The organism is Kribbella swartbergensis (assembly GCF_054784135.1).
In genome coordinates, this window is the sequence record NZ_BAAGPM010000007.1 from 54,558 (window position 1) to 165,121 (window position 110,564).

Annotated in this window: 115 protein-coding genes, 4 tRNA genes and 3 pseudogenes (2 of these 122 cut by a window edge); 31 read left to right on the forward strand and 91 right to left on the reverse strand. The window is 68.6% G+C overall.

Going from position 1 to position 110,564, the window contains the following annotated elements; all coding sequences use genetic code 11:
* From secY to ACYVOK_RS01895, 42 genes and pseudogenes are all read right to left on the reverse strand, one after another.
* Positions 1–1,265, reverse strand: partial view of a preprotein translocase subunit SecY gene (gene secY / locus ACYVOK_RS01690; RefSeq protein WP_460660418.1) — the 5' portion only. 37 nt of this gene lie to the left of the window's left edge; only the first 1,265 of its 1,302 coding nucleotides appear in the window; its start codon is at positions 1,263–1,265; its stop codon lies beyond the left edge, outside the window.
* 135 nt (positions 1,266–1,400) lie between these two features.
* Positions 1,401–1,841, reverse strand: coding sequence for a 50S ribosomal protein L15 (gene rplO, locus ACYVOK_RS01695; protein WP_460660419.1), 441 nt, complete (start codon positions 1,839–1,841; stop codon positions 1,401–1,403).
* Position 1,842: 1 nt separating this feature from the next.
* Positions 1,843–2,025, reverse strand: a complete 183-nt coding sequence (gene rpmD / locus ACYVOK_RS01700; protein ID WP_460660420.1) for a 50S ribosomal protein L30 — start codon at positions 2,023–2,025, stop codon at positions 1,843–1,845.
* Positions 2,025–2,624, reverse strand: coding sequence for a 30S ribosomal protein S5 (gene rpsE, locus ACYVOK_RS01705; RefSeq protein WP_460660421.1), 600 nt, complete (start codon positions 2,622–2,624; stop codon positions 2,025–2,027). Before rpsE ends, rpmD begins: the two co-directional genes overlap by 1 nt.
* 29 nt (positions 2,625–2,653) lie before the next feature.
* The gene (gene rplR / locus ACYVOK_RS01710) at positions 2,654–3,037 is read right to left on the reverse strand and encodes a 50S ribosomal protein L18 (RefSeq protein ID WP_460660422.1); all 384 of its coding nucleotides are present in this window, start codon (positions 3,035–3,037) and stop codon (positions 2,654–2,656) included.
* Positions 3,038–3,039: 2 nt separating this feature from the next.
* Positions 3,040–3,582, reverse strand: a complete 543-nt coding sequence (rplF, locus tag ACYVOK_RS01715) for a 50S ribosomal protein L6 (protein WP_460660423.1) — start codon at positions 3,580–3,582, stop codon at positions 3,040–3,042.
* A 27-nt stretch (positions 3,583–3,609) separates the two neighbouring features.
* On the reverse strand, positions 3,610–4,017 hold the full coding sequence (gene rpsH / locus ACYVOK_RS01720; protein ID WP_460660424.1) for a 30S ribosomal protein S8: 408 nt from the start codon (positions 4,015–4,017) through the stop codon (positions 3,610–3,612).
* A gap of 91 nt (positions 4,018–4,108) precedes the next feature.
* The gene (locus ACYVOK_RS01725; protein WP_012923674.1) at positions 4,109–4,294 is read right to left on the reverse strand and encodes a type Z 30S ribosomal protein S14; all 186 of its coding nucleotides are present in this window, start codon (positions 4,292–4,294) and stop codon (positions 4,109–4,111) included.
* A 1-nt stretch (position 4,295) separates the two neighbouring features.
* Positions 4,296–4,871, reverse strand: a complete 576-nt coding sequence (rplE, locus tag ACYVOK_RS01730) for a 50S ribosomal protein L5 (protein WP_460660425.1) — start codon at positions 4,869–4,871, stop codon at positions 4,296–4,298.
* Complete coding sequence (gene rplX / locus ACYVOK_RS01735; protein ID WP_460660426.1) at positions 4,871–5,281, reverse strand: 50S ribosomal protein L24; 411 nt, start codon at positions 5,279–5,281, stop codon at positions 4,871–4,873. The genes rplE and rplX overlap by 1 nt, the downstream gene beginning before the upstream one ends.
* Before the next feature lies 1 nt (position 5,282).
* On the reverse strand, positions 5,283–5,651 hold the full coding sequence (rplN, locus tag ACYVOK_RS01740) for a 50S ribosomal protein L14 (RefSeq protein WP_012923677.1): 369 nt from the start codon (positions 5,649–5,651) through the stop codon (positions 5,283–5,285).
* A 93-nt stretch (positions 5,652–5,744) separates the two neighbouring features.
* Positions 5,745–6,017 (reverse strand): 30S ribosomal protein S17, encoded by a 273-nt coding sequence (rpsQ, locus tag ACYVOK_RS01745; RefSeq protein ID WP_449829580.1) that lies wholly within the window; start codon positions 6,015–6,017, stop codon positions 5,745–5,747.
* 23 nt (positions 6,018–6,040) lie between these two features.
* Positions 6,041–6,331, reverse strand: coding sequence for a 50S ribosomal protein L29 (gene rpmC, locus ACYVOK_RS01750; RefSeq protein WP_460660427.1), 291 nt, complete (start codon positions 6,329–6,331; stop codon positions 6,041–6,043).
* Complete coding sequence (gene rplP, locus ACYVOK_RS01755; protein ID WP_460660428.1) at positions 6,331–6,750, reverse strand: 50S ribosomal protein L16; 420 nt, start codon at positions 6,748–6,750, stop codon at positions 6,331–6,333. The genes rpmC and rplP overlap by 1 nt, the downstream gene beginning before the upstream one ends.
* Positions 6,751–6,753: 3 nt before the next feature.
* Positions 6,754–7,596, reverse strand: a complete 843-nt coding sequence (rpsC, locus tag ACYVOK_RS01760; protein ID WP_460660429.1) for a 30S ribosomal protein S3 — start codon at positions 7,594–7,596, stop codon at positions 6,754–6,756.
* Between the two features lie 98 nt (positions 7,597–7,694).
* A pseudogene (rplV, locus tag ACYVOK_RS01765) lies at positions 7,695–8,177 on the reverse strand (50S ribosomal protein L22); the annotation flags it as partial.
* 50 nt (positions 8,178–8,227) lie between these two features.
* On the reverse strand, positions 8,228–8,509 hold the full coding sequence (rpsS, locus tag ACYVOK_RS01770; RefSeq protein WP_131361012.1) for a 30S ribosomal protein S19: 282 nt from the start codon (positions 8,507–8,509) through the stop codon (positions 8,228–8,230).
* Between the two features lie 15 nt (positions 8,510–8,524).
* On the reverse strand, positions 8,525–9,358 hold the full coding sequence (rplB, locus tag ACYVOK_RS01775; RefSeq protein ID WP_460660430.1) for a 50S ribosomal protein L2: 834 nt from the start codon (positions 9,356–9,358) through the stop codon (positions 8,525–8,527).
* Positions 9,358–9,663, reverse strand: coding sequence for a 50S ribosomal protein L23 (rplW, locus tag ACYVOK_RS01780; protein ID WP_460660431.1), 306 nt, complete (start codon positions 9,661–9,663; stop codon positions 9,358–9,360). The genes rplB and rplW overlap by 1 nt, the downstream gene beginning before the upstream one ends.
* Positions 9,660–10,352 (reverse strand): 50S ribosomal protein L4, encoded by a 693-nt coding sequence (gene rplD / locus ACYVOK_RS01785; RefSeq protein WP_460660432.1) that lies wholly within the window; start codon positions 10,350–10,352, stop codon positions 9,660–9,662. The genes rplW and rplD overlap by 4 nt, the downstream gene beginning before the upstream one ends.
* Entirely contained in the window at positions 10,349–11,005 is a 657-nt protein-coding gene (rplC, locus tag ACYVOK_RS01790) for a 50S ribosomal protein L3 (RefSeq protein WP_460660433.1), read from the reverse strand. The genes rplD and rplC overlap by 4 nt, the downstream gene beginning before the upstream one ends.
* Positions 11,006–11,021: 16 nt before the next feature.
* Positions 11,022–11,330, reverse strand: coding sequence for a 30S ribosomal protein S10 (rpsJ, locus tag ACYVOK_RS01795; protein WP_012923688.1), 309 nt, complete (start codon positions 11,328–11,330; stop codon positions 11,022–11,024).
* Between the two features lie 359 nt (positions 11,331–11,689).
* Positions 11,690–12,883 (reverse strand): elongation factor Tu, encoded by a 1,194-nt coding sequence (tuf, locus tag ACYVOK_RS01800; RefSeq protein WP_460660434.1) that lies wholly within the window; start codon positions 12,881–12,883, stop codon positions 11,690–11,692.
* 72 nt (positions 12,884–12,955) lie between these two features.
* Entirely contained in the window at positions 12,956–15,067 is a 2,112-nt protein-coding gene (gene fusA / locus ACYVOK_RS01805; protein ID WP_460660435.1) for an elongation factor G, read from the reverse strand.
* Between the two features lie 70 nt (positions 15,068–15,137).
* Entirely contained in the window at positions 15,138–15,608 is a 471-nt protein-coding gene (rpsG, locus tag ACYVOK_RS01810; protein WP_460660436.1) for a 30S ribosomal protein S7, read from the reverse strand.
* Positions 15,608–15,982 (reverse strand): 30S ribosomal protein S12, encoded by a 375-nt coding sequence (gene rpsL / locus ACYVOK_RS01815; protein WP_012923692.1) that lies wholly within the window; start codon positions 15,980–15,982, stop codon positions 15,608–15,610. Before rpsL ends, rpsG begins: the two co-directional genes overlap by 1 nt.
* Before the next feature lie 277 nt (positions 15,983–16,259).
* Complete coding sequence (locus tag ACYVOK_RS01820; protein ID WP_460660437.1) at positions 16,260–17,009, reverse strand: maleylpyruvate isomerase N-terminal domain-containing protein; 750 nt, start codon at positions 17,007–17,009, stop codon at positions 16,260–16,262.
* On the reverse strand, positions 17,002–18,468 hold the full coding sequence (locus ACYVOK_RS01825; RefSeq protein ID WP_460660438.1) for a nuclear transport factor 2 family protein: 1,467 nt from the start codon (positions 18,466–18,468) through the stop codon (positions 17,002–17,004). The genes ACYVOK_RS01820 and ACYVOK_RS01825 overlap by 8 nt, the downstream gene beginning before the upstream one ends.
* Positions 18,469–18,499: 31 nt before the next feature.
* Positions 18,500–18,760 carry a DUF1801 domain-containing protein gene (locus tag ACYVOK_RS01830; protein WP_460660439.1) on the reverse strand — a complete coding sequence of 87 codons (261 nt, stop codon included), beginning with the start codon at positions 18,758–18,760 and terminating at the stop codon, positions 18,500–18,502.
* Positions 18,761–18,839: 79 nt separating this feature from the next.
* Positions 18,840–22,700, reverse strand: a complete 3,861-nt coding sequence (locus ACYVOK_RS01835) for a DNA-directed RNA polymerase subunit beta' (RefSeq protein ID WP_460660440.1) — start codon at positions 22,698–22,700, stop codon at positions 18,840–18,842.
* A gap of 65 nt (positions 22,701–22,765) precedes the next feature.
* Positions 22,766–26,248 (reverse strand): DNA-directed RNA polymerase subunit beta, encoded by a 3,483-nt coding sequence (gene rpoB / locus ACYVOK_RS01840; RefSeq protein WP_460660441.1) that lies wholly within the window; start codon positions 26,246–26,248, stop codon positions 22,766–22,768.
* 261 nt (positions 26,249–26,509) lie between these two features.
* The gene (locus tag ACYVOK_RS01845; RefSeq protein WP_460660442.1) at positions 26,510–27,217 is read right to left on the reverse strand and encodes a hypothetical protein; all 708 of its coding nucleotides are present in this window, start codon (positions 27,215–27,217) and stop codon (positions 26,510–26,512) included.
* Positions 27,217–27,717 carry a hypothetical protein gene (locus ACYVOK_RS01850; protein ID WP_460660443.1) on the reverse strand — a complete coding sequence of 167 codons (501 nt, stop codon included), beginning with the start codon at positions 27,715–27,717 and terminating at the stop codon, positions 27,217–27,219. The genes ACYVOK_RS01845 and ACYVOK_RS01850 overlap by 1 nt, the downstream gene beginning before the upstream one ends.
* Complete coding sequence (locus ACYVOK_RS01855) at positions 27,714–29,006, reverse strand: MCE family protein (RefSeq protein ID WP_460660444.1); 1,293 nt, start codon at positions 29,004–29,006, stop codon at positions 27,714–27,716. Before ACYVOK_RS01855 ends, ACYVOK_RS01850 begins: the two co-directional genes overlap by 4 nt.
* On the reverse strand, positions 29,003–30,235 hold the full coding sequence (locus ACYVOK_RS01860) for an MCE family protein (RefSeq protein WP_460660445.1): 1,233 nt from the start codon (positions 30,233–30,235) through the stop codon (positions 29,003–29,005). The genes ACYVOK_RS01855 and ACYVOK_RS01860 overlap by 4 nt, the downstream gene beginning before the upstream one ends.
* Positions 30,232–31,419: an MCE family protein gene (locus tag ACYVOK_RS01865; protein WP_460660446.1), complete on the reverse strand. Its 1,188-nt coding sequence runs from the start codon at positions 31,417–31,419 to the stop codon at positions 30,232–30,234. Before ACYVOK_RS01865 ends, ACYVOK_RS01860 begins: the two co-directional genes overlap by 4 nt.
* Positions 31,419–32,432, reverse strand: coding sequence for an MCE family protein (locus ACYVOK_RS01870; RefSeq protein WP_460660447.1), 1,014 nt, complete (start codon positions 32,430–32,432; stop codon positions 31,419–31,421). Before ACYVOK_RS01870 ends, ACYVOK_RS01865 begins: the two co-directional genes overlap by 1 nt.
* On the reverse strand, positions 32,429–33,466 hold the full coding sequence (locus ACYVOK_RS01875; protein ID WP_460660448.1) for an MCE family protein: 1,038 nt from the start codon (positions 33,464–33,466) through the stop codon (positions 32,429–32,431). The genes ACYVOK_RS01870 and ACYVOK_RS01875 overlap by 4 nt, the downstream gene beginning before the upstream one ends.
* The gene (locus ACYVOK_RS01880) at positions 33,463–34,791 is read right to left on the reverse strand and encodes an MCE family protein (protein ID WP_460660449.1); all 1,329 of its coding nucleotides are present in this window, start codon (positions 34,789–34,791) and stop codon (positions 33,463–33,465) included. The genes ACYVOK_RS01875 and ACYVOK_RS01880 overlap by 4 nt, the downstream gene beginning before the upstream one ends.
* A 4-nt stretch (positions 34,792–34,795) precedes the next feature.
* The gene (locus ACYVOK_RS01885) at positions 34,796–35,626 is read right to left on the reverse strand and encodes an MlaE family ABC transporter permease (RefSeq protein WP_460660450.1); all 831 of its coding nucleotides are present in this window, start codon (positions 35,624–35,626) and stop codon (positions 34,796–34,798) included.
* A gap of 2 nt (positions 35,627–35,628) precedes the next feature.
* Positions 35,629–36,402, reverse strand: coding sequence for an MlaE family ABC transporter permease (locus ACYVOK_RS01890; RefSeq protein ID WP_460660451.1), 774 nt, complete (start codon positions 36,400–36,402; stop codon positions 35,629–35,631).
* On the reverse strand, positions 36,399–37,346 hold the full coding sequence (locus ACYVOK_RS01895; protein WP_460660452.1) for an ABC transporter ATP-binding protein: 948 nt from the start codon (positions 37,344–37,346) through the stop codon (positions 36,399–36,401). The genes ACYVOK_RS01890 and ACYVOK_RS01895 overlap by 4 nt, the downstream gene beginning before the upstream one ends.
* A gap of 316 nt (positions 37,347–37,662) precedes the next feature.
* Between ACYVOK_RS01895 and ACYVOK_RS01900 the strand changes: the two genes are divergently transcribed.
* Both ACYVOK_RS01900 and ACYVOK_RS01905 read left to right on the forward strand, forming a co-directional pair.
* Positions 37,663–39,126, forward strand: a complete 1,464-nt coding sequence (locus ACYVOK_RS01900) for a PhoX family protein (RefSeq protein ID WP_460660453.1) — start codon at positions 37,663–37,665, stop codon at positions 39,124–39,126.
* Positions 39,105–39,629 carry a phosphatase PAP2 family protein gene (locus tag ACYVOK_RS01905; RefSeq protein WP_460660454.1) on the forward strand — a complete coding sequence of 175 codons (525 nt, stop codon included), beginning with the start codon at positions 39,105–39,107 and terminating at the stop codon, positions 39,627–39,629. The genes ACYVOK_RS01900 and ACYVOK_RS01905 overlap by 22 nt, the downstream gene beginning before the upstream one ends.
* A 98-nt stretch (positions 39,630–39,727) precedes the next feature.
* On the opposite strand, the gene rplL is transcribed toward ACYVOK_RS01905, so the two are convergent.
* The 4 genes from rplL to ACYVOK_RS01925 form a co-directional block, all read right to left on the reverse strand.
* Positions 39,728–40,120, reverse strand: coding sequence for a 50S ribosomal protein L7/L12 (rplL, locus tag ACYVOK_RS01910; RefSeq protein WP_460660455.1), 393 nt, complete (start codon positions 40,118–40,120; stop codon positions 39,728–39,730).
* A gap of 67 nt (positions 40,121–40,187) precedes the next feature.
* Positions 40,188–40,793: a 50S ribosomal protein L10 gene (gene rplJ / locus ACYVOK_RS01915; protein ID WP_460660456.1), complete on the reverse strand. Its 606-nt coding sequence runs from the start codon at positions 40,791–40,793 to the stop codon at positions 40,188–40,190.
* 235 nt (positions 40,794–41,028) lie between these two features.
* The gene (locus tag ACYVOK_RS01920; RefSeq protein ID WP_460660457.1) at positions 41,029–42,210 is read right to left on the reverse strand and encodes an MFS transporter; all 1,182 of its coding nucleotides are present in this window, start codon (positions 42,208–42,210) and stop codon (positions 41,029–41,031) included.
* Entirely contained in the window at positions 42,207–43,040 is an 834-nt protein-coding gene (locus ACYVOK_RS01925) for an IclR family transcriptional regulator (RefSeq protein WP_460660458.1), read from the reverse strand. The genes ACYVOK_RS01920 and ACYVOK_RS01925 overlap by 4 nt, the downstream gene beginning before the upstream one ends.
* A gap of 127 nt (positions 43,041–43,167) precedes the next feature.
* Between ACYVOK_RS01925 and ACYVOK_RS01930 the strand changes: the two genes are divergently transcribed.
* Entirely contained in the window at positions 43,168–44,022 is an 855-nt protein-coding gene (locus ACYVOK_RS01930) for a fumarylacetoacetate hydrolase family protein (RefSeq protein ID WP_460660459.1), read from the forward strand.
* A 39-nt stretch (positions 44,023–44,061) separates the two neighbouring features.
* Here ACYVOK_RS01930 and ACYVOK_RS01935 read toward each other — a convergent pair whose 3' ends face one another.
* The 3 genes from ACYVOK_RS01935 to ACYVOK_RS01945 are packed head-to-tail and all read right to left on the reverse strand — an operon-like array spanning position 44,062 to position 46,222.
* Positions 44,062–44,466: a RidA family protein gene (locus tag ACYVOK_RS01935; protein WP_460660460.1), complete on the reverse strand. Its 405-nt coding sequence runs from the start codon at positions 44,464–44,466 to the stop codon at positions 44,062–44,064.
* Positions 44,467–44,480: 14 nt separating this feature from the next.
* Positions 44,481–45,215 carry an IclR family transcriptional regulator gene (locus ACYVOK_RS01940; protein WP_460660461.1) on the reverse strand — a complete coding sequence of 245 codons (735 nt, stop codon included), beginning with the start codon at positions 45,213–45,215 and terminating at the stop codon, positions 44,481–44,483.
* The gene (locus tag ACYVOK_RS01945) at positions 45,212–46,222 is read right to left on the reverse strand and encodes a sugar kinase (protein WP_460660462.1); all 1,011 of its coding nucleotides are present in this window, start codon (positions 46,220–46,222) and stop codon (positions 45,212–45,214) included. Before ACYVOK_RS01945 ends, ACYVOK_RS01940 begins: the two co-directional genes overlap by 4 nt.
* A 141-nt stretch (positions 46,223–46,363) precedes the next feature.
* Between ACYVOK_RS01945 and ACYVOK_RS01950 the strand changes: the two genes are divergently transcribed.
* From ACYVOK_RS01950 to ACYVOK_RS01960, 3 genes are read left to right on the forward strand one after another with little or no spacing between them, the layout of a single operon-like run.
* Positions 46,364–47,674, forward strand: a complete 1,311-nt coding sequence (locus ACYVOK_RS01950) for a type III PLP-dependent enzyme domain-containing protein (RefSeq protein ID WP_460660463.1) — start codon at positions 46,364–46,366, stop codon at positions 47,672–47,674.
* 1 nt (position 47,675) lies between these two features.
* The gene (locus ACYVOK_RS01955; protein WP_460660464.1) at positions 47,676–49,265 is read left to right on the forward strand and encodes an N-acyl-D-amino-acid deacylase family protein; all 1,590 of its coding nucleotides are present in this window, start codon (positions 47,676–47,678) and stop codon (positions 49,263–49,265) included.
* Entirely contained in the window at positions 49,265–49,900 is a 636-nt protein-coding gene (locus tag ACYVOK_RS01960) for a bifunctional 4-hydroxy-2-oxoglutarate aldolase/2-dehydro-3-deoxy-phosphogluconate aldolase (protein WP_460660465.1), read from the forward strand. The genes ACYVOK_RS01955 and ACYVOK_RS01960 overlap by 1 nt, the downstream gene beginning before the upstream one ends.
* Before the next feature lie 10 nt (positions 49,901–49,910).
* Here ACYVOK_RS01960 and srmL read toward each other — a convergent pair whose 3' ends face one another.
* Entirely contained in the window at positions 49,911–51,026 is a 1,116-nt protein-coding gene (gene srmL / locus ACYVOK_RS01965) for a PheS-related mystery ligase SrmL (RefSeq protein ID WP_460660466.1), read from the reverse strand.
* 271 nt (positions 51,027–51,297) lie between these two features.
* Here srmL and ACYVOK_RS01970 point away from each other — a divergent pair, with 271 nt between their 5' ends.
* Together ACYVOK_RS01970 and ACYVOK_RS01975 are read left to right on the forward strand one after the other, a co-directional pair.
* The gene (locus ACYVOK_RS01970) at positions 51,298–52,341 is read left to right on the forward strand and encodes an alpha-hydroxy acid oxidase (RefSeq protein WP_460660467.1); all 1,044 of its coding nucleotides are present in this window, start codon (positions 51,298–51,300) and stop codon (positions 52,339–52,341) included.
* 5 nt (positions 52,342–52,346) lie between these two features.
* Complete coding sequence (locus tag ACYVOK_RS01975; RefSeq protein WP_460660468.1) at positions 52,347–53,246, forward strand: methionyl-tRNA formyltransferase; 900 nt, start codon at positions 52,347–52,349, stop codon at positions 53,244–53,246.
* Between the two features lie 29 nt (positions 53,247–53,275).
* Here the strand turns inward: ACYVOK_RS01975 and rplA are convergent, their stop codons facing one another.
* From rplA to ACYVOK_RS02000, 5 genes are all read right to left on the reverse strand, one after another.
* Positions 53,276–53,998 carry a 50S ribosomal protein L1 gene (gene rplA, locus ACYVOK_RS01980; RefSeq protein ID WP_460660469.1) on the reverse strand — a complete coding sequence of 241 codons (723 nt, stop codon included), beginning with the start codon at positions 53,996–53,998 and terminating at the stop codon, positions 53,276–53,278.
* Positions 53,999–54,122: 124 nt separating this feature from the next.
* Positions 54,123–54,554 carry a 50S ribosomal protein L11 gene (rplK, locus tag ACYVOK_RS01985; protein ID WP_355458851.1) on the reverse strand — a complete coding sequence of 144 codons (432 nt, stop codon included), beginning with the start codon at positions 54,552–54,554 and terminating at the stop codon, positions 54,123–54,125.
* 13 nt (positions 54,555–54,567) lie between these two features.
* Positions 54,568–55,752, reverse strand: a complete 1,185-nt coding sequence (nusG, locus tag ACYVOK_RS01990) for a transcription termination/antitermination protein NusG (protein ID WP_460660470.1) — start codon at positions 55,750–55,752, stop codon at positions 54,568–54,570.
* A 79-nt stretch (positions 55,753–55,831) separates the two neighbouring features.
* Positions 55,832–56,074 carry a preprotein translocase subunit SecE gene (gene secE, locus ACYVOK_RS01995; RefSeq protein WP_460660471.1) on the reverse strand — a complete coding sequence of 81 codons (243 nt, stop codon included), beginning with the start codon at positions 56,072–56,074 and terminating at the stop codon, positions 55,832–55,834.
* 55 nt (positions 56,075–56,129) lie between these two features.
* Positions 56,130–56,202 (reverse strand) — tRNA-Trp (locus ACYVOK_RS02000).
* Positions 56,203–56,486: 284 nt separating this feature from the next.
* On the opposite strand from ACYVOK_RS02000, the gene ACYVOK_RS02005 reads away from it, so the two are divergent.
* The 3 genes from ACYVOK_RS02005 (at position 56,487) to ACYVOK_RS02015 (ending at position 60,247) form a co-directional block, all read left to right on the forward strand.
* Positions 56,487–57,680: a pyridoxal phosphate-dependent aminotransferase gene (locus ACYVOK_RS02005; RefSeq protein ID WP_460660472.1), complete on the forward strand. Its 1,194-nt coding sequence runs from the start codon at positions 56,487–56,489 to the stop codon at positions 57,678–57,680.
* A 73-nt stretch (positions 57,681–57,753) separates the two neighbouring features.
* The gene (locus ACYVOK_RS02010; protein ID WP_460660473.1) at positions 57,754–58,797 is read left to right on the forward strand and encodes an adenosine deaminase; all 1,044 of its coding nucleotides are present in this window, start codon (positions 57,754–57,756) and stop codon (positions 58,795–58,797) included.
* Between the two features lie 79 nt (positions 58,798–58,876).
* Positions 58,877–60,247, forward strand: coding sequence for a TrpB-like pyridoxal phosphate-dependent enzyme (locus ACYVOK_RS02015; RefSeq protein ID WP_460660474.1), 1,371 nt, complete (start codon positions 58,877–58,879; stop codon positions 60,245–60,247).
* On the opposite strand, the gene ACYVOK_RS02020 is transcribed toward ACYVOK_RS02015, so the two are convergent.
* A complete protein-coding gene (locus tag ACYVOK_RS02020) occupies positions 60,244–60,741 on the reverse strand; it encodes a hypothetical protein (RefSeq protein ID WP_460660475.1) in 498 nt (165 codons plus the stop codon). The genes ACYVOK_RS02015 and ACYVOK_RS02020 overlap by 4 nt on opposite strands.
* Positions 60,742–60,983: 242 nt before the next feature.
* On the opposite strand from ACYVOK_RS02020, the gene ACYVOK_RS02025 reads away from it, so the two are divergent.
* From ACYVOK_RS02025 to ACYVOK_RS02035, 3 genes are all read left to right on the forward strand, one after another.
* Positions 60,984–62,300 carry a hypothetical protein gene (locus ACYVOK_RS02025; RefSeq protein ID WP_460660476.1) on the forward strand — a complete coding sequence of 439 codons (1,317 nt, stop codon included), beginning with the start codon at positions 60,984–60,986 and terminating at the stop codon, positions 62,298–62,300.
* 12 nt (positions 62,301–62,312) lie between these two features.
* Positions 62,313–62,927: a 2'-5' RNA ligase family protein gene (locus ACYVOK_RS02030; protein WP_460660477.1), complete on the forward strand. Its 615-nt coding sequence runs from the start codon at positions 62,313–62,315 to the stop codon at positions 62,925–62,927.
* Between the two features lie 118 nt (positions 62,928–63,045).
* The gene (locus tag ACYVOK_RS02035) at positions 63,046–63,483 is read left to right on the forward strand and encodes a hypothetical protein (protein WP_460660478.1); all 438 of its coding nucleotides are present in this window, start codon (positions 63,046–63,048) and stop codon (positions 63,481–63,483) included.
* Positions 63,484–63,663: 180 nt separating this feature from the next.
* Here the strand turns inward: ACYVOK_RS02035 and ACYVOK_RS02040 are convergent, their stop codons facing one another.
* From ACYVOK_RS02040 to ACYVOK_RS02055, 4 genes are all read right to left on the reverse strand, one after another.
* A complete protein-coding gene (locus tag ACYVOK_RS02040) occupies positions 63,664–65,223 on the reverse strand; it encodes an alkaline phosphatase D family protein (RefSeq protein WP_460660479.1) in 1,560 nt (519 codons plus the stop codon).
* Positions 65,224–65,309: 86 nt separating this feature from the next.
* Positions 65,310–66,335, reverse strand: coding sequence for a UDP-N-acetylmuramate dehydrogenase (locus tag ACYVOK_RS02045; protein ID WP_460660480.1), 1,026 nt, complete (start codon positions 66,333–66,335; stop codon positions 65,310–65,312).
* Positions 66,332–66,739, reverse strand: coding sequence for a MaoC/PaaZ C-terminal domain-containing protein (locus ACYVOK_RS02050; RefSeq protein ID WP_460660481.1), 408 nt, complete (start codon positions 66,737–66,739; stop codon positions 66,332–66,334). Before ACYVOK_RS02050 ends, ACYVOK_RS02045 begins: the two co-directional genes overlap by 4 nt.
* Positions 66,736–67,158: an FAS1-like dehydratase domain-containing protein gene (locus ACYVOK_RS02055; RefSeq protein ID WP_460660482.1), complete on the reverse strand. Its 423-nt coding sequence runs from the start codon at positions 67,156–67,158 to the stop codon at positions 66,736–66,738. Before ACYVOK_RS02055 ends, ACYVOK_RS02050 begins: the two co-directional genes overlap by 4 nt.
* 79 nt (positions 67,159–67,237) lie before the next feature.
* Between ACYVOK_RS02055 and ACYVOK_RS02060 the strand changes: the two genes are divergently transcribed.
* A complete protein-coding gene (locus tag ACYVOK_RS02060) occupies positions 67,238–67,984 on the forward strand; it encodes a hypothetical protein (RefSeq protein WP_460660483.1) in 747 nt (248 codons plus the stop codon).
* A gap of 225 nt (positions 67,985–68,209) precedes the next feature.
* Here the strand turns inward: ACYVOK_RS02060 and rpmG are convergent, their stop codons facing one another.
* From rpmG to ACYVOK_RS02080, 4 genes are all read right to left on the reverse strand, one after another.
* Positions 68,210–68,377: a 50S ribosomal protein L33 gene (rpmG, locus tag ACYVOK_RS02065; protein WP_133800754.1), complete on the reverse strand. Its 168-nt coding sequence runs from the start codon at positions 68,375–68,377 to the stop codon at positions 68,210–68,212.
* Positions 68,378–68,438: 61 nt separating this feature from the next.
* Positions 68,439–68,512 (reverse strand) — tRNA-Met (locus ACYVOK_RS02070).
* 50 nt (positions 68,513–68,562) lie between these two features.
* Positions 68,563–68,635: transfer RNA gene (locus ACYVOK_RS02075), tRNA-Thr, on the reverse strand.
* 123 nt (positions 68,636–68,758) lie between these two features.
* Positions 68,759–69,703 (reverse strand): NAD-dependent epimerase/dehydratase family protein, encoded by a 945-nt coding sequence (locus ACYVOK_RS02080; RefSeq protein WP_460660484.1) that lies wholly within the window; start codon positions 69,701–69,703, stop codon positions 68,759–68,761.
* Positions 69,704–70,038: 335 nt separating this feature from the next.
* On the opposite strand from ACYVOK_RS02080, the gene ACYVOK_RS02085 reads away from it, so the two are divergent.
* On the forward strand, positions 70,039–70,959 hold the full coding sequence (locus ACYVOK_RS02085; RefSeq protein WP_460660485.1) for a M23 family metallopeptidase: 921 nt from the start codon (positions 70,039–70,041) through the stop codon (positions 70,957–70,959).
* A gap of 125 nt (positions 70,960–71,084) precedes the next feature.
* On the opposite strand, the gene ACYVOK_RS02090 is transcribed toward ACYVOK_RS02085, so the two are convergent.
* A complete protein-coding gene (locus ACYVOK_RS02090) occupies positions 71,085–71,576 on the reverse strand; it encodes a GNAT family N-acetyltransferase (RefSeq protein WP_460660486.1) in 492 nt (163 codons plus the stop codon).
* A 66-nt stretch (positions 71,577–71,642) separates the two neighbouring features.
* Positions 71,643–72,164: an arsinothricin resistance N-acetyltransferase ArsN1 family B gene (locus ACYVOK_RS02095; protein ID WP_460660487.1), complete on the reverse strand. Its 522-nt coding sequence runs from the start codon at positions 72,162–72,164 to the stop codon at positions 71,643–71,645.
* 39 nt (positions 72,165–72,203) lie between these two features.
* On the opposite strand from ACYVOK_RS02095, the gene ACYVOK_RS02100 reads away from it, so the two are divergent.
* Positions 72,204–72,767 (forward strand): helix-turn-helix domain-containing protein, encoded by a 564-nt coding sequence (locus tag ACYVOK_RS02100; RefSeq protein ID WP_460660488.1) that lies wholly within the window; start codon positions 72,204–72,206, stop codon positions 72,765–72,767.
* Between the two features lie 69 nt (positions 72,768–72,836).
* Complete coding sequence (locus ACYVOK_RS02105; RefSeq protein WP_460660489.1) at positions 72,837–74,045, forward strand: TerC family protein; 1,209 nt, start codon at positions 72,837–72,839, stop codon at positions 74,043–74,045.
* Positions 74,046–74,923: 878 nt separating this feature from the next.
* Here the strand turns inward: ACYVOK_RS02105 and ACYVOK_RS02110 are convergent.
* The 4 genes from ACYVOK_RS02110 to ACYVOK_RS02125 are packed head-to-tail and all read right to left on the reverse strand — an operon-like array spanning position 74,924 to position 79,882.
* The gene (locus ACYVOK_RS02110; RefSeq protein ID WP_460660490.1) at positions 74,924–75,754 is read right to left on the reverse strand and encodes a carbohydrate ABC transporter permease; all 831 of its coding nucleotides are present in this window, start codon (positions 75,752–75,754) and stop codon (positions 74,924–74,926) included.
* 2 nt (positions 75,755–75,756) lie between these two features.
* The gene (locus ACYVOK_RS02115) at positions 75,757–76,704 is read right to left on the reverse strand and encodes a carbohydrate ABC transporter permease (RefSeq protein ID WP_460660491.1); all 948 of its coding nucleotides are present in this window, start codon (positions 76,702–76,704) and stop codon (positions 75,757–75,759) included.
* Positions 76,701–78,011, reverse strand: a complete 1,311-nt coding sequence (locus tag ACYVOK_RS02120; protein WP_460660492.1) for an extracellular solute-binding protein — start codon at positions 78,009–78,011, stop codon at positions 76,701–76,703. Before ACYVOK_RS02120 ends, ACYVOK_RS02115 begins: the two co-directional genes overlap by 4 nt.
* A 2-nt stretch (positions 78,012–78,013) precedes the next feature.
* A complete protein-coding gene (locus ACYVOK_RS02125; RefSeq protein WP_460660493.1) occupies positions 78,014–79,882 on the reverse strand; it encodes a glycoside hydrolase family 127 protein in 1,869 nt (622 codons plus the stop codon).
* A gap of 174 nt (positions 79,883–80,056) precedes the next feature.
* Here ACYVOK_RS02125 and ACYVOK_RS02130 point away from each other — a divergent pair, with 174 nt between their 5' ends.
* Positions 80,057–81,055 carry a LacI family DNA-binding transcriptional regulator gene (locus ACYVOK_RS02130; protein ID WP_460660494.1) on the forward strand — a complete coding sequence of 333 codons (999 nt, stop codon included), beginning with the start codon at positions 80,057–80,059 and terminating at the stop codon, positions 81,053–81,055.
* A 48-nt stretch (positions 81,056–81,103) separates the two neighbouring features.
* Positions 81,104–81,916 carry a TrmH family RNA methyltransferase gene (locus tag ACYVOK_RS02135; protein WP_460660495.1) on the forward strand — a complete coding sequence of 271 codons (813 nt, stop codon included), beginning with the start codon at positions 81,104–81,106 and terminating at the stop codon, positions 81,914–81,916.
* Positions 81,917–81,941: 25 nt separating this feature from the next.
* Here ACYVOK_RS02135 and ACYVOK_RS02140 read toward each other — a convergent pair whose 3' ends face one another.
* Positions 81,942–82,736, reverse strand: coding sequence for a class I SAM-dependent methyltransferase (locus ACYVOK_RS02140; RefSeq protein ID WP_460660496.1), 795 nt, complete (start codon positions 82,734–82,736; stop codon positions 81,942–81,944).
* Between the two features lie 149 nt (positions 82,737–82,885).
* Between ACYVOK_RS02140 and ACYVOK_RS02145 the strand changes: the two genes are divergently transcribed.
* Positions 82,886–83,434 carry an AAA family ATPase gene (locus ACYVOK_RS02145; protein WP_460660497.1) on the forward strand — a complete coding sequence of 183 codons (549 nt, stop codon included), beginning with the start codon at positions 82,886–82,888 and terminating at the stop codon, positions 83,432–83,434.
* Between the two features lie 34 nt (positions 83,435–83,468).
* A complete protein-coding gene (locus ACYVOK_RS02150; RefSeq protein WP_460660498.1) occupies positions 83,469–84,158 on the forward strand; it encodes an RraA family protein in 690 nt (229 codons plus the stop codon).
* A gap of 1 nt (position 84,159) precedes the next feature.
* Here ACYVOK_RS02150 and ACYVOK_RS02155 read toward each other — a convergent pair whose 3' ends face one another.
* The gene (locus ACYVOK_RS02155) at positions 84,160–85,044 is read right to left on the reverse strand and encodes an LLM class flavin-dependent oxidoreductase (RefSeq protein ID WP_460660499.1); all 885 of its coding nucleotides are present in this window, start codon (positions 85,042–85,044) and stop codon (positions 84,160–84,162) included.
* A gap of 90 nt (positions 85,045–85,134) precedes the next feature.
* Here ACYVOK_RS02155 and ACYVOK_RS02160 point away from each other — a divergent pair, with 90 nt between their 5' ends.
* Positions 85,135–85,560: a MarR family winged helix-turn-helix transcriptional regulator gene (locus tag ACYVOK_RS02160; protein ID WP_460660500.1), complete on the forward strand. Its 426-nt coding sequence runs from the start codon at positions 85,135–85,137 to the stop codon at positions 85,558–85,560.
* Here ACYVOK_RS02160 and ACYVOK_RS02165 read toward each other — a convergent pair.
* Positions 85,547–86,707, reverse strand: a complete 1,161-nt coding sequence (locus ACYVOK_RS02165; protein WP_460660501.1) for an MFS transporter — start codon at positions 86,705–86,707, stop codon at positions 85,547–85,549. The two genes, ACYVOK_RS02160 and ACYVOK_RS02165, sit on opposite strands and share 14 nt — an antisense overlap.
* Positions 86,708–86,775: 68 nt before the next feature.
* Between ACYVOK_RS02165 and ACYVOK_RS02170 the strand changes: the two genes are divergently transcribed.
* Complete coding sequence (locus ACYVOK_RS02170) at positions 86,776–88,269, forward strand: HD domain-containing phosphohydrolase (RefSeq protein ID WP_460660502.1); 1,494 nt, start codon at positions 86,776–86,778, stop codon at positions 88,267–88,269.
* On the opposite strand, the gene ACYVOK_RS02175 is transcribed toward ACYVOK_RS02170, so the two are convergent.
* Together ACYVOK_RS02175 and ACYVOK_RS02180 are read right to left on the reverse strand one after the other, a co-directional pair.
* On the reverse strand, positions 88,259–88,561 hold the full coding sequence (locus tag ACYVOK_RS02175) for a hypothetical protein (RefSeq protein ID WP_460660503.1): 303 nt from the start codon (positions 88,559–88,561) through the stop codon (positions 88,259–88,261). The two genes, ACYVOK_RS02170 and ACYVOK_RS02175, sit on opposite strands and share 11 nt — an antisense overlap.
* Entirely contained in the window at positions 88,558–89,418 is an 861-nt protein-coding gene (locus ACYVOK_RS02180; protein ID WP_460660504.1) for a phytanoyl-CoA dioxygenase family protein, read from the reverse strand. Before ACYVOK_RS02180 ends, ACYVOK_RS02175 begins: the two co-directional genes overlap by 4 nt.
* 101 nt (positions 89,419–89,519) lie before the next feature.
* Here ACYVOK_RS02180 and ACYVOK_RS02185 point away from each other — a divergent pair, with 101 nt between their 5' ends.
* Positions 89,520–90,305, forward strand: coding sequence for an AraC family transcriptional regulator (locus ACYVOK_RS02185; RefSeq protein ID WP_460660505.1), 786 nt, complete (start codon positions 89,520–89,522; stop codon positions 90,303–90,305).
* A 229-nt stretch (positions 90,306–90,534) separates the two neighbouring features.
* A complete protein-coding gene (locus ACYVOK_RS02190) occupies positions 90,535–90,918 on the forward strand; it encodes a hypothetical protein (protein WP_460660506.1) in 384 nt (127 codons plus the stop codon).
* Positions 90,919–90,966: 48 nt separating this feature from the next.
* Here ACYVOK_RS02190 and ACYVOK_RS02195 read toward each other — a convergent pair whose 3' ends face one another.
* On the reverse strand, positions 90,967–91,719 hold the full coding sequence (locus ACYVOK_RS02195) for a helix-turn-helix transcriptional regulator (protein ID WP_460660507.1): 753 nt from the start codon (positions 91,717–91,719) through the stop codon (positions 90,967–90,969).
* Positions 91,720–91,907: 188 nt separating this feature from the next.
* Here ACYVOK_RS02195 and ACYVOK_RS02200 point away from each other — a divergent pair, with 188 nt between their 5' ends.
* On the forward strand, positions 91,908–93,143 hold the full coding sequence (locus tag ACYVOK_RS02200) for a vanadium-dependent haloperoxidase (RefSeq protein WP_460660508.1): 1,236 nt from the start codon (positions 91,908–91,910) through the stop codon (positions 93,141–93,143).
* Here ACYVOK_RS02200 and ACYVOK_RS02205 read toward each other — a convergent pair.
* Positions 93,124–93,936: a phosphotransferase enzyme family protein gene (locus tag ACYVOK_RS02205; protein WP_460660509.1), complete on the reverse strand. Its 813-nt coding sequence runs from the start codon at positions 93,934–93,936 to the stop codon at positions 93,124–93,126. The genes ACYVOK_RS02200 and ACYVOK_RS02205 overlap by 20 nt on opposite strands.
* A 924-nt stretch (positions 93,937–94,860) precedes the next feature.
* The gene (locus tag ACYVOK_RS02210) at positions 94,861–95,352 is read right to left on the reverse strand and encodes a YajQ family cyclic di-GMP-binding protein (RefSeq protein ID WP_460660510.1); all 492 of its coding nucleotides are present in this window, start codon (positions 95,350–95,352) and stop codon (positions 94,861–94,863) included.
* Positions 95,353–95,434: 82 nt separating this feature from the next.
* Between ACYVOK_RS02210 and ACYVOK_RS02215 the strand changes: the two genes are divergently transcribed.
* Positions 95,435–95,520 (forward strand) — tRNA-Tyr (locus ACYVOK_RS02215).
* A 225-nt stretch (positions 95,521–95,745) separates the two neighbouring features.
* Here ACYVOK_RS02215 and ACYVOK_RS02220 read toward each other — a convergent pair.
* Positions 95,746–96,465, reverse strand: a pseudogene (locus ACYVOK_RS02220) (phosphotransferase); the annotation flags it as partial.
* 38 nt (positions 96,466–96,503) lie between these two features.
* On the reverse strand, positions 96,504–97,394 hold the full coding sequence (locus ACYVOK_RS02225; protein ID WP_460660511.1) for an RNA polymerase sigma-70 factor: 891 nt from the start codon (positions 97,392–97,394) through the stop codon (positions 96,504–96,506).
* Positions 97,395–97,543: 149 nt separating this feature from the next.
* Between ACYVOK_RS02225 and ACYVOK_RS02230 the strand changes: the two genes are divergently transcribed.
* Both ACYVOK_RS02230 and ACYVOK_RS02235 read left to right on the forward strand, forming a co-directional pair.
* Positions 97,544–98,026 carry a carboxymuconolactone decarboxylase family protein gene (locus tag ACYVOK_RS02230; protein WP_460660512.1) on the forward strand — a complete coding sequence of 161 codons (483 nt, stop codon included), beginning with the start codon at positions 97,544–97,546 and terminating at the stop codon, positions 98,024–98,026.
* A gap of 83 nt (positions 98,027–98,109) precedes the next feature.
* Positions 98,110–99,228, forward strand: a complete 1,119-nt coding sequence (locus ACYVOK_RS02235; RefSeq protein ID WP_460660513.1) for a hypothetical protein — start codon at positions 98,110–98,112, stop codon at positions 99,226–99,228.
* Here ACYVOK_RS02235 and ACYVOK_RS02240 read toward each other — a convergent pair.
* Positions 99,225–100,244: a lactonase family protein gene (locus ACYVOK_RS02240; protein WP_460660514.1), complete on the reverse strand. Its 1,020-nt coding sequence runs from the start codon at positions 100,242–100,244 to the stop codon at positions 99,225–99,227. The two genes, ACYVOK_RS02235 and ACYVOK_RS02240, sit on opposite strands and share 4 nt — an antisense overlap.
* A gap of 49 nt (positions 100,245–100,293) precedes the next feature.
* Positions 100,294–100,815, reverse strand: coding sequence for a GNAT family N-acetyltransferase (locus ACYVOK_RS02245; protein WP_460660515.1), 522 nt, complete (start codon positions 100,813–100,815; stop codon positions 100,294–100,296).
* Between the two features lie 84 nt (positions 100,816–100,899).
* Here ACYVOK_RS02245 and ACYVOK_RS02250 point away from each other — a divergent pair, with 84 nt between their 5' ends.
* Positions 100,900–101,748 carry an arylamine N-acetyltransferase family protein gene (locus ACYVOK_RS02250; protein ID WP_460660516.1) on the forward strand — a complete coding sequence of 283 codons (849 nt, stop codon included), beginning with the start codon at positions 100,900–100,902 and terminating at the stop codon, positions 101,746–101,748.
* On the opposite strand, the gene ACYVOK_RS02255 is transcribed toward ACYVOK_RS02250, so the two are convergent.
* From ACYVOK_RS02255 to ACYVOK_RS02295, 9 genes and pseudogenes are all read right to left on the reverse strand, one after another.
* The gene (locus ACYVOK_RS02255) at positions 101,745–102,251 is read right to left on the reverse strand and encodes a hypothetical protein (protein ID WP_460660517.1); all 507 of its coding nucleotides are present in this window, start codon (positions 102,249–102,251) and stop codon (positions 101,745–101,747) included. The two genes, ACYVOK_RS02250 and ACYVOK_RS02255, sit on opposite strands and share 4 nt — an antisense overlap.
* Positions 102,252–102,360: 109 nt before the next feature.
* Complete coding sequence (locus ACYVOK_RS02260) at positions 102,361–103,812, reverse strand: NADH-quinone oxidoreductase subunit N (protein WP_460660518.1); 1,452 nt, start codon at positions 103,810–103,812, stop codon at positions 102,361–102,363.
* On the reverse strand, positions 103,809–105,338 hold the full coding sequence (locus ACYVOK_RS02265) for a complex I subunit 4 family protein (RefSeq protein WP_460660519.1): 1,530 nt from the start codon (positions 105,336–105,338) through the stop codon (positions 103,809–103,811). The genes ACYVOK_RS02260 and ACYVOK_RS02265 overlap by 4 nt, the downstream gene beginning before the upstream one ends.
* Before the next feature lie 25 nt (positions 105,339–105,363).
* Complete coding sequence (locus tag ACYVOK_RS02270; RefSeq protein WP_460660520.1) at positions 105,364–107,127, reverse strand: NADH-quinone oxidoreductase subunit 5 family protein; 1,764 nt, start codon at positions 107,125–107,127, stop codon at positions 105,364–105,366.
* Positions 107,124–107,450, reverse strand: a complete 327-nt coding sequence (gene nuoK / locus ACYVOK_RS02275; RefSeq protein ID WP_460660521.1) for an NADH-quinone oxidoreductase subunit NuoK — start codon at positions 107,448–107,450, stop codon at positions 107,124–107,126. The genes ACYVOK_RS02270 and nuoK overlap by 4 nt, the downstream gene beginning before the upstream one ends.
* 1 nt (position 107,451) lies before the next feature.
* Positions 107,452–107,982, reverse strand: a complete 531-nt coding sequence (locus ACYVOK_RS02280) for an NADH-quinone oxidoreductase subunit J family protein (protein ID WP_460660522.1) — start codon at positions 107,980–107,982, stop codon at positions 107,452–107,454.
* Between the two features lie 146 nt (positions 107,983–108,128).
* Positions 108,129–108,356: pseudogene (locus tag ACYVOK_RS02285) on the reverse strand (4Fe-4S binding protein); the annotation flags it as partial.
* 198 nt (positions 108,357–108,554) lie between these two features.
* Positions 108,555–109,319, reverse strand: a complete 765-nt coding sequence (locus tag ACYVOK_RS02290) for a methylenetetrahydrofolate reductase (RefSeq protein WP_460660523.1) — start codon at positions 109,317–109,319, stop codon at positions 108,555–108,557.
* A 966-nt stretch (positions 109,320–110,285) separates the two neighbouring features.
* On the reverse strand, positions 110,286–110,564 hold the final stretch of the coding sequence (locus ACYVOK_RS02295) for an RNA polymerase sigma factor (RefSeq protein ID WP_460660524.1). It continues 924 nt past the right edge of the window; only the last 279 of its 1,203 coding nucleotides appear in the window; its start codon lies off the right edge, out of view; it ends in the stop codon at positions 110,286–110,288.

The following is a 110,564-nucleotide window of genomic DNA, read 5'->3' on the forward strand; positions in this document are numbered from 1 at the left end:
TGGGACTCGATCTGCTTCACCGTGTCCAGACCGACGCCGACCATGATCAGGATCGACGTACCGCCGAACGGGAAGTTCTGGTTCGCGTTCAGGAGCACCAGCGCGACCAGCGGAATCATCGAGATCACCGCCAGATAGATCGCGCCCGGCAGCGTGATGCGCGACAGCACGTAGCTCAGGTACTCCTCGGTCGGCCGGCCCGCCCGGATCCCCGGGATGAAGCCGCCGTACTTCTTCATGTTGTCCGCGACCTCCTTCGGGTTGAAGGTGATCGAGACGTAGAAGTACGTGAAGAAGACGATCAGGCCGACGTACGAGACCATGTAGATCCAGTGGTCGCCGCGGACCAGGTGGTTCTGGATCCACACCGCCCAGCCCTTCTCCTGCTGGAACTGGCTGACCAGAACCGGCAGGTACATCAGGCTCGAGGCGAAGATGACCGGGATGACACCGGCCTGGTTCACCTTCAGCGGGATGTACGTCGAGGTGCCGCCGAACATCTTGCGGCCGACCATGCGCTTGGCGTACTGCACCGGGATCCGGCGCTGCGCCTGCTCGATGAAGATGACCGCGGCCATGATCACCAGACCGATCGCCAGCACCACCACGAAGGTGGCCAGGCCCTTCTCCTTGCGGATGCTCCACAGCTGCGAGGGGAAGGTGGCGACGATCTGGGTGAAGATCAGGATCGACATGCCGTTGCCGACACCCCGGTCCGTGATCAGCTCGCCGAGCCACATCACCACACCGGTGCCGGCCGTCATGGTCAGCACCATCACGATCACCGGGAACCAGGTGTCGTCGTGCAGCAGCGGCTCCTGGCAGCCCTGGAAGAGCCGGCCCGGGGTCCGCGCCAGCGCGACGAACGCGGTGGCCTGCAGGATCGCCAGCCCGACGGTCAGGAACCGGGTGTACTGGGTGATCTTGGCCTGTCCCGCCTGGCCTTCCTTCTTCAGCGACTCCAGCCGCGGGATCACCACGGTGAGCAGCTGCAGGATGATGCTGGCGGTGATGTACGGCATGATGCCGAGCGCGAAGATCGCGAGCTGCAGCAGCGCGCCGCCGGAGAACAGGTTGATCAGGTTGTACAGGTTCGCGTTGGCGCCGCCCTGGGCCTGCTTGAGGCAGATGTCCAGCGAGTTGACGTTGACACCGGGCGCCGGAACGACCGAACCGATCCGGAAGATCACGATGATGAACAGCACGAACAAGAGCTTCCGGCGCAGGTCCGGAGTCTTGAACGCGTTGGCAAAGGCGCCTAACACCCTGTCCTCCCACATGTTTCCTCTGCCCGCTCAGGGCAGGGGCCTAGCAAAGCAGCCGGGCAAGAGACGAACCAGGGCTCGTCCGAACTCCAGCGCACGATATCAAGCGCCGGCTCGCACGAGCCCTGGACCTCGTCACACCTCGGTGGTGGTCCCCCCGGCCGCCTGGATCTTCTCCTGGGCGGACTTGGAGAACTTGTGCGCCGAAATCTGCAGTGCCACGGTCAGTTCGCCGTCACCCAGCACCTTCACCGGCTGACCGCGGCGGACCGCGCCCTTGGCGACCAGGTCGGCCACGCCGACCTCACCGCCTTCGGGGAACAGTTGTCCGAGCTTGTCCAGGTTAACGACCTGGAACTCGACCCGGTTCCTGCTCTTGAAGCCCTTCAGCTTCGGCAGCCGCATGTGCAGCGGCATCTGGCCACCCTCGAAGTACTCGGGGATGTTGTTACGCGCCTTGCTGCCCTTGGTACCGCGGCCGGCCGTCTTGCCCTTGCTGCCCTCACCACGACCCACGCGGGTCTTGGCAGTCTTGGCACCGGGCGCCGGACGCAGGTGATGAACCTTCAGCGCCATGTCAGTCGACCTCCTCGACGGTGATGAGGTGGCGAACCGCACGGACCATGCCACGGACCTCCGGGCGGTCGTCGTGGACGGCGACGTCGCCGATCCGCTTGACGCCCAGGGTGCGCAGCGTGTCGCGCTGGTTCTGCTTGCCACCGATGGCGGAACGGACCTGGGTCACCTTCAGGCGAGCCATCAGGAAGCCACCTCCGCCCGCGCCTTCAGCAGCGCCGCCGGGGCGACGTGCTCGACCGGCAGGCCACGGCGCGCGGCCACCGCCTCCGGGGTCTCCAGGCTGCGCAGCGCCTCGACCGTGGCGTGCACCACGTTGATGGCGTTCGCCGATCCCAGCGACTTGCTCAGTACGTCGTGGATACCGGCGCACTCCAGCACGGCACGCGCCGAGCCACCCGCGATGACCCCGGTACCGGGAGCGGCCGGGCGCAGCAGCACCACGCCGGCGGCCTTCTCACCCTGGACCGGGTGCGGGATGGTGCCCTGGATCCGCGGCACCTTGAAGAACGCCTTCTTGGCCTCCTCGACACCCTTGGCGATCGCCGCGGGCACCTCCTTGGCCTTGCCGTAACCCACACCGACGGTGCCCTCACCGTCGCCGACGACCACGAGGGCGGTGAAGCTGAAGCGCCGACCACCCTTCACGACCTTGGCGACCCGGTTGATGGCTACCACGCGCTCGATGTAGGCGGTCTTGTCCGCCTGCTGACCACGACCACCGTCGCGGCCACGGCGCTCACCACCGGCGCCGCCTCCGCGACGCTGCTGGCCTCCGCTCATGTCGAACTACCTCTTCCTTTGATCGCCTGTCAGAAGCCGAGGCCGCCCTCGCGGGCGGCGTCGGCCAGGGCCGCGATACGGCCGTGGTACTTGTTCCCGGCCCGGTCGAACACGACCGAGTCGATGCCGGCGGCCTTCGCCCGGTCGGCGATCAGCCCGCCGACGGTCTTGGCCTTGTCGGTCTTGTTCGCCTCGGTGCCGCGCAGGTCGGCCTCCATGGTGGAGGCGGACACCAGCGTCTTGCCGGCCACGTCGTCGATGACCTGAACGAACAGGTGCTTCGACGACTTGGTGACCACCAGCCGCGGCCGCTCGGCCGTGCCGTTGATCTTCTTCCGGACCCGGATCTGGCGACGCAGCCGGGACGCGGTCTTCTTCGCGGCGTGCTTGTGCGGACGCAGTCCGATCGCCATGGTTACTTACCAGCCTTTCCGACCTTGCGGCGCACCTGCTCGCCGGCGTACCGCACACCCTTGCCCTTGTACGGCTCGGGCTTGCGCAGCTTGCGGATGTTGGCGGCGACCTCGCCGACCGACTGCTTGTCGATCCCCTGCACCGAGAACCGGGTCGGGGTCTCGACCGCGAACGTGATGCCCTCGGGGGCGTCGACCGTGATGCTGTGGCTGTATCCGAGCGAGAACTCGAGCTGGGCCGGGCCCTTGGAGACGACGCGGTAACCGACGCCGACGATCTCGAGCTTCTTCTCGTAGCCCTCCGTCACACCGGTCACCAGGTTGGCGATCAGGGTGCGGGACAGGCCGTGCAGTTCCTTGCTCTTGCGCTGGTCGTCGGGACGGGTGACGGCGATCGTGCCGTCCTCTTCCCGGTTGACCGCGATGGGTTCAGCGACGACGTGCGACAGCTGACCCTTCGGACCCTTCACGGTGACCGTCTGGCCGTCGATCGTGACGTCGACGCCGGACGGGACCGTGATCGGGAGCTTGCCGATGCGAGACATTTCAGTGGTCCTCCTTCCGGTTCTTCGTCACCAGACGTAGGCGAGGACTTCCCCGCCGACGCCCTTGTTCTTGGCCTGCTTGTCGGTCAGCAGTCCCTGGGACGTCGAGATGATCGCGACGCCCAGGCCACCGAGGACCTTGGGCAGGTTGGTCGACTTCGCATAGACCCGCAGACCCGGCTTGCTGATCCGGCGTACGCCCGCGATGGAGCGCTCCCGGCTGGGACCGAACTTGAGGTCGATGACGAGGGTCTTGCCGACGGCGCCCTCCTTGGGCTCCTCCACCTTGTAGGAGGAGATGTAGCCCTCCTGCTGGAGGATGTCGGCGATACCCTGCTTGATCTTGCTGTACGGCATCGAGGTCGACTCGTGGTACGCCTGGTTGGCGTTGCGCAGACGCGTCAGCATGTCTGCGATCGGGTCGGTCATCGTCATGGCCTGGGGCCTCTTTCCCGCCGTGGTTTCGCCGGCCGGCGACCTACGGTGACTAGATGGTGAATGGAGAAGTGATCTGGGGTGGAGACGGTCACCAGCTGGACTTGGTCACACCGGGCAGCTCGCCCCGGTGCGCCATCTCCCGCAGGCAGATCCGGCAGAGGCCGAACTTGCGGAAGACCGCCTTCGGCCGGCCGCAGCGCTGGCAGCGGGTGTAACCGCGCACCGCGAACTTCGGCTTCCGGGCCTGCTTGACCTTGAGTGCTGTCTTCGCCACGTCAGTTCTCCTTGAACGGGAAACCGAGCTGCCGCAGCAGGGCCCGGCCCTCGTCGTCGTTCTTCGCGGTGGTCACCACGGTGATGTCCATACCCCGGACCCGGTCGATCCGGTCCTGGTTGATCTCGTGGAACATCACCTGCTCGGTCAGCCCGAAGGTGTAGTTCCCGTTGCCGTCGAACTGCTTGGGCGACAGACCGCGGAAGTCGCGGATCCGCGGCAGCGCGAGCGCCAGCAGCCGGTCCAGGAACTCCCACATCCGGTCGCCGCGCAGCGTCACGTGCGCGCCGATCGGCATACCCTCGCGCAGCTTGAACTGCGCGATCGACTTGCGGGCCTTGGTGATCTGCGGCTTCTGACCCGTGATCGCGGCCAGGTCCTTGACCGCGCCGTCGATCAGCTTGGAGTCGCGGGCCGCCTCGCCGACGCCCATGTTCACCACGATCTTGACCAGGCCGGGCACCTGCATGACGTTCTCGAACTGGAACTGCTCCTGCAGCTGCCCGACGATCTCCTCGCGGTACTTCGTCTTCAGCCGCGGCTGGACCTTGGTGTTCTCGGTTGCCGTTGCAGTCATCAGATCTCCTCGCCGGTACGCCGCGCGATCCGGACGCTCCGGTAACCGGTGTACGTCGAGCCGTCGGGGCGCCGCTTCTGCACCTCGACGCGGTTGTAACCGACGCGGGTGGTCACCTTCTGCTTCTTGCCGTCCTTCTCGACCTCGACCAGAAGCGCCACGTTCGAGACGTGGATCGGGGCTTCCTGGGTGACGATGCCACCGGTCGTGCCGCCGCGCTGGGCCTGCTGCACCTTGGTGTGCTTCTTCACCCGGTTCACGCCCTCGACGATGACCTTCTCGTCGTTCGGGAAGACCTGGATGATCTTGCCCTCGAGGCCCTTGGACTTGCCGGAGATCACGCGGACGAGATCACCCTTCTTCACGTGCAACTTGTTCTGCGCCTTGTTCTGCGCCTGCTTCTGGGCCATCTCAGAGCACCTCCGGGGCGAGCGAGATGATCTTCATGAAGCGCTTCTCGCGCAGCTCCCGGCCGACCGGCCCGAAGATACGGGTACCACGCGGCTCGCCGTCGGCCTTCAGGATCACCGCGGCGTTCTCGTCGAACCGGATGTAGGAGCCGTCCGGACGCCGGCGCTCCTTCACGGTCCGCACGACGACCGCCTTGACGACGTCACCCTTCTTCACACCGCCGCCCGGGATCGCGTCCTTGACGGTGGCGACGATCGTGTCACCGACACCGGCGTAGCGCCGACCGGAGCCACCGAGCACACGGATGCACAAGATCTCCTTGGCGCCCGTGTTGTCGGCGACCTTCAGTCGCGACTCCTGCTGGATCATCTGTTGATCTCCTGGTTGTCTCGCTGGTTCTCACTCGCGTGAGCCTTGCGGAACGAATGATTTCGGTTGGTTGCCGGTCGGAACCGGGAACTACTACTTGGCCTTCTCGAGGATCTCCACCACGCGCCAGCGCTTGGTCGCCGACAGCGGCCGGGTCTCCATCAGCAGCACGCGGTCGCCGATGCCGGCGGCGTTCTGCTCGTCGTGCGCCTTGAGCTTGCTGGTGCGACGGATGACCTTGCCGTACAGGTGGTGCTTGACCCGGTCCTCGACCTGGACCACGACGGTCTTGTCCATCTTGTCGCTCAGCACCAGGCCCTCACGGGTCTTCCGGCGGCCTCGCGCTTCGGTGGTGGTCGTGCTCACGGTCTCGTCCTTCTGATTCTCGGTCATGCCTTGCTCCCGGCCTTCTCGCTGTCGTCCGCGGTGTCGTCGGCCGCTGCCTCGACCTCGGCGGCCGGGGTCTCGACGTCCTCGGTGATGCCGAGCGCCCGCTCGGTCAGCACCGTGTAGATGCGGGCGATGTCCTTGCGGACGGCGCGCAGCCGGCCGTGGGACTCCAGCTGACCCGTGGCAGCCTGGAACCGGAGGTTGAACAGCTCCTCCTTGGCTTCACCGAGCTTCGTCAGCAGCTCGTCCCGGCCAAGGTTCCGCAGCTCGGCGGCGGTCAGGGTAGCCATCAGTTCTCACCTGCCTCTCGGGTGATGAAGCGGCACTTCATCGGCAACTTGTGGATCGCGCGGCGCATGGCCTCGCGGGCGACGTCTTCCGGTACGCCGGACAGCTCGAACATCACGCGACCGGCCTTCACGTTGGCGATCCACCACTCCGGCGAACCCTTACCGGAACCCATCCGGGTCTCGGCCGGCTTCTTGGTCAGCGGACGGTCCGGGTAGATGTTGATCCACACCTTTCCGCCACGCCGGATGTGCCGGGTCATCGCGATACGCGCGGACTCGATCTGCCGGTTGGTGACGTAGTGGCTCTCCAGCGCCTGGATGCCGAAGTCACCGAAGGCCAGCGTCGTACCACCCTTGGCCGCGCCGGAGCGCTTCGGGTGGTGCTGCTTGCGGTGCTTGACCTTGCGGGGGATGAGCATCGGTCAGCTCTCCGTTCCGGTCGTCTCGGCGGGCTTGTCGGCCGCGGGCGCGGTCGTCTCGGCGGCCGGAGCCGCGGAGCGCGCGTTGTCCCTGCGGTCGTCGCGACGGCCACCGCGCTCGCCACGGTCGCCGCCACGGCCACCGCGCTCGTCACGGCGGGCCGGCCGGCGCTGCTGGCTGGCGGCACGGGCCGCGGCCTGCGCCTCGCGCTCGGCCCGGGAGCCGGCCACGTCACCCTTGTAGATCCAGACCTTCACGCCGATCCGGCCGAAGGTCGTGCGGGCCTCGTAGAAGCCGTAGTCGATGTCCGCGCGGAGCGTGTGCAGCGGCACCCGGCCCTCGCGGTAGAACTCCGACCGCGACATTTCCGCGCCACCGAGCCGGCCGGAGCACTGGATCCGGATGCCCAGGGCGCCGCCACGCATGGTGGTCTGCATCGCCTTGCGCATCGCGCGGCGGAACGCCACGCGGCCGGACAGCTGCTCGGCCACGCCCTGCGCGACCAGCTGGGCGTCGACCTCGGAGTTCTTCACCTCGAGGATGTTCAGCTGCACCTGCTTGCCGGTGAGCTCCTCCAGGCTGCCCCGGATCCGGTCCGCCTCGGCGCCGCGGCGACCGATGACGATGCCCGGACGGGCGGTGTGGATGTCGACCCGGACCCGGTCACGGGTGCGCTCGATCTCCACACGGGAGATGCCGGCGCGCTCCATGCCCTTGCTCAGCAGGCGGCGGATCTTGACGTCCTCGCCCACGTAGTCCTTGTACAGCTTGTCGGCGTACCAGCGGCTCTTGTGGTCGGTGCTGATGCCGAGACGGAACCCGTGCGGGTTTACCTTCTGTCCCACAGTCAGGACTCCTTCTTCTCAGCGGTGGCCTTCTTGGCGGCCGCCTTCTTGGCGGTTGCCTTCTTGGCCGGCTTCTCGGCGGCCTCGGCCTTGTCAGCCGCCGCCTTCTTGGCCGGGGCCTTCTTCGCCGCGGTGTCCGCCTTCTTGGCGGACTTCTTGGCGGGAGCCTTCTCGACCGGCTCGTCCTCGACCCGCGGCGTGACCACGACGGTGATGTGGCTGGTCCGCTTGTCGATCCGGGTCGCCCGGCCCTGGGCACGCGGGCGGTGACGCTTCAGCGTCGGCCCCTCGTCCACCAGGACCTTGGTCACGACCAGGTCGGCCCGGCTCAGGTGCTCGGTGCCCTCGGCGTTCGCCGCGGCGCTGTCCACGACCTTGTACACGGTCGCGGCAGCGGCCTGCGGGGCGAACTTCAGAGTGGCGAGTGCGTCGTCGACGCCCAGACCGCGCACCAGGTCACCCACGCGGCGCGCCTTCATCGGCGTCACGCGGACGAAGCGCGCGACCGCGAAGGCCCCGGGCTCGTCGCCCAGCAGGCTCTCGCGACGGGCGCTGACCGCCCTACGCTCTTGAACGCTCATGATGTTCGAATCTCTCCGTAGGTTGCTTTCGCTTCGTCACTGACCAGGGGTCAGCGACGCCGTGACTTCCGGTCGTCCTTCTCGTGACCCTTGAACGTCCGGGTCGGGGCGAACTCGCCGAGCTTGTGCCCGACCATCGCGTCCGTCACGAACACGGGCACGTGCTTGCGGCCGTCGTGCACCGCCAGCGTGTGACCGATCATGTCCGGCACGATCATCGATCGGCGGGACCAGGTCTTGATGACGTTCTTGGTGCCCTTCTCGTTCTGCACCTCCACCTTCTTCATCAGGTGGTGGTCGACGAACGGGCCCTTCTTCAAACTGCGTGGCATCTGGCCGGCTCCCTATCAGCGCTTCTTGCCGGCCTTGCGACGCCGGACGATCATGCGGTCGCTTTCCTTGCGGGTGCGGGTCCGCCCTTCGGGCTTGCCCCACGGGGACACCGGGTGACGACCACCCGAGGTCTTGCCCTCACCACCACCGTGCGGGTGGTCGACCGGGTTCATCGCGACACCGCGGACGGTCGGGCGCTTGCCCTTCCAGCGCATCCGGCCGGCCTTGCCCCAGTTGATGTTCGACTGCTCGCCGTTGCCGACCTCACCGAGGGTGGCGCGGCAGCGGACGTCGACCATCCGGACCTCGCCGGACGGCATCCGCAGGGTGGCCATCCGGCCTTCCTTCGCGACCAGCTGGATGCTGGCACCCGCCGAGCGGCCCATCTTGGCGCCGCCGCCCGGGCGCAGCTCGACGGCGTGCACCGTGGAGCCGACCGGGATGTTGCGCAGCGGCAGGTTGTTGCCGACCTTGATGTCGGCGGCCGGGCCGTTCTCGACGATCGTGCCCTGCTTCAGGTTCGACGGGGCGAGGATGTAGCGCTTCTCGCCGTCGACGTAGTGCAGCAGCGCGATCCGCGCGGTGCGGTTCGGGTCGTACTCGATCTCGGCCACCTTCGCCGGGACGCCGTCCTTGTCGTACCGCTTGAAGTCGATCAGCCGGTACGCCCGCTTGTGACCGCCACCGTGGTGCCGGGTGGTGATCTTGCCGGAGTTGTTCCGGCCACCCTTCTTCGGCAGCGGACGCAGCAGCGACTTCTCCGGGGTGGAACGGGTGAGCTCGACGAAGTCGGCCACGCTCGAGCCACGGCGGCCCGGCGTCGTCGGCTTGTATTTGCGGATACCCATTACGACTGGCCTCCGAAGATGTCGATGCGGTCGTCACCCTTCAGGGTCACGATCGCCCGCTTGGTGTCCGGGCGCTTGCCCCAGCCGGCACGGGTCCGGCGGCGCTTGCCCTTGCGGTTGATGGTGTTGACGTCGCTGACCTTGACCTTGAAGACCTTCTCGACCGCGAGCTTGATCTCGGTCTTGTTGGCCCGCGGGTCGACCTCGAACGTGTACTTCTGCTCGTCCAGCAGGCCGTAGCTCTTCTCGCTGACGACCGGCCGCAGCAGCACGTCGCGCGGGTCCTTGTTGACTCCGTGGCTCATGCCTCTACCTCCTCGGCCTCGGTCGACGTGGCGACGGCCTTGACGGACTTGCCCTTCGGGGCGCCGGCGACGAACGCGTCCAGCGCGGCCTTGGTGAACACGATCGAGTCGCTGACCAGTACGTCGTACGCGTTCAGCTGGTCGGCGGCGATCAGGTGGACGTGCTGCGCGTTGCGCAGGCTCAGCCAGGTGAGCTCGTCGGCGCGCTCGACGACGACCAGGATCTTGCCCGGCTCGGCGATCTCCGACAGCACCCGCAGCGCGGCCTTGGTGGACGGCTTGTCACCGTCGACGAACTTCTCGACCACGTGCACCCGGCCGTCGCGGGCCCGGTCCGAGAGCGCACCGCGGAGCGCGGCGGCGATCATCTTCTTCGGGGTCCGCTGGCTGTAGTCGCGCGGCACCGGGCCGTGGACCACGCCACCGCCGGTGAACTGCGGCGCGCGGGTCGAGCCCTGCCGGGCGCGACCGGTGCCCTTCTGGCGGTACGGCTTGGCGCCACCGCCGCGCACCTCGCCCCGGGTCTTGGTCTTGTGCGTTCCCTGCCGGGCCGCGGCCAGCTGGGCCACCACGACCTGGTGGATCAGCGGCACGTTGACCTGGACGTCGAACAGCTCGGCCGGAAGCTCGGCGGAGCCCTTCTTGCTCACCTTGTCGCCCTTGACGACGACGACGTCGACGGTGCTCACTTGGCAGCCCCCTTCGCAGCGTTGCGGATCAGCACGAGGCCGCCCTTCGGACCGGGAACCGCGCCCTTGAGCAGGATCAGGCCGCGGTCGGCGTCGATCGCGTGGACCGACACGTTCTGCGTGGTGACCTTCTCGTTGCCCATCCGGCCGGCCATCCGCAGGCCCTTGAAGACCCGGCCCGGCGTGGCGCAGCCGCCGATCGAACCCGGCGAGCGGTGCTTCTTGTGCACACCGTGGGTGGCGCGCAGACCGCCGAAGCCGTGCCGCTTCATGACACCGGCGAAGCCCTTGCCCTTGCTGGTGGCGGAGACGTCGACCAGCTCACCGGCGGAGAAGGCCTCGGCCTTGATCTCCTGGCCCAGCGTGTACTCGCTCGCGTCGGCGGTGCGCAGCTCCAGCAGGTGGCGCCGCGGCGTCACGCCGGCCTTGTCGAAGTGACCGCGCATCGGCTTGGTCACCTTGCGCGGGTCGATGTCGCCGAAGGCGATCTGGACGCCGTCGTAGCCGTGGCTGTCCGAGGTCCGAACCTCGGTGACGACGCACGGGCCGGCCTGGATCACGGTGACGGGGACGACGCGGTTGTTCTCGTCCCAGGTCTGGGTCATGCCGAGCTTGGTGCCCAGCAGACCACGCGTGTTCTTGACAGTGCTCATTGGCTGTTCGCGTCCCTCAGAGCTTGATCTCGATGTCGACGCCGGCCGGCAGGTCGAGCCGCATCAGCGAGTCGACGGTCTTCGGCGTGGGGTCGATGATGTCGATGAGCCGCTTGTGGGTGCGCATCTCGAAGTGCTCGCGGCTGTCCTTGTACTTGTGCGGCGAGCGGATGACGCAGAACACGTTCTTTTCCGTCGGCAACGGCACCGGGCCAGCAACCTTCGCACCAGTACGCGTCACCGTGTCGACAATCTTGCGCGCCGAGCTGTCGATGACCTCGTGGTCGTAGGCCTTCAGCCGGATGCGGATCTTCTGTCCCGCCATCGCTTCGCTTCGTCCTTCTCTATCGTCTTCGTTGCGTTGCTCCGACCCCCGCGGTCGGGTGTGTCGCACACGCGACACGCGCGTGACTCACCGCTTCTTCGACCCTGGATTGGTGATCGGGGCCCGGTCTCGGACCGGCACCTCGGCATGGTCTCCGGTCCGGCGCACCAGCCAGATCTGAGATCTGGGGCGCACCCCGGCGGCCTCGCCTGAGCAACCTGAATATTGTGCCAGAGATCGGCATCGGAATGCCAATCGTGGTGGCCTCACGCCTGATCCGGCCCACCTGAGTGCCGGATCGGGCGCAAAGCAGAGGTCCGCGAGGGCTCAGCCTGCGAGCCCTCGCGGACCTCGTGAGATCACTTGATGATCTTGGTGACCCGGCCGGCGCCGACGGTGCGGCCACCTTCGCGGATCGCGAACTTCAGACCCTCCTCCATGGCGATCGGCTGGATCAGCTCGACCGTCATGTCGGTGTTGTCGCCCGGCATGACCATCTCGGTGCCCTCGGGCAGCGTGACGACGCCGGTGACGTCCGTGGTGCGGAAGTAGAACTGCGGGCGGTAGTTCTGGAAGAACGGCGTGTGCCGGCCGCCCTCCTCCTTGGACAGGATGTAGACCGACGCCTCGAAGTTCGTGTGCGGCGTCGTGGTGCCCGGCTTGATGACGACCATGCCACGCTCGACGTCCTCGCGCTTGGTGCCACGAAGCAGCAGACCGACGTTCTCACCGGCCTGGCCCTCGTCGAGCAGCTTGCGGAACATCTCGATACCGGTGACCGTGGTGGACTGCTTCTCCGGGCGGATACCGACGATGTCGACGGTCTCGTTGACCTTGACGACACCGCGCTCGATCCGGCCGGTCACGACGGTGCCGCGACCGGTGATGGTGAAGACGTCCTCCACCGGCATCAGGAACGGCTTGTCGATCTCGCGCTCCGGCTGCGGGATGTAGGAGTCGACCGCGTTCATCAGCTCGAGGATCGACTCGCCCCACTTGGCGTCGCCCTCGAGCGCCGGGTGAGCGGCGACGCGGACGATCGGAGCGTTGTCACCGTCGAACTCCTGCTCGCTGAGCAGCTCGCGGACCTCGAGCTCGACCAGCTCGAGGATCTCCTCGTCGTCGACCATGTCGCACTTGTTCAGGGCGACGACCATCGCCGGCACGCCGACCTGACGGGCGAGCAGCACGTGCTCACGCGTCTGCGGCATCGGGCCGTCGGTGGCGGCGACGACCAGGATCGCGCCGTCCATCTGAGCCGCACCGGTGATCATGTTCTTGATGTAGTCCGCGTGCCCCGGGCAGTCGACGTGGGCGTAGTGCCGGGCCTCGGTCTGGTACTCGACGTGCGCGATCGAGATGGTGATACCGCGCTGGCGCTCTTCCGGCGCCTTGTCGATCTGATCGAACGCCGACGCCTCGTTCAGGTCCGGGTACTTGTCGTGCAACACCTTGGTGATCGCCGCGGTAAGCGTGGTCTTACCGTGGTCGATGTGACCGATGGTGCCGATGTTGACGTGCGGCTTAGTCCGCTCGAACTTCGCCTTCGCCACTGGGGCCCTCCTAGATAAATGTTGACTACGCCGTACGCCGACGCGCTTGGGGTGTTGGTCAGGAGCGAGAGATTACTCGCCCCGGGCCTTCTTGATGATCTCTTCCGCCACGTTCTTCGGAACCTCGGCGTAGGAATCGAACTGCATCGAGTAGGACGCGCGGCCCTGGGTCTTCGACCGCAGGTCACCGACATACCCGAACATCTCCGACAGCGGGACCAGAGCCTTCACGACTCGGCTGCCACCGGGGCCTTCGTCCATCTGCTGGATCTGGCCACGACGGGAGTTGAGGTCGCCGATCACGTCGCCCATGTAGTCCTCGGGCGTGGTGACCTCGACCGCGAACATCGGCTCCAGGATGACCGGAGCGGCCCGCCGTGCGGCCTCCTTGAACGCCATCGAACCGGCGATCTTGAAGGCGAGCTCGGAGGAGTCGACGTCGTGGTAGGCGCCGTCCTGCAGCGTCACCTTGACGTCCACCATCGGGTAGCCGGCCAGTACGCCGAACTCCATCGCCTCCTGGCAGCCCTCGTCCACCGACGGGATGTACTCCCGGGGGATGCGGCCACCGGTGACGGCGTTGACGAACTCGTAGCCGCCCTCGCCGCCGGCCTCCACCGAGGTCGGCTCGATGTCGATGATCACGCGACCGAACTGACCGGAACCGCCGGTCTGCTTCTTGTGCGTGTAGTCGACCTTCTCGACCTTCTTGGTGATGGTCTCGCGGTAGGCGACCTGCGGCTTGCCGACGTTCGCCTCGACCCGGAACTCGCGCTTCATCCGGTCGACCAGCACCTCGAGGTGCAACTCGCCCATACCGGCGATGATGGTCTGGCCGGTGTCCTCGTCGGTCCGGACCTGGAAGGTCGGGTCCTCCTCGGCGAGCCGCTGGATCGCGACGCCCAGCTTCTCCTGGTCGCCCTTCGACTTGGGCTCGATGGCGACCGAGATGACCGGAGCCGGGAACTGCATCGACTCCAGCACGACCGGGCTGTCCGGCGCGCACAGCGTCTCACCGGTGGTGGTGTCCTTCAGACCCATCACGGCGACGATGTGACCGGCGCCGATCGACGCGATCTCCTCACGCTTGTTCGCGTGCATCCGGTAGATCTTGCCGATCCGCTCCTTGCGGCCCTTGGTCGGGTTCAGCACCTGCGAACCCGCCTCGAGCTTGCCGGAGTAGACCCGGATGAAGGTCAGCTTGCCCAGGTGCGGGTCGGCCGCGATCTTGAACGCCAGCGCCGAGAACGGCTCGCTGTCGTCCGGCTTGCGCAGCACGACCTGCTCGGAGTCCTTGACGTCGTGGCCCTCGATGGCCGGAACGTCGATCGGGCTGGGCAGGTAGTCGTTGACCGCGTCGAGCAGCGGCTGGACGCCCTTGTTCTTGAACGCGGTACCGGTCAGGACCGGGGTCAGCTTGCTGGCCAGGGTGGCCCGGCGGATGGCGGCCTTCAGCTGCTCCTGGGTCGGGTTCTCGCCCTCCAGGTACAGCTCCATGATCTCGTCGTCGGCCTCGGCCACCGTCTCGACCAGCTTGTCCCGCCACTCGGCCGCCAGCTCGGTGTGGCTGGCCGGGATCTCCTCGACCGTGTAGTCCTCACCGATCTTGGTCTCGCCGCGCCAGGTCAGCGCGCGCATGCCCACCAGGTCGATGACGCCGATGAAGTCGGCCTCGGCCCCGATCGGCAGCTGCATGACCAGCGGGACGGCGCCGAGGCGGTCCTTGATCATGTCGACGCAGCGCATGAACTCCGCGCCGGTCCGGTCCAGCTTGTTGACGAAGCAGATCCGCGGCACGCCGTACCGGTCCGCCTGACGCCAGACGGTCTCGGACTGGGGCTCCACGCCGGCGACACCGTCGAACACCGCGACGGCACCGTCGAGCACGCGCAGCGAGCGCTCCACCTCGACGGTGAAGTCGACGTGACCCGGCGTGTCGATGATGTTGATGGTGTGGTCTTTCCAGGTGCAGGTCGTCGCGGCGGACGTGATGGTGATGCCGCGCTCCTGCTCCTGCTCCATCCAGTCCATCGTGGCGGCGCCCTCGTGGACCTCACCGATCTTGTAGGTGATACCGGTGTAGAAGAGGATCCGCTCGGTCGTCGTCGTCTTGCCGGCGTCGATGTGGGCCATGATCCCGATGTTGCGGACCTTGGCCAGGTCGGTGGTGATTTGTACGGCCACCTCGGTGGTCTACCTCTCGATTCTGTACTGCGTCAAAGGGTGAGCGCTGGGGTCCGGATCGGACCCCGGATCACCAGCGGTAGTGGGCGAAAGCCTTGTTGGCTTCGGCCATCTTGTGCGTGTCCTCGCGGCGCTTCACCGACGCACCGAGACCGTTGGACGCGTCCAGGATCTCGTTCATCAGCCGCTCGGACATGGTCTTCTCGCGACGGGCCCGCGAGTACGTCGTCAGCCACCGCAGCGCCAGCGTGGTGGACCGGCCCGGCTTGACCTCGATCGGCACCTGGTAGGTGGCACCGCCGACGCGGCGGCTCTTCACCTCGATGCTCGGCTTGACGTTGTCCAGCGCGCGCTTGAGCGTGATCACCGGGTCGGTGCCGGTCTTGGTCCGGGTGCCCTCCAGCGCGTCGTACACGATGCGCTGGGCGATCTGCTTCTTGCCGTCGACCAGGATCTTGGAGATCAACTGGGTGACGAGCGGCGAACTGTAGACCGGGTCGACGATGACCGGGCGCTTCGGGGCGGGGCCCTTGCGCGGCATTAGCTCTTCTCCTTCTTCGCGCCGTAACGGCTGCGCGCCTGCTTCCGGTTCTTCACACCCTGGGTGTCGAGCGAACCGCGGATGATCTTGTACCGGACACCCGGCAGGTCCTTCACACGACCGCCACGCACGAGCACGATCGAGTGCTCCTGCAGGTTGTGGCCGACGCCGGGGATGTACGCGGTGACCTCGATGCCGCTGGTCAGGCGGACACGCGCGACCTTCCGAAGCGCCGAGTTCGGCTTCTTCGGCGTGGTGGTGTAGACGCGCGTGCACACACCGCGACGCTGAGGGGAACCCTTCAGGGCCGGCGTCTTGTTCTTGGACACCTTGTCCTGGCGGCCCTTGCGGACCAGCTGCTGAATGGTGGGCACCGCGTAGGTCTCTTTCTGTCGTCCGGCTTTCTTCTGCTGCTTTCGCCTGACCCCCGCGGTCGGGTGTGTCGCGTGCGCACGGGCGCACCGAAAGCCGTAATCTTCCAGACTGTCGGCAGGAATCCCGTGCCACGCGCGCAGACCCGTTCATCGAGGGGCACGCATGACGGCCCAGGATGACCCGGGCACGATCGTTAAGACTAGCGGCTGCCTCAGGCACGGTCAAAATGAGTAACCGACCGGCTCCGAAGCCTTCCGCTCCCCCAGTGTACAGCCCTCAGGGAGTGGTCTTACCGGCCAGGAAATCGGCCGCCACCGCGGGGTCCCCCTCGACCCTCAGAACGCTCGTCGGCAAGCGTTTCCACAGGCACAGGTCGAGCTCGGCCGCGGTCCCCGAGACCACCGCCTCACCGGCGGCCCGGCCACGCTCGACCCGCGGCGGATCGCCTTCTGCCACAGGTGTCAGCGTCCATTCGTCCCCGGTGTCGGTGGCCCGTACGCCGACCTGCCGGGTGACCGCCGGCGCGAACCCGCGGGCCAGCAGCCGCGGCAGGAACACCCCGAAGACCTCGTCCACCCCGTCGGCCGCGATCGCCGGAGGTATCACCTCCAGACCAGTCACGTCCGGATCGCCGGCCTGGACGGCGTCCACGAGGTGGATCGCCGTCTCATGCATCCGCCGCCGGGACCAGAATCCCGCGCGCTGGTCGACCGGCGCGAAGTTCCAGCACGGCTCGTCCGGGTCGACGGCCCGGATCGCGGCCGCCAGCGCCGCGGTGGTGCCGGCATACCAGTCCGCCCAGGAGATCGTCGTACGGAGAACCTCAGGGACCTGCTGGGCGGTGCCGCTGAGCAGGATGGCAGCCGCCCAGCGCTGGCCGGATCCGAGGTGCAGGGCCAGATCGGCCAGCGTCCAGCCGGGGCAGCCCGGCACCGCCGCCTCAGGATCGACCCGGTCGAGGACGGCCGCGAACTCCGCGGCCGCCCCCTCGAACCCGGCCAGGTAGTCGATGGCTTCCTCAGGCACGGAACTGGACTTCGGTGATCAGTCCGTCGGTGACGCGGTAGAGGGCGATCATCGGGGTCGGCTCATCGGTGTCGTGGGCCAGGATGTGCTCGACCACCCACTCGCCGAGCATCAGTTTCTGCACGACCTCCGTCTTGCAACGGCCGGCCTCGAAGCGCGGCCGGTAATACTCGCGGAGGAACCGGCGGCCCTTGAGCTCCGAGCCGTCGGCCAGGCCGATCCGGGCGGTGGGCGAGTACATCGCCAGGAACGCCTCCAGGTCGTGGGCGGCGTACGCGGCGTGCTCCCGGGCGACGACCCGGGCGGCCGGAGTGTCGGTGGTGGCCGCCGCGACGGTGGCCGCGGCAACGGTCGCGAGCGGCGTCGCTGCGGCGGTGACAGGAGTGTCCGTCGCAGCGGCAGCGACGGAAGCGCCGGTCGCGCCGGCAGCGCCGGGAGCGTCCGTCGGGGCGGTAGCAGGCTCAGTCCTGGCCGCCGCAGCGGTCGACGGCGCGGCGGGAGAGGTGATTGACGGACTGGCTGAAGGCGGCGTGGCGGCGGGATTGGCGGGCCGCTGCCGGCTGGCGGGCTCGGCAGCTGCCGGGGACTCCTTCACCGCAACGGTGGACTTGGCGGCGTTGGACGGCTTGGTGGCGGCCGTCGTACGGCGGGTGGAGGACTTCGCAGGTGGAGGGGGAACGAGGAGTTTCCCCTCGCCGTCCGGCTCCTCGCCCAGGTGGGCGATCGCCCAGTCCAGGGCCTTGGTGACGGCGGCGCGTGATTCTTCGGTGTGGTCGAGCATGTCGAACCCGTGGTGCCCTTTCGGTACGTCGATGATGTCCAGCGCGGCGCCACCGGCGGAGACGAACTCCGCGACCGGACCGGCGAGCTCCTCCTGCTCGAGTCCGGCCCGGGTCAGCAGCACCGGCAGATCTCTGCTTGATGCTTTCCCCACCCCACCGCCCCGGTCGTGTTTTCCGATCACTTCGGCGGCGTTTACCAGTTCGTCGACACCGGGCGGGGTGGCGAGCAGGGGATAGGTCAGGGCGACGCAACGCAGCCAGTCGGGGCGGCTGTCCAGCCACTCCCCCGCCAGCAGGCCGGCGCCGGAGAAGAACCACAGGGCGACCCGATCGGGGTCCACCCGTGGATCGGATCGCAGTACGCCGACCGCGGCCTCCACCTCGTCCGCGGCGGTGACCAACCGGTCGAGGCCGCGAATCAGGCTGTGGTCGACGACAGCGGCCACCACGCCACGCCGGGCGGCAGCGGTCGCGTAACCCCGGAACACCGGCCAGTCCCGAGGCGTCACCTCGAGGCCGGCAGGCCCAGGACCCCCGTGCACAAAGAGAATCGCGCCGGTCCGGGCGGTCCCGGCGGGGCGGTAGAGGTCGATCTCCCCGAGCCGGTCGACCCGGACGCCCGGGCCGTCCAGCAACCCCAGGACGAAAGGCCGCAAGTGGGCCGGGAGATCCGTCATGCACCAATCTTGGCCTATGACGGGGACACTTTCAGCCGCCACCCCGCGTGTGGTGCACACTCCGCTGCGCGATCTCGGCGAGTACGCCGGAATCCACGTCGGACAAGCGTTTGACGTACACGCAGCCCACGCCGGTGGTGTGTGGACCGAGCCGTCCGAGCAGTTCGTCGTACCCCTCGAATCCCTCGGTCAGGTAGAGCGTCAACGTCTGTTTGCGGGCAGCGAAACCGATCTCGAACCAGTCCAGCTCGCGGCCGCTGTCGTAGACCAGGTGGCGGTCGCCATCCTGCACCGGGCACTGCCTGCCCGTGAACGCCGCGAGGGCGGCACCCCCGAACTGGGGAGTGCCGCCCTCGGCGGGGTGATTCGAATCAGTTCTGGTACGAACCGAGGTCGAAGTCGTCGAGCGGGACCGACTGCCCGGTGGACGGGCCGAAGTCGTAGTCGTACGACTCGTAGCCGACCATCGAGTACATCGCGGCCTTCGCCTCCTCGGTGGGCTCCACCCGGATGTTGCGGTAACGGTCCATGCCCGTACCGGCCGGGATCAGCTTGCCGATGATGACGTTCTCCTTCAGACCGACCAGCGAGTCGGACTTGCCGTGGATCGCGGCCTCGGTGAGGACGCGGGTCGTCTCCTGGAAGGAGGCGGCCGACAGCCACGACTCGGTGGCCAGCGAGGCCTTGGTGATACCCATCAGCACCGGACGACCGGAGGCCGGCGTACCGCCCTCGGCGACCACGCGGCGGTTCTCCGCCTCGAACATGATCCGGTCCGCGAGCTCACCCGGCAGCAGCTGGGCGTCGCCCGACTCGATCACCGTGACCCGGCGCAGCATCTGCCGGACGATGATCTCGATGTGCTTGTCGTGGATGGCCACACCCTGCGACCGGTACACCTCCTGGACCTCGTCCACCAGGTGCTCCTGCGCCTTGCGGACGCCGAGGATGCGCAGCACCTCCTGCGGGTCCGGCGTACCCTGCGTCAGCTGCTGGCCGACCTCGACGTGCTGGCCCTCCTCGACCAGCAGGCGGCCACGCTTCGACACCGGGTAGGCGACCTCCTCGGACCCGTCGTCCGGCGTGAGCACCAGCTTCCGGGTCTTGTCGGTGTCCTCGATCGTGATCCGGCCCGCGGCCTCGGCGATCGGCGCCTTGCCCTTGGGCTGCCGGGCCTCGAACAGCTCGACGACACGCGGCAGACCGTGGGTGATGTCATCACCCGCGACACCACCGGTGTGGAAGGTCCGCATGGTCAGCTGCGTCCCCGGCTCACCGATGGACTGGGCCGCGATGATGCCGACCGCCTCACCGATGTCGACCGGCTTGCCGGTCGCCAGCGAACGGCCGTAGCACTTCGCGCAGGTCCCGGTCTTGGCGTCACAGGTCAGCACCGAGCGGACCTTGACCTCCTCGACACCGGAGGCGACCAGCTTGGCGATCGAGACGTCGCCCAGGTCACTGCCGGCCTGGAGCAGGACGTTGCCGTCGGGGTCCACGACGTCGGTGGCCAGCGTCCGGGCGTAGGCACTGGTCTCCACGTTCTCGGCGTGCACGACCTTGCCGTCCGGGCCCTTGTCGCCGATCTTCTTCGGCAGGCCCCGCTCGGTCCCGCAGTCCTCCTCGCGGATGATCACGTCCTGCGACACGTCCACCAGACGACGGGTCAGGTACCCCGAGTCGGCGGTCCGCAGCGCGGTGTCGGCCAGACCCTTCCGGGCACCGTGGGTGGCGATGAAGTACTCGACCACCGACAGACCCTCGCGGAAGTTGGACTTGATCGGCCGGGCGATGATCTCACCCTTCGGGTTGGCCACCAGACCACGCATACCGGCGATCTGCCGGATCTGCATCATGTTGCCTCGAGCACCCGAGTGGACCATCATCCAGATCGGGTTGGTCTTCTCGAAGTTCTCCTCCATCGCCTTGCCGACCTCGGCGTTGGCGCCGGTCCAGATCTCGATCAGCTCCTGCCGCCGCTCGGACGAGGTGATCAGGCCTCGCTCGAACTGCTTCTGGACCTTCTCGGCCTGCGACTCGTACCGGGCCATGATCTCCGGCTTGGACGGCGGCGTGCTGAAGTCGTCGATCGACACGGTCACACCGGACCGGGTGGCCCAGCGGAACCCGAGGTCCTTCAGCGCGTCCAGGGCGTTGGCGACCTCGACCTTGGAGTACCGCTCGGCCAGGTCGTTGACGATCCCGCCGAGCTGCTTCTTGCCCACCTCGACGTCGACGAACGGGTAGTCCGCCGGCAGCGCCTCGTTGAACAGCGCCCGGCCCAGCGTGGTCTCCAGCGAGAACCCGCCGTCCGGCAGCTCGGTCGCGCCGGCCGGGGTGGCCGACTCGTCCAGCCGCAGCGTGATCTTCGCCTGCAGCGACAGCTCGTTGCGGTCGAAGGCCATCAGCGCCTCGGCCACCGAGCTGAACGCACGGCCCTCGCCGAGCGCGCCCTCCTTCATCATGGTGAGGAAGTAGATGCCGATGATCATGTCCTGGGTCGGCATCGTGACCGGACGGCCGTCGGCCGGCTTCAGGATGTTGTTCGTCGACAGCATCAGGATCCGGGCCTCGGCCTGCGCCTCGGCCGACAGCGGCAGGTGCACCGCCATCTGGTCACCGTCGAAGTCCGCGTTGAACGCGGAGCAGACGAGCGGGTGGATCTGGATCGCCTTGCCCTCGATCAGCTGCGGCTCGAACGCCTGGATGCCGAGCCGGTGCAGCGTGGGCGCACGGTTCAGCAGGACCGGGTGCTCGGTGATGACCTCTTCCAGCACGTCCCAGACCTGGGCCCGCTGGCGCTCGACCATCCGCTTGGCGGACTTGATGTTCTGCGCGTGGTTGAGGTCGACCAGCCGCTTCATCACGAACGGCTTGAACAGCTCCAGCGCCATCGCCTTCGGCAGACCGCACTGGTGCAGCTTCAGCTGCGGGCCGACGACGATCACCGAACGACCGGAGTAGTCGACGCGCTTACCGAGCAGGTTCTGCCGGAAGCGGCCCTGCTTGCCCTTGAGCATGTCGGACAGCGACTTCAGCGGCCGGTTGCCCGGGCCGGTGACCGGACGGCCGCGGCGGCCGTTGTCGAACAGCGCGTCGACGGCCTCCTGCAGCATCCGCTTCTCGTTGTTGACGATGATCTCCGGCGCACCCAGGTCGAGCAGCCGCTTGAGCCGGTTGTTCCGGTTGATCACCCGGCGGTACAGGTCGTTCAGGTCCGAGGTGGCGAACCGGCCACCGTCGAGCTGGACCATCGGGCGCAGGTCCGGCGGGATCACCGGGACGCAGTCCAGCACCATGCCCATCGGGCTGTTGTTGGTCTGCAGGAACGCGGTGACGACCTTGAGCCGCTTCAGGGCGCGGGTCTTGCGCTGGCCCTTGCCGGTCTTGATCGTCTCGCGCAGGTTGTCCGCCTCGGCCTTCAGGTCGAAGGTCTCCAGCCGGCGCTGGATCGCGGCGGCACCCATGGCGCCCTCGAAGTACTTGCCGAACCGCTCCTTCATGGCGCGGTAGAGGATCTCGTCGCCCTCCAGGTCCTGGACCTTGAGGTTCTTGAACCGGGTCCAGACCTCGTCGAGGCGGTCGATCTCGCGCTGCGCACGGTCGCGCAGCTGCTTGACCTCACGCTCGGCGCCTTCCTTGACCTTGCGGCGTACGTCGGCCTTGGCGCCCTCGGCCTCGAGCTGCGCCAGGTCCTCCTCGAGCTTCTTCATCCGCTGCTCGATGTCGTTGTCACGACGGTTCTCGAGCTGCTTGCGCTCCACGTCCACCCGGCCCTCGAGCGAGGACAGGTCGCGGTGCCGCGCCTCCTCGTCGACGTCGGTGATCATGTACGCCGCGAAGTAGATGACCTTCTCCAGGTCCTTCGGGGCGAGGTCGAGCAGGTAGCCGAGCCGCGACGGGACACCCTTGAAGTACCAGATGTGGGTGACCGGCGCGGCCAGCTCGATGTGGCCCATCCGCTCGCGGCGCACCTTGGAGCGGGTGACCTCGACGCCACACCGCTCGCAGATGATGCCCTTGAAGCGAACGCGCTTGTACTTGCCGCAGTAGCACTCCCAGTCCCGGGTGGGACCGAAGATCTTTTCGCAGAACAGACCGTCACGCTCGGGCTTGAGGGTCCGGTAGTTGATCGTCTCGGGCTTCTTGACCTCGCCGTGAGACCACTGGCGGATCTCGTCCGCGGTGGCCAGGCCGATCCGAAGCTCGTCGAAGAAGTTCACGTCGAGCACGATGTGTTATCTCCTAGTAAAAGTGGTCTGAGTGAGTTGTGTGTTGATCTCAAGCGGCAACCCGCTCAGACCTCCTCGACGCTGTTCGGCTCCCGCCGGGACAGGTCGATGCCCAGCTCCTCCGCGGCACGGAAGACGTCCTCCTCGCTGTCGCGCATCTCGACCCGGCTTCCGTCGGACGAGAGCACTTCCACGTTCAGGCACAGGGACTGCATTTCCTTGACGAGAACCTTGAACGACTCCGGGATACCCGGCTCCGGGATGTTCTCGCCCTTGACGATCGCCTCGTACACCTTGACCCGGCCGACCACGTCGTCGGACTTGATCGTCAGCAGCTCCTGCAGCGCGAAGGCGGCACCGTAGGCCTCCAGGGCCCACACCTCCATCTCGCCGAACCGCTGACCGCCGAACTGCGCCTTACCGCCCAGCGGCTGCTGGGTGATCATCGAGTACGGGCCGGTGGACCGGGCGTGGATCTTGTCGTCGACCAGGTGGTGCAGCTTCAGCATGTACATGTAGCCGACGCCGACGGGCTCCGGGAACGGCTCACCCGAACGACCGTCGAACAGCCGGGCCTTGCCGTTGCTGTCGACCATCCGGACGCCGTCACGGTTCGGCAGCGTGGAGCCGAGCAGGCCGGTGACCTCCTCCTCCTTGGCGCCGTCGAAGACCGGGGTGGCGACGTTGGTCATCGGCGGCGCGGAGCCGGCGCCGATCTTGATCAGCCGCTGGGCCCATTCCTCGGTGTTGTCCGAGTCGATCTCCCAGCCGCGGCTGGCGACCCAGCCCAGGTGGGTCTCGAGCACCTGGCCGACGTTCATCCGGCCGGGCACGCCCAGCGGGTTCAGGATGATGTCGACCTGGGTGCCGTCCTCGAGGAACGGCATGTCCTCGACCGGCAGGATCTTCGAGATGACGCCCTTGTTGCCGTGCCGGCCGGCCAGCTTGTCGCCGACCGAGATCTTGCGCTTCTGGGCGACGTACACGCGGACCAGCTGGTTCACGCCCGGCGGCAGCTCGTCGCCGTTGTCGCGGTCGAAGACGCGGACACCGATGACGGTGCCGTTCTCGCCGTGCGGCACCTTCAGCGAGGTGTCGCGGACCTCACGGGCCTTCTCACCGAAGATCGCGCGCAGCAGCCGCTCCTCCGGCGTCAGCTCGGTCTCACCCTTCGGGGTGACCTTGCCGACCAGGATGTCACCGGTGGTGACCTCGGCGCCGATCCGGATGATGCCCCGCTCGTCCAGGTCGGCCAGCATCTCGTCGGAGACGTTCGGGATGTCCCGGGTGATCTCCTCCGGACCCAGCTTGGTGTCGCGGGCGTCGACCTCGTGCTCCTCGATGTGGATCGAGGTCAGCAGGTCCTGCTGCACGACGCGCTGGCTGAGGATGATCGCGTCCTCGTAGTTGTGACCCTCCCACGGCATGAACGCGACCAGCAGGTTGCGGCCGAGCGCCATCTCGCCCTGGTCGGTGCACGGACCGTCGGCGAGCGGCTGGTTGGCCTCGACCCGCTGCCCGGCGTCGACCAGCGGGCGCTGGTTGATGCAGGTGCCCTGGTTCGACCGGCGGAACTTCGCCAGCCGGTAGGTCTGGTACGTGCCGTCGTCGGCGGCGATCTCGATCAGGTCGGCCGAGACCTCCTTGACCACACCGGCCTTGTCGGCCACCAGCACGTCACCGGCGTCGACCGCACCGCGGTACTCCATCCCGGTGCCGACCAGCGGAGCGTCGGCGGTGATCAGCGGAACGGCCTGCCGCTGCATGTTCGAGCCCATCAGCGCGCGGTTGGCGTCGTCGTGCTCGAGGAACGGGATCATCGCGGTCGCCACCGACACCATCTGGCGCGGCGAGACGTCCATGTAGTCGACGTCCTCGACCAGCACGAGCTCGACCTCACCGTGGCGCCGGCGGACCAGCACCCGGTCCTCGGCGAACCGGTTGTCCTCGGTCAGCGCCGCGTTGGCCTGGGCGATGACGAACCGGTCCTCCTCGTCCGCGGTCAGGTAGTCGACCTGGTCGGTGACCCGGCCGTCGACGACCTTGCGGTACGGCGTCTCGACGAAACCGAACGGGTTCACCCGGCCGTAGGTGGCCAGCGACCCGATCAGACCGATGTTCGGGCCTTCCGGAGTCTCGATCGGGCACATCCGGCCGTAGTGGGACGGGTGCACGTCGCGGACCTCGAAGCCGGCCCGCTCGCGGCTCAGACCACCCGGGCCGAGCGCCGACAGCCGGCGCTTGTGGGTCAGACCCGCGATCGGGTTGGTCTGGTCCATGAACTGCGACAGCTGGGAGGTGCCGAAGAACTCCTTCAGCGCCGCCACCACCGGACGGATGTTGATCAGGGTCTGCGGCGTGATCGCCTCGACGTCCTGGGTCGTCATCCGCTCCCGGACCACGCGCTCCATCCGGGCCAGGCCGGTGCGCAGCTGGTTCTGGATCAGCTCGCCGACGGTGCGCAGCCGGCGGTTGCCGAAGTGGTCGATGTCGTCTTCCTCGACCACGATCTCACCGGTCGGGGCGGCCAGCTCGGTCTTGCCCTCGTGCAGCGCGACCAGGTACTTGATCGTGGCGACGATGTCGTCGATCGTCAGCACCGCGGTGTCGTGCGCCTCGTCCCGGCCGAGCTTCTTGTTGATCTTGTACCGGCCGACCTTGGCCAGGTCGTAGCGCTTGCCGTTGAAGTAGTAGTTGTCCAGCAGCGCCTGCGCGGCCTCCCGCGTCGGCGGCTCACCCGGCCGCAGCTTGCGGTAGATGTCCAGCAGGGCGTCGTCCTGGCCGGAGGTGTGGTCCTTCTCCAGGGTGAGCCGGATCGACTCGTAGTCGCCGAACTCCTCCAGGATCTGCGCGTCGGTCCAGCCCAGCGCCTTCAGCAGCACGGTGACGTTCTGCTTGCGCTTGCGGTCGAGCCGGACGCCGACCATGTCGCGCTTGTCGACCTCGAACTCCAGCCACGCACCGCGCGACGGGATGATCTTGGCGGTGAAGATGTCCTTGTCCGACGTCTTGTCCGGAGTGCGCTCGAAGTACACACCGGGTGAGCGGACGAGCTGGGAGACGACGACCCGCTCGGTGCCGTTGATGACGAAGGTGCCCTTACGCGTCATCAGCGGGAAGTCGCCCATGAAGACGGTCTGGCTCTTGATCTCGCCGGTCTCGTTGTTCATGAACTCGGCCGTGACGAACAGCGGCGCGGAGTAGGTGACGTCCCGCTCCTTGCACTCGTCGACCGTGTTCTTCGGCGGCTCGAAACGGTGGTCGCGGAACGACAGCGACATGGTGCCGCTGAAGTCCTCGATCGGGGAGATCTCCTCGAAAATTTCTTCCAGGCCGCTGGGGCCGGACAGGTCCGACCGTCCCTCGGCCTCGGCGGCGGCCACGCGGGCCTGCCACGTTTCGTTGCCGACCAGCCAGTCGAAACTGTCCACCTGCAGCGCAAGCAGATCCGGAACCTCGAGAGGTTCGGAGATCTTCGCGAAGGAGATGCGGCGGGAGCCGGAAACGTCGGAAATGCTGTCGGACTGGGGGTTGCGCGAGGCGACCAAGGGGCGTCCTTCCACGGGCTCGCAGAAATCACTTCGGTGCTGGGAGCGCACGCCGAACCGCCCTAGTCAAGTCGAGACCCGAACCAGGGTGGAGGTTAAAGGCAGCGCAAAGCAATAGGCTACCCGATCCAGGCAAGGCTGTCCAATGGGGTCCGATACTATGCCCTCGGACCACCCACTCAGTCAAGGATCGACCCGGGTTCTCCAGCGGGAAGTATCCCGCGAGCCGCCCGGTCCGACCTCTCCGGAGTCACCCAGAGACTACAGTCCGGCGATCTCCTGGACCAGCCATTGGTCGCCGTTTCGGACCATCGTGAACCGGGTCCGGTTGAGGTCGACCCGGGGTTTACCCTGCGTGATCGTGCTGGTGGTCGTCTGGTTGACGAAGATGATCAGCGTGACCCGGTCGGCGTCACCGTCGCGGACGCCGACCTCGCGGACCTCGGCCCGGACCGTGGCCTTGGTCTTGGTGGCCAGCTCGCCGGCCACCTTCGCGGTCTCGTCGAACTTGGCCGCGAACTCCGGCGTCATCGTGGCCCGCGCCGCCGCGAAGCTCTTGTCCAGGTCCCGGTAGTCGTAGCTGAGCGCGGTCTCGGCGGCCTTCCGCCCGGCCGCGGTGGCCTGCCCGCGGGCGTCCTCGGCCTGCCGGCCCTGCCACGCCTTGATCCCGAGCACGACGGCGAACGTCAGCACCAGAACCACCAGCACCCCGAGCAACGCGGACAGCACACCCCCCAACGACCGGCGCTTCTCGTCACTTTCCGTAGTGGCGGACGATTCCTGGGAAGCCTCCGCAGGCGCCTCGGGGGCGTCCGATGTGGCGGGGGTCACGTCCTCGGCGGTCGTCTCGACGGCCTCGGCCGCGTCGTCGAGGTCGATCCCGGGCGGTGGCGGGGCGGCCGTCGTACCGGCGGACGGGGTACGGCGCTGGCCGGCGATGCGGGGGCGGTTGCGCGGACGGTCCGGCATCAGCCCACCGCCTGGAGGTCGGCGGTGAGCCAGCGGTCCTTCTCGCGGACCAGGTCCAGCTTGATCCGGTAGCGGCGCTGCACCCCCTCGACCGAGGCGGTGTTGGTCACCACCGCGTCCACGATCACCAGGACCTGGGCGGAGTCCTTGTCGTTCGAGACCACCGCGGCCTCCTTCACGTCACCCTTGGAGGTCGCCCTGTTCGTCTGCACCTGGGCCTTCACCACGTCGAGCCCGGCCTGGAACTCCTCCTTGAACTGCCCGGTGGAGTCGTCCAGGACGCGCTTGGTGTCGGCGTCCCAGGTCTTGTAGTCGTACGTCGTGAAGTCCAGGGCCAACTGCCGGCCCGCCTTCATCGCCGCCTCACGCTGGGCCTTGTTCTCGCTCTGCCGGTGCAGCGCGACGACAGACAGGGTCGCGCCGGCCAGCGCGACCACGAGCAGGACGCTGAGCGCCCACGCCAGGATCAGCGCGCCGCGCCTGGAATCACTAGAGGTCACTTGCCGGTCACCGGTCCGAGGATGAGGGCTTTCCAGGAGTCGCTGCCGAGCAGGTCCGCCTGACCGCCGGTGGAGCCGAGGACGAGTTCCGGCATCCCGCCGGATCCGCCCGCGGCCCCGGTGGCCGGGTCGTAGCCGACGCCGTACCCGGTCCGGTTCAGGTCCTGCCGGGACGACGGGCTCGGCTTGTTCTGGGCGCCGCGGACGTTGACGCCGGTGGACGGGCTCGCGGTGCAGCCCGCCTTGGTGTTGGCCGGCTTGTCGGCGGTGTCCTGCGGGATCCGCTTGTCGGTCCCGCCGTACCCGGCCCGGCAGGCGGGCGGCGAGAACCCGAGCACCAGGCCGAAGTGCGCGTCGTAGTGCCCGGTGCCCTTGTCCTTCGCCGGTACGACGTACCCGCCCATCGACACCGCCGGGTACACCACCAGCAGTTGCTCGACGGCGTCCAGGCGCAGCGCGGTCATCTCGTTCACCGTCAGCAGGTTACCGAGCAGCACCGCGATGTCCGCCCGGTTCTCCGCGATCAGCGCGGTCACCTGCTCGGAGGCGCCGGAACCCTGGTCGATCACCTGGCGGAGGTCCGCGTCCGAGCTGACCAGGGTGTCGGACAGCAGGGCGAGGTTCTTCGCCCAGGTCTTGATCGCGTCGCCACTGGCCACCTGGGTGGCGAGCACGGTGTCGCCGTCGTTGATCAGCTTGATCGTCTGCAGGATGTTCGCGTCCGCGTCGTCGATCAGCCGGCCGGAGCTGTCGATGATCCGCTGCAGGTCGGTGCCCCGGCCCTTCAGCGCCGCGCCGAGCTCGCGCACGGTGGTCCGCAGGCTCTCCTTGTCGACCGAGTTGACCAGCTGGTCGAGGTTCAGCAGCAGTTCCGTGGTGTCGATCGGGATCGCGGTGTCCTCGCGGGCGATCTTCGAGTTGTCCCGCAGGTACGGGCCGCTGTCGCGGCGCGGCTGCAGGTCGACGTACTGCTCGCCGATCGCGGACCGGTTCGCGACCACCGCGAGCAGGTCGTTCGGGATCTTCACGCCCTTGTCGATGTCGAGGTCGACCTCGACGCCGTCGGACAGCAGCTTCAGCTCGCCGACCCGGCCGACCGGCTGGCCGCGGTACGTCACCTCGGCCCCGGAGAAGATGCCGCCGGACTCGGCGAAGCTGGCGCTGACCGTGTAGTCGTCGTCGAACAGCAGCTTGTCGACCTGGGCGTACTTCCCGCCGACGTAGGCGACGCCGACCACGGTGATCAGCAGGAACACCATCAGCTGGATCCGGACCGTTCTGGTGATCACTTCGCCACCCCCGGCATCAGCACCTTTGCCAGTTCCGGGTCGAAGCCCGAGCGGTTCAGCTTCGGCGTACAGACCGGTACGCCGAGGATCGTGGTGCAGGTGGTCGCCGTACCGGTCGGCACCGGCAGGGACGGGAGGCCGTTGCTGGTCGGGTTGTGCAGCGGGATGCTCAGCTGGTTGGTCGGCAGCGCCGTCGGTCCGACGGTCGGCAGGTTCAGGTTCAGCAGTCCGTTCAAGGCCTTCTGCGTGTTCACGTCCAAGGTGATGCCGAGGTTGGTGAAGTCACCCTGCACTGCCTTGGCCGCCGCGTCCGGGAACGGGTAGGTGAACAGCAGCTCGAGCGACTTCGGCAGGTCCTCCCCCGCCTCGGCCAGCTTGGTCAGGATCGGGTACAGCGACTGCAGGTTGGCGACCAGGTCCCGCTGCGACGCGGTGATCACCCGGGTGGCCGTGTTGCCCAGTGTCGCCAGCGCCTGCAGCGTCTTCACCAGGGCGGCGCGCTGCTTGTCCAGGGTCGCGATCGACTTCGGCAGCGAGTCGATCGCGGTCGCCAGCGTCGCCTTCTCCGCGTTCAGCTTCTTGGCCAGTGCATCGACCGCGGCGATCGCGGTGACGATCCGCGCCTTGTTCTGATCCAGCGTGCCGACGAACGTGTTCAGCTGGGTGAGCACGCTGCGGATGGCCGGCTCGTTGCCGGTCATCGCCTTGTTCAGTTCCTGGGTGATGATCTGCAACTGGGCCACGCCGCCGCCGTTCAGCAGCAGCGACAGCGCGGACAGGACTTCCTCGACCTCGACGTTGCTGGTGGTCCGCGACAGCGGGATCACCTCGCCGTTGTCCAGCCGGCCGCGCGGCCGCTCCGACCCGGTCGGCGCCGACAGCGAGACGAACTTCTCGCCCAGCAGGCTGGTCTGCCGGATCGTCGCGCGCTCGTTGTCCGGCAGCTCCAGGCTCTTCGGCAGCCGGATCCGGACCTTGGCGACGTACCCGTCCAGCCAGACCTTCTCGACCGTGCCGACGGTGACGTCGTCGACCTTCACCGAGGACTTCGGCACCAGGTCCAACACGTCGGCGAACTCGACGGTGACCGTGTACGACGGCCCCTTGATGTTGGCCCCGCCCGGCAACGGCAACGAGTACACGCTGAAGTCGCAGCCGGTCAGCAGCATCGCGAGACCGAGCACTCCGGCGACGATCGTCGTACGGCGCTTCATCGAACGAGACCTCATCGGACCAGCCCTCCCAGCGTCGGGTCGACCGGGTCCGGGCTCTTCAGCGGGGCCTTGGGCGCCGGGGCCCACGGCGTACCGGCAGGGCCACCGCTGGCCGGCGCGCCGCCGGTGAGCTGGCTCAGCAGCGGCAGCTTGGCCAGTGCGTCGACGACCCCCTTCAGCGCCGTACAGGTCGACAGGGGCTGGTTCGCCTGCCGCAGGAGCGAGCAGATGAACCTCGCCGGGTCGTCCAGCTGGGCCAGGTTGACCCGTTGATCCAGCGTGCCGTACTGCGGGTTGTACACGCGGGCCAGGTTGCCCAGGCCGAGGGGCGCGGTGTCGAGCACCTCGGCCAGCGCGGCCTTCTCCTTGACCAGGATCTGCGACAGATCGGTTGCGCTGGAGATCGTCGTCTTCAGCAGCGCGCGGTTGTCCTTCACGAAGGTCGCGACCTCGCCGAGCGCCGTCGCCAGCAGGGACAGCGCCTTGGCCAGGTCCTGGCGCTCACCGGCCAGCGTGGTCGAGGTGGCGGCGAAGCTGGCGTTGAACTGCCGGACCAGCTGGTCGTTCGCGGCCAGTGCGGACACGAACGTCTGCAGCTGCCGGATCGTCGAGAACAGGCTCTGCGAGTTCCCCGCCAGCGTCCCGGTCAGCTTGGACACGTCGGTGATGGTCTGGTTCAGCTTGGCGCCCTGGCCGTTCAGGTTCTTCGCCGAGACGTCCAGCAGCCGCGACAGCGCGCCCTGGTCGTTCGCACCCTTCGGACCGAGCGCGACGGACAGGTCGTTCAGGCTCTGGTAGATCTGGTCGAGTTCCAGCGGTACGGCGGTCCGGTCGATCGGGATCTCGGCCCCGTCGGCCATCACGTCGCCCTTGGAGTACGCCGGGGTGAGCTGGACGTACCGGTCGGCGACGATCGACGGAGCCGCGATCACCGCCTTCGCGTTGGCCGGCACCTTGTGCTCGGCCTCCCACCAGAACTTCACCCGCACGGTCCGGCCGGCCGGGGTGACACTTTCCACCTCACCGACCTTGATGCCGAGGATCCGGACGTCGGAGCCCGGATAGACCGAGACCGCGCGCGGGAAGTACGCCGTGGCGCTCACCCGCTCGGGGTTCGGCCAGAGTGTGATCACGCTGACCGCGAGGATCACCAGGACCACCGCGACCGCGACCAGCCGGGACAGTGACGCGACCTTCATCAGCCGCCACCTCCCAGGATCGGCGGCAACCCGGGGATCGGGACCTGCGGGGCCGGGATCTCCGGAACGGGTACCAGGTTCTCCACGTAGGTGTCGAACCAGGGTCCGGTGCCGAGCGTGTTGGTGAAGACCCGGACGAACGGTGCCAGGCCCTTGATGCTGGCGTCCAGGTCGTTCTGGTTCTTCAGCAGCACGGCCAGAACCGCGTTCACCTTCTGCAGCGTCGGCGCCAGGTCCTTGCGGTTCTCCCGGACCAGCGCGGTGATCTGCGCCGACAGCTTCTGGGTCGACACCAGCAACTGGTGGATCAGCGCCCGCCGGGCCTGCACGGCCTGGAAGACGGTGTTGCCGTCCTTCATCAGCTTGATCAGCTGCTGGTTGCGATCGGCAAGAACCTTGGTGACCACGTTCGAGTGCTGGAGCAGCAGTTTCAGCTGCTCGTCGCGTTTGGCCACGTTCCGGGACAGCCGGGACAGCCCGGTCAGCGACGCCCGCACCTCTTCGGGCGTGTTCTGGAACGTGGTCGACAGCGTGTCCAGCGCCCTCGCCAACTGGGCGGTGTCGATCCGCTCGGTGGTGTTCGCCAGGTCGCTGAAGGCGTCCACGACGTCGTACGCCGAGATCGTCCGGGCCAGCGGGATCTCTGCCCCGGGCTTCAGCTCGCCGGCGCCGGCCGGGTTCAGCTTCAGGTACTTCTGGCCGAGCAGGGTCTTGATCTTCATCTCGGCACCGGTCTGGTCGCCGAGTTTCACGCCCTTGTCGACGACGAAGTCGACCCGGACGTGGGTGCCCTCGAGTTCGACCTTGCGGACCTGCCCGACCCGGACCCCGGCGACCCGGATCTCGTCGTTCGGCTTCAGCCCGCCGGCCTCGGAGAACTGGGCGGAGTACTTCGTCCCGCCGCCGATCAGCGGCAGGTCCTGCGCCTTGAACGCGGCCAGCATGATCAGCCCGAGCACCGTCAGGCCGATGACGCCGACGGTCACCTGGTTCTGCTCGCGGAAGGGCTTCACGGCTTCTGACACCTCGCCGAGTTGTTGTCGTACGCGACCGGGAGGCGGGTGCCGGTCGGCAGCGTGACGTTGCCGTCGAAGTTGCACAGGTAGAAGTTGAACCAGGAGCCGTACGTCGCCGTCCGGGTCATCGTGTTCAGCTTCTCCGGCATGGTCTGCAGCGTCTTCACCCAGATCGCCTGGGTGTCGTCGAGTGTCGTCGCGATGGTGCGGAGCCGGTCCAGGTCGGCCTTGATCGGAACCCGGGTCTGCTGCAGCAGGCCGGCCGTCTTGGTGTTCAGCGAGTTGATCGAACCGACCGAGTTCAGGATCGGGTTGATGTCCTGACTCAGCCCGGTGATGAACTGCTGCAGGTTCACCAGCAACTGGGAGAAGTTCTGCTGCCGCTGCGAGACGATCTGCAGGGTCGCGGTCAGGTTGGTGATCAGGTCGCCGATCACCTGGTCCGCGTCGGCGAGCGTGGTGGTCAGCGACGCTGTCCTGGCCAGCAGCGACTCGATCGTGCCGCCCTCGCCCTGCAGCACCTTGATCACCTCGAAGGCGAACTGGTTCACGTCCGCCGGGGTGAGCGCGGTGAACAACGGCTTGAACCCGTTGAACAGCACCGACAGGTCCAGCGCCGGCGCGGTCCGCTCCTTCGGGATGATCCCTCCGGCCTTCAGCCGTTCGCCGCCGCCGACACCGTCGGTCAGCGCGATGTAGCGGTTGCCGACCAGGTTCCGGTAGCGCAGGGTCGCGCGGGTCGAGTCGTCCAGCACCTGGTCGGAGTCGACGCTGAACGTCACCATCGCCAACGTGTCCTGGTGCAGGGTGATCTTGTCGACCTGGCCGACCTTCACCCCGGCGATCCGGATGTCGTCACCCTTGTTCAGCCCGACCACGTCGGTGAACACGGCCCGGTACTTCGTGGTCGGGTTGAAGCTGATGTTCCCGATCGTCACCGCCAGGAGCGCGGTCGCGATCGTGGTGACCACGACGAAGATCGCCAGCCGCACGGTGTCGAAGGTGGTCTTCCTGTCCAGGAACCTGCTCACTTGAGGTTCACCTGCCCTCCGCGCAGCAGCGGGCCGACCATCAGGGTGGTCAGATCCGGTACGTCGGACGGCGCAAGACCCAGCGTCGGGCCGACGACCGAGTCGATCACCTTCTGCTCGGCCGGCGTACCGACTCCCTGGGTGTCCAGGTCGAACCCGGGGGCGGCCCGGTTGAGCTGGAGGTTCAGCGGGAACCGATCGTTCTTGTGGTGGTCGCCGATCACGCCGTCGTCACCGGTGATGTACGGCGCTGGGTTGTCCTGGCTGTACGGACCCGGATGCGCTCCCGGGTGGCTGTAGTTCTTCCCCACACAGGTCGGACCGCGGCGGTCCTTGTAGGCCGGCAGCTCGTTCGGCTCGTACGGCGTCGGCTGGTTGGTGATCAACTCGAGGTTGATGTTCAGCCGGCCGTCCCGGAACGTGTCGTTCAGGATCGGCGCGGTGTCGGTCATCACCTTGAGGAAGCACGGGTACTCCGGCGAGTACCGCTCCAGCAGGTCGAGCACCGGCCGGCTCACCTCGCCGAGCCGGATCACCCGGTCCTCGTTCTCGTTCAGGAACGTGTTCGTCGTACCGGACAACTGCTGGACGTCGACGAAGAACTTCTGCAGCTGGACCTGCTTCTCCACCACCGTGTTGCCGGTGACGGTCAGGTTCCGCAGCGCCCGGACCAGGTCGGGCGTGGCGTCGCCGTACAGCTGGGAGACCTGGGTGAGCTTGGTCAGCGCGGCCATCAGCTTCGGGACGTTCGGGTTCAGCTTCTTCAGGTACGCGTCCAGCTGGGTCAGCGTGCCGGCGATCTCGGCGCCGCGCCCCTCGAGCGCGGTCGCCAGCGTGTTCAGGGTCGCGTTCAGGTCGGCCGGGTCGACCGCCTGCAGCAGCGGCAGCGCGTCGTTCAGCACCTTCTCGATCTCGATGCCGACCGCGGTCTTGTCCCGGGAGATCACGTCGCCGGCCTTGATCGGCCGGCCCTGCGGGCCACTCGGCGGCACCAGCGAGACGTACTTCTCGCCGAACAGCGTCTTGGGCAGGATCCGGGCGCTGACCGCGCTGGAGATCTCGTTCACCGACTCGGGCTTGAGCGCGAGCTCGACGGTCGCCTCGGTGCCGTCGGTCGACACCTCGCGCACCTCGCCGACGATGATGCCGCGCAGCTTCACGTCCGCGTGCCTGTTCAGCTGCAGGCCGATGTGGCTGGTCTTCAGCTCCACGTCGACCGTCCTGGTGAAGACCTTGGCGTAGAAGGCGTAGGTCAGCCAGAGCAGGAAGCACAGCACGCCGATGAACGCGACGCCGAGCACCTTGTGCGAAATCAGTCTGGTCATCGTGTCACCCCGCCAGCCTGACGGTGGTCGTCGTACCCCAGATCGCCATCGACAGCAGCAGGTCGACGACGTTGATCACGACGATGGACGTCCGGACCGCGCGGCCGACCGCGACACCGACGCCGGCCGGGCCGCCGGTCGCGTGGTAGCCGTGGTAGCAGTGCACCAGGATCACCAGGACGGCGAAGACGAGCACCTTCCCGAACGACCACAGCACGTCGCCGGGCGGCAGGAACAGATGGAAGTAGTGGTCGTACGTGCCGGTGCTCTGCCCGTAGAACATGGTCACGGTCAGCCGGGTGGCGAAGTACGACGCGAGCAGGCCGACGACGTACAGCGGCACGACCGCGATCAGCCCGGCGATGATCCGGGTGGTGACCAGGTACGGCAGCGACGGGATCGCCATCACCTCGAGCGCGTCGATCTCCTCGCTGATCCGCATCGCGCCGAGCTGGGCGGTGAAGCCGCAGCCGACCGTGGCGGCCAGCGCGATCCCGGCGATCAGCGGGCCGATCTCGCGGGTGTTGATGTACGCCGAGACGAAGCCGGCGAACGCCGACGTACCGATCTGGTTCAGCGCCGAGTAGCCCTGCAGGCCGACCTCGGTGCCGGTGAAGAACGCCAGGAAGGTGATCACGCCGACGGTGCCGCCGATCACCGCCAGCGCGCCGGTGCCGAGCGTCACCTCGGCCAGCAGCCGGACGATCTCCTTGCGGTAGCGGGTGACCGACTTGCCGGACCAGGCCAGCGCCTTGAGGTAGAAGGCGAGCTGCTCACCCAGCCGGTCGAGTGAGTTGAGCGGCTTCTTCACGAAGGTGTCGACGAGGGCTGACACGGTCAGGCCCCCTTCGGCGGGACGAGCTGGAAGTAGATCGCCGTCATCGCGAAGTTCGCGACGAACAGCAGCATGAAGGTGATGACGACGGACTGGTTCACCGCGTCACCGACACCCTTCGGGCCGCCGCCCGCGTTCACTCCCTTGTACGACGCGACGACCGCGGCGATGAACCCGAACACCAGCGCCTTCGCCTGCCCCTGCCACAGGTCGGGCAGATGGGCGAGGGCGGTGAACGACGCGATGTAACTGCCGGGCGTCCCGTCCTGGAGTACGACGTTGAAGACGTAGCCGCCCATCACGCCGACCACGCTGACGAACCCGTTCAGGAAGAACGCGACCAGCATCGTCGCCAGCACCCGCGGCACCACCAGCCGCTGGATCGGGTCGATGCCGAGCACCATCATCGCGTCGAGTTCCTCGCGGATCTTGCGCGCGCCGAGGTCGGCGCAGATCGCCGACCCGCCGGCCCCGGCGATCAGCAGCGCGGTCGCGATCGGAGACGCCTCCCGGACCACGGCCAGCACGGCGGCCGAGCCGGTGAACGCCTGGGCGCCGAACTGCTTGATCAGCCCGCCGACCTGCAGCGCGATCACCGCGCCGAACGGGATCGCCACCAGCGCGGTCGGGATGATCGTCACACTGGCCACGAACCAGGCCTGCTGCAGGAACTCCTTCAGCTGGAACGGCCGCCGGACCGAGGCCCGGGCGGTGTCGAGGGCGAAGGAGAACAGCGAGCCCGCATGCTTCAGCGGGGCGGCCGCAGAAACGGTCACGGGACCCCCACCACCGAGGGGGTGAAGGAGCCCGGGGGCGGGGTCACGCCGTTCTCCCGGCACCACTCGCCGGGCGGCCGCTGGGTCGGCCGGATCACGCCGCTGCTCGGCAGCTGCTGCAGCGGGATCGGCGGCAGCGGCGGCAGCTCCTGGTCCGCCTCGCGGGCGAGTTCGTCCGCGTCCTTCTCCTCGGACATCCCGATCGGCCCGACCCGCTGCGCGTTCAGGAACTGGCGGACCACCGGTTCCTCGCTGGACAGCAGCATCTCCCGCGGACCGAACATCGCCAGGTGCCGGTGGTACAGCAGGCCGATGTTGTCCGGCACGGTCCGCGCGGTGTTGATGTCGTGGGTGACGATCAGGCAGGTGGCCTGGGTCATCTCGTTCAGGTCGATGATCAGCTGGTTGAGGAACGCCGTACGCACCGGGTCCAGACCCGAGTCGGGCTCGTCGAACAGCAGGATCTCCGGCTCCAGCACCAGCGCGCGGGCCAGGCCGGCCCGCTTGCGCATACCGCCGGAGATCTCGCCCGGCAGCTTCCTCTCCGCGCCGACCAGGCCGACCATCTCCATCTTCTCCATCACGATGGAACGGATCTCGGCCTCGGACTTCCGGGTGTGCTCGCGCAGCGGGAAGGCGACGTTGTCGTAGAGATTCATCGAGCCGAACATCGCGCCGTCCTGGAACAGCACCCCGAACAGCTTGCGGATCTCGTACAGTTCCCGCTCCGAACAGGTGGCGATGTCGGTGCCCTCGATGTGCACGTGGCCCTTGTCCGGTTTCAGCAGACCGATCAGCGTCTTGAGGAATACGGACTTGCCGGTTCCGGAAGGGCCCAGCATCACGCAGATCTCACCGGCCGGCAGCGTCAGCGACACGTCGCCCCAGATCAGCTGGCTGCCGAAGGACTTGGTGAGACCTTCGACGCGGACTTCGACGCCCACTGGTCCTCCTCATCGGCCGTGCCTCACGGGATGTCTGCCGACCCCGACCGACGACGTTCTGCCGTTCCAACGACGGGGCGGTTGCCTAGGTTACGCACGAGTACGGTTTTGCGTAACCCCTGCGGTGTCAAGCGACGGTGACCGATACGTCACGCTACGGTCACGCCGATCACGGTGTGTGGACCGATGGAACACGGTGTGCTGATCGGCATCCGGCTCCGGGTGATCCTAGCGGGGCCCGAGACCTGTCCGGGAGGCGCACCGAAAGTTAGCGTCGACCAAGGGGCCAACCGGCCAGGCGAGGAGGGGACAAGGGATGAGCATCGAACGACGGACGTTCCTGAAGACCGGTGCGGCGGTCGCGGGCGGAGTGCTGGCGGGTGGGCCGTTCCAGGGGTTCGTGGCCCAGCAGGCGGTCGCGGATCCGAAGGGCAACGCTCCGTTCCGCGCGTTGCGGCCGATCCCGGACCTGCGCGACGGCAAGGTCCGGCTGCACCTGCCGGAAGGGTTCGCGTACCGGTCCTTCCACGACACGGAGTTTCCGGTCGTGCTGGACGACGGGACCCGCCTGCCCGGGCGGCACGACGGCATGGGCGCGTTCCGGCGCCGCAACGGGAACGTCGTGCTGGTCCGCAACCACGAACTGAACAACCCGGGACCGCCGTTCGGCCCGGGTACGCCGTACGACGCGATGGCGCAGGGCGGGACGACGACGATCGAGGTGACGCGCTTCGGCGAGGTGGTCGAGGCCTACACCAGCCTGAACGGGACGATGATGAACTGCAGCGGCGGGATCATGCCGTGGGGCAGCTGGATCACCTGTGAGGAAACGGTGAACGGGCCGGACGTCGGCCCCGACTTCACCGGCGTGTCGAACGTACCGCTGACCCAGCCGCACGGCTTCATCTTCGAGGTTCCGGCCCGGGGCCAGTCCGATCGCCAGCCGATCACCCACGCCGGCCGGTTCGCGCACGAGGCCGTGTCCTTCGATCCGAAGGACGGCATCCTCTACCTCACCGAGGACAACTTCGCGTTCCCGTCCGGCTTCTTCCGGTACATCCCGCCGAAGAACCCGATGAAGTGCGGCCGGCTGCTGGACGGCGGCCAGTTGCAGATGCTCGCCGTCAAAGGCCGGCCGAACCTGAACCTGGCCGCTTCGCAGCCCCAGCGAGCGACGTACGACGTCACCTGGGTCGACATCGAAGACCCTGCACCGCGGTTCCCCTACACACCCGGGCAGACCGCGACGACGACGAACGACCAGGCGCTCGTGTACGTCGGTGACCAGGGCCGCGCGCAAGGAGCGGCGTACTTCTCCCGGCTGGAAGGGCAGGTGTACGACAACAACGTCGTGTACTTCTGCTCGACCCAGGGCGGCGGCGCGGCGGAGACCGGGCCGGACGCGGTCGGTGGCTACGGCAACGGTTTCGGCCAGGTCTGGGCGTACCACACCCGGGCGCGGAAGCTGCAACTGATCTACGAGTCGCCGAACCGGGCGACGCTGGACTTCCCGGACAACGTGACGACCAGCAAGCGCGGAACGCTGGTGCTCTGTGAGGACAACGTCGACGACAACTACCTGCGCGGCCTGTCCCGGGGCGGTCAGCTGTGGGACATCGCGCTGAACCGGCTCACCAGCAGCACCGGCGCGCCACGCTTCAACGACGAGTTCGCCGGCTCGACGTTCAGCCCTGACGGGCACACGCTGTTCGTCAACATCCAGGCCAGTCGCGGGATGAGCTTTGCCATCTGGGGACCATGGCATCGGATCGGCGTCTGATCGGCGAGGAGGACGTCCTCGTCTGGCTCCATGCCGACGACGCAACGGCTGCCGACGTGGTCAGCGACCTGACCGAACTGGGGCCGCTCGCAGCCGTTGCGGTCGTCGTGCTGCTCGTGCTTCTCGTCCTGCGCCGATGGAGGGACGCCGTGTTCTTCACGGCCGGCGTCGGGGTCGTGTGGGCGGTGAATCCGCTGCTCAAGGAACTGGTCGGCCGGTCCCGGCCGGACCTGTGGCCGTTACCGCCGGACGTGTCGGAGTACAGCTTTCCGAGCGGGCATGCGGCGAACACGGCGGCTCTGGTCGGTGCGCTGGCGCTGATCCTGCGACGGCGACTCTGGATGGTCGTCGGCGCGGCGGTGCTGACAGTCGTCGGGCTGTCGCAGTTGGCGCTCGGCCGGCACTACCCGTCCGACGTGGTGGCAGGCTGGGCCTGGGCGCTGGCCTGGGTCTACGTACTCCGGCACCTGCTCCGGAACGTGACGAAGGGCGGCCCTGGGTAGGACCGCCCTTCGGCGTACTGCTGGTTGCGCGGCTCCGCCGACAGTGTTGATTCGGCGGCTCCGCCGACAGTGTTGATTCGGCGGCTACGCCGCAGGTGTCACTTGAGGGTGACGGTGGCGCCGGCGCCCTCGAGGGCCTCCTTGGCCTTCTCCGCGGCAGCCTTGTCGACCTTCTCCAGGATCGGCTTCGGGGCCGACTCGACGAGGTCCTTGGCCTCCTTCAGACCAAGGCTGGTGAGACCGCGCACCTCCTTGATGACCTGGATCTTCTTGTCGCCGGCCGACTCGAGGACGACGTCGAACTCGTCCTGCTCGACGGTCTCCTCGGCAGCGGCGCCCGCGCCGCCGGCAGCCGGGGCAGCGGCAACGGCGACCGGGGCGGCGGCGGTGACGCCGAACTCCTCCTCGAACGCCTTAACGAACTCCGACAGCTCCAGCAGGGTCAGTTCCTTGAACTGGCCGAGCAGCTCTTCGGTGCTGAGCTTCGCCATGGTGGCGGTCCTTCCTTAATGGTGGTGCTTGATGATCACTGAAATGGGTGTTGCGGTGAGATCCGTCTCAGCTCTCGGCTGAGGCGTTCTCCTCGGTACTCGCCTGCTCGGCAGGTGCGTCGGCCGCATCCGATGCAGCCTCCGCGGGGGCGCCGCCCTCCGCCTGCAACTTGTCCTGCAGCGCCGCGAACAGGCGCGCGGCCTGCGACAGCGGAGCAGCGAACAGCGACACCGCCTGCTGCGGAGCCGCCTTCATCGCACCTGCGAGCTTCGCGAGGAGGACCTCACGCGACTCCAGGTCAGCGAGCTTGTTGATCTCGTCAGAGCCGAGTGCCTTGCCTTCCAGCACTCCACCCTTGATGACGAGCATGGGATTCGCCTTGGCGAAGTCACGCAGACCCTTGGCCGCGACCACCGGGTCGCCCTTGATGAAGGCGATGGCCGACGGACCCTCGAGCAGCGAGTCGAACGACTCGACACCCGCGTCCTTGGCCGCGATCTTGGTCAGCGTGTTCTTCACCACGGCGTAGTTCACGTCGTCACCGAGCGCAGTGCGCAGTTGCCGCAGCTGCGCCACGGTGAGTCCGCGGTACTCGGTCAGCACGGCGCCGTTCGAGCTACGGAACTCGTCCGTCAGCTCGGCGACAGCGGCTGCCTTGTCCGGCCTCGCCATGGGGTCTCCTTCTCTTGGCTTCCACACCTCGACCCCTGAAAAGGCTCCATCAAAAAGAAAGCGCCCCTGCGCAGGCGCAAGGGCGTGAAACGTCGTACTGCTGTCACACTGTCCAAGTCACCTACGCGGGCCGCCCACTCGAATGTGGGACCTTCAGTCGCCCGGAGGCGACGACCAGCGGTCTTCGGCAGCATTCAGTGTGCCTGATGTCGACCATGGAGACAAATCGGTTCCCTCAGGCCGGCTCGTCCTGGACCGGATGCGGCGGGATCCATCGGTGCATCGCGGCGGCGGCGGCCCACCCGGTCGCGGCCATGATGACGATGGCGGGGGCCAGTCCGAGGACGGCGGTGGCTCCGGCCAGGAGCAGTGGTCCGGCACCGTTCCCGGTGTCGGCGAACAGCCGGAACGCACCCAGGAACTGCGCCCGCCCGACCGGCGGTGACGCGTCGGCACCGAGCGTCATGATCACGCCGGCCCCGAGACCGTTCCCCACTCCCATCAGCAGCGCCACGGCGGTCAGGGTCGCGGTCGAGTGGGTCAACGGCAGCAGCAGATGCGCGAGTCCGAGGACGAGCATCGACGGTACTGCGACCCACTTGCGGCCGAGCCTGTCCATCACCGACCCCGCCGGGTAGAACAGCAGCATGTCGACCGCGCCGGACAGGCCGAAGACGATGCTGGTCGTCTGCGCATCGAGCCCGATGTGCAGCGCCCACAGCGGAATGACGACCTGCCGCGACGCTCGGACCGCACCGACGAGGAGCGCCCCGACACCGAGCGTCCGCAACACCGGCAGGTGTTCCCGGATCACGGTCCAGGTCGACTGTGCGGCGACCGGCCGGCTTCCGCGCGTACGCCGTACCGACTCGACGTCGGGCAGGCTCAGCAGCACGCCACAGGCGAGGACCGCGCCGACCAGGTGGACCCAGTAGGCGCCGTCGGTGCCGAGGAACCTCATCGCGAACGCGCCGAGGAAGGGTCCGATGAAGGAGCCGATCCGCTGGACTCCACCGAGCGTGGACAGCGCCCGCGCACGCAACTCGAGCGGCACGACCTCGCTCAGATAGGCCTGACGGGCCAGGCCCCAGACTGCTCCGGCGAGGCCGGTCGCACCGATCGCGATGGCAAGGCCCCAGACCGTCGGGACCAGCAGGCAGGCGACGAGGGCGACGGCGACCAGGACGGTCGCGAGCAGCATGGCGCGGCGTTCGCCGATCTTGTTGGTGAGCGATCCGGCCGGGATGTCCCCGATCACCTGGCCGAGTCCGGCGGCCGCAACGACCAGGCCGGCCGCCGCGACCGAGGCGCCGAGGTCGGTGGCTGACACCGCGACGACCGGTGCGATCGCGCCCTGCCCGATGCCGTACAGGAGGGCCGGGAGGTAGACGGACGGAGCGATCCGCCAGAGGTTCATGGCGCCGACCCGACCGGCGCGGAGGCGCGCGCCGTACAGAGCTCGCGCTGCGCGGGCGTGGCACCCAGCAACTCGGAGACGGACCAGGCGGCCGGGACGATCCGTTCGCCGAACTCCTCCAGGCGCTCGGCAGGCATCCGCAGCTCGGGACCGGAGATCGACAGGCAACCGACGACCTGGCCGGAGAAGTCGAAGACCGGCGCCGCGACCGACCTGATCCCCGGAGTGCGCTCCGACAGCGACTTGGCGAAACCCTTGGCCCGGATCTCGGCCAGTTGAGCGGCCAGTACGCCGGGATCGGTGATGGTCTGCGGAAGCACCTGCTCGAGCGGACCGGCCAGCACCTCGACCTGCCGCTCCCACGGGGAGAACGCGAGCAGCACCTTGCCCGGAGCCCCTAGCGGCAGTGGCACCGGAATGCCGAACTCCGTGTAGGTACGACGCAACTGGTGCCGGCTCTCGACCTGGTCGAGAACGACGCGTTCCCCGGTCGGCAGCAACTCGTGGACGGCAGCCGTCTCCCCGGTCTCGTCCCGGAGCGCCCGCAGGACCGGCAGCGCGGCGTCGCGCAGGCCGGCCGGAATGCCGCCGCTGTGCGCCAACTGGGCGACCAGCGGACCGATCGCGTAGCGGCGATGTGCCGTCTGGCGAATCAGCCCGTTCTCCTGCATCGCCAGCAGGAGCCGGTGCACGGTGCTGGTGGACAGACCGGTCGCGCGGGCCAGGTCACTGATGCCCAGGTCCGGCGTGCGGCCGTCGAAGCACCGCAGGATCGCCACCGCCCGGTCGATCGATTGCACCGACCCCCGGCGGACCTCCGATTCCTGCATGGCGAAAGACTATCCCACGATACGGGAAATGAGGCCTGGATTCTCGCTGAGTGGACAGCGCGGCGCCTAGGCTGACCGAACACCTCGACCACAGCCCGTGGAGCCACCCAGTCCTCTGAGGAGCGACATGTCCGACCACTTCGTCCAGCTCGCCACCGTCAAGGTTGCCGAGGGCAACGAGGCTGCCGTGGTGGTGGATCCGGACCAGGGTGTGGTTCCGGCTGCGGAGTTGGGCTTCGAGGGCGACGCGCTCTCGATCCTCGCGCGGGCGCCGCTGAGTGAGCTCGCGGACGCCGCCGCCTCGGCCGATTGGCGTGATCCGGCCGGCGTCGAGTTCGTCGCGCCGTACCGGCATCCGCGCAAGCTGTGGGGGATCGGGCTGAACTATCTCGAGCACGCCGGCGACCTGTCCGAGAACGTGCCGACCGAGCCGGCGTCGTTCATGAAGGGCGATCACACCATCATCGGTCCGGGCAACCCGATCCCGGTGCCGTCGCAGAGCAGCCGAACCACGGCCGAGGCCGAGCTCGGACTGGTCATCGGCCGGGAGTGCTACCAGGTCGAGGAGGCCGAGGCGCTCGACTACGTGTACGGCGTGGTGCCGGTGCTGGACCAGACGGCCGAGGACATCCTGGAACGCAATCCGCGGTTTCTCACCCGGTCGAAGAACTTCCCCGGATTCTTCTCCTTCGGGCCGACGATCGTCGGGCTGGACGCCGTACTCGCGCACTGGGGTTCCCTCGACGCGGTCGAGGTCTCGACGGTGCTCAACGGCTCGGTGTACCGCAGCAACACGGTCGCGAACATGGCCTTCAGCCCGGCGTTCCTGGTCAGCTTCCACAGCAAGCTGATGCCCCTCTACCCCGGCGACATCATCTCCACCGGCACCCCCGGCGCCGCCCACATCACCCCCGGGGACATCGCCGAATGCCGAATCCCCGGCGTCGGCACCCTCACCAACCCGGTTATCTCCGGCCGCTGACCCGGGCAGGACCCTCCTGCCCGGGGCAGTTGGCGAGGATCAGCTCAGGACGGCGAGGGCGTCGATTTCCACGAGCATGTCTTCGCGGGGGAGGCCGGTGAAGACAGTGGTGCGGGAGGGGAGGACGCCACTGGGAGTGCGGGTGGCGAGGAACTCGGCGTACGCCTCGTTCATGGCGGCGAAGTGGTCGCGGGTGGTGAGGTAGACGCGCATCATCACCACGTCGTCGAAGCTCCCGCCGCCGGCCGTCAGGATCGCCTCGACGTTCTGCAGGACGCGGGTGGTCTGGCCCTTCACGTCATCGGTGAAGACGAACTCGCCGGTGGCCGGGTCGACGGAACCCTGGCCGGACACCTGCAGGATGTTGCCCTTGCGGACACCCTGCGAGTACACCGGCATCGGTGCGGGCGCGTCGGTGGTGGAGACGGCGGTCTTGTCTGACATCAGCGTCATACCTCTCAGTTGTAGTCGGCACTGATCGCTCGGGTGGTGGCGAGCAGGTCGGGAAGCAGCTCGAGCACCTGCTCGTAGTTCAGCAGTACGTCGGGTACGGACACCGACACGGCCCCGACGACGCGGCCGGCGTGGTCGGTGACGGGTGCGCCGATGCAGTTGATGAAGGATTCGTGCTCGGCCCGGTCCTGCGCCCAGCCCTTGGCCAGTACGTCGTCCAACTCGGCGCGCAGCGCATCGGCATCGGTGATCGTCCGCGGCGTGAACGCGTGGTAGTCGATGGCCGCCAGCAACGCCTCCCGCTGCCGCTTCGGCTGGGCCGCCAGCAACACCTTCCCGACGGCGGTGCAGTGCAGAGCGGCCGGTACGCCGACCTGCGAGTACATCCGCACCGACCGCACACTGTCGAGCTTGTCGATGTAGACGACTTCGCCGTTCTCCCACGCCGCGAGGTGCACGGTCTGCCCGGTCTTCTGGTTCAACTCCCGCAGGTGCGGTGCGGCAACAGCCCGTACGACGTGCTGCTCCCGGGCCGCGTCCGCCAGCGCGAACAGCCGCGACCCCAACCGGTAGCGATGCGACTCGTCCCGTCGTACGAACCTGTCCGCCTCCATGGTCCGCAGCAGCCGCAGCACTGTCGTCTTGTGGACGCCGAGTTCGGTCGCCAGCTGATCCAGCGACCGGTTGCCCTCTCCGAGACTGGCCAGGATCTGCAACGCCCTGGCAAGGCTTTGACTCATGGGAGCGTCACACCTGTTGGACCGACCCGCACGGCGGCCCACTCCTCGTCGGAGCAGTTCAACAGCTTCTGGCGGACTGCGGGCTCGAGCGGGGCGGCGTGATCCTCAGGTACGGCGAGCACCGCAGCAGCACCCAGATGCCCCAGTCGCAGCCTCTGCTCCATCGGCAGCCCCTGCAACGTCCCGGCAAGGAACCCGGCCGCGAACGCATCACCTGCTCCAACGGCCTCGACCACCTCGACAGTGAGCGCGGGAACCTCGGTACGGCGACCATCCGGCTCCAGCACGAGCGCGGTGTGCGCATCGTTCTTCATCACCAGCGTCGACCGCGGACCAAGCCGTTCCCGAAGCTCACCAGGATCACTGGTCCCAGCGAAGACCTCAGCCTCGTCAGCACCGATCAGTACGACGTCAGCCGCCCGCAGCACCCGCCACAGCGGCTCAGGGTCCTTGCTTCGCCACAACGCCGGACGCCAGTTCAGATCGACGCTGAACTTGAACCGGTGGGTCTCGCGCAGCACCGCCAACCGCTCCAGCATCTCGGCGGCTGTGGTGGAGATGGCGGCGGTGATGCCGGTCGTGTGCACGAGCTCCGCACTCGCCAGCCGGTCGCGCACGGCCGGCCGATCCAGGAAGGCCGGATCCATCGCCGAGGCGGCCGAGCCGGAGCGGTAGTAGTGCATCCGCGAGCGGCCGCCCTCCGTGTGCTTCACGTACAGCGCGGTCGGTCGATCCGGGTCCTCCTCCACTCCCCCGACCTCGACACCGCGGTCCCGGAGATCACGCAGTACATGCAGGCCGAATCCGTCGTCACCGAGCCGCGAGATCCAACTCGTCGCGATGCCGAGCGCCGCCAGCCCGCCGGCCACGTTGCACTCCGCACCGCCGACGGACCGACGGAACGTCTCCACGTCCTCCAGCGGACCCCCCGCGTCCCCGGCGAACATGATCATCGCCTCGCCGATGCAGATCGCGGTCGGGCTCGTCTCACCAACGGGGTCGGACATCGGCACTCCTCGGCGGACTGGTGATGGGATGGAGGCGGAGCCACGTCCGTTGACGCGAGTTCCGGCGCGATGCTACAACCGTGAAGTCAGAAGACGCAATCATCGTTGCGTATTCTGCAATCAGTCCGAGCAGAGGATCAGATGCCAGCCTCCTACGATGCAGACGCCGTCGCCGCCCTTGCCGACCAGCGGGTGAGCTGGCAGGACAAGGCACTACCGCCCACGTTCTGGGGCCGGACCGTCGCGGAAGTCCTGGCGGACAAGCCCCGCCTCTCCCAGCTGCCCACTCCCCTGCTGACCCTCTCCGCGCCCGGCCTGCGGCACAACGTGGACAGCATGGCCCGCTGGTGTGCCAACCACGGCGTCGAGCTGGCGCCGCACGGCAAGACGACGATGGCGCCCGCGCTCTGGGCCATGCAGCTCGAGGCCGGTTCCTGGGCAATCACCCTCGCCAACGGCTTCCAGCTCGGTGTGGCCCGCGCGTACGGCGTGAGCCGCGTGCTGATCGCCAATGCGGTGGTCTCCCCGCTGCAACTGCGGTGGATCGCCGACGAGCTCGCGGCCGACCCCACGTTCGAGGTCCTGGTCTGGGCCGACTCGGTTCGTACGGTCGAGCTCATGGAGGCCGCCCGGTCGGCGTACGTCGGACCGGATGCGCGACCGCTCGACGTACTGGTGGAGGTCGGTGGGCTCGACGGCCGCACCGGTGCCCGGGACGCCGAGACCGCGCTCGCCGTCGGCGAGGCGATCGCGGACGCGTCGACGCTGCGGCTGGCCGGGGTCGCCGGCTACGAAGGGGCGATCAGCCACGGCGTGGAGGAGGCCGATCTCGAGAAGGTCCGGTCGTACCTCCGCGAGCTGGGCGCGATCCACACCCGGCTGAAGAAGCAGGGCCGGTACGAGGCGGACGTCGTACCCGTGGTGAGCGCCGGCGGCAGCGAGTACTTCGACGACGTGGCGCGCGTGCTGGCTCCACTGGGCGAGGACGGAGCCCGGGTGGTCCTCCGCTCGGGCGCGTACATCACCCATGACGACGGGCTGTACCGCCGGCTGTCGCCCCTCGGTGAGTCGCCGCGGACCGACGGGGACCGACTGGTTTCCGCCATGCACGGGTGGGTCCGGATCATCTCGCAACCCGAGCCGGGGCTGGCGATCTTCGACGCGGGCCGGCGTGATCTGCCGTTCGACCAGGACCTGCCCGAACCACAGCTGATCCGGCCTCGCTCGGACGGCGAGCCGGTGCTGACGGCGGACGGGATGACCGTCACCAAGCTGAACGACCAGCACGGCTACCTCCGCTTCGACGGCGACCCGGTGCTGATCGGCGACGAGCTCAGAGTCGGCCTCTCCCACCCGTGTACGGCGTTCGACAAGTGGGGGCTGATCCCCGTCGTCGACGATCCGGACGCCGCCGACCCGGTCGTGGTCGACCTGGTCAGGACGTTCTTCTGACATGACCGGGGTGCTGATCAGGGGCGCCACGATCCTGGACGGATCGGGCGCTCCGGGTGTCCGGGCCGACCTGGCCGTGGACGGTCCGCGCATTGTCGCCATCGGCAACGATCTGCCGGCCGGCCGGCGGACGATCGACGCGGACGGGTTGGTGTTGTCACCCGGCTTCATCGACATGCACGCGCACTCCGATCTGCAGATCCTGGCGAATCCGGACCACACGGCGAAGGTCAGCCAGGGCGTCACGCTCGAGGTGCTCGGCCAGGATGGCCTGTCGTTCGCCCCGATCGACGACCCCACGCGCTCCGTGCTCCGGCGCCAGATCGCCGGCTGGAACGGCGAACCCGACGACTTCGACTTCAGCTGGTCCACGGTCGGCGGATACCTCGACCGGCTCGACCAGGGCATCGCGTGCAACGCGGCGTACCTGGTCCCGCAGGGCACGCTGCGCATGATGGTCGTCGGTACCGAGAACCGCCCCGCCACCCCGGCCGAACTGGACGAGATGAAACGGCTTCTCGCCGAAGGGCTACAGCAGGGCGCGGTGGGGATGAGCAGCGGCCTCACCTACACCCCCGGCATGTTCGCGACCACCGACGAACTCGTCGAGCTGTGCAAGGTCGTGGCGGAGTACGGCGGCTACTACAGCCCTCACCAGCGGTCGTACGGCAAGGGGGCCCTGGAGGCGTACGGCGAGATGGTCGAGGTGGCCCGTCGTTCCGGCTGCCCGCTGCACCTCACCCACGCGGTGATGAACTTCGAGCCGAACCGGGGCCGCGGCGCCGACCTGGTGGCGATGATCGACAAAGCTCTCGCGGACGGGATCGACGTCACCACCGACACCTACCCGTATTTGCCGGGGGCAACGACACTGGCCGCGATCCTGCCCAGCTGGACCGCCGAGGGCGGGCCGGACGTACAGCTGACCGGACTCCGGGACCCCGCAACGCGTGAGCGCATCGCCTACGAGCTGGAGCACGTCGGCTCGGACGGCTGCCACGGGTGCGTGACGGACTGGAACACCATCGAGATCGGCGGTGTGAAGAACCCCGAGCTGAACGACGCGGTCGGCAAGACGGTCGCGACGCTCGCCACCGAGGCGGGAACGTCGCCGGTCGAGGTGTTCTTCCACCTGCTGCTCCGCGACAACCTGGCGACCACGATCCTGCAGCACGTCGGGCACGAGGAGAACGTCCGGGCGATCATGCGCCACCCGAGCCACACCGGCGGCTCGGACGCGATCCTGGTCGGCGCGAAACCGCATCCGCGGGCGTGGGGCACGTTCCCGCGCTATCTCGGCCGGTACGTCCGGGAACTCGGCGTACTGGAACTCGCCGACTGCATCCATCACCTCACCGGCCGCCCGGCCCGGCGGCTGCGGCTGACGGACCGCGGCCTGATCCGGGAGGGGTACTACGCCGACCTCGTGCTGTTCGATCCGGCCACCGTCCGCGACACCGCGACCTTCGACAACCCCCGGCAGCAGGCCGAGGGTATCCCGTACGTCTTCGTCAACGGCGTACCCGTCATCGACGACGGGCGCCGTACCGACGCACTACCCGGCGGCGCCGTCCGTCTGAAAGGATTCTGATGAACACGCTGGAGCTGCTCCGCGCCGACCGTGTCCTGACCGTCGTCCGGGCGCCGGACATCGGCGACGCCCGCGACCTGTGCGCGGCGTTGGTTGCCGGTGGCATCCACGTCGTCGAGCTGACCTATACCACGCCCGACCTCCCCCGGCACCTGGAGCGCGCCGCGTCGACGGCGGCCGAGACCGGTGCGGTCGTGGGCGCCGGCACCGTGCAGACCGGCGCGCATGCCAAGCAGGCGATCGACGCGGGTGCACAGTTCCTCGTCACCCCGGGACAGGGCCCCGAGGCGGCCGCGATCGCCGAGTCCGCTCGAGCCGCGGGCGTTCCGGTGGTCCTGGGTGCCTTCACACCGTCCGAGGTGATGACCGCACTGGCCCTGGGGTCTGACGCGGTGAAGATCTTCCCCGCGCACCACCTCGGCCCGAAGTACTTCAAGGACCTGAACGGCCCGTTCCCCGGCGTACCGCTGATCCCGTCCGGTGGCGTCAACGCCGGCAACGCCCGCGACTTCCTCGCCGCGGGCGCGCTCGCGGTCAGCGCCGGCACGGACGTCGTCTCGCCCGCGGACGTTGCGGCCGGCAACTGGCAGGACATCACGACGAAGGCCGCCGCCTTCTGCAAGGCCTTGCAGTAGACGTGCCCGCCTAACCGATCAGCTCCAGCACCGGGCCATCATGCAGGGCTCGATACACCTTGTCCCGTAAGGCGTTCGCCTCGGCGTCGGTGAGCGTCCGGTCCACCGGTCGGAGGACCAGTCTGATCAGCACGTTGCGCTGACCGGGCTGCAACTGAAGGCGATCGCGGGCCGGCTGCGGCAGATCGTCGTACGGCGCCTCACTCAAGACCTCGACGGACTCCGCCGCATCGGCGTCGACGCCGAGTGCGTTGCGGACCTTGTCGCCAAGCGCTTCCGGCGACACGTCGGCCTCCGCGTCCACGACGACGGAGAGGTCGCGGCGAACCGGTGGCATCGCGGACACCGGCCGGTACGGCGTCAGGTCGAGCATCTGGTTCGCCACCCGGGGATCCGTTGATCTGAGCAACCGGATGTCGCGAATGCCCTTGCGGAGCATGAGAAGGCGGTCAAGACCGGGTCCCATGGCCAGACCGGTCCAGCTGTCGTCCAGACCGGCCTTCCTGAGAACGTGAGGTGCGGCAACACCGCACTCACCGATCTCGATCCACTGGTCGTCGAGCAGTACGTCGATCTGGCGGCCGTGGATCGTGTACGGGTGCACCACGGGCACAGTCCGGTAGGTCTGACCCGGCAGGACGGTGTCGACGAGCCGGGCGATCATGTCCTCCAACTCGGCCTCCCCGAGCGTGACGTTCCGGCTGATCCGCCACAGGTCGAGCTGATGCGGCGTACCGGTGTGCTGCCAGTCGACCGCGTCCCGGCGGTAGCAGATGCCCGCGCAGACCATCAGTACGTCGGACGCCGTGGAGGCGGCCAGCTCACGCAGTGCCGGCGGGATCATCGCCGACGTGTGGCTCCGCAGTACTTCGGTCTCCGACGTGTAGCGGGTGTAGCGGGCCTCGCGGGTGACCGCGTCGGCGGCGTACCCGAGGTTGTCGTAGTTGTCGGCCAGAGTGACGACGGGATGATCGCGCCTGGTCCAGATTTCCGTGTACGGCCAGGCCTCGCCGAGCGCCGTACGGATCGCGTCGACGATCAACTGGATGGCGTGCGGGCCCTGGGCCGGGTCGGTCAGGTCGCGCAGGGACAGCGCAGAGTGCAGTTCTTCGATGGTGATCGACATGGGAGTCTCTCCAAGGTGACGGTCTCGACGGGGGTCCACCCCGGTCGGCCGCGGTCACCTCAGGAGAGAGCGCAGCAGTGGCTCACCCCGTCGGCACCGTCGTGCCGGCCGGGGCGGAGAAATCGCCGCCCGTACTGCGTCATGCGTCCACTGTACCCGGCACGTCCCCTTGCTGTCGGCCGGAATTCGTCGTGCACCCGGCCGGCATTCTTCCGGCATTCTGGTGGTAATCCCTGCCCGGAGCGCCGAATCGGATGCGACGATGGGGCGCATGCGATGGATCGACACCCTCGAAGCCGCGGCCGCCGAGAAGCTGCCCGAGGCCGTGCACCGGTACTTCCGGCAGGGCTCGGCCGGCGGGATCAGTGTGGGCGAGGCCGTCGCGGCCTGGTCGGCGTACCGCTTCCGGCCCCGCGTCCTGAACGACGTGTCCATGATCGAGTCCGGGACGACGGTGCTCGGGACGCCGGTCGGCGTGCCGGTGCTCGTGGCGCCGTCGACCATGCAACGGATGGCGGATCCGGACGGCGAGATCGCGATGGCGACCGGTGTCGGCGCGGCGAACTCGATCATCGGGATCTCCAGCAACGCCGGGACGACGTTCGCCGACCTCGGCGCGACCGGGGTGCCGTGGTGGCTGCAGATCTACATCGTGCGGAACCGTGAGATCACCAGGCAGATGCTGGACGCCGCGGTCGAGGCCGGCGCGCGGGCCGTCGTCCTGACCGTCGACACCCCGGTGGTCGGCCGCAAGGAGGACACCGGGGAGACGGTGTGGGACCTCGTCCAACCCGGCCATCTGCTGGCGAATCTGCCCCCGGGCGAGTGGGTCGACGCGGACCTGGCGAAGGCGGACGACCTGGGTCCGGAGGTGATCGGCTGGCTGGCCGAGCGGACCGGACTGCCGGTGGTGGTGAAGGGTGTGCTGCGTGGCGACGACGCCAAACGGTGCGCGGACGCGGGCGCGGCCGGCGTCATCGTGTCGAATCACGGCGGCCGTCAGCTCGACGGCTCCATCCCGACCGCGCAGGCATTGCCGGAGGTTGCCGAAGCGCTGGCCGGCACGGACACCGAGGTCTACGTCGACGGCGGCATCCGCCGCGGCGAGCACATCCTGACTGCTCTGGCGCTCGGCGCTCGAGCCGTCTTCGTCGGCCGCCCGGCTCTGTGGGCGCTCACGGTCGGGGGCGCCGCCAGTGTCACCCGGCTGCTCACGGATCTCGGCACCGAGCTGGACCACTGCCTCCGCCTGGTCGGCTGCCAAAGCCCGTCCGATCTCACCCCGGACCTCGTCACCCGGCGCTTCGTGGACTGATCGGCGTGGACAAGCTGCGGATCGTCACTCTGAACGCATTCCTGCCCGGTTACCGACTCCTGCACGACTTCGCGGAGCGGCACGGGCACGAGATCGTGCTCGTGGTGACCCTGCCGCAGACCAATCGGTACGGCGACGACGTCAATCCCCTCGCGGTCGACCTGCCCGACGGCAGCAACGTGCTGATCACCGGCAAGCTGCGCACCGTCGCCGCCCCGGTGATCGAGGCGATGCGCCCGGACGTCGTGATCTCGGCCGCGTTCCCCCGACTGATCCCGGCCGAGATCCTGGACATCCCGAAGTACGGCGCGATCAACTGCCACCCGTCGCCGCTGCCGGCCGGGCGCGGTCCGACACCGCAACGGCTGATCTACGAGGGCGACGACCGGGTCGGCGCGACCGTGCACCGAACCGCGGCGGAGTTCGACACCGGCACCATCCTCGCCCAGCGGATCGCCCCGCTCCCCGACGATCTCAACGGCGCCGCCATCATGCAGACCTGGCGGAGCCTCCTCGGCGAATGCCTCGACGAAGCCGTCCCCCGCCTCGTCTCCGGCGACCCCGGCGACCCGCAAGACCCGGCCGCCGCGACCGAAGCCCCCTTGTTCACCGAGGCGGAGCACTTCCTCGACCTCACCGAGCCGTCCGCCACCATCCGCCGGAAAGCCGCCGCCCTCAACGTCACGTCGCCCGCGGCGAAGGTGCGCCTGGACGGCACGTCGTACGTGATCAGCCGGACAGACGTCGTACCGACAGCCTCGACCGCAGCACCCGGCACCGTCCTCGAACGCGACGACAACGGCTGGACGGTCCAAACCGCCGACCGCCCGCTCCGCCTGACCCGCCACTCCCCCCAGCTTGTCGCCGCCACCTCGCCGGGAATGCAAAGGACCCCGGTCGAGTGACCGGGGTCCTTCGCGAGCTGCTCGACTGATCAGGCGTCGGCGCTTTCCTCGAGGAGGTTGCGGGTGAGGTTGGGGTCAACCTGGACACCCGGGCCCATCGTGGTCGAGAAGACCGCCTTCCTGATGTAGCGGCCCTTCGAGCTGGCCGGCTTCAGCCGGAGGATCTCCTCCAGCGCGGCGCTGTAGTTCTCCACCAGCTGGGCCTCGTCGAAGGAGGCCTTGCCGATGATGAAGTGCAGGTTCGCGTGCCGGTCGACCCGGAACTCGATCTTGCCGCCCTTGATGTCGGACACGGCCTTCGCCACGTCCGGGGTGACCGTGCCGGTCTTCGGGTTCGGCATCAGACCGCGCGGGCCGAGCACGCGGCCCAGCCGGCCGACCTTGCCCATCAGGTCGGGGGTGGCGACGACGGCGTCGAAGTCGAGCCAGCCCTCGGACACCTTCTTGATCATGTCGTCGTCGCCGACGAAGTCGGCGCCGGCGGCCTTCGCGGCCTCGGCCTTGTCACCGGTGGCGAAGACGAGGACCCGTGCCGTCTTGCCAGTACCGTGCGGAAGGTTGACGGTGCCGCGCACCATCTGGTCGGCCTTGCGGGGGTCGACCCCGAGACGCATCGCGACGTCGATGGTGGAGTTGAACTTCTTGCTGCCGGCGGCCTCCTTGGCCAGCCGGATCGCCTCGAGCGGCGTGTACAGCTTGTCGAAGTCGATCTTCTCCGCGACGGCGCGGTAAGCCTTGCTGCGCTGTGCCATGTGTGTTCCTCTCTGGGACGTGGTCTCCGGGCGGCGCTTTCGCCCTGCCACTACTGCGTGAAGTTGTTGCGGGTACGGCGGCCGGCCGGTGAACCGGCGTGGTCCGTCGTACCGAAGGCCGGTGTCAGGCCTCGACCGTGACGCCCATCGAGCGCGCGGTGCCCTCGATGATCTTCATCGCGGCGTCGATGTCGCGGGCGTTCAGGTCCGGCATCTTGGTGGTGGCGATCTCGCGGACCTGGTCCTTGGTGATCTTGCCGACCTTGTCCTTGTGCGGGACCGGCGAGCCCTTCTGCAGACCGGCGGCCTTCTTGATCATCTCCGGCGCCGGCGGCGTCTTGGTGACGAAGGTGAAGGAACGGTCTTCGTAGATGGTGATCTCGACCGGAACCACGTTGCCGCGCATGGACTCCGTCTGGGCGTTGTACGCCTTGCAGAACTCCATGATGTTGACGCCGTGCGGACCGAGCGCGGTACCGACCGGCGGTGCCGGCGTTGCGGCACCGGCCTGGAGCTGCACCTTGACCAGGGCAGCGATCTTCTTCTTGGGAGGCATTCTTTTCGGGTCCTTAGACTTTCTGGATCTGGCTGAAGCTGAGTTCCACCGGGGTCTCCCGGCCGAAGATCTCGACCAGCGCCTTGATCCGCTGGGCGTCGGCGTTGATCTCCGTGATCGTGGCGTGCAGGGTCGCGAACGGCCCGTCGACCACCATGACCGAGTCGCCGACACCGAAGTCCGCGACCTCGACCTTCTTCTTGGCCGCGGTCTTGGTCGGTGCGGCGCCGGCCTCGGCAGCCGCCGCCTCGGCCGCCGCCACGACGGCCGGAGCGAGCATCTTCTCCACCTCTTCGAGGCTGAGCGGGACGGGCTTCTGGCTGTTCCCGACGAAGCCGGTCACCGACGGCGTGTGCCGCACGGTGGCCCAGGACTCGTCGGTCAGGTCCATCCGGACCAGCACGTAGCCGGGAAGCACGGTGCGCTTCACCATCCGGCGCTGCCCGTTCTTGATCTCGGCGACCTCCTCGGTCGGCACGATGATCTCGAAGATGTAGTCCTCCATGTTCAGGGAGGTGATCCGGTTCTCCAGGTTGCTCTTGACCCGGTTCTCCATCCCTGAGTACGTGTGCACGACGTACCAGTCGCCGAACTGCGAACGCAGCCGGGCACGCAGCTCCTCGAGCGGGTCGCCCGGCTCCTCGGGCTCCTCCGGCTCGGCCTCGGCGGCCGCGAGGGCGTCCACGTCGGCGTCGCCGGAATCCTCGTCCGCGTCCTCGTCGGCGTCGTCGTCGGCCTGGCTCTGGGCGGCCGCCGTACCGGCGTCGGGGCCGGAGGAGAAGACCAGCTCGTCGGCGGCCGGCTCCCGCTCGGAGTCGTCGGCCGTCGTCGTGGCGGTCTCGACGGCTGTCTCGACATCGGCCGCGGTCACCGCCTCGTCGTCCGCGGCGCCGCCGGAGGCCACCGCCACGACAGGCTCGTCGTCGGAGTCGTCCTCGTCCGCCGGGCCTTCCTCGGCCTCGTCGTCGGCGGAGTACTCCTTGTCGTCGGAGTCCGCGTCGTCCTCGTCGCTGAGGTCGGCCTCGACGTCGATCTCCGCGAACGGGTCGTCGTCGTCGGCGACGAACAGCTCGTCGTCGTCGGTGTCGGTCTCGTCGAAGTCGAAGTCGAGGTCGTCGTCGGAGTCAGCGGATACGTCGAACTCGTCCTCCAGGTCGAGGATCTCGTCGTCGCGCTCGGACACGTTGTACTCCGTCATCTCTGCATCGGGTCTTGTCTGCTTCGGGTCGGGCCGCGGCCCGGAACCCCCGGCTCGGTCGTCGTGGGCGGCTACAGCGTCAGCCGAAGATCTTGAACATCGCCCAGCCGAAGGCGAGGTCGAGGACCGAGACGATCGCGATGACGAACACCACGAAGGTCAGCACGACCACGAAGTAGGTGGAGAGCTGCTTGCGAGTCGGCCAGACGACCTTGCGGAGCTCGGCAACCACCTGGCGGTAGAAGCGCAGCAGGCGGTTGCCCGACGTGCTCTCCGCAGGCTTGCCGGCGCCGGACGGTGCCGGGGTGCGCGTCTCCGTCACGACCTACCTCTTTCGCTAGCGGCGGCCTGACCGGCCCTGCGCCGGTCAGGATTTGCAGGGCACGAGGGACTTGAACCCCCAACCTTCGGTTTTGGAGACCGATGCTCTGCCAGTTGAGCTAGTGCCCTCTGCAATCCATCCGGACGCCGCTGCTGTGACCTGATCTCGGGCATGCCGGATCAGGGCCACCAACGCCCGGACTAGAAGAGTGTACGGGGTCGGAGCCACCTGGTCGAACTCAGCCCTCTGCGGCTTCGCCCGTCCCGGCCCTGCCCGCACGACCCCCGACCGGGCGCCGCACCGCGACCAGAACCATACAGCCCCCACCGCTCCCAACGGCCCACACCCCCCGCGTGTTCCCCGGATCCGGGGCGATGTGACCCCGGCGACCCGTGGTGCCAGGATGGGCACCATGGGTTCCAGGGTTTCGGCGCGGATCGGCGCCATCAGCGAATCGGCGACGCTCGCGGTCGACAGCAAGGCGAAGGCGCTCAAGGCGGCCGGGCGGCCGGTGATCGGGTTCGGGGCCGGTGAGCCGGACTTCCCGACGCCGGACTACATCGTCGAGGCGGCGGTCGAGGCGGCGCGCGATCCGAAGAACCACCGCTACAGCCCGGCCGGCGGCCTGCCGGAGCTGAAGCAGGCGATCGTCGACAAGACCCAGCGGGACTCCGGCTACCAGGTCGAGGCGGCCCAGGTGCTGGTCACCAACGGCGGCAAGCACGCGGTCTACAACGCGTTCGCGACGCTGCTCGACCCGGGTGACGAGGTGCTGCTGCCCGCGCCGTACTGGACGACGTACCCGGAGGCGATCCAGCTGGCCGGCGGCGTACCGGTCGAGGTGCTCGCCGACGAGACCCAGAACTACCTGGTCACCGTCGAGCAACTGGAGGCGGCCCGGACCGACAAGACCAAGGCGCTGCTGTTCTGCTCGCCGTCGAACCCGACCGGCGCGGTCGACACCCCGGAGGCGGTCGAGGCGATCGGCCGCTGGGCGCTGGAGCACGACATCTGGGTGATCACCGACGAGATCTACGAGCACCTGACCTACGGCGACACCAGGTCGACCTCGATCCCGGTCGCCGTACCGGAGATCGCGGACAGGACCGTCGTGCTGAACGGGGTCGCCAAGACCTACGCGATGACCGGCTGGCGGGTCGGCTGGATGATCGGCCCGAAGGACGTGATCAAGGCCGCGACCAACCTGCAGTCGCACCAGACCTCGAACGTCTGCAACATCGCCCAGCGGGCCGCGATCGCCGCGCTGACCGGCGACCTGAGCGCGGTCGACGAGATGAAGCAGGCGTTCGACCGGCGCCGCCGGACGATGGTCAGGATGCTGAACGAGATCCCCGGCATCGAGTGCCCGGAGCCGACCGGCGCGTTCTACGCCTATCCGTCGGTCAAGGGTGTGCTCGGCAAGGACATCAACGGGCGTACGCCGACCTCCTCGGCGGAGCTGGCCGAGATCATCCTGGACGAGGCCGAGGTGGCCGTCGTACCGGGAGAGGCGTTCGGTGCGCCGGGGTACCTGCGGCTGTCGTACGCCCTCGGCGACGCGGACCTGGCCGAGGGCGTCGGCCGGATCGCCAAACTGCTCAGCTGACCGCCGGGCCGTTCATCCAGCGGGTGGACGGCCCGATTTCTGTCCGGGCGCGGTGCGTCGGTAACCTTCTGTGATGACGCATCGGGATCTGCGGGTGCTGCCGAAGGCGCATCTGCATCTTCACTTCTCGGGCTCGATGCGGCACCTGACGCTGGTCGAGCTGGCCGACAAGCACGGCGTCCGGTTGCCCGACGCGCTGCGCACCGAGTGGCCCCCGGATCTGTCCGCCGCGGACGAGCGCGGCTGGTTCCGGTTCCAGCGGCTCTACGACATCGCCCGGTCGGTGCTGCGGACGGAGGACGACGTACGGCGCCTGGTCCGGGAAGCGGCCGAGGACGACAAGGCGGACGGATCGCGCTGGCTGGAGATCCAGGTCGACCCGTCCGGGTACGCGAACCGCTTCCACGGCATCACCGAGTTCACCGAGCTGGTCCTGGACGCGGCCCGGGACGCGTCGGCCTCGACCGGTATCGAGGTCCAGGTGGTCATCGCGGCCAACCGGACCCGTCATCCGCTCGACGCCCGGACGCTGGCCCGACTGGCCGCGCAGTACGTCGGGCGCGGTGTGGTCGGGTTCGGCCTGTCGAACGACGAGCGCCGCGGTACGACGTCGGAGTTCGCGCCCGCCTTCCGGATCGCCCGCAACGCCGGTCTGCTCTCCGCTCCACACGGCGGTGAGCTGTGTGGGCCGGCCACCGTGCGCACCTGCCTGGACGAGCTCGGCGCAGGCCGCATCGGCCACGGGGTCCGGTCGGTCGAGGACTCCGACCTCCTGAAGCGCATCGTCGACGCACAAGTGGCCCTCGAGGTCTGCCCCGCCTCCAACGTCTCCCTGGGTGTCTACCACCGTCCCGAGGACGTCCCCCTGCGGCAGCTCTACGAAGCCGGCGCCCGCATCGCCCTGGGTGCCGACGACCCGTTGCTGTTCGGCTCCCGCCTGGCCGAGCAGTACGAAACCGCCCGCACCGTCCACCACTTCACCGACGAAGAACTCGCCGACCTGGCCCGAGCCTCCATCCGAGCCTCCACCGCCCCACCCGAAGTCCAAAAACCCCTCCTCACCGAAATCGACAACTGGCTCGGCGTGAACACCGCCGCGCCCGCCTCGACGTACTAGGAAAAATGCCGGGAAAGTGCCTGGCCGGTTCCTGAGTAGGTCATTGTCCAGGGGCTTTCCCGAGGATTACGTTGCGTGCATGACGCCGACGAAGATCTTGTTGCCTGAGGACGAGTTGCCTACGCGGTGGTACAACGTGTTGCACGACCTGCCGACGCCACCGCCGCCGGTGCTGCATCCGGGGACGGGGCAGCCGGTGGGGCCGGACGATCTGGCTCCGCTGTTCCCGATGGACCTGATCCTGCAGGAGGTGTCGCAGGACCAGTACGTCGACATCCCGGGCGAGGTGCTCGACGTGTACCGGCTGTGGCGGCCGAGCCCGCTCTACCGGGCACACCGGCTGGAGAAGGCGCTCGACACCCCGGCGCGGATCTACTACAAGTACGAAGGTGTCTCCCCGGCCGGGTCGCACAAGCCGAACACCGCCGTGCCGCAGGCGTACTACAACGCCAAGTCCGGCGTCCGGAAGCTCACCACGGAGACCGGCGCCGGCCAGTGGGGTACGGCGCTCGCGTTCGCCTGTGCGCAGTACGGGCTGGAGTGCGAGGTCTGGCAGGTGCGGGCGTCGTACGACCAGAAGCCTTACCGCCGGGCGATGATGGAGGTCTTCGGCGCGACCGTCCACCCCAGCCCGTCGGAGCTGACCGAGTCCGGGCGGAAGATCCTCGCCGAGAATCCGGACTCCACCGGCTCGTTGGGGATCGCGATCAGTGAGGCCGTCGAGGCCGCCGTCCGGGACGAGACCGTGCACTACGCGCTCGGCTCGGTGCTGAACCATGTGCTGCTGCACCAGACGATCATCGGCGAGGAGGCGCTGATCCAGCTCGCCATGGTCGGTGAGACACCGGACCTGCTGGTCGGCTGCACCGGCGGCGGCTCGAACTTCGGCGGCCTGGCGTTCCCGTTCCTGCGGGAGAAGTGGGCCGGCCGGATGTCCCCGATCGTCCGCGCGGTCGAGCCGGCCGCCTGCCCGTCGCTGACGCAGGGCACGTACGCGTACGACTTCGGCGACACGATCGGGATGACGCCGCTGATGAAGATGCACACCCTCGGCCACGACTTCGTCCCCGACCCGATCCACGCGGGCGGCCTGCGGTACCACGGGATGAGCCCGCTGATCAGCCACCTCTACGAGACCGGTGAGATCGAGGCGATCGCCAAACCGCAGTCGGAGTGCTTCGCCGCCGGTGTGCAGTTCGCCCGCACCGAGGGCATCGTGCCGGCACCCGAGCCGACCCACGCGCTGGCCGCCGCGATCGAGGAAGCCCAACGCTGCAAGGAATCCGGCGAGGAGAAGGTCATCCTCACCGCCCTCTGCGGCCACGGCCACCTCGACCTGGCGGCGTACGACGCCTACCTCAGCGGCACCATCACCGATCGGGCCTGGGACGATGCCGACATCCAGGCCGCGGTGGCCCAGGCGCTCACACGCCTGCCCGCACTCAGCTAACCTCCACCGCGCTTCCACCAGGGTTTGGGCCGCTTGGCGACCGCTGCCAGCCAGTCCGCCGGGATGGCCCATCCCCTGGTGCTGAGTGCCTCGAAGTACTCGGCCTTGATGCTGTCCGGCAACCAGTACGTCGCCCGCTGCCGGCCGACCACCTCGAAGTACGTCGTACGCCGCCGAGCACTCCACACGATCGCCTGGTTGGAGCAGTACGCGAGCCGCACGTAATCCCACCGCGCCTGCGCGTCCTCCATGTCGAACGGCCGATCCCGCCCCTTCGGCCGCCCCTCCTGCTCGATCTCCTCGATCAAGCCTTGTACGAGTGCCCGGTCATCGGTCATCTGGTCCGGCAACCGCAGCGCCACCGGGTCGAGGACCACCTCACCCAACCGCGGCCTGGCAACCTCCAGAAACGCCTCCAGCAACGCGAAGGCCTCTTCGGCCCGGTCGAACCGCGTCAGTTCGGCATGCAACGTCGTCACTGCTTCGTCGGCCACAGCAGGACCCTAATCTGCCCTGCTCTGCCCCGAGTTGCCCCACCCGCTTACGCTCAGCTACCCCGTTCTCCGGACCGATCTGCCCCGATCAGGCCGCAGCCAGGCCCGGAAGTCGGCGGAAACCCCTTCCACAGCGGGGATTCCGGGGCAACTCGGGGCATTCCGGGGCAGCTTGGGGCAGATCATCCACAGACCCCGTTTTCGTGGTCGCGGACGGTGTTCGGGCACCTACAATTACCGCCATGCCAGAGCCCAACGAACTGCTGCGAGCCGCCCGGGAGCGGACGCCGTCGCGGCGCGCGCCCGGTGAGCAGATGTCGCGGGCCGAACTCGCCGAAGCCGTCTGCAGCTGGCTGTGGGAGACGACCGAGACGAAGTACGAGCTGGACGGCCACTACATCGCCAAGCTCGAGCGTGGCGCGGTCCGCTGGCCCGGAGCGGCGTACCGCTCGGGTCTGCGGTACGTGCTGAACGTCGCCGACGACAGCGAGCTCGGTTTCGTCCCGCCGGGCGGACCGGGGACGGCCGACCCGGAGCCCGGCACCAGTACGATGCTCGGCCTGGAGGACGAGCTGGTGCAGGCCGGCGACGAGTCGGTCGCGCTGCTCGCCCTCGCCGAGGAGTCGAACGTCGGCGACCTGACCGTCGAGCAGTTGCACGCCGACATCCTCCGGATCACCCAGAACTACCTGCGGACGCCGACCAAGGCGCTGTTCGTCCGCGCCCGCGCCGTCCGGGACCGCGCCTTCCGGCTGCTGTCCGGACGGCAGCCACCGAACCAGACCCGCGACCTGTACGTCACCGCCGGCTGGGCGCTGACGCTGCTCGGCTGGATGGCGGTGGACATGGGCCGTCCGGACATCGCGGAAAGCCACACCCGGACGGCGTGGGCCTGCGCCGACGCGGCCGATCACGACGACCTGCGCGCCTGGGTCCGCGCCACGCAGCACACGGCCGCGTACTGGCAGGACGACTTCGCGGCGGCGGCGTCGTACGCACAGGACGGGCTGCAGTTCGCCCGCGGCAGCTCGACGCTGTTCCTCGCGAGTGTGGCGGCGGTCGACCTGGCCCGGTCCGGCCGGCACGCCGAGGCGCGCGAGGCCCTTGCCATCGCAAAGCGTACGACGGTCCGCACCGACGTCCCCGAGCTCGGCGGCCCGTTCCTGTGTACGCCGGAACGCGCGGCCGGCATCTGGTCGGATGCGCACCTGGCGCTCGGCGAGGCGACCGAGACGCTGAAGCACGCCGATGAAGGTGTCGCGTTGTTCGAGGCCGCGCCGCATGCGGTTCGCAACTTCGGCTCGGAACGCATGGTCCGGCTGCAACTCGCCAAAGCCCAACTGCAACTCGGTGAACTCGACGGCGCGACCGAGGCCGTGTCGGCAGTGCTCAGCACCCCGGTCGAGTACCGCGTCCGCCCACTCATCCACCGGATCAGCGAGGTCGCCGCCCTCACCCGGCTCAGCCGGCACGCGACCGATCCGAAGGCGCTCGCGCTGCACGACTCGATCCGCGTCTTCATCCGTCACCCCGCCAGCCGGGCGACGCCCAGCAAGTAAGGAGGAGCACCGATGTTCGAGGAAGTCCGCGACCACTGGTACTGGCGACCCGGGTGGCGACCCGATCGCAGCTTCTACACCTGGCACATCACGTTCGAGGACCGACCAGAGATCGCGGCGCTGCATGCGTCGTACGCCGAGCTGCTCAACAACCTGCCCGGGTTCACGCCGGTCCCGCTGGAGTGGCTGCACATGACCCTGCAGGGTGTCGGTTTCACCGACCGCGTACCCGACGCGGACCTGGCCGACATCGTCGAGGCCACCCGTCGCCGCCTCACCCGGGTCGAGTCCTTCCCGGTCACCGTCGGCCCCGCCGTCCTCGACCCCGAGACCATCCAGCTCCCGGTCCGCCCGATCGAACCGCTACAACACCTCCGCGACCTCACCCGAGCCGCCATCACCGACGTCTGGGGCGACGACGCCGTACCCGAGCTCCCCGAACTCAACCCCCACATCACCCTCGCCTACTGCAACCACCCAGCCCCCGCAGCCCCCATCTCCACCCGCCTCCTAGCCCACACCCTCCACTCCACAGCCCTCTCCATCACCTCCCTGACCCTCATCTCCCTCACCCGAACCCACCACCTCTACCACTGGAAACCCCACGTCACCTTGAAGCTGACTTGAGCGCTGCCCTGATCACTTCTCAATGCAGGACCCCCGCGGCCTTCGCCTCCACACCTTCGTCGACGAGAACAAAACCCGCGGCCTTCTGATGGCCGCCGCAGCCTGTCCCGCCGCTTCCGTGAAGACAAACCGGAAAGCAATCACCGGCCTCCTGCTCGCCCGCCAACGCCGAATCCACTTTCAGAAAGAATCACCTGCCCGCCAGCGCAAGATCCTCGCCGCGATCGGCGAACTCGACTTTCGCGTCCGGCTGTACGCCGAGGCCCGAGCCGACGTGTCGAGCAGACACCGCTGCCTGACCGCGATCATCCGCGACGCCGCGCCGGCCACCGAGAGGCTGGTGGTGGAACGTGACGAGTCGACGCTCGACTTCGACCGGCAGACCCTCTACCGCGCCGTCCGCACCTACGAGTGCGTCGACAGCCTGCAGTACGAGTTGCTTGCTCCGCACCTCGATCCCCTGCTGTGGGTGCCTGATGCCGTCGTATGGGCGTGGGCCAAGGGCGGCGAGTGGCGGGAGGAGGTCCGGGGCTATTGCGAACTGGCAGTGGTCTGAACGCGCAGAACCCGGCTCACCAACCGTCCGGATGGCTGCCGGGTTCACTTCCCACAGGCTATTGCCCTGGGCACCGAAAGTATATCGACCTTGCCGGCCTCCCGCCACGTGGAAGGCCGGCAAAGCACCTCTGTTGCCGTAGGTGCGGATGTTGACTCCGCGGGCCTAGGACCGGAGGCTTCAGGACACGTCGGCGACTCCGGGGCGGCCGGCCTCGACCGTGATGCCTGCGCGGGTGAGCACTGGGCCGTCGGGGACGGTCACCTGGGGTACGACGCGGTAGTCGGTTCGCCAGGTGTCCCGCGACACGACGCAGCGCTGGTAACCGCGTTGGCTGTTGTGGAAACGCATGTGCGGGTTCTCCGCCAGCCAGGTGACGCCGAGGCTGTCCATGTCCGTCCCGTTGCCGCCCGAGCTGATCGACGTACCGAGGAACTCCGTGCCGACGGTCCGCGACGACGGGTCGGCGAAGTCCAGCTTGAGGTCCGCGGCCACGCTCCGGTGCGCGTCACCGGTGATCATCACGAAGTTGTCCACCTTGCGCTCGACCACGCCGTCGAACAGTCGCTGCCGGGCGGCGGCGTACCCGTCCCAGGTGTCCATCCCGAACCGCTCCGACTCGCCTGCGTCGTGGTCGGCCTCGAACGCGAAGATCTGGTTGCCGAGCACGTTCCACCGCGCGCGCGAGCGGCCGAGTCCGTCGAGCAGCCACTTCTCCTGCTCCGCGCCGAGCATCGTCCTGGCCGGGTCGAACCGGTCGTCGCATCCGCGGACGCATTCCAGTTGGTCGGTCCGGAACCGGCGGGTGTCGAGCACGTTCAGCTCGAGCAGGTTGCCGAAGGTCAATCGGCGGTACACCTGCATCTCGGGTCCGCGCGGCATCGACGTACGGCGCAGTGGCAGGTTCTCGTAGTACGCCTGGTACGCCGCGGCCCGGCGCTGACGGAACACGGCCGGGTCCTGGTCCGGCTCGTTGTCGATCTGCGAGATGTCGCCGGCCCAGTTGTTCTCGACGTCGTGGTCGTCGGGAGCGACCACCCACGGCGCGGCGGCGTGCGCGGCCCGCAGATCGGGATCGGACTTGTACTGCCCGTACCGGACCCGGTAGTCGGCCAGGCTGAACACCTCGGCCGTCGGGATGTGGCCCCGGCCGATCGTGCCCTGGCCGCCACCTTCGTAGATGTAGTCGCCGAGGTGGACGACGAGGTCGAGATCCTCGGCGGCCATGTGCCGGTACGCCGTGAAGTAGCCGTCGGTGTAGGCCTGGCAACTCGCGAACGCGAAGGTGAACTCGTTCAGCCGGCTGTACGACGCCGGCGCGGTCCGGGTCCGGCCGACCGGGCTGACCTGGTCGCCGACGACGAACCGGTACCAGTACTCACGATCCGGCCGCAGCCCGTGCACCTCGGCGTGGACCGAGTGACCCCACTCCGGTACGGCGTGCTCCACACCACGACGGACGATCCTGCGGAACTGCGGCTCCTCGGCGATCTCCCACCTCACCTGGAACCGCTCGGCCGGCATACCGCCGGACCCGTCGGGTGCGACGGGGTCCGGAGCAAGCCGGGTCCACAGCACGACGCCGTCCGGCTGCGGATCACCGGACGCGACGCCGAGCGTGAAGAGGTCGCCGAGCCGGGAGGAGGCTTTCGCCTCTGGGACGAGGGTGGTGGCGACGGCGGCGGCGCCGGCCAGGGTGAGAAAGTGTCGACGGCCGAGATGGGCGGGCAACTCTCGCATGAATCCTCCAGCGATGGGTCTGAAGCCGTAAGTCATTCACAGCTATCGGACTCCGAGCCGAAGAACAAGAGAACGAGAGGTTGCGTTCAGAGGCTGCAGTTCACCAGGACGGGTTCGTTCACCAAAGTAATGCCGAAGGCCTGGTGGACCTGGGCCCGGATGTGGGCGGCCAGGGCGAGGATCTCCTTGGCCGTCGCGTTGCCGCGGTTGGTCAGCGCCAGGGTGTGCTTGGTGGAGACCGAGGCGGCGCCGATCGCGAACCCCTTCGGGATGCCGGCGTGCTCGATCAACCAGGCCGCGCTGGTCTTCACCCGGCCGTCCGGGAGTGGCCACTGCGGTGCACCGGCCGGTACGTCGGCCGCCTCGTCCAGGATCGGGTTGGTGAAGAACGAGCCGGCACTCCAGGTGTCGTGGTCGGCCTCGTCGAGCACCATGCCCTTGGTGCGCCGCAACCCCAGCACCGCTTCGCGTACGTCGGTCATCGGTGCGCGCGAACCTGGCTCGACATCGAGTACGCGCGCCAGTTCGGCGTACCCGACCGGTGCGGACAACTCGCCCAGCTTCAACTGGAACGTCACCTCGAGGACGACGTACCGGGACGGATCGGCCTTGAACCGCGAGTGCCGGTAGCTGAAACCGCAGTCGGCCGCGAAGATCGTTCGGACCTGGTTGTCGACCCGGTCCCACACCCGCACCGACGAAATCGTCTCGGCCACCTCGTGACCGTACGCGCCGACGTTCTGCACCGGCGTCGAACCGGTCAACCCGGGGATGCCGGACATCGACTCCAGGCCGCTCCACTCCTCGGCGATCGCGCGCTGGACCACCGCGTCCCAGTCCTCACCCGCCTGGATGGCGACCATCGCGCCGGAACACAGGTCCGCGTCGACGCGGATCCCGCGCGTCCCGACCTTGATCACGGTGCCGCGGAAGCCGTCGTCGCCGATCACCACGTTGCTGCCGCCGGACAGCAGCAGCACCGGCTCACCGGCCGCGTCGGCGTCGCGGACCGCGGTGATCAGGTCGTCCTCGGTGGTGACCTCGACCAGCTTGTCGGCCAGCCCTCCGATCCGCAGGGTGGTGAAGTCGGCCAGGCGTACGTGGGTCTTCACTGGACGCGCACGACCGCCCTGGCCCGGCCGAGCACCTTCTCCTCGCCGGCGATCGCGGTGATGTCGATCTCGGCCTGCCCGTCCGCGACCTTGTCGACCTTCGCCGAGAACGTCACACTCGCGCCCTTGTCGTCGTCCGGTACGACGACCGGCTTGGTGAACCGTACGCCGTACTCGACCAGGTCGGCCGGGTCGTCGAGCCAGTCGGTGACGACGCGGGCCGCGGACGCCATGGTCAGCATGCCGTGCGCGATCACTCCGGGCAGGCCGAGCGCGGCCGCCATCCGGTCGCTCCAGTGGATCGGGTTGAAGTCGCCGCTGGCGCCGGCGTACCGGACCAGGTCCTCACGCCGGAACGTCACGGTCAGCGGGGGCAGCTCGAGGCCGGGGGCCGCGGTTTTCATGCGTCCGCCCGGTTGTGCGAGATCGTTGAGGTCGAGGTGGCGATCGGCTCACCGTCGACGGTGGTCAGGGCGGTCTCGTACATGATCACCTCGACGTCACCGGCCTTGCGCACGGTGGTGATCGTCGCGGTCGCGGCGATGTCGTCGCCGGCCTTGATCGGGCGGGTGTAGGCGAACTTCTGCGCGCCGTGCACGATCCGGTCCAGCCGCAGTCCGAGCTCCTCGTCGTTCAGCAACCGCTCCAGCACCCGGCTGCCGACCATGAACGCGAACGTGGGCGGCGCGATCGCGTCGTCGCCCCGGTACGCCGGGTTCGGGTCGCCGATCGCGTCGGCGAACTCGCGGATCTTCTCCCGGCCCACCTGGTAGGACTCGGCGGCCGCGTACGTCCGGCCGACCATCGTGGCGTCGATCGTCATATCCCCAAACCCTACTGGCAGACTAGGGCGCCGAGTGCCGCTACCCACTCACAGTGAGACCGACTGGGGAAGGTTGAACGTGACGGCTGTGACGGCGCTGGCCAGGTACGCGCCTCGGTACAAGCTGGAGATCGGCGAGCCTTCGGGATCCGAGTGGCTGAGGGCGGACCGGATCCTCGAGCCGGACAGTCCCGAGCTGACCGAGCTGCTCAAGCGCGACCACGACGCCAGCGGACACCGGTCGGCCCATGCGAACGCGCTCAGCCTGATGTCGTTCTACGCCGGGCGTGCACCCGCGGCCGCGCTGCTGCTGTGGGCGCTCGAGGGGCATGTGCTCGACGTCCGCCCCGAGAACCTGTGGGTCCGTCCGCGCGACGGGCACGGCCTGGCCGCCGTCGCCATCCGCTCCGCTCGCTACCTTCCGGGCGGTCTGGAGACCTTGTACGACGTGGTGCTCCGGCAGCACCTGCTACCGCTCTCGGCCGAGTTGCGCCGCCGTACCCGAGCCGGACTCCGTCAGTTGCACGGTGGTGTGGCGGCCGGCTGCGCGATGGGGTTCTGTGCCGCCACTCGGGAGCAGGAGACCGTGTCGCTCACCTATCTCCTGGAGCGCTGGCAGACCTTCGTCGCCAAGGCTCCCGGCGGCCTCGCGCGTCTCGGCGACGTGGAGATCGCCGCAGGCAAGCTCGTCTACCTCCGCAACACCTGCTGCCTCTACTACACAAGCGAAGCCGGCACCGGCAACCTCTGCGGCTCCTGCTGCCTAACCCCCCGCGAAGCCCGCCTGACCGCCTACGAGTCCGGCCGCCCCATCCTCACCGTCTGAACCCAGGCACAGCAAAGGCCGCTTCGGGGTCCGAAGCGGCCTTGCGGAAAGCTCTGAAGAAGCAGACCTCAGCGGGTTTCGCGGTGCACACCTACCACCCCCCGCGAGCTTGCTCGCGGACACAACCCGGCACCTGCTGAGGCGCGGCACGCACGCCCATCAGGCACAGCGAAGGCCGCTTCGGGGTCCGAAGCGGCCTTGCGGAAAGCTGTGAAAAAGCAGACCTCAGCGGGTTTCGCGGTGGTCGGTGTGGTCGTTGCAGCGGGCGCAGTACTTCTTCAGCTCAAGACGATCCGGGTCGTTGCGCCGGTTCTTCTTGGTGATGTAGTTGCGCTCCTTGCAGACGGTGCACGCCAGCGTGATCTTCGGGCGGATGTCGGTTGCCTTGGCCACTGCTGCCTCTTCTTGTCAGGAGTGCACAGGTGCGCGCACTCTCGTAGTACTGGTCGGTGGGTAGCGGGGGCGGGAGTCGAACCCGCGACACCACGATTATGAGCCGTGTGCTCTAACCACCTGAGCTACCCCGCCGGGAGAGTTCGTCACCCCACCCGGCGGACCGGGTGAGATGCCGCGCTCAGAGCCCCTTTACGGAATCGAACCGTAGACCTTCTCCTTACCATGGAGACGCTCTGCCGACTGAGCTAAAGGGGCGGGCCGAGGAGAGAGATTACACGGTCCGTTGCCTCGATGTGAAATCGAGCCAGGCGCACCTTGTGGCCCCCTCTGTCCGACCCGGAAAGCATACCGGTTCCACGGCAGTGCTTCTGACCAAATTCACCCCAGTACGCCGTCATCGGCCGAAAAGTCGTCCGACGCGTCCGGCGGCGGGTTCTCCAAATGCCACCGCACCGACCGCCGCAGGCTCCCGGCCGGATCGGCCGGCGCCCACCCGAGCACCGTCCGGGCCTTCCACGAATCCATCAACAGATGCTGGCTCAGCGCACCGGTGAGCGAGAGATCCTCGGGCAACTGGTCGTCCCGGACCGTGACCAGCTCGGCATCCGACGCACCTGCGGCGGCGAGGATCTGCTCAGCGAACAGCCGGTACGGCGCTGTGACCGGCTCCACGATGTTGAACGCCTCACCACGGTGATCACCGGCCAGCGCCAACGACACCGCGGCCGCGACATCGCCGACGTACACCCGACTGAACAGGAACTGCCCCGATCCGACGGGGATCCGCTTCCGCCCCGCCCGCACCCGGCGCAGGACGAACTCGAACCGCCGCTGGTAGTCGTGCTCCCCGTACACCGCCCCCAACCGCAGCACCGTCGCTCCCCGCGGCAGGTACCGCTCTTCCACTTCGCGGTTCTCGTACTGCGGCCCGTCGACGAACCGCCTCTCCCGCAGCGGCGACTCCTCGGTCAGCGGCAACGCGTCCGTCGTACGGTCGGAGTGCAGACCGTCGTACGCGCGGTAGACGTCACCACTGGAGATCGCCACGAGCTTCACCGCCGGTCCCACCGCTCCGAGGGCCGCGTCGGCCGCCGCCGCATTCATCCCCGAAATGTCGACCAGCGCCTCCGCGCCGAACGGCTTCAGGGCGGCAGCGAGCGCTGGGCCATCGTGCCGATCCACGTGCGCGTGCTCGACGACGGGCAGGTCCGCGGGCTCGTGTTCGCCGCGGTGCACGACCAGCAGCTCATGCCCCTCCCCACCCAGCCGCTCGACCACGGCCCGCCCGATGAACTGTGTCCCGCCGAGAATCGCGATCCGCATGCCCCAGTCCTACCGGCCGACCCAGCCCCACAGAAGCACCGTCTGCGGCAGGCAGAAACGGCCGACCACGGAGACACCCGCCGCCTTATACCGGTCCGGAGGGCCCGATCGGCGCCAATCATGCAGTGATCCTCATCACGCCCGCATTCAACTACCCGCTAGTCGCATCTACGCGTGAGCATCTACGCGCCGCCAGAAGGCGCTCACGGTCCGTGTGCGAATTTTCTTCATCTGCGCGCGACCGAGGTTTGAGGGCTTCGTGACCTTCTCGTTATGGTCGTTGGGCCGCTGTACCCCTCGCAGCGGTAGTCCCTCCCTGGAAGGCCCCCTCCCCTGTGTCTCGACAACCTCACGCGCCCGCTGCTCCGCGCCGGGTCGCCAAGCACCGCTCGTCCCGTCGAAGTACCGGCCGCCGCGCGCAGCTCATCGGCCTCACCGCCGCTCTTGCTGCCGCGGCCGGCACCACCGCGGTCGGTCTCACCTCCTCCGCCACCAACCCGTCGACCGCCGGCACCGGCCTGAGCCCCTCACAGGCCGGCGCGCTGAACGCGGCCCGGGTGGAACGGCGGGACCTCGCGTCCCGTGACGCGTCCCGGATCGACCTGTCCCTCGCCGCGACCCGCAAGGCGCAGGCCGAGCAGGCCGCCAAGCAGCGCGCCGCCCGGCTCGCCGCGAACGCGACGCTGACCCAGCGCCGCGCGCTCGCGCTGGCCGCCGCGAAGGCCGCCGCCGCCAAGAAGGCCGCGGCGCAGGCCCGTGCGCTGGCCGCGGCGAAGGCGGCCGCGATCGCCAAGGCCAAGGCGGCGGCCGAGGCAGACGCGAAGGCCAAGGCCGAAGCCAAGGCCGAGGCATCGAAGAACAAGGTTGTGCTGCCGACCACCGGCTACCGGCTGACCGCGCGCTTCGGACAGGGCGGCAGTCGATGGGCCCGCAACCACACCGGCCTCGACTTCGCCGCCCCCATCGGCACCCCGGTTCGTGCGGTGATGGCCGGTGAGGTCGTCCAGGCGTCGTACGAAGGTGCGTACGGGCGGCAGGTGAAGGTCCGTCACGCCGACGGCACGGTCACGTCGTACAGCCACATGTCCGCGTTCGACGTGTCGGTCGGCGACATGGTGTCCCCCGGCGAGCAGGTCGGCGCGATCGGCATGACCGGCAACACCACCGGCCCGCACCTGCACTTCGAGGTCCTGCTCGGTGGCAGCAACCAGGTCAACCCGGAGCCGTGGCTCCGCGACCACGGCGTCACCGCGTAGCACCCAAAAACCTCGCCACTGTCGTCACGAAGGCGTCGGCGTCGTCCAGCCACGGGTGGTGGGCGACGCCGGGCAGGACGACGAACCGAACATCTTCCTCCCCGGTCATCAGCCGCTAGGAACACCTAGAGGTTTTTGGCCATGGCGATGGCGTCGATGTAGGTGCCTTCGATGAGGAATTCGTTGGGGTGGGTGCCTTCGACGACGTAGCCGTGGCGTTCGTAGAGGCGGCGGGCTGCGGTGTTGGTGCTGTGGACGTGCAGGCTGATCTTGCGGGCGCCGCGGAGCCGCCCCTCGGCGGCGGCGGCTTCCAGGAGGGTGCTGGCGACGCCTCGGCCGCGAGCCTCGTTGGCGACCGCCAGGCCGTTGATGGCCAGGACTCCGGCACCCTCCGGGAACGGGTACTTGTCCTGCAGCCGGAGATAGCCGACCACCTGACCGTCGTACTCGGCGACCAGGTGGGCCTCCGGCCCGGTGCGGGCGAAGAAGCTGTCCTTGATGGTCTCCTGGTACGACGGGAAACCCGAGGTGGCATCCCAGGACGTCTGGTCGATCCGGAGGAGTACGGCGTCGTCGGACTCGACGGCACGGCGAATGGTCAGGTGGTTGGCGGTCACCGCACAATCCTCACCCGCCGACCGGGCCGGCCTCCGACAGGGTGCCGGGAAGTGCCCGCCGTTGGGCTAGCGGGGCTCTTCCGGCGGATCGGGCAGTACGGCGAGCGGCCGCTGCACCCACGCGACGCTGTGCCACGCGCCGAGTTTCCAGCCGATGTCGCGGTAGGTGCCGATCGGTTCGAAGCCGAGTGCCTTGTGCAGGCCGACGCTGGCGTCGTTCGGCAGCGTCATCCCGGCGACCGCCGTACGGTAGCCGCGCTCGATCAGGCGCTCGAACAGGGCCTCGTAGAGCGCGCGTCCGCCACCGGTCCGGCGACGGCCGCGCTCCAGGTAGACGCTCACCTCGCACGACCACCGGTACGCCGCTCGCGGCTTCATCGGACCCGCGTACGCGTACCCGACCACCCGCCCCTCGTCCTCCAGCACCATCCAGGCGTGGGTCGCCAGCGCGGACTCGATCCGCGCGGCCATCTCCTCGACCGTCGGCGGCTCGGTCTCGAACGTGATCGCCGTACCGGTGACGTAGGGCGCGTAGATCGCCACGCAGGCCTCGGCGTCGAGCGGCGAGGCGTGTCTGATCTTCGACATGGCACGATAGTAGCCACAGTTGCCGCTATAGTGGCAACCATGTTGGATCAACTGTCCGCCTCGCTCGCGGCGACGGTGCAGGCCGCCCGGATCGCCCAGGATCTGTCCGTGAACGCGCTGGCCGAGCGTTCCGGGGTGTCGCGGGCGATGATCGGCAAGATCGAGCGCGGTGAGGCGCAGCCGACCGCCGTACTGCTCGGCCGGCTCTCCGGCGCCCTCGGCATGACCCTGTCGGAGCTGGTCGCGCGCGCCGAGAACACCGGCGAACTGCTGCGCCGCCGGGCCGACCAGCCGGTGTGGACGGATCCCGCGACCGGGTACCGGCGCCGCGCGGTCTCGCCGGTCAGCGACGGGCCGCTGGAACTCGTCGAGGTCGAGCTGCCACCTGGCGCCTCGGTCTCGTACCCGGCCGACGCGTACATCTTCAAGTACCAGCAACTCTGGATCCTCGACGGCCACCTCCGCTTTCACGAGGGCCCGGTGGTCCACGACCTCCACACCGGCGACTGCCTCCAGTTGGGGCCGCCGTCGCCCACCACCTTCCACAACCCGGCGCGCACGCCCTGCCGCTACCTGGTCGCGCTCGTCAAGGGCCGTTCGTAGTCGTCGAGGGACACAGGCGGGTCCGGCGTGATTGGGTGAGCGCATTGCCCCGCGCCGTACGGAGGGAACATGACGGTGTCACCGCTGGTGTGGGTCCTGACGCTCGCCGGGATCCTCGCGCTGCTCGCGTTCGACTATTTCTTCCACGTCCGGTCCGCACACGTGCCGACGCTGCGGGAGGCGGCGATCTGGTCCTGTGTGTACGTCGGGATCGCGGTGCTGTTCGGGTTCGGCTGCCTCGTCTTCGGCGGTACGGCGGTGGGCTCGGAGTACTTCGCCGGATACATCACCGAGAAGGCACTGTCGGTCGACAACCTGTTCGTGTTCCTGATCATCATGACCAGTTTCCGGGTGCCGCGGGAGAACCAGCAGAAGGTGCTGCTGTTCGGCATCGTCTTCTCGCTGGTCGCGCGGACCGGGTTCATCTTTCTCGGCTCGGCGCTGCTGAACACGTTCGCCTGGGTGTTCTACCTGTTCGGCGTGGCCCTGCTGCTCACCGCGGGCAACATGCTCAAACCGCAGACCGAGGAGTCGCACTCGGCGCAGAACCTCGTGGTCCGGATCAGCCGGCGGCTGTTCCGCACCACCGACGAATTCGCCGGCGACCGCCTCGTCACCACCGTCGACGGGCGCCGGATGATGACACCGATGGTGCTGGTGATGGCGGCGATCGGCGGCACCGACCTGATGTTCGCGCTGGACTCGATCCCGGCGATCTTCGGGCTGACCCAGAACGTGTTCATCGTCTTCACCGCGACGGCGTTCAGCCTGCTCGGGCTGCGGCAGCTGTACTTCCTGCTCGACGGCCTGCTGGACCGCCTGATCTACCTGTCCTTCGGACTGGCCGCGATCCTCGCGTTCATCGGCGCGAAGCTGATCCTGCACGCGCTGCACGAGAACAACCTGCCGTTCATCAACGGCGGCGAGCACGTCGACGTGGCGGAGATCAGCACCGGCCTGTCGCTGGTGGTCATCCTGGCCGTGCTGGTGATAACCGTCCTGGCGTCACTGTTCAGCACCCGCGGCCGGACCCAGACCGCGATGGCGCACATCCGCCGCGACGCGATCGCCTACCTCGACTCCGAGTACACCGCCGACCCGGCCGAGCGGGAGCGCATCTTCCTCCGCCTCCTCAGGGCCCGCGACCACATCACGGCCCTCGGCCCGGAAGCCAAACAACAAGTCAAGAACGAACCCGAACTCATGGCCCTCTGCCGCCAAGTAGCCGAATCCCACGCAGCAGCCCACGGAGAACACGAAATCCGCCCCAGCCTCTAAAATCGGGTGGTCTGTCCCACGCGCCGACTACGCCCGCTCCTATCGTCGCGTGCTACGCGGCGACTCCCACCCGCCCGGTTACCTGCGTGCTACCGCACGCCTTGCGGGCTGCCGCCCTCAAACAACCGCAGGGTGGTTTCGGACGGGGTGGTCGGCCGAGACAACTCGGAGCATGCACAGACACCCCAAGGACGGCGGGCGCCGCTACAGACGGAGGCGAGGCAGACCGAAGGCTGTCAGCGCGTGAGCGGGTCCTCCCACCCAACCACGCCGCAGTTCAACCCGGGCGGTAGCCCGCAGACACGCGCGGTAGCGCGAAACGAAGCGCGCTAGCGCGCACTTGGAGGGGTGGGTGGGAGCGGCCGGCGAGCACGCGACGGAGGAGCGGGCGTAGCGGACGCGTGGGGATCAACCACAGCACCCGTCCGCGAATTGTCTTTCGGACCACACAGCATCAGATCTGCCCACGCGTGCACCCGTCCACCCGAACACACCGTCGTCGATCGCGGGCGGCAGCCCGCAAACCGCGCGGTAGCGCGCAAACCGCGCAGCAGCGCGAAACGAAGCGCGGCAGCGCGCAACCCGAGGGTGGGTGGGAGCGGCCGGCGAGCGCGCGACGGAGGAGCGGGCGTAGCGGACGCGTGGGGATCAACCACCGCACCCGTCCGCGAGATGTCTTTCGGACCACACAGCATCAGATCTGCCCACGCGTCCACCCGTCCACCCCGACCACACCGTGGTCGATCGCGGGCGGCAGCCCGCAAACCGCGCGGTAGCGCGAAACGAAGCGCGGTAGCGCGCACTCGGAGGGTGGGTGGGAGCGGCCGGCGAGCACGCGACAGAGGAGCGGGCGTAGCGGACGCGTCAGGATCAACCACTCAGCCTTTGACGGCTCCTGTGGCCAGGCCGGAGACGTAGAAGCGTTGGAGGGCTACGTAGAGGATGACGCAGGGGATCATGGCGATGACCGCGCCGGCCACCAGGGAGCCGAAGTTGACTTCGCCGTACGCGCCGGCTTGGACGTTCACCAGAGCGACGGGAAGGGTGTAGAGCTCGTCCTTGGTGAGGAAGGTCAGCGCGCCGAGGAACTCGGTCCACGCCGCCAGGAAGGCATACAGAGCAACGGTGGCGGCGCCCGGGGTGACAAGAGGTCGCAGGACCGAGCCGATCATCCGCAGCGTGCCGCAGCCGTCGACATGGGCGGAGTCCTCCAGCTCGACCGGGACCGACGAGAACGCGTTGCGCATCACGAAGACGCCGAACGGCAGGTTGACCGTGGTGTAGAACAGCACCAGCCCGAGGAGGCTGTCGGTGAGCCGCAGCACGTTCAGCTCCAGGTACAGCGGCGTCAGGATCGCCTGGAACGGGATCATCATCGACACGACCACCAGCGCGAACAGCAACGGCCCGCTCCGGAACCGGAACCGCGCGAACCCGTACCCCGCCAGCGTCGCCAGTACGGCGGTCAGCACCGCGGTGCTCAAGGCAACGACCAGACTGTTGCCGACGGCCCGGATCAGGTTGCCCGGTCCCTCGATCAAGGTCCGGAAGTTGTCCCAGGTCAGCTGGAAGAAGGTGGACCGGTCCGGTGCCGCGACGATCACGTCGTTCGGTTGCACCGACCGGAACAGTGCCCACAGCAACGGTACGGCGAACACCAGCAGGGCACCGCCACCGCCGACGACGTACAGCACGTTCTTCAGTCTCATCGTCAGTCCCTCTCGCGGAGCAGCCAGAACTGGAACGCGGTCACAAGCCCGACCACGACGACCAGCACGATCGACAGCGCGGTCGCGGCTCCGAGCTGCAGCTGGACGAAGGCGCGGTTGTAGATGTACTGGACGACCGTGGTGGTGTCCGTCCCCGGCCCGCCGCGGGTGAGGATGTAGAACTGGGTGAACGCCAGCAGCGAGCCGACCACCGAGATGATCACCGACATCGCGATCGTCGGGCGCAGCACCGGGATCGTGATCTCCCACTCCTGCCGCCACCAGCCGGCGCCGTCGAGCTCGGAGGACTCGTAGTACTCCCGCGGGATCGCCTGCATGCCGGCCATCAGCAGCATCATGGTCAGCCCGGACACACCCCAGATCACCAGCACGCAGATCAGTCCGGTCGCGAGCGGCCCGTCCACCAGCCAGGCCGTCGTGCCGTCGGTGATGCCGAGGGTGCGGAGCACGATGTTGATCGCGCCGCTGTCCGGCTGCGCCTCGAGTACGGTGACGAAGCTCAGCGTGGACAGGCCGACGACGAACGGCAGGAAGAAGACCGTGCGCAACAACGTCGACCCGCGCCGCTTGCGTCGTACCAGGACCGCCAGGGCGTAGCCCAGGACCAGGATCGGCCCGGTCACGATCGCCGTGTAGAGCAGGGTGTAGAGGACGGATTTCGCGAACGCGGCGTCGGAGACGATCGCGGTGTAGTTCTTCAGCCCGCTGAACCTCACCGTGCCGATCAGCGGCCAGTTGGTCAGCGAGATCACCACGGCGAAGGCGAGCGGCACCAGCACGAACACCGCGACGAACAGTACGGCGGGGGTCACCAGCAGCAGGCCCGTCCTGGACGGATGAGTGAGCGACCCCCGGTCTCGGCGACGGCGGGCCGGCGCGGCTCGCCCTGCTTCCAGCCGCGGCCGGACCTCGGTGCTCGCGGAGCTCATTGCTGCCCCTGGGCGAGGATGCGGTCGAAGTTCTGCTGTGCTTCCGTCATGGCAGCCTCCAGCTCGCCGTCGAACACGGCCCGGCGGAACATCTGCAGCCACGGGCCGTCCGGCTGGTTGTAGAGCAGGTTGTAGGAGAGCGTGGTCGGTGCGTACCCCTCCGAGATGCGCTCCAGCGGCAGCGTCGCGAGCGGGAACTTCTCCGCGAACTCCGGTGTCGCCGCGTCCGAGCGGACCGGGGTGTACCCGCCGGCCGGCAACTCCGTCTGCTGCGGCAGGTCGAGCGCGAACCGGACGAATTCCCACGCACCGGAGGCGTTGCGGGCACCCCGCGGGATACACATGTTGTCGCCACCGTCGAAGAACGCTGCGCCACCGGTGGGACCGGACAGCAGCCTGGGTGCGACCTTCTGGTGGAAGGCCTCGTCCGAGGCGGACACGACCACCGCGTAGTTGGACGGGAAGATGCCGATCTTGCCGGCCCGGAAGTCGCTGCCCCAGCGCGAGGCGTCGTCGGAGAAGTTGGCCCGCGGGACCAGTCCGTCGACCCACAGTTGCCGGTGCAACTCGAGCATCGCACGGACAACGTCGTTCCCGACGATGTTGCCGGACTGCTCACCGACCTGACCCTTGATCAGGTCGGTGTCGGCGGCCCAGATCATCGGCTGGACGACGAACCCGAGCGCACCCGGGCTGTTCGCCGGGAAGCTCCACGCGTAGATGTCGTCGCCGAGCTTGCGGAGTCTGCGCGCCGCGTCGAGCAGGTTGTCGAAGGACTTGATCGCCTCGTCCGGATCGACCCCGGCCCGGTCGCACAGCTCGGTGTTGAACCAGAACATCGAGTTGTCGGCCAGGTACGGCACGCCGAACACCCGGTCGTCCTTCGTCGCCAGCCGCAGGTGACCGGGGCTGAGCTTGTCCCGGTAGTCCAGCGCCTGCAGCGGTTCGGTCAGGTCGGTGAACGCGTCCCGGTAGATGAACAGCATCGAGTTGATGTCGTCGATGTCGACGAGGTCCGGCACTTCCCGGCCGCGGATCGCGGTGGCCAGCTTGGTCACGTACTGCGCGTCCAGGACGGGCGTCAGCTCGACGGTGAGCCGGTCCTGCGACGCGTTGAACTTCTTCACCAGGTCGGTCAGGCCGCTCTGGGTGGCCGCTCGGCACCACACTTGCACGGTGCCGGTGGCGTTCTGCCCAAACCCGGCCGCGCGGACGTCGGGTTCCGGCAGAACGGAGCTGCAGCCCGGCATGGCGGCAGTCACGGAGGCCGCCGCCGTCAGACCGAGGAACTTGCGCCGGGTGAGCACGATCAGGCCCTGGGGAGCCAGACGCGCATGGCGCCGACCTCGCGGTTGGCCCAGGCGTAGTACGGCACCGCGACCACCTCGACCTCGTCACCGGTGGCGTCCGCGGCCTCCGGCGTGAACGGCCAGCCGTCCCGATGCCCGGTCCCGACGCGGCCTCGCGTCGTCAGCACCGTCACGCCGTCCAGCAGCCCGTCGTCGTGGCTCGCGGCAATCGGTGCCTCCGGCAACAAGTGGAGATCGTCGACATCAGCCTGCTGATCCGCCTGCTCGACCGCGTACACGAGCGGGCCGCGTTCCAGCGCGACACATCCGCGGACGGCGTCGACGCGCGGATCGGCCGCGATCACGCGAGGCGTCAACGGCAACTGCAGCTCGATCACGTCGGCCTCGACCCGGGCATACGTCCCGGCCTCGACCGGTTTGCCGTTGACCGTGGCGCCCTCCGCCCAGGCCGGGATCCGCAGCTCGACCGGTACGGAGCCGTCGACGGTGATCCGCACCGCGCCGTCCCACGGGTAGGCCGTGTCCACGGTCACGGTGGTGTCGCCCACGGTCAACGTGCCGGCGGCGTACTGATGGATCTGTACGGCGTCCTCGCCGGTGGTCGCCAGGTAGCCGTCGAGGCTGGCCAGCGTGCGCATGATGTTCGGCGGGCAGCAGGCGCAGTCGAACCAGCCGCGCCGGCCGTGCTTGGGGCTGCGGCCGTTGTCGGCGTGCGCCGCGCCGCGAAGGTGCAGCGTGTTGACGTAGAAGTACTCGGTCCCGTTGAGCGAGACACCGGCGAGGAACCCGTTGTAGAGCATCCGCTCGATGGCATCGGCGTACGACGCCTCACCCGTGGCGAGCAGCATCCGCCAGGCCCACTGGATCCCGCCGATCGCGGCACACGTCTCGGCGTACGCACGGTCCGGCGGCAGCTCGTACTCGTCGCCGAACGCCTCACCTTCCCAGCGCGCGCCGAGTCCGCCGGTGATGTGGGTCTTGGTCGACCACATGTGGTCGAACTGCCGTTTCAGCGCGTCGAGCAACTCGGTGTCGCCGGTCTCGAGCGCGACGTCCGCCGCACCGGCCGCGAGATACACGGCCCGGACCGCGTGCCCTTCCACCGTGCTCGCCTCGCGGACCGGGACGCGGTCGGAGAAGTAGGTCGGCTCGTGACCGTGCTCCCTGATGATCCCGTGGCCGCGAGCCTCGACGAACCACTTCGCCAGGTCGAGGTAGGCCGCCGTACCGGTTTCCCGATACAGCTCGACCAGGGCCATCTCGATGACCGGGTGGCCGTCGACGTCGACGATCTGGCCGTCGCCGTCACCGAAGGTCGCGACCAGGTGGTCGGCGATCTTGATCGCCACGTCGAGCAGCACACGGTCCCCCGTGCAGCGGACCTGGGCGACGGCGGCCTGGATCAGGTGGCCGGCGCAGTAGTGCTCGTGGCTCCAGACGAGCTGCTGGTACCGGCCCTCCTTGCCGTACCGCAGCTTGACGACCGAGTCGAGGTAGCCGTCCTCCTCCTGGGCGGCGGCGACGATCGCGGTGATCTCGCGCTGCCGCTCGAGCAGTTCCTCGCTCGGGTTGCGGCCGTACTCCCACGCGGCCGCCTCGAGCCACTTGTAGACGTCGGAGTCGGCGAACACCGGGCCGATCGCCTCGCCCTCGCCCATCCCGGCGGCAAGCCGGAGGTTCTGCAGGTTGCCGGCCTTCTCCAGCTGGTCCTGACCGCTCGGAATCGCGCCGTCGGCGTTCCGGCTCTGGCGCGGCGCCCAGAAGCCGCCGGTGATCTTGGCTTGGTCGAGGCCGACGGGTTGCCAGCGCCCTTTCGTCCCGGCCGCGGGACTCCGGGAGATGGCGGTTGCGTCCGGGGCAGAGCTCACAGAGGAAGCGCTCATTAGGGGAAGCTCCTGAGGGTCACGGAAAATCCAGAACACGTTTTCCTGACGAAGCTAGGGCCGCCGGTCGGCCCGGTCAACCCCTCGGACCAGGTGAAATGCGGACAAGCCGGAATCCGTGCGGTACTGTTTCCGGAAAGTTCGGAAAGGAGTTGCCGGATGGCGTCACGGGGTCCTGCGCTGCCGCGCATCACCGATGTGGCCGCGCTGGCGGGTGTCTCGACGAGTACGGCGTCCAAGGCGCTGAACGACACCGGCCAGCTGCGCGAGGAGACGCGGGAGCGGGTACGCCGGGCCGCGGAACAGCTCGGGTTCACCCCGGACAGCCGCGGCCGGGCGCTGTCGTCCGGGCGCAGCTTCACCGTCGGACTGATCACGACCGACAGCTCGGGGCGGTTCAGCATCCCGATCATGCTCGGCGCCGAGGACGCGCTGAGCGCCGGCGAGATGGGCCTGCTGCTGTGCGACACCCGGGACGATCCGCTGCGCGAGCAGCACTACCTGCGGTCGCTGGTGTCGCGTCGCGTCGACGGGATCATCGTGACCGGGCGGCGGACCGAGCCGCGCGCGCCGATCGACGTACCGATTCCCGTCGTGTACGCCTTCAGCCCGTCGACGGATCCGTCCGACACGTCGGTGATCGTGGACGACCACGGCGGCGCGGCGTCCACCGTGCGGCATCTGCTCACCCTGGGCCGCCGGCGGATCGCGCACATCACCGGGCCCGACTCGCATCACAGCGCGCAGACCCGCGCGGCCGCCACGGTCGAGACGGCCGGGGACGCGCTGGTCGGCGAGCCGATGCACGGCGAATGGAGCGAACGCTGGGGCCGGCACGCGGTCGACGTCCTGCTGCGTACGTCGCCGGACGTCGATGCGATCTCCTGCGGCAGCGACCAGATCGCCCGCGGCGTGTGCGACCGCCTCCGCGAGCTCGGCCGGTCCGTCCCGGACGACATCGCGGTCACCGGTTACGACAACTGGTCCGTGATGGCGCTGGCGAGCCGGCCGCCGCTGACGACCGTCGACCTGGAGTTGGAGGAACTCGGCCGCCGTACCGCCAACCTGCTCCTGGACGCGATCGCCGGCTCCGCCCATCCGGGCCTGATGGAGCTCCCGACTCGGCTCGTCCCGCGCGAATCCACCCTCGGCACCTGACTCACCGGATGGTGCAGGCGACGACGGCGCTGACCTTAGGGTGAGGATGTGCAGCGAATCTCGGCGCGGAACGCCCGATTCCAGGTGTGGCAGTCCTACCTGACCAACCGGACCAAGCGGCATCGGGCAGGTGAGTTCCTGGTGCAGGGGGTGCGGCCGATTTCGCTTGCCGTGGACAACGGATGGCCGGTGCGCACGGTGATCCACGACGCGTCCCGGCCGTTGTCACGCTGGGCCCAGGAGCTGTACCAGCGGCTGCCCGGGGTCGAACGGGTCGCCATGGAGCCGGAGTTGCTGGCCGAACTCGGTGAGAAGGACGCCGAGGTGGTTGCCGTGGTCGAGATGCCACCGGACGACCTGGACCGGATCCCGGTCGGGCCTGACTTCCTCGGCGTGGTGTTCGACCGGCCGACCGGCCCGGGGAACATCGGGTCGATCATCCGGTCCGCGGATGCCTTCGGTGCGCACGGCGTGATCGTGACCGGGCATGCCGCCGACGTCTACGACCCGAAGGCGGTCCGGGCGACGACCGGCTCGCTCTTCGGCATCCCCGCCGTACGCGTGCCGTCGCATCGCGAGGTGATCGCCTGGGTACGGCGGTCGACCGACGTACCGATCGTGATGGTGGGAACGGACGAACGCGGGACGGTGGACGTGTTCGACTTCGACCTGACCCAGCCGACGTTGCTGCTGATCGGCAATGAGACGAACGGGCTGAGTACGGCGTGGAAGGAAGCCGCCGACGCCTTGGTGCGGATCCCGATCACCGGCTCGGCGAGTTCACTCAACGCAGCCAATGCGGCGACCGCCGTCCTGTACGAGGTCTCGCGCCAACGCTCCCAGTTGGCCAAGACGCGGTAGCTCCCGCGCTGCACAAGCTGGTCGATCAGGCGGTGCAGAGGATTTCGCCGTGCAGGACGGAGATCCAGCCCTCAGGGCGGGCGGCCCAGATTCGCCAGGCGGCCGAGATCCTTTCCAGGGTCTCCTCGGGTATGCCGGCTCGGCGCGCCTGATCCGCCATCGCCGACTGCAGGATGCGGTCCGCCCACATGCCGCCCCAGAACGCCCGTGCGTCCTCGTCGGCGAACGCCCAGTTGCTCGCGGTCGCGTCGACCTTCTCGAAACCCGCCTCGAGGGCCCACGCCAGGAGGCGACGACCGGCGTCCGGCTCGCCCTGGTTGGCGCGAGCCATTCGCTGGTAGAGGTCCATCCACTCGTCCAGTTCGGGAAGCTCCGGATACCAGGTGAAGCCGTGGTAGTCGGAGTCGCGGACGGCAACGATGCCGCCCGGCTTGCAGACGCGGCGCATCTCGCGCAACGCCTTCACCGGATCCGCCACGTGCTGCAGGACCTGATGCGCGTGAACCACGTCGTACGAGTCGTCCGGAAGCTCCAGCGCGTGGACGTCGCCGACGACGAACTCGACGCGGAGGTCGAGATCGGCGAAGGCCGCCTTCGTGATGTCGAGCGCGGCCTCGGTGGCCTCGAGCGCGGTCACTGTGCCCGGTTCGACCAGGCGGGCCAGGTCGGCGGTGATGGTGCCGGGACCCGCGCCGACGTCGAGCAGCGACATCCCGGGCCGGAGGTGCGGAAGCAGGTAGCCGGCCGAGTTCTCCGCGGTTCGCCAGGAGTGCGAACGCAGTACCGATTCGTGGTGGCCGTGCGTGTACACGTTGCTCATCCCAGGCTCCTTTGCCTACTCGCCGACGCCCTTCACCGTAGTACAAGGTCTTGAGTTATGAGACATATCGTCTCGTATGTTGAACAACAGGGAGACTGCCCGACGTCATTCGGGTGGCGACGGGGACGGCGGCTGGCTAGGGTGCGGCGGTGCAGTCGAAGCCGATGGTGATTGTGGTGAGCGGCCCGCCGGGGACCGGGAAGACGACGCTGGCGCACCGGATCGCGGCGGCGATCGGCTGCCCGGCGATCTGCCGGGACGAGATCAAGGAGGGGATGGCGCACGCGACCCCGGGGTTCGTGCCCGGGCCGGGTGATCCGCTGACGATGCGGACGCTGTCGACCTTCTTCGACGTGATCGGGTTGCTCGTCGGCCGCGGTACGACGGTCGTCGCCGAAGCCGCGTTCCAGGACCGGCTGTGGAGGCCTGGCCTGACGCCGTTGCTGAGCCGGGCCGACGTACGGATCATCCACTGCACGGTCCCGGCGCACGTCGCCCTCGCCCGGATCCACGCGCGAAGTGCCGCCCACCACACCCGCGGGGCGCACGAGGACGCCCAGATCGACGACGACGCGCGACTGCGGACCCACAAGGCTTTCCAGCCGGTCGACCTACCGGTTCCGACGTTGACCGTCGATACGTCGACCGACGTCTACGACCCACCACTGCCAGAAATCCTCAACTTTCTGTCGCGGTGAGTTCAGGGGTGCGTTCGTTGCCTAAGGTCGGCGCATGGCGAACTTGGAGAGGTTCGAGAAGCTGACGACGGCGCACGTCGCCGATGCGTGCATCCGGGCCGGTGTGCCGGTGCGGACGGTCTCGCTGACGGCGGTGGCGGGTGGACGGGTCGCCGGACGTGTGCTTCCGGCTCGGCATGTCGGCAGCGTGGATGTGTTCCTGGAGGCGTTGGAGTCGGCCGAGGCGGCCGACGTACTGGTCGTGGACAACGGCGGGCGGCGGGACGAGGCGTGCGTCGGCGACCTGATCACCCTCGAGGCGAAGGCGGCCGGGATCTCCGGGCTGGTCGTGTGGGGCCTGCATCGCGACACCGTGGACATCACCGCGATCGGGTTGCCGGTCTTCAGCCTCGGCGCGCTGCCGACCGGCCCGCTGCGACTCGACCCGCAGCCGGCCGACGCGTTGTCCTGGGCAACCATCGGCGACTGGACGGTCACCCGCGACGACGTCGTCCTGGGTGACGAGGACGGCGTCGTCTTCGTCCCGGCCGACCGCGCCGACGAACTCTTCGACCTGGCCGAGTCCATCCGCGACACCGAACACACCCAGGCCGCCGCCATCCGCTCCGGCCAGTCCCTCCGCGCCCAGGTCCGCTTCACCGACTACCTCACCGCCCGCGCCACCAACCCCACCCTCACCTTCCGCCAGCACCTCCGGTCCATCCGCGGCGCCATCGAAGAGTGAGCTAGCTGACCGCGGTGCGGACGGCGGGGGCGATTTCCCGGGCCCATTTGGCGAGTTGTACGTCGTAGGGGTCGGGGCCGGTGGGGAACAGGGTGAAGCCGGCGGCGCCGTGGTTGAGGACGGCGTCGGTGAGTTCTTCGATCCACTGGTCCGGCGAGCCGCCGATCCACCGGCCGTCGTCGTCGCGCGTACGTCGTACCGGCGAGGACGTGATCGCTCCCGGGAAGTTGTAGATGGTGGCCACGTCGGACGGCTTGCGGCCGGCCGCCAGTGCCGCCTCGTCGATGATCGGACGAGACCAGCGGTAACGGTCGCTCAGCCAGTCGGCCGCCCGGCCGGGGATCCAGCCGTCCGCCTGCCGGCCGGTCGCGGCGAGCGACTTCGGGCCGTTCGAGCCGGTCCAGATGAGCGGCGCGGCGACGGGCGCCGGCTGCAACTCACCGATCGGGTAGTGCCTGGTCGGCGTCGGCCGGCCGCCGTCGGACAGCGACCGGACGAGCTGCATCGCCTCCTCGAACGCCTCGACCGCCTGGGCCGGCCGCAGTTCCGGCACGCCCATCGTGGTGATGTGGTTCCACGCTCCCCCGGCGCCGAGACCGAGGACGAACCGTCCACCGGACAGGGCCGACAGGGCCGACGCCGTACGCGCCAGAACCGGGGCCGGGCGCAACGGCAGGTTGGTCACGTTGACGAACGCCGAGAGGCGCTCGGTCCGGCCGAGGACGAACGCGATGGTGGCGTACCCGTCCAGCAGGTCGGCGACGTACGGGTGGTCCGACAGGCTGACGTGGTCCAGCCCGTCCCGGTCGGCCTGCCCGGCCAGCCGCAGGATCCGGTCCACGTCGCGGATCTTGTCGGGTGAGCCGTATCCGAACCGCACGGTCATGTCGTCCTCCAAATAGTTCGTAGGCCTAAATAGTAGCTCTACGAACTATAAGAACACCAAACTGTCCGCGCTGCGCACTACAGTGGAGGTATGGCGACCACGACAGCGCAGGGCGCGGAGCTGGCGGGCGCGCTCGTTCAGACGATGCACGTCCTGCAGGATCTGTACGCCGAGACGAGCCGGCCGCTCGGCCTGACGCCGCAGCAGGCGCATCTGCTCTGCGTACTCCTCGGCGGCCCGCTGGGGATGACCGAGCTGAGCCGCATTCTCAGCATCGAACGTTCGAGCCTGACCAGCATGGTCGACCGCCTCGAACGCCGCGACCTGGTCGCGCGCATCCCCGACCCCGCCGACCGCCGCGCCTGCCAGATCGAACTGACCGCCCCCGGCCTCGCCCTGGCCCACGAGGCCCACAACGCCTTCACCACCAGGATCGAAGCCCTCACCGCCGACCTGTCGCCGACCGCCCGTCGCACCCTCGCCACGACGCTCACAACCATCGTCACCCGCGCCTGACCGGCCTTGTTGCCAGGACGAGCCCCGCACAGGCGACAAGGGCAGCCGTGCCGAAAGCTGTCGGGCGGGTGGTTGCGGCTGCGGCCAGACCGAGGGTGGCATGGCCGAGGCCTTGGGCCAGGTCGATGCTCATGCTGACGGCGCCCATCACGGCGCCGCGTTCGGTGGCGGGCGCGCGGTCGAGGGCCAGCGTCATGATCGCGGGAGTGCCGAGGGCGACGCCTATGCCGAGCACCGCCGTACCGACGACGAGGCCGGGGACGGTACGCCAGACGGCGATGGTCGCCAGGGCGATCGTGGCGCAGAGCAACGACAAGCGAACGCTGCGGACAGCTCCCAGCCGATCGGGGATGCGGGCACCGGCGCTCCGGATGACCACGACGATCGCGGCGAAGCCGAAGAGCAGGAACCCGGCGCCGGACAGACCGAGGTCCAGGGCGTAGAGCGGTACGAACGCCAGGAATCCCGCCATCCCCCACACCAGCGCCAGCAGCAGGAGCGCTGGTACGACGGCCGCCCGAGGAATCAGCCGCGGACGCCCGGCCGCCGGTTCGCCGGTCGCCGGTTCCCGGGTGTCGCCGACCCGCAGAGCCAGCAGTACGGCGAGGAGCGCGGAGCCGGCCGCGACCAGCCAGACCGGGGTGAATCCGGCCGAGTCGACCAGGGCTTCCCCGATCAACGGGCCGACCGCGAGGCCGACGTACAGGGAGAGGGAGAACAGACTGATCGCCTCGCCCCGACGCTCGGGCGGGGCGAGGTCGCTCATCGCCGTGACCGCGCCGACGAAGAAGAACGCGTCCCCTACCCCGGTGAGCAGCCGGAGCCCCGACAGCATGCCGACCGAGTCCGCCAGGCCGTAGCTCGCCACCGAGGCGGCGAAGACCGCTCCACCGCCGGCCATCGCGACCGATCGCCCGTGCCTGTCGACGAGCCGTCCGGCCCACGGGCGCAGTACCAGAGCGGACAGGCTGAACACGGCGACCGCCAGGCCGACGGCGACGTTGCCGCCGGTCAGTCGACCCGCGACATAGCGCGGCACCGCCGGCACGAGCATCCCGTCGGCGAGGAAGTAGGCCAGAGCAGCTGAGCCGAGCAGCACGAACTGTGGCGTAACAAGTCGCGGTCTGACCGTTGCTGTTGTGCTCATGAGGCCGACAATGGCCCTACGGGGGATGGTGGGGCATCGGTAGTTCTGCCCATCCCCGGGGAGGGGTGATGGGACAGCAGGATCCGCGACTCGCCGAGCTGCTCTGCGCGCTCTCGGTGACGCTGGACCTGGCCATGGCGCAGCCGCCGGAGAAGTCGATCCGCAGCTGCCTGGTCGCCATGCGCCTCGCCGACCGCATGCACGTCACCGACAAGCGCACGGTCTACTACGCGACCCTGCTACGTCACCTGGGCTGTACTGCGACCACGCACGAGGAGCTTCACCTCGCCGGCCCACGTGCAGCCGAGCTGCGCCCGCTCGCCGAGCGCACCGACCTGACCAGCAGCAGGGAGTCGCTCAACTACCTCCGGCACGTCGGCAGAGGTGCGGGCCTCAAACGCCTTCAGTACGTCGCTCGCACCCTGACGACCAGTGAAGACGACATGCTCCGAGCCATCTGCGAGGTAGGCAGCATGCTCGCCGTGCGCCTCGGGCTGGGCCACTCCACCGCCGAAGCGCTCTACCAGAACCTCGAACGCTGGGACGGCAAAGGGAAGCCGAGAGGCCTGGCCGGCAGAGAGATCCACATCGCCACCCGGATCGCCGAGGTCGCCACGCAGGCGGTGATCGCGGGCGGCAAGACCCTGCTGAAGCGGCGCGGCGGCTGGCTCGACCCGTTCGTGGTCGCCGAGTACGACGACAGTCTGGTCGCCGACCTGGACGAGATAGACGTGTGGCAGGCGGTCCTGGACGCCGAGCCACGGCCCTGGGGCGCCGTACACGACCTTGACGAGCTGGCCCGCACCTTCGCGTACTTCGTCGACCTCAAGTCGCCGTACCTCTTCGGCCACTCCACCGGTGTTGCAGCACTCGCAGAGGACGCTGCACGGCTCCTGCACCTCGAAGACCAGGAGACAGCGACTCTGCGACGTGCAGCCCTGCTGCACGACCTGGGAAGGGTCGCAGTATCGACAGCCGTGTGGGAGCGCCCCGGCCCGCTGCGGCGAAAGGACTGGGAGCAGGTCCGGCTCCACCCGTACCATTCCGAGCGGATCCTCATGGGGGCCGCAGTACTCGAGCCCGTCGCCGCTCTGGCGGCTCTGCACCACGAACGGCTCGACGGCAGCGGCTATCCCAAACAGGCCAAGGGCGGAGAGCTCTCCACCGCGGCACGCATCCTCGCGGCGGCGGACTGCTACCAGGCGCTGACCCAGGACCGTCCCCACCGGTCCGCGCACTCGCCTGAAGGTGCTGCCGAGCTCATCCTGGATCAGGTGGCGGCCGGACGACTCGACGACCGCTGTGTGAAGGCTGTGCTCGCGGCGGCCGGGCAACAGGTACCCGGCCGCCGGATGAGCCGTCCCGGCGGTCTCACCGAGCGGGAGATCGACGTACTGCGTCTCGTCGCCCGTGGGTCGTCCAACGCCGACATAGCCCGCGAGCTGGTGGTGTCACGCCGTACCGCGGAGCATCACGTCCAGCACATCTACGGCAAGATCGGTGTGTCCACCAGAGCCGCCGCGGCGCTGTTCGCCATGCAGCACGGGCTCTTTACACCGTGACGAGCTTCTCGAAGAAGAACTCGTGCTTGAGGAACGACACGTCGTACTCGTGCCCCGGGTACGGCGGCAGCCGTTGAGCGGCCTGGAACAGCCGCCAGCCGTCCTTCAACGCGTCCAGCCCGGTCGCGTACGGCGGGACGTCGCTGTCCCCTGTCGTCGGCGACGTCTCGCCGGTGCCGTCGTACGTCGACCAGCCGACGACCCGCGAGTCGAGAGCCGACGAGGCCAGGTAGAGCACCAGAACCTGCTGGCGGACGGTCTGCTGGGCAGTTTCGGTGGCGGTGGTGGTCATACCATCTCCCTCTTGGCGTGCGGGTTCAGGCTGCGCTGGGCGATGACGCGTTGCGGCCGGTTCGAGACCCGGGTGACCCAGTAGTCCGGGTCGAAGGTGTCGTCACCGGTGAGCGCCTGCCAGAGCTTGACCCGGTTGTAGATCTCCAGCCGGCCGGTGGCGTTCTCGTACCACGGGAAGGTCTGGCTGAGCTCGCGCGCGACCTCCTCGTCGTACAGGTCGTCGGTGTTCCACAGCCGGATCTGGCGGACGGTCGGGTTGAACCGGATCTTGAACATGTAGCGGTCGATGTCGCTGTCGTTCTTCCGGCCGCCGTGCCAGATGCCGTGGTGCAGGAAGACCACGGTGCCGGCCGGGCAGACCAGCCGGGTCTGGCCGAGCAGGTTCTGGTAGCGGCCGGTGTCGGACTCGTTGGTGCGGCGCAGGTGGCTGCCGGGGACGCTCAGCGTGCCGCCCATCTCGAGCGTCACGTCCTGCGGGTAGTACATGAGCTGCACGTCGAACGCGTCCGGGCGGACGTCGATGATCGCGTCGCCGTGCAGGTTCTGCGCCTCACCCTCGTTCGCCTTGCGGATGTGGACGGCGTGGTGGTCGACGGTCGGCTCCGGGCCGACCAGGCTGTGGATGGCGCCGGCGACCTCGGGCAGCTGCACCAGCCGCTGGACGAACTCGCTGTCCACGAACGCCTCGGACAGCGGCGTGCCGTACGGGACGGCGGGGATGCCGGCCTTCAGGACCTCGATCGCCTGCTGGTTCATCTCGTCCGGCACGACGGCGTCCATCCGGAACGACCCGGTGGCCACGAAATGCGCCATCTGAACCGAGGTGAGCAGGTTCTTGCGATGCGGACGGGGCATGAGTCTCCCTCTCGGGGGTAGTGGTAACTACTCCACAAGGCTAGGTTGGGACGCCGTTTGCTCGCGTGGGTTGTGATCACCATTGGTGGTAATTTCTCACCATGGTCGCACTGCACCTCACGACTCCCCCGGAGGTTGTCAACGTCGGTGCGGGGATCCACGGCGTGCGCGGTCTGCGCGACGTGTTCCGGCTGCCGGACCTGTGGCAGTTGCACCTGTACAGCTATTCGGCCGAGTTGACGGTCGACGGTACGACGTACGCCGTGGCACCCGGATACGTCAGCCTGACTCCGGCCGGGGCTCTCGTGCAGTTCGACTACCGCGGCCGGTCGGAGCACCTCTACGTGCACTTCCGGCCCCGGATCGTCGGCGAGCCGTCGCACCTGCCCGTCGTCCAGGACGCGGCGTCGTCCGCGCCGGTGCTGGCCGAGATGTTGCGATCAGCCCTGGAGGCGTCTCCGTCCGGGTCGGCGCGGGTGACCGCCGAGGTGTGGACGGCGCTGTGGCGGATCGCGGAACTCGGGTCCTCGTCGAGTGCCGAGCCCGCGCCGCATCCGGCCGTGTCGGCGGCGGTCGCCTACATCGAGGCCAACCTGGCCCAGCCGCTCACGATCCCGGCGCTGGCGCGGGTGGCCGGCGTCTCGCACAACCACCTGACCCGCCTCTTCCACGCCGAGACCGGCCAGACCGTGATCGCCTACATCCGCCGGCGCCGGATGGCCCGCGCCCGTCACCTGCTGGTGTCCTCGACGCTGTCGATCCCCGCGGTCGCGGCGTCGGTGGGCATCCCGGATCTGCAGGCCTTCAACAAGATCTGCCGCCGCGAACTGGGCGCGTCCCCCCGCGCCGTCCGTCACGCGATGGTGGGTACGGCGCCGACGAGTTAGCGTGCCTGGGAGTTCTACCTGGTCGACTGCGGGAGGCGATGGATCGCCGGGTGCTGGGGTGTGCCGCTCGCGAGGGACGGCACGGTCGGCGATCTTCCCGGTATCTGGATGCGGCACGCGTGAGTTGTAGCTCTGCGTGATCACTCGTGATCTTGAACCTGGTGCGATCTCCTGACACAGTGCTCCAATTCGCGGGCAGTCCGGCCCGCGTGGGGGATGGGGGAACACCATGAACAAACTGCTTCGCCGTGCACTCATGACCGGAGCAAGTGCGGTCGCGATCGTGGGACTTGCCACCGGTCCGGCCAACGCACACTTCTGTTTCAAGACGAACCTGAACGCCAGAGCGGCACAGGGCATGGCGGGTTCGGCCAACTGGGTGTCGTTCGGCACGCTGGCGGGCGAGTTCCTGCCCGGCCTGTGCCAGGCAGGCATCCAGCACCTCGCCACCGCCGGTGGGGTGACGCCGTCCACGCTGATCAACACCCACGGCACCATGGCCGGCGGCACCCTGAAGAAGGGCGCCGATGCCGGTACACCGTCGATCTCGTACCTGAACTTCGCAGCGATCGACGCCGCGGTTCCCGACGCGTTCGCACTCTGCGCCGGGTAGTCCAGCCGGCCCCGGCTCGTCCTTGCGGCGAGCCGGGGCTGCTCGGCGTCAAGCCGAATGAGCCAGCGGGAAGGCGGTGGCGACGGCCGCGGTGCGGCTGGTGACGCCGAGACGTTCGTAGATGTTCTCCAGGTGCTTGCGAACGGTGCCTTCAGCAACAAACAGGCGGCGGGCGATCTGGGTGTTGCTGTGCCCGGCCGCGACGAGGCGCAAGAGCTCCAGCTGACGGCTGGTCAGCTCCGGGGTCCCGGCCCGGCGGCGTTCCTGCTCTCGGTAGACCTCGATGAAGTGCGGCCGCAGCATCCGGAGCAGGAGCCGCTCGCGTTCGGTGAAGTCGCGACCGGGTCCTCGGAACAGCAGCAACCGGCGGTCCTCCGCTCCGATCGCCGGAAACGGCACGGTGATCTCGGCCCGTGCACCGATCACCCGGAACCACTCCCCGATCGGTGATCTCGCGAGCTGACGGGTGGACAGGTAGTCGGAGACCTTCCAGATGCTCTCGTAGTCACCGGTGCGTTGCGGTCGGCTGCACACCTCGTCGTGCCAGTAGGACCGCCAGAACAACTCCTCCCAGCCCTCCCCGGGATCGACGTCCTGCGCAGTGACCTCCTCCCAGGCGACGAACTCCCGGTCCAGCGGGCGGCTGATCTGGAACGTGATGTCATCGGCCGGGATCAGCCCCGCGAGCGCTCGCATCAGCTCCCGCGGATAAACCTCCTCGGGCCCTGCCTCCCGACCTCGCTCGATCACGTCGAACATCCTGCGCAGGTCGCGTTCGGTGACGGTCAACTGCTCCACCATGACTTACCCCTCCCTGCAGCCAGGCTAAGCCCGGATCGGCGACCCGCGAATACGTCGATCTGCGTATGGCCGGTACACAGCCGCCGCAGCGACGGTTGGTCGTGGAAAGTTCCACGATTGGGGAGGAAACCCATGAAACCGCTGTCTCGCCTGCCGGTGCCCCGCATTTCGGCCGCTTTGGGGTCCCGATGAGAGCGCTACGTGTGTGGAGGTGGCCGGCGTTGCTGGCCACCTTGCTGTTCAGCGCAGTCGGGCCGTCACAGGCCGCCCTGGGCTCTGCTCCAGGGTCGGCCGCGCCGGTACTGGATTGGAGCCGGGTGGCGACGCAGGCGATTGTCGCCGGCCGGCCGCCGGCCAGTGCCGAGCTGCTGCTGGGGATCGTGCACATCGCGATCGCCGACACGGTGGCGGGTCTGGGACACGGTCGGCCGTACGTGGCCGCCGTACGCCCGGATCGGCACGCGTCTGCCGCGTCCGCGGTAGCCACCGCGACGTACGACGTTCTGAAGGCGCGGGTGCCCGGTGTGTCGCTCGACGGCACGTACGCCGACTACCTGGCCGGTGTGCCGGATGGGAGGGCCAAGACTCGTGGGATCGCGCTTGGGCGAGCGGTGGCGGCCGCCGTACTGGAGTGGCGGTCTGGAGACGGCCTGGCCAACCAGGTGCCGTACGTGCAGCGCAAGCTCGGCCCGGGCGTGTGGGAGCCGACTGCGGCGACTTCACCGGTCGATCTGGTCCTGACACAGGTCAGGCCGTTGACACTGCGGTATCGCGGACAGTTCCGTCCGGACGGTCCTGACGCGGTGACCAGCAAGCGGTACGCGCGTGATGTCGCGGAAGTGGCTGCTCTCGGTCGCAAGGACAGTACGACGCGGACCGCCGTACAGACCGAGACCGCGATGTTCTGGTCAGAGCACGCGGCTCAGCAGTGGAGTCGCGCTCTGCTGCGTTTGGCGGCCGAGCGGCACCTCTCACTGTCCGAGGCAGCGCGGATGCTCGCGCTGGTACACGTGGCCAGTGGCGACGCCCTGACCGCGTGTTGGGACGCCAAGTACCACTACCGCTTCTGGCGACCGGTCCACGCCATTCAGCGTGCCGACACCGACGGCAACCCGCGCACCACGGCCGACCCCACTTGGCAACCGCTGCTTGGCGCCAACCACCCGGACTACCCATCCGGCCACGCCTGCTTCACCGCTGCGGCCACCCGAGCGCTACAGGCCTACTTCCACACCGACAGGCTGCAGCTGACGATCGACAGCCAGGTCACTGGTACGACGCGCTCCTACACTCGGCTCTCCGCGGTCCGGGCTGAGGTCCGCGAGGCCCGCATCCTGTGCGGCCTCCACTTCCGCCACGCCATGCAGGACGGCGACCAGCTCGGCACAGACGTCGCCAACTGGGTCATCCGACGCCTTCATTAGCCAGTTGGGCGAGACCACCGGGCCCGAGGACTCCTCTGAGGATGGTCAGGGAGTCCTCGCGGTCGGGCCCGGTAAGTGCCTGGTCGGCCCACAGCACGACGTCTTCGACGGCTCTGACGTGGCGGTAGTAGGTGACGGCGTCCGGGTCGGGCTCGACGTCGCCGTACCCGGTGAAGAAGGCTGCCAGCTCCTCTGGAGTGGTGGGGCCCAGGGAGCCCATGCCGCCGAGGAGGAACATCAGGTCCTGCTCGCGTGGCGCCAGTACGACGTCGTCCCAGTCGATGAGGTGGACCCGGCCGTCGACGAGGACGTTGCCGAGGTGAGGGTCGGCGTGACAGACGACTCTGGGGCCGCCACTCGGCTCCGGCGGTCTGACGTGGATCAGGCCGGTGATGGTGTCCTGGTGCTCTCGCCAGACGGCGGCGAGTTCGGCTTCGAGGTCGTCCTCTGGCTCATGTGTGGTGAGCCTGGTCTGGAGTTGCTCGGCCAGCGCCGGGATGCGGGCGTCGACCGGGCTGCGGCGGGGTAGCGCATTGCGGAGTCGTTCGGGCGGCTCTGCTTCGTGCACGCGGCGGAGGAGTACGCCGTACTCGGTCCACTGCTCTGTCGTCAGGCCGGTCTCGGCCGCACGGACACCATCGATCCACGGCGTGACGGTCAGCCGCTTCTTGCCGTGAAAGCTCCACAGACCGCCTTCGAGAGTCCGGACAAGCTCAGGGACACCCGGCACCCCATCCGCGAGGAACGCCGCCACCTGATGCCCGGTGTTGGTCCCGGCGCCACTCCACTTCACGGCGTACGCATTGGTGACCGTAACGGCCTTCCAAACCTGCGCCCCAACGTCAGCCCCATGAGCAACCGCCGAAAGCTCCCCCACCTCCAGCCCAAAGTCCTCAACCAACCACCGCCGCAACAACGTCTCACCCACCCCACCAGCATGCCCGCCCCCACCGCCAAAGACGACCCGATTCGCACCGCCAAAGACGACCCGATTCGCACCGCCCCGTTGCCACGCCGACCCACGCACCACGCCAAGCCCCCAAGCCCCACCCGGCAGCCAGCGGCCGACCTCAGCACCCACCACCTCGAGCATCCCCCCAGCCACCCGCCGACCACGCGCCAACCACGGCGAGGCGACCCGACCACCGTGCCACGCAGCCGGCAGCGGCACAGACACGCTGGCTGTCCACCCACCGGGCCGCGTACGCCCGGCATCCGAAAACACCACGCGCTGACTGTCATCCCACCGGGTCGTGTACGCCGGGTCTACCGCCGACCTACCCGCCGGCCGGACCTCTGCCCAGCACCCCGATCACCCATCGCGCCGCGCACTCCCATCCGACCACCGCGCCGCCTGCGCCGCGTTCGCCCGGCTAGTAGCGCCGGCGGGCCGTCCCTCTGGCGTACCGGCCTTCGCCGCGCAAGCCGCGAGCCGACCGCCTCGCCGAGTAAACGGGCCGGTCGTCGGACTAACCGCCAGCCGCCGTCGTACGGCGTACCGGAACACCACCACGCCAACCACGCCGCTCCGGCGGCCGAACCTGAGCGCCCAGCGGACCGTCGTACGGCGCACCGCACACCACCGCACCAACCACGCCGCACGGCGGCCGAGCCTGAGCGCCGAGTGGACCGGCGTACGACGAGGGCACCGGCTGCGGCTACTACATCGGCGTACTGGACGCCGGCTCTGCCCGCGGGCGGCGTCCTCGCGCCGGGCTCAGCGGTAGTTGACGAACTGGACGGCGAAGTCGAGGTCCTGGCTCTTGATGAGCGCCTGGACGGCCTGCAGGTCGTCGCGGCTCTTGCTGGACACGCGCAGTTCGTCGCCCTGGATCTGCGCCTTGACGCCCTTCGGACCCTCGTCGCGGATCAGCTTGGACAACTTCTTCGCGTTCTCCTGGGTGATCCCGGCGTTGATCGTGGCGTTGATCTTGTACACCTTGCCTGACAGCTTCGGCTCGTCCGCCTCCAGGCCCTTGAGCGAGATCTGCCGCTTGACCAGCTTGTCCTTGAACACGTCGAGTACGGCGTTCACCCGCTCCTCGGTGTTCGCCTGCATGTCGATCGACTCACCGGACCACTTGATGCCGGCGCCCACGTTCTTGAAGTCGAACCGCTGGCTGATCTCCTTCGCCGCCTGGTTGACGGCGTTGTCCACCTCCTGACGGTCGACCTTGTTCACGATGTCGAAGGAGGACTCCGATGCCATGGGCAGTTCCTTTCCGATTTGCTGTCAGGGGCACTGTCTGTTGTATCGTCTCTCCCGCCGGTCCTAGTACCGGCACCACCCCGGCGGGTTGCCCGAGCGGCCAAAGGGAGCAGACTGTAAATCTGTCGGCGTTAGCCTACGCAGGTTCGAACCCTGCACCCGCCACCAGCACCAAAACCGCCTCTGACCTGCGAAAACGCAGCTCAGAGGCGGTTTGTTATATCCGGTTGCCACCCCGCCGGGACTCAGGTGCCGAGGGCGGCGAGGGCTTGGTGGAGGAACATGTTGCGGCGGGTGGTTGCTGGGCCTTTCAGTTGGGGGGGTGTTGAGGGCGGCTACGGCGTCCCAGTAGGGGATGTGGTCGGGGACGGTGCCGGTTGCGTGTTGCCAGCCGGCGAGTATGTGGGTGGGGGCGTCTGGGCCGAAGGTGATCGCGACCTGTTTGCGGAGTTCGCCGAGGTCTACTCCGGGCGCGCCGACGCCGGCGGTCTTCCAGTCGATGAGTGCGGGGATCTTGGCAGCGTTCCAGATGAGGTTGCCGGGCCAGACGTCGCCGTGGACGAAGACGGGTTCGCAGGGTGGTGCGCCGTACGCCGTGATCAGTTCGTCTGCCTCCCGCAGGAGCGGAGTCGTGGGCATGCGGTGGTTGCGGCGGTCGGCGGCGAAGTCGTCCACGGTGATCGGCCGCGGCCGGAACGGCAGGCTTTCCTGTGGTCTCATCTCGACAGCGTGTACGGCGGCGAGAGCGGCGCCGGCGGCTCGCAGCCGTTCCTCTGATGGAGGCCACTCAACAGTGCCCGGGACCACGGTCTCGAGAGTCGCCGGTACGCCGGCCACAGCGGCCTGAAGGTCGGCGTCGATCAACCTCGGCGCGAGTAGGCCGTGCCGTTCGGCGACCTCCAGTGCGGCGGCGGCCGTGGCGATCATCGCGGCGTCGATCCGTGGAGTTGGAGCACGCAGTACGGCGTTCGTCAGCACACCACGGTGTTCGATGGACAGGAGCCAGGGGCCTTGGTCGGCGTGCAAGGCACGCACCCTCACTACCCTCGCGCCGGCACCGATGGCGCCGGCGGCCCAGGTCCGCAGGCGCTCAGCCGGAGCGCTCTCCCTCACAGTGAAAGCTAGCCGCCGGCCAGGTCCGCTCGCAACGGTCAGCGGGTGACTGGGGTTTCTTCCAGGACTCGGGAGAGCTTCTCGGGGTTGCGGACGACGTAGAGGCCGGTGACGAGGTTGTCGTCGATGCGGAGAGCGATGACGTTGTCGACCTCGCCGTCGATGCGGACGATCAGGGCCGGGTGGCCGTTGATCTGGACCGGGTCGACCGCGACGCGGCCGGTGAGCTTCGGGAGGCCGACCGACAGCAGACGCGCGACCTTCTCGGCGCCGGCGACCGGCCGTGGGACGGCCTGCTTCACCCCGCCGCCGTCGCCGAGCAGTACGACGTCCGGCGCGAGCAGATCTAGGAGGTCCCGCAGGTCGCCGGTCTCGATGGCATGCTTGAAGGCGGCGACCGCGGTCCGGGACTGGGCCGTGGAGACGACACCGCGGGGCCTGCGGGCGGCGACGTGGTTGCGGGCCCGGTGCGCGATCTGGCGTACGGCGTCCTGACTCTTGTCGACGGCTTCGGCGATCTCGTCGTACTCCAGGGCGAAGACCTCGCGGAGCACGAACACGGCCCTCTCGGTCGGGGTGAGTGTCTCCAGCACCAGCAGCATCGCCATCGAGACGCTGTCAGCCAATTCGACGTCCTCGGCCACGTCCGGGGCGGTGAGGAGCGGTTCGGGCAGCCATGGACCGACGTACGACTCCTTGCGGCGGCCGAGCGTCCGCAGCCGGGTCAGCGCCTGACGGGTGGTGATCCGGACCAGGTACGCGCGCTGGTTCCGCACCTCGTCGAGGTCGACGTCCACCCACCGCAGCCAGGTCTCCTGCAGCACGTCCTCCGCGTCGGCGGCCGAGCCGAGCAGCTCGTAGGCGACGGTGAACAGCAGGTTGCGGTGGGCGACGAAGGCTTCGGTGGCGGAATCCATGCGCTCGCTCATAGGTCGATCCTCTCGTCCGTCTCCTGCACGAGACGCCGGATCCGGCCGCCCTGTGACACCTGAGTTCGGTGTTCCACGTCACAGTCACAGCCATCGGCCCGCCGGCATCTCGTGGTCGTACAGTTCACGAACTCACGAATGAGGACCTCATGCGACTCAACCTGATGACGAACCCGGTCGCCTCCAAGCTCGCGAAGCGGCTCGCGAACGCCGCGATGGTGATCCAGCAGTCGACACTGCCGAAGTCGACGCAGGAGTTGGTCAGCCTGCGCGCCAGCCAGATCAACGGCTGCGGTGCCTGCGCCGACATGCACAGCAAGGATGCCACCGCGGCCGGCGAGAGCGCGGTCCGGCTGCATCTGGTTGCCACCTGGCGCGAAGCGACGGTGTTCACCGACGCCGAGCGGGCCGCGCTGGCGCTGGCGGAGGAGGGCACCCGGCTCGCCGACGCCCACCAGGGTGTGTCCGACGAGACCTGGGCCGAGGCGTGCAAGCACTACGACGAGGACCAACTCGCGGCACTGGTCTCGCTGGTCGCCATGATCAATGCGGCCAACCGGCTGCAGGTGATCGTCAAGAACCCCGGCGGCTCCTACGAGCCCGGTATGTACGAGTCCTTCGCGAGCAACTGACCGGCGCGGCGCGGCCCGGCGGAATAGCCGCGGGCCGGGCCGTGGTTTGCTCTGAAGACCGACGAGGCCGAGAGGAGCGCGCGTTGAAACCGACCGAGTTCGTGAAGGTGAACACTCAGTTCTGGGGAGATCACCTGCGCAGTGTGAGTGAGCATCTGCCGACCAGTCACGCCGGCGAACTGCCGGGCCAGCTGCTGTACCCGCGCATCATGCTTCTCACCGAGACCCCGGACTGGAACATCCTCGAACTGGTCGGTGTGAGCCGCGAGTACCGCCTCGAGGTACGGCGGCAGAAGGCCAACAGCATCGAGGAGTACTTCGGTCTCGCCGAAGGCAAGCCGGTGCTCCCGCTCCCCGGCGAGAACATCGTCAAGGACGCCACCGTCGCCACCCAGGCCGGCCGTCGTGAACTCGACGCCAGGTTCCCGAGCGCTCTGAAGATCCTGGGCACGGAGTACGTCGGTCCGGGCGAGCAGCTGCTCGGGTTCGCGCCGGGCAACTACTCGACGTTCGACCGGGCCCTGCTCGTGCACACCGCCGGTCCGTCGATCCGGCTCCACTGGACGTTCTTCGCGCTGGCGATCCACCGCTCGGAGCCGGCCGACCGGTACCTGGACTTTGTGCGGAACTTTGTCGGCGCCGCTCCCCACCTCGACCCGATCGGCACCGTGAGCGCGCCGAAGGGCGATGCGGGCCTGAAGAGCGAGGCCTTCACCAGCACGTACCTCGCGCACGGCCTGCAGAATGCCACCCCCGAGGCGTTCCTGAGCGAGCACGAGGACATCCTGGTCACGGCGTTCGACGCGAGCCGGCTGATCCAGCGGCCGCTGCTCGAGTGGCGCGACGGTGAGGCAACCGATCAGGCCGCGCTCACGCCGGACTTCATCCTGGAGCGCGCCGACGGCAGCCACATCGTCGGCGACCTCGGCCTGCCGCTCCGCGAGGCCGGCAAGAAGCACCGGCGTACGACGACGGTCGCCGAAGGCACCGCCCAGCTCGCCCGGTACGACGAGTACTTCAAAACGCCGGAGAACCGCGCGTTCGTCCAGACGAAGTACGGCGTCGACGTCAGCGACCCCCGCAAACTGCTGGTGATCGGCTCCCACCAGACCGTCCCCGCCGCCGAACTGGCCTCCGCAACGGCCGTCGAAATTATCGACTACGACACAATCCTCCGCCTGTACGTCGCCGCGAAGTCCTAGACCGGCAGGATGCAGACCGGCTTCGGCCAGGTTGCTGGGGCGCCGGCGGGGATGAGGGTGCCGTCCTCGGCGTCGACGACGAAGGTGGCGATGGTGTCGGAGCGCTCGTTGGCGGCGTAGAGCCGGGACCCGTCGTTGCTGAAGGCAAGGTGCCGGGGCCAGTTGCCGCCGGAGTCGATGGTCTGGACGAGTTCGACCGTGAGGCCGTCCGCCGCGACGGCGAAGACCGCGATGGTGTTGTCGCCGCGGTTGGAGCCGTACAGGCGGCGGCCGTCGGCCGAGATCAGCAGCTCGGCCGGGAAGTTCTCTCCGGGCGAGTCGGCCGGCCGGGTCGACGCGGTCTGCACGATCCGCAGTTTGCCGTCGCTGTAGCTGCACACGCTGAGCGTCGAGTCGAGCTCGTTGATCACGTACGCCGCGCCCGCGGTGGGGTGGAAGACCAGGTGCCGCGGTCCCGCGCCTGGGTGGACGTGCAGCCGGTCCACCTCCTCGAGCCGCCCGTCCTCGGTCAGCGTGGAGACGTAGACGCTGTCCGAGCCGAGGTCGACGTCGAGCGTGTAGGTGCCGGACGGGTCGAACGCGATCTGGTGCGCGTGCGGGCCCTCCTGACGTTCCTTGTTCGGCCCGGTGCCCTCGCGCTGCAGGACCTGGGTCGCCTCACCGAGCGAGCCGTCCGCCGCGATCGGGTGGATCGCGACCGAGCCGGAGGTGTAGTTGGCCGACAGCAGGAACCGGCCGGACGGGTCGATGTCCAGGTGGCACGGGTGGTCGCCGCTGGTCGGCTGCTCGTTCAGCAGCTCGAGTCGGCCGTCCCCCTGGATCGCGAACGCGCTGACGCTGCCGTTCTCGGTCTCGTTCGTGGCGTACAGGAACCGACCGTCCGCGGACCTGACCAGGAAGGACGGATCGGTGGTGGTTGCCACCAGCCCGATCCCGTCCAGCGGCCCGAACCCGATGCCCTCGCCACCGCCCGGCTGACTCGTGTAGCTCCCGACATAGATCCGCTCAGAAGTCATGGCCCTACCCTGCCAGGTCACGGTTGCAGCGGCATCCCGTATCCGAAACTCAGCGCATTCGCAGACCGTAGAGCGCGGACCCCCATCCGAGGTCCGGGACCAGCACCTGCCAGCCCTTCCTCCGGTACAGCCTGGGGCCGGGCCGATCATCGGTGTACGTCGCCAGCAGCGCCTTCTCGTGCGGTAGATCAGCCATCAGTACGTCGTGCAGCGCGGAGCCGACCCCTCGACCCTGTGCCTCGACCGCCACCGCCAGCTCGACGAACTCGAAGTGACCGCCGACCCACTCGTCGACGATCTCCGCCGGAGCGGTCTCCACCAGCCGGTCCGACCACCACTGGCCGCGTTGCCCGGTGAACCCGTACGCGAACCCGACGATCCGGTCGTCCGCCCTGGCCACCACGAGCTTGAACCCATCGCGTTGCGAGTGCAGGGGCAACTGCTCGTTCCCGAACTGCTCGGCCCTGGCGGCGTCCTCGTCGTACCCGGGCGCCCCGAAGGCGGACAGGTAGACGGCGGCCAGGTCGGGCGCGACCTGGAGCGACTGCTGGGCGTCGAGTACGTCGATCACTCGGTGAATCCTGCCGTGCCTCGACAATTGCCGGAAGGTGCAACCCGGTAGCGGCGGCACGACGTTGCAGCTAGCCTCACGCGGGTGGACACGGAGGGGTTCTTGCAGCGGATCGGCATCGCCGGGTACGACGGCCCGCCCCGGCTGGAGGCGTTGTCGCAGCTGCACCAGGCGTTCGTCGACACGGTGCCCTACGAGACGGTGCAGTACCAGTTCGGCGAGGGTGGACCGCTCGATCCGGAGGACGTCGCCAAGCGGATCATCGCGCGGGAGACCGGCGGCTACTGCTTCCAGCTCAACGGAACCTTCGCGCTGCTGCTGACCCAGCTCGGCTACCGGGTGGAGATGCATCGCGGCGGCGTACAGACTCCGAACCACCCGGGCATCGTGGACGGGAGCCACATGGTGCTCACCGTGAGCGGTCTGATCGAGGATCCCGAGCGGGAGTGGCTTGTCGACGTCGGTATGGGTGACGGACTCGTGACGCCGATGCCGTTGGAGGCCGGCGACGATCATCAGGAACCGTTCGACCTGCGGTTGCGCGCCTCCGAGAAGGTCGACGGCTGGCGGCTCGACCACGACCCGCGCAGCAGCCTGGTCGGGATGGACTTCGAATCCGCCGCGGTGGGCCTGGACGCCTTCGCCGCGCAGCACGCCCGTTTGTCGGTGGGTCCGGACTCCCCCTTCGTCCGCCTCGCCTCCGCCTTCCGCCGGAAGCCGAAGTCGGTCGTCGTACTGCGTGCCGTCGGCCTGACGGAGACCTTCGCCGACCGGGTCGACCGGACCATCATCGACAACCCGGCCGACTACTTCGGGACCCTGGCCGACGTCTTCTACCTACCGCTCCCCCACCTCGACGCCACCCGCCGCGACCACCTCTGGCGTCGCGTCTGGTCGCAGTACCAGGAGTTCCTCGCCAAACAGCCCGCTTAACCGGCTGTCCGGAGGACGAGGATGGCGTCCGAACCCTCCGCGGCTTTGACGGTCAGGGTGTGGAGCGGACCACCGGAATCGCCCCAACTGGTTGCCCCGCCGCCGCTGACGCCGACGTCGAACGCGTCGGCGCCGCGGTGGACGAGCCGGACGTATCCGTCCGTGACTGTCGCGGTCACCTTCTTCCCGTCGATGGTGAGGGCGGCTGTCCGGCGGATCAGGACCTCGCAGTTGCCATCGGCGCAGGCCGCGTAGTTCTGACCGTCCTTCGCGGCCGGCAAGGCCGGAGTCGACGGCTGCACCGGGGTCGAGGACGGCTCCCCCGTCGTCGGCGACTGTCCGGGCGTGAGCGACTGTCCGGGCGTGAGCGACTGTTCGGGCGGAGACGACGCGGACGAGGGTGCCGTCGCCGGGGATTCCCCGTCTGTGGACGTGTCGTCGCCGGACGAGCAGGCCGTCAGAGCCAGCACAGCCACCAGGCCGAGGAATCCGCGTGCGATCACCTGGACAACCCTAGGCAGCGGGAGGGCGAGCCGAGCGGGTTTGTCCGCAAGATGTCACGTCTCCGCAAGGCTGTGGCCGAGCGGTCGCGCATCCACGGACTGCCGGGTGTCACGTTGCGAGGGCGAAGAGGGTGCTGGGGAGGATGGAGACTACGACGGCGGTCGCCGCGCACAACGAGATCATCGCGACGGCCGGGGTCTCGATGTCGACCGCGAACGGGTCCTCGGCGGGCAGCCGGAACAGTTCCGCGACCCAGCGCAGGTAGACCGCGAGCCCGATCATCACGTTGACCGCCATTACGATCGCGAGCCAGCCGAGATGCGCGTCGATGACCGCCTGGAACGCGGCGAACTTGGTGAACAATCCGGCCAGCCCCGGCGGCAGACCGGCCAGCACGACCAGGAAGAAGATCAACGCGACCGCGAGCCCCGGCTCGGACCGCACCATGCCGCGGTAGTCCGACAGCAGTCCGCCCGGCCGGTGCCGCTGCACCACGGCGACCGAACCGAAGGCGCCCAACGTCACCACGACGTACGCCGCCAGATACCCGACGACTGCCTGCGCGTCACCGACCGCCAGTGGAGCGAGCAGGAAACCGACCTGACCGATCGACGACCAGGCCAGCAGCCGGACCGCTTCCACCTGGCGCAGCGCGGCCAGGTTGCCGACGGTCATCGTCACCGCGGCGAGGATGGCGACGACGGTGCGCAGGTCCGATCCGTTCGGCGCGATCCCGCTCGTCACCAGCACCAGCAGACCGGCGACACCGGCGGACTTCGACACCACCGCCAGGAACGCGGTCACCTCGACCGGCGCCCCGACGTACGTGTCCGGAAGCCACGCATGGAACGGCACGGCCGCGATCTTGAAGCCGAACCCGACGATCACGAACAGCCCGGCCGCGAACGCGACCCGCCGCAGGTCCGGTTCGAGCCCGCTGAGCCGGTTCGCGATCGTGGTCAGGTACAGCGAACCGGTCACGCCGTACAGGTAGGAGATCCCGAACAGCATCACCGCGGTCGACAGCACCGACACCAGGAACGCCTTGAGCGCACCCTCCGATCCGCGCCGGTCCCGGCGCAACGCGACCATGGCGAAGCTCGGCAGTGACACGACCTCCAGGCCGATCACGACCGTGGCGAGATCGCGGGCCCCGGCGAGCACCGTGGCCCCGACGAGGGCGCTGAGCAACAGGAAGTGGTACTCACCGATGGGGATGTCCGAGGCGAGAAGCCGGTACGCCGACAGCCCGACGACGCCGAGCCCGCCGATCAGCAGCACCGCCCACAACCCCGCGGTCAAGGGCTCGAACACCAGGCTGCACTCGGCCGGCCCTTCGACCGCCGCACGGCAGAACGCCGGTTTCACCTCGTTCCGCTGGGCCCAGACGAACACCAGCCCGAACAGGATCACCGCCCCGGTCAGCAGCGTCACCACCGTGTGCCGCAACTGCGCCGGCGCGCTCCGCCAGAACCCGTCGATCAGCAGTACGGCGACCGCGCCCAAGGCAAGCACCAACGGTACGGCGATCGCCTGCCATTCAGTCCAGGTCAGGGTCACAGGCTCCCCCACTGATGCAGAAGGAGGCCGGGCCAGACCCCGAGGAGGACGGTCAGGACGACGAGCGGCGTCCAGGTGATCAGTTCGATCCGGCTCAGATCGACCGCGAAGGCGGCGGCCGGATTCTCGGCCGGATCACCCTGGCACAGGTTGCGAACGAGCCGGAGGAAGTACGCCGCGGTGAGCACGGTCCCGAGCCCGGCGACCACCATCAGCACCAGATAGGTGGTCCGAGGCAACAGGTCGCTCGGGTCGTAGGCGCCGAGCAGGACCAGCATCTCGCCCCAGAACCCGGCCAGCCCCGGCAACCCGAGCGACGCCAGGCTGGCGAACGTCAGCAGCGCACCGATCCGCGGCAGCCGCGCGTACAGCGCCCGGCCGATCACCCGCAGGTCGCTGGTGTCGTGCCGGTCCTTGATCGCACCGGCCAGGAAGAACAGCAGGCCGGTGATGATCCCGTGCGCGATGTTCGCGAACAGCGCGCCGCGCAGACCGGCCGGCGACAGCGTGGAGATGCCGAGCCCGATGAAGCCCATGTGGCCGACGCTCGAGTACGCGATCAGCCGTTTCACGTCGGTCTGCGCCAGACACGCCAGCGACCCGGCGATGATCGCGACGGTGGAGAACCCGGCCAGGTACGGCGCTATCGTGACGGTCGCATCGGGGAGCACCGGGAGCAGGATCCGGATCAGGCCGTAGGTGCCGAGTTTCAGCAGCACACCGGCCAGCAGGACGGACCCGACCGTCGGCGCCTTCGCGTGCGCGTCGGGCAGCCAGATGTGCAACGGCCACAGCGGCACCTTCACCGCCAGCCCGACCGCGATCAGGACCGCCGCGGCCAACGGGACACCGTGCCCGCCGAGCACCGGCGAGTTGGTCAGCCGGACGATGTCGAACGTCCCCGCCTCCCGGTACACGAGCAGGAAGCCCAGCAGCATCAGCGCCGAGCCGAGCACGGTCATCAGCACGAACGTCGTCGCCGCCCGCCGCCGCCCGGCCGGGTCGTGGTCGTCACCCCAGATGTCGATCACCAGCCACATCGGGATCAGCACGATCTCGAAGCAGACGAAGAACAGCACCAGGTCCATCGCGGAGAAGGTGCCGATCACGCCGGCCTCGATCACCAGCAGCAGCGCGATCAGCGACCTGGTCCGGCCGACCCGCGGCGTGATCCGCAACGAGTACAGGCAGCACAGGAACGTCAGCAGCGCGGTCAGCACGATCAGCGGCATCGAGATCGAGTCCACCGCGACGTGGAACCGCACGCCGAGCGACGGAATCCACGGCACGTCGGTCACCGCCTGCAGCGGCCGGGCATCGTCGCCTAGGACCTCGTTCTGCAACGGCGTGTAGGCGAACCAGCCTTCGGTCCGCGGCCACAGCAGCAGCGATCCGACCAGCACCAGCCCCGAGATCACCGAACCGTACTGCGCGGCCAGCCGGTCGCCGATCGCCGCCGGAATCGCCCACAACGCCAGGGCCGCAAGGATCGGCAACGCAAGGATTCCGAGCAGAATCGCACTCACGAGCTCACCACCTCAGCCAAGAAGCTCACGAGCCGATCACCCCGGCCAGCACCGCCAAGGCGACCACGCCGACCACGGCCGCGGTCAGATACGTCTGCACGTTCCCGGTCTGCAACCGCCGGAAGCCCTGTGACGCCAGGGTCCCCGTGCGTCCCGTGGCCCGGACGTAAGCCCCGATCACATCGTCATCGCCGGCCACAGTCAGCCGCGCCAGCCACCGAGCCGGTGCGGCGAACATCCGGTCGTACAACGTGTCGAGCCCGAACTCGCGCTCCAGCACCACTGGCCGCGGATCCGCACCGCGCGACCACAGCGAGTACGCCGGCAACGCACCGAGCAGGACGAGCACGGTCGTCACCAGCCCGACGATCCAGTTGAGATGCACGCCGTCGACGTACCCGAGGACGATCGACGCGACGGCGAGCAGGACCAGCGGCGACAGCATGACCCACGGCGCGTCGCGGAGCTTGGACGTGTCGGGTTCGTCGAGATCGGCCATCGAGTCGTCGTCCTCGAAGGCGCCCAGCGCACCGGCGACCGCGGGCGTGCGGAAGAACACCCACAGCCACATCCGCACGCAGTAGAACGCGGTCAAGGCCGCGGTCAGGCACACCGATGCCAGCACGACCCAGCCAACGACCGAACCGTCCCGCGCGTGATGCCAGGCCGCCTCGACCACCGTGTCCTTCGAGAAGAACCCGGCGAACCCGGGTACGCCCGCCAACGCGGCCAGACCGACCGTCATCGTGACGAACGTGACCGGCAATGCCTTCCGCAACCGGCCGCGACGCGTGTAGCGACGCAGTACGACGAAAGCCGCACTGCCGACCTGGTGGAGCAGGACGCCGGCGCAGAGGAACAACAGCCCCTTGAACGCGGCGTGGGTGACCAGGTGGAAGAGCGCTGCGTGGCGACCGTCCGCAGTACCCAAGGACAATCCGGCAAACATGATCGCCAGTTGGCTCACGGTCGACCAGGCGAGCACCCGCTTCACCTCGACCGCGGCCATCGCGCACAGTGCGGCGAACAGCATCGTCACCGAAGCGACGATCGCCAGCACGGTCAACGTGGTCCCGGACGCCGCGAAGACGTCGTACAGCCGGGCGATCACGAAGACGCCGGCGGCAACCATCGTCGCGGCGTGGATCAGCGCGCTGACCGGGCTCGGACCCGGCATCGCGTCCGGAAGCCAGGTCTGCAACGGCACCTGGGCCGACTTGCCGACCACGCCGACCAGGAGCAGCAGCGTCCCGGTGGTGAGCACCCCAGGCGAGATCTGCGCAGGATCCAGTTCCGAGATCCGGAAGGTGCCTGCGCCGACGCCGAGGACGAAGATGCCGAACAGGAAGCCGACGTCGCCGAGCCGCGTCATCAGAAACGCCTTGACCGCGCCGGACCGGGCGTCCCGGCGCTCCCAGTAGTGGCCGATCAGCAGGTACGAGCAGGCGCCCATCACCTCCCACCCGATCAGCAGCAGGAACAGGCTGTCCGCGACCACGACCGTCGCCATCGCCGCGGTGAACAGAGTGACCAGAGCGTGGTACGACGCCGCACGCTGGTGCAGGTAGCCGAGCGAGTAGACCTGGACGCACGTCGCGATCACCCCGACCACCGCGAGCAGCAGCACGGTCAGGTCGTCGGTGCGTACGGCGAAGCCGAGCGTCAGCCCGTCGATCGACGAGTTCAGGAACGAGGCCTGTTCGGGCTCGGCGCCGTACAGCAGACCGGCCATCAGGACGACGAGCAGCGAGAAGCCGACGCCGGCCACGCGCCATGCGGTCGCGATCACGTGGCCGCGCCCTTCTCCTGCTCGACCAGGTCGCGCGCCGCGTCCGCGTCGACGTGCCCGTGACCGCGGAAGAGCAGCAAGACGATCGCCAGGCCGAGACCGATCTCGGCGGCGGCCAGGGTGATCACGAAGACCGCCAGCGTCTGGCCGGTGGCGAGGCCGTCGAGCCGCCAGGCGTCGAAGGCGACCAGGTTGAGATTCACCGCGTTCAGCATCAGCTCGAAGGACATCAGCAGCGTGATCGCGTTGCGCCGCGCCAGCACGCCGTACACGCCGATGCAGAACAGCACGACCGCCAGCAGCAGCGGGAGAATCAACGGCATGTCAGTCCTCCTTCCCCGAGGACGACACCTTGTCAGAGCCTTCCGACAATTTCCTTTGGGACAAGGCGATCGCGCCGATCAACGCCGCCAGCAGGAGCACGGACAGGACCTCGAAGGGCAGCACCCAGGTCTTGAAGACCGCTGTCCCGACGGCTTCCGCCGATCCGTCCGGCACCGACTCGATCTTCTCGTTGCCGAAGGCAATCACCACTCCGGCGCCGAGGATCAGAGCCAGGACGGCGGCGACCACCGCTGCGAACGGGCTGCGACCCGTCGTCAGCTCGGGCAGCGGATTCGTCGGTGCCTTCGTCAGCATCAGGGCGAAGAGCACCAGTACGACGATCGCGCCGACGTACACCAGTATCTGGACCAGCGCGACGAACTCGGCGTGCAGGGCTCCGAAGCAGCCGGCGACCGCGCCGAGCGCCACAACCAGCCAGAGGGCGGCGTGCACGATCCGGCGAGACGTCACGACGATGACGGAAGCGATCACCGCCACCACCCCGGCGACGGAGAAGAGGGCTGTTGTCACGCCTCGTCCTCCGAGGGCTCCGAGGCGGTGACGGCCGGGCCGGGGTCGATCGGCTGAGGTGCCGGGACCGTCCACATCCAGTCGCGGAGGCGGTCCTTCTCGTGGGTCAGGTTGCGGATGTCGGTCTCGGCGTACTCGAACTCCGGCGACCAGAACAGCGCGTCGAACGGGCAGGCCTCGATGCAGATGCCGCAGTACATGCACAGGCTGAAGTCGATCGCGAACCGGTCCAGCACGTTCCGGCTGCGCTCGCGGGCCTGCTCACCGACCGACGGCGCGGTCTCGGTGTGCGAGTCGATGTAGATGCACCAGCTCGGACACTCCCGGGCGCACAGCATGCAGGACGTGCAGTTCTCCTCCAGCAGCGCGATCACGCCCCGGGTCCGCGGCGGCAGCTCCGGCTGGACATCGGGGTACTGCTCGGTGACGGAGCGGCGGGCCAGAGTCTTGGCGGTGACCTTGAGCCCCTCGATCAGCCCCTTGCCAGGTACGCCCACGCCTCCTCCTGTCGTCAGTAGGGCCCTGTTAGCAGGACACTAGTCGGTTCCGGCCCGATCCGGTGCGACCCGGCGTCACAGTTCCCTTTCCAGGCGGGCGGCAACCTCGCGGTAGCGGCTGACCGGTATCAGGTGAACGCCGTCGAAGGCACCCGAGTCACGGACCCTCAGGATCAGCTCGCAGGCGTGGTCCACGCCGGCGTCCCGGTCCCGCTCGACCGCCTCGACCAGTGTGTCCGGGATGCTCAGCTGGGGCAGAGCGGCCAGGTTGTGGGCCATCTTCGCGCTGGCGAGCACCATCACCCCGGCGTACACCGGAATGTCCAGCTCGACGCTGTCCCGCCAGCGCAGCAGCTCGTCCAGGTCGTAGCTGACCTGCACGTAGAGGAAGTCGGCCTCTGCTTTCCAGCGCGGCACCGGCCGCAGCCGGGTAGTGGCACCGACCTTGAACGGGTTGCAGCCCGGGTACGACGTACTGCGCGCCTGCTCGATCATGGTCCGAACGGTGAGCTGACTGGTCCGCGCCCCCTCGGCCGGGTCGTCGCCGTGCACGAACAGGAACTGCTCGACGCCGTACGCCGCCGCCGTGAGCAGGTCGCGGCGGAAACCGAGCAGGTTCCGGTCCCGCGAGTTGAGGCACGCGATCCCGCGCGACCCCATCGCCTGCACCTCGTTCGCCACCGCCACACTCGACACAGTCGCCCGGCCGATGTGGTTGTCCGGGATCAGGAACGCATCCGCGATCGGACTCATCACCCCGATCTGATGCCGCACCCGCTTCAAATCCGGCCGCGTCGGCGGCTCCACCTCACACACCAGCTCGAACCCGTCCCCAGCCATCCCCCGACCCTACTGAACGTTTGGACAGGTACTGGGGTCTAGCCCACGCGTGCTGCGCGGCCACTCCTCGTCGCGCGCTCCTCGTCGCGCCCGCTACGCCCGCTCCCACCCGCCCCCGGCTGTCGCGGTTTCCCGTGCCGGCTGCCGCCGGCACCTGGCGGGCTGCCGCCCGCGGTCTGCTCGCTATCGCTCGCCTTCGACCACCTGGGCGGACGCCCGCCCTGGAGCTCCTGGCGACGAGGATCGTGGCGTCCTATCCCTGGAGCGCAGGTGCGATTCTCCGGACAGCTCTCCGGCATCCATGCACGACCAGGAGGCGCCCGTGTGGTCCCCGTTTGGCAGACCCCGCGGCTGGTGGAGATATCTCGCCGCCCGACAGTGTCAGCGGTCACCGCGACCCGCTCCATCACCAGAGCACGAGGCGGTCGGGGCGCGCGGCAGCGCGTAGGTCCGGCGGCAGCCGGCCGGATTGCACCGGCGATAAGCCGGGGGGGGGTAGGAGCGGGCGTAGCGGGCTGACGAGGAGCGCAGCGACGAGGAACGGCTGCGCAGCACGCGTGGGGCCGCTCGATCACCAGAACACCCGGCAGCAGTAGGCGGTCGGGCGCGCGGCAGCGCGCAGGTCCGGCGGCAGCCGGCAGGATGCACCGGCGATAAGCCGGGGGGGGTGGGTGGGAGCGGGCGTAGCGGGCTGACGAGGAGCGCAGCGACGAGGAACGGCTGCGTAGCACGCGTGGGCTCACTCGATCACCACAACACCCGGCAGCACGAGGCGGTCGGGCGCGCGGCAGCGCGTAGGTCCGGCGGCAGCCGGCAGGATGCAACGGCGATAAGCCGGGGGGTGGGTGGGAGCGGGCGTAGCGGTCTGACGAGGAGCGGAGCGACGAGGAACGGCCGCGTAGCACGCGTGGGCTCGACCCCATTACTCCTCCATCTCAGTACCTCTGCATCTCCAAATCCCACCGCCTACAGATCGGCGAGGCGGGTGCGGAGGAAGGCCTGTTCGGTCTGGTTGGTGGTGAGGGTCAGGGCGGCTTCGTAGGCGGCTCGCGCCTCGGTGGGGCGGTTGAGGCGGGTCAGGAGGTCGGCGCGGATGGCGTGGAAGAGGTAGTAGGAGCCTAGGTCGAGGTCGTCGACGACCTGGAGGGCAGCGGCTGGGCCGTGGACCTCGGCGATGGCGACGGCTCGGTTGAGGGCGACGACTGGGGTGGGGTCGACGGTGAGCAGGTGGTCGTAGAGCTGGAG

What these genes read in the sequence shown, in the direction of transcription:
- ACYVOK_RS02180 (WP_460660504.1), bottom strand. Translation starts at nt 89,418, where the DNA reads ATGCCCCGTCCGCATCGCAAGAACCTGCTCACCTCGGTTCAGATGGCG.
- ACYVOK_RS01930 (WP_460660459.1), top strand. Translation starts at nt 43,168, where the DNA reads ATGTCCGACCACTTCGTCCAGCTCGCCACCGTCAAGGTTGCCGAGGGC.
- ACYVOK_RS02025 (WP_460660476.1), top strand. Translation starts at nt 60,984, where the DNA reads ATGCCAGAGCCCAACGAACTGCTGCGAGCCGCCCGGGAGCGGACGCCG.
- ACYVOK_RS02170 (WP_460660502.1), top strand. Translation starts at nt 86,776, where the DNA reads ATGGGACAGCAGGATCCGCGACTCGCCGAGCTGCTCTGCGCGCTCTCG.
- rplA (WP_460660469.1), bottom strand. Translation starts at nt 53,998, where the DNA reads ATGGCACAGCGCAGCAAGGCTTACCGCGCCGTCGCGGAGAAGATCGAC.
- ACYVOK_RS02100 (WP_460660488.1), top strand. Translation starts at nt 72,204, where the DNA reads ATGTTGGATCAACTGTCCGCCTCGCTCGCGGCGACGGTGCAGGCCGCC.
- ACYVOK_RS01945 (WP_460660462.1), bottom strand. Translation starts at nt 46,222, where the DNA reads ATGTCCGACCCCGTTGGTGAGACGAGCCCGACCGCGATCTGCATCGGC.
- ACYVOK_RS01880 (WP_460660449.1), bottom strand. Translation starts at nt 34,791, where the DNA reads ATGACCAGACTGATTTCGCACAAGGTGCTCGGCGTCGCGTTCATCGGC.
- rplP (WP_460660428.1), bottom strand. Translation starts at nt 6,750, where the DNA reads ATGCTCATCCCCCGCAAGGTCAAGCACCGCAAGCAGCACCACCCGAAG.
- rplX (WP_460660426.1), bottom strand. Translation starts at nt 5,281, where the DNA reads ATGGCCCAGAAGCAGGCGCAGAACAAGGCGCAGAACAAGTTGCACGTG.
- ACYVOK_RS02080 (WP_460660484.1), bottom strand. Translation starts at nt 69,703, where the DNA reads ATGCGGATCGCGATTCTCGGCGGGACACAGTTCATCGGGCGGGCCGTG.
- ACYVOK_RS02095 (WP_460660487.1), bottom strand. Translation starts at nt 72,164, where the DNA reads ATGTCGAAGATCAGACACGCCTCGCCGCTCGACGCCGAGGCCTGCGTG.
- rpsJ (WP_012923688.1), bottom strand. Translation starts at nt 11,330, where the DNA reads ATGGCGGGACAGAAGATCCGCATCCGGCTGAAGGCCTACGACCACGAG.
- rpsS (WP_131361012.1), bottom strand. Translation starts at nt 8,509, where the DNA reads ATGCCACGCAGTTTGAAGAAGGGCCCGTTCGTCGACCACCACCTGATG.
- ACYVOK_RS02210 (WP_460660510.1), bottom strand. Translation starts at nt 95,352, where the DNA reads ATGGCATCGGAGTCCTCCTTCGACATCGTGAACAAGGTCGACCGTCAG.
- rplC (WP_460660433.1), bottom strand. Translation starts at nt 11,005, where the DNA reads ATGAGCACTGTCAAGAACACGCGTGGTCTGCTGGGCACCAAGCTCGGC.
- rplR (WP_460660422.1), bottom strand. Translation starts at nt 3,037, where the DNA reads ATGGCGATCGGACTGCGTCCGCACAAGCACGCCGCGAAGAAGACCGCG.
- rplE (WP_460660425.1), bottom strand. Translation starts at nt 4,871, where the DNA reads ATGACTGCAACGGCAACCGAGAACACCAAGGTCCAGCCGCGGCTGAAG.
- ACYVOK_RS02030 (WP_460660477.1), top strand. Translation starts at nt 62,313, where the DNA reads ATGTTCGAGGAAGTCCGCGACCACTGGTACTGGCGACCCGGGTGGCGA.
- rplO (WP_460660419.1), bottom strand. Translation starts at nt 1,841, where the DNA reads ATGGCGCTGAAGGTTCATCACCTGCGTCCGGCGCCCGGTGCCAAGACT.
- ACYVOK_RS01925 (WP_460660458.1), bottom strand. Translation starts at nt 43,040, where the DNA reads ATGCAGGAATCGGAGGTCCGCCGGGGGTCGGTGCAATCGATCGACCGG.
- ACYVOK_RS01865 (WP_460660446.1), bottom strand. Translation starts at nt 31,419, where the DNA reads ATGAAGGTCGCGTCACTGTCCCGGCTGGTCGCGGTCGCGGTGGTCCTG.
- ACYVOK_RS02050 (WP_460660481.1), bottom strand. Translation starts at nt 66,739, where the DNA reads ATGAAAACCGCGGCCCCCGGCCTCGAGCTGCCCCCGCTGACCGTGACG.
- ACYVOK_RS02140 (WP_460660496.1), bottom strand. Translation starts at nt 82,736, where the DNA reads ATGAGCAACGTGTACACGCACGGCCACCACGAATCGGTACTGCGTTCG.
- ACYVOK_RS02005 (WP_460660472.1), top strand. Translation starts at nt 56,487, where the DNA reads ATGGGTTCCAGGGTTTCGGCGCGGATCGGCGCCATCAGCGAATCGGCG.
- ACYVOK_RS02165 (WP_460660501.1), bottom strand. Translation starts at nt 86,707, where the DNA reads ATGAGCACAACAGCAACGGTCAGACCGCGACTTGTTACGCCACAGTTC.
- ACYVOK_RS01955 (WP_460660464.1), top strand. Translation starts at nt 47,676, where the DNA reads ATGACCGGGGTGCTGATCAGGGGCGCCACGATCCTGGACGGATCGGGC.
- rplW (WP_460660431.1), bottom strand. Translation starts at nt 9,663, where the DNA reads ATGAGCCACGGAGTCAACAAGGACCCGCGCGACGTGCTGCTGCGGCCG.
- ACYVOK_RS01905 (WP_460660454.1), top strand. Translation starts at nt 39,105, where the DNA reads ATGGCATCGGATCGGCGTCTGATCGGCGAGGAGGACGTCCTCGTCTGG.
- rpsH (WP_460660424.1), bottom strand. Translation starts at nt 4,017, where the DNA reads ATGACGATGACCGACCCGATCGCAGACATGCTGACGCGTCTGCGCAAC.
- ACYVOK_RS02195 (WP_460660507.1), bottom strand. Translation starts at nt 91,719, where the DNA reads ATGGTGGAGCAGTTGACCGTCACCGAACGCGACCTGCGCAGGATGTTC.
- ACYVOK_RS02040 (WP_460660479.1), bottom strand. Translation starts at nt 65,223, where the DNA reads ATGCGAGAGTTGCCCGCCCATCTCGGCCGTCGACACTTTCTCACCCTG.
- ACYVOK_RS01825 (WP_460660438.1), bottom strand. Translation starts at nt 18,468, where the DNA reads ATGACGGATCTCCCGGCCCACTTGCGGCCTTTCGTCCTGGGGTTGCTG.
- rplJ (WP_460660456.1), bottom strand. Translation starts at nt 40,793, where the DNA reads ATGGCGAGGCCGGACAAGGCAGCCGCTGTCGCCGAGCTGACGGACGAG.
- rplB (WP_460660430.1), bottom strand. Translation starts at nt 9,358, where the DNA reads ATGGGTATCCGCAAATACAAGCCGACGACGCCGGGCCGCCGTGGCTCG.
- rpmC (WP_460660427.1), bottom strand. Translation starts at nt 6,331, where the DNA reads ATGGCTACCCTGACCGCCGCCGAGCTGCGGAACCTTGGCCGGGACGAG.
- nusG (WP_460660470.1), bottom strand. Translation starts at nt 55,752, where the DNA reads ATGACGGAGTACAACGTGTCCGAGCGCGACGACGAGATCCTCGACCTG.
- ACYVOK_RS02225 (WP_460660511.1), bottom strand. Translation starts at nt 97,394, where the DNA reads ATGAGCGAGCGCATGGATTCCGCCACCGAAGCCTTCGTCGCCCACCGC.
- ACYVOK_RS02110 (WP_460660490.1), bottom strand. Translation starts at nt 75,754, where the DNA reads ATGAGACTGAAGAACGTGCTGTACGTCGTCGGCGGTGGCGGTGCCCTG.
- ACYVOK_RS02290 (WP_460660523.1), bottom strand. Translation starts at nt 109,319, where the DNA reads ATGGCTGGGGACGGGTTCGAGCTGGTGTGTGAGGTGGAGCCGCCGACG.
- rplK (WP_355458851.1), bottom strand. Translation starts at nt 54,554, where the DNA reads ATGCCTCCCAAGAAGAAGATCGCTGCCCTGGTCAAGGTGCAGCTCCAG.
- srmL (WP_460660466.1), bottom strand. Translation starts at nt 51,026, where the DNA reads ATGTCGATCACCATCGAAGAACTGCACTCTGCGCTGTCCCTGCGCGAC.
- ACYVOK_RS01940 (WP_460660461.1), bottom strand. Translation starts at nt 45,215, where the DNA reads ATGAGTCAAAGCCTTGCCAGGGCGTTGCAGATCCTGGCCAGTCTCGGA.
- rplN (WP_012923677.1), bottom strand. Translation starts at nt 5,651, where the DNA reads ATGATCCAGCAGGAGTCGCGACTGAAGGTCGCCGACAACACGGGCGCC.
- ACYVOK_RS01970 (WP_460660467.1), top strand. Translation starts at nt 51,298, where the DNA reads ATGCGATGGATCGACACCCTCGAAGCCGCGGCCGCCGAGAAGCTGCCC.
- ACYVOK_RS02155 (WP_460660499.1), bottom strand. Translation starts at nt 85,044, where the DNA reads ATGACCGTGCGGTTCGGATACGGCTCACCCGACAAGATCCGCGACGTG.
- rplF (WP_460660423.1), bottom strand. Translation starts at nt 3,582, where the DNA reads ATGTCTCGCATCGGCAAGCTCCCGATCACGGTCCCGTCCGGCGTCGAC.
- ACYVOK_RS02200 (WP_460660508.1), top strand. Translation starts at nt 91,908, where the DNA reads ATGAGAGCGCTACGTGTGTGGAGGTGGCCGGCGTTGCTGGCCACCTTG.
- ACYVOK_RS02015 (WP_460660474.1), top strand. Translation starts at nt 58,877, where the DNA reads ATGACGCCGACGAAGATCTTGTTGCCTGAGGACGAGTTGCCTACGCGG.
- ACYVOK_RS02105 (WP_460660489.1), top strand. Translation starts at nt 72,837, where the DNA reads ATGACGGTGTCACCGCTGGTGTGGGTCCTGACGCTCGCCGGGATCCTC.
- ACYVOK_RS02190 (WP_460660506.1), top strand. Translation starts at nt 90,535, where the DNA reads ATGAACAAACTGCTTCGCCGTGCACTCATGACCGGAGCAAGTGCGGTC.
- ACYVOK_RS02160 (WP_460660500.1), top strand. Translation starts at nt 85,135, where the DNA reads ATGGCGACCACGACAGCGCAGGGCGCGGAGCTGGCGGGCGCGCTCGTT.
- ACYVOK_RS01960 (WP_460660465.1), top strand. Translation starts at nt 49,265, where the DNA reads ATGAACACGCTGGAGCTGCTCCGCGCCGACCGTGTCCTGACCGTCGTC.
- ACYVOK_RS01950 (WP_460660463.1), top strand. Translation starts at nt 46,364, where the DNA reads ATGCCAGCCTCCTACGATGCAGACGCCGTCGCCGCCCTTGCCGACCAG.
- ACYVOK_RS02150 (WP_460660498.1), top strand. Translation starts at nt 83,469, where the DNA reads ATGGCGAACTTGGAGAGGTTCGAGAAGCTGACGACGGCGCACGTCGCC.
- ACYVOK_RS02175 (WP_460660503.1), bottom strand. Translation starts at nt 88,561, where the DNA reads ATGACCACCACCGCCACCGAAACTGCCCAGCAGACCGTCCGCCAGCAG.
- ACYVOK_RS02185 (WP_460660505.1), top strand. Translation starts at nt 89,520, where the DNA reads ATGGTCGCACTGCACCTCACGACTCCCCCGGAGGTTGTCAACGTCGGT.
- rpmD (WP_460660420.1), bottom strand. Translation starts at nt 2,025, where the DNA reads ATGGCTCGCCTGAAGGTGACCCAGGTCCGTTCCGCCATCGGTGGCAAG.
- ACYVOK_RS02240 (WP_460660514.1), bottom strand. Translation starts at nt 100,244, where the DNA reads ATGACTTCTGAGCGGATCTATGTCGGGAGCTACACGAGTCAGCCGGGC.
- ACYVOK_RS02010 (WP_460660473.1), top strand. Translation starts at nt 57,754, where the DNA reads ATGACGCATCGGGATCTGCGGGTGCTGCCGAAGGCGCATCTGCATCTT.
- rpsE (WP_460660421.1), bottom strand. Translation starts at nt 2,624, where the DNA reads ATGAGCGGAGGCCAGCAGCGTCGCGGAGGCGGCGCCGGTGGTGAGCGC.
- ACYVOK_RS02130 (WP_460660494.1), top strand. Translation starts at nt 80,057, where the DNA reads ATGGCGTCACGGGGTCCTGCGCTGCCGCGCATCACCGATGTGGCCGCG.
- ACYVOK_RS01845 (WP_460660442.1), bottom strand. Translation starts at nt 27,217, where the DNA reads ATGCCGGACCGTCCGCGCAACCGCCCCCGCATCGCCGGCCAGCGCCGT.
- ACYVOK_RS01935 (WP_460660460.1), bottom strand. Translation starts at nt 44,466, where the DNA reads ATGTCAGACAAGACCGCCGTCTCCACCACCGACGCGCCCGCACCGATG.
- ACYVOK_RS02115 (WP_460660491.1), bottom strand. Translation starts at nt 76,704, where the DNA reads ATGAGCTCCGCGAGCACCGAGGTCCGGCCGCGGCTGGAAGCAGGGCGA.
- nuoK (WP_460660521.1), bottom strand. Translation starts at nt 107,450, where the DNA reads ATGCCGTTGATTCTCCCGCTGCTGCTGGCGGTCGTGCTGTTCTGCATC.
- ACYVOK_RS02230 (WP_460660512.1), top strand. Translation starts at nt 97,544, where the DNA reads ATGCGACTCAACCTGATGACGAACCCGGTCGCCTCCAAGCTCGCGAAG.
- ACYVOK_RS02055 (WP_460660482.1), bottom strand. Translation starts at nt 67,158, where the DNA reads ATGACGATCGACGCCACGATGGTCGGCCGGACGTACGCGGCCGCCGAG.
- ACYVOK_RS01920 (WP_460660457.1), bottom strand. Translation starts at nt 42,210, where the DNA reads ATGAACCTCTGGCGGATCGCTCCGTCCGTCTACCTCCCGGCCCTCCTG.
- ACYVOK_RS01900 (WP_460660453.1), top strand. Translation starts at nt 37,663, where the DNA reads ATGAGCATCGAACGACGGACGTTCCTGAAGACCGGTGCGGCGGTCGCG.
- rplL (WP_460660455.1), bottom strand. Translation starts at nt 40,120, where the DNA reads ATGGCGAAGCTCAGCACCGAAGAGCTGCTCGGCCAGTTCAAGGAACTG.
- rpsG (WP_460660436.1), bottom strand. Translation starts at nt 15,608, where the DNA reads ATGCCGCGCAAGGGCCCCGCCCCGAAGCGCCCGGTCATCGTCGACCCG.
- ACYVOK_RS01860 (WP_460660445.1), bottom strand. Translation starts at nt 30,235, where the DNA reads ATGAGGTCTCGTTCGATGAAGCGCCGTACGACGATCGTCGCCGGAGTG.